This is a genomic window from Sphingobacterium prati (assembly GCF_013167215.1).
Taxonomy (GTDB): Bacteria; Bacteroidota; Bacteroidia; order Sphingobacteriales; family Sphingobacteriaceae; genus Sphingobacterium; species Sphingobacterium prati.
Genome location: NZ_JABJWY010000038.1, coordinates 799700 through 915042, shown reverse-complemented (window position 1 = coordinate 915042; position 115343 = coordinate 799700). Strand labels below are relative to the sequence as shown.

General features: G+C 39.7%; 95 protein-coding genes (1 of these 95 cut by a window edge). 53 read left to right on the top strand and 42 right to left on the bottom strand.

Going from position 1 to position 115343, the window contains the following annotated elements:
- From HPC41_RS22990 to HPC41_RS22930, 13 genes are all read left to right on the top strand, one after another.
- A protein-coding gene (locus HPC41_RS22990) for an SPFH domain-containing protein (protein WP_172396409.1) crosses the window boundary here: on the top strand, positions 1 to 465 show its end. The gene continues 543 nt to the left of window position 1, outside the view; 465 of the gene's 1008 nt are visible here — the last part of the coding sequence; its start codon lies beyond the left edge, outside the window; it ends in the stop codon at positions 463 to 465.
- Between the two features lie 6 nt (positions 466 to 471).
- Positions 472 to 717, top strand: coding sequence for a hypothetical protein (locus tag HPC41_RS22985; protein WP_172396408.1), 246 nt, complete (start codon positions 472 to 474; stop codon positions 715 to 717).
- A gap of 191 nt (positions 718 to 908) precedes the next feature.
- On the top strand, positions 909 to 2195 hold the full coding sequence (locus tag HPC41_RS22980; RefSeq protein ID WP_075994228.1) for a citrate synthase: 1287 nt from the start codon (positions 909 to 911) through the stop codon (positions 2193 to 2195).
- A 324-nt stretch (positions 2196 to 2519) separates the two neighbouring features.
- Positions 2520 to 3593, top strand: coding sequence for an NADH-quinone oxidoreductase subunit NuoH (gene nuoH / locus HPC41_RS22975; RefSeq protein WP_172396407.1), 1074 nt, complete (start codon positions 2520 to 2522; stop codon positions 3591 to 3593).
- A gap of 3 nt (positions 3594 to 3596) precedes the next feature.
- Positions 3597 to 4160 (top strand): NuoI/complex I 23 kDa subunit family protein, encoded by a 564-nt coding sequence (locus HPC41_RS22970; RefSeq protein WP_172396406.1) that lies wholly within the window; start codon positions 3597 to 3599, stop codon positions 4158 to 4160.
- A 4-nt stretch (positions 4161 to 4164) separates the two neighbouring features.
- Entirely contained in the window at positions 4165 to 4707 is a 543-nt protein-coding gene (locus HPC41_RS22965) for an NADH-quinone oxidoreductase subunit J family protein (protein ID WP_172396405.1), read from the top strand.
- Positions 4704 to 5012, top strand: coding sequence for an NADH-quinone oxidoreductase subunit NuoK (gene nuoK / locus HPC41_RS22960; RefSeq protein ID WP_172396404.1), 309 nt, complete (start codon positions 4704 to 4706; stop codon positions 5010 to 5012). The genes HPC41_RS22965 and nuoK overlap by 4 nt, the downstream gene beginning before the upstream one ends.
- A gap of 3 nt (positions 5013 to 5015) precedes the next feature.
- Complete coding sequence (locus HPC41_RS22955) at positions 5016 to 7070, top strand: NADH-quinone oxidoreductase subunit 5 family protein (protein ID WP_172396403.1); 2055 nt, start codon at positions 5016 to 5018, stop codon at positions 7068 to 7070.
- A gap of 3 nt (positions 7071 to 7073) precedes the next feature.
- The gene (locus HPC41_RS22950) at positions 7074 to 8675 is read left to right on the top strand and encodes a complex I subunit 4 family protein (RefSeq protein WP_172396402.1); all 1602 of its coding nucleotides are present in this window, start codon (positions 7074 to 7076) and stop codon (positions 8673 to 8675) included.
- A gap of 6 nt (positions 8676 to 8681) precedes the next feature.
- Positions 8682 to 10163, top strand: coding sequence for an NADH-quinone oxidoreductase subunit N (locus tag HPC41_RS22945; RefSeq protein WP_172396401.1), 1482 nt, complete (start codon positions 8682 to 8684; stop codon positions 10161 to 10163).
- A 254-nt stretch (positions 10164 to 10417) separates the two neighbouring features.
- Positions 10418 to 11023, top strand: coding sequence for a DUF4254 domain-containing protein (locus HPC41_RS22940; RefSeq protein ID WP_172396400.1), 606 nt, complete (start codon positions 10418 to 10420; stop codon positions 11021 to 11023).
- A 4-nt stretch (positions 11024 to 11027) separates the two neighbouring features.
- Entirely contained in the window at positions 11028 to 12053 is a 1026-nt protein-coding gene (locus tag HPC41_RS22935) for a glycosyltransferase family 9 protein (protein WP_172396399.1), read from the top strand.
- On the top strand, positions 12050 to 13159 hold the full coding sequence (locus HPC41_RS22930; protein ID WP_172396398.1) for a glycosyltransferase family 4 protein: 1110 nt from the start codon (positions 12050 to 12052) through the stop codon (positions 13157 to 13159). The genes HPC41_RS22935 and HPC41_RS22930 overlap by 4 nt, the downstream gene beginning before the upstream one ends.
- Here the strand turns inward: HPC41_RS22930 and HPC41_RS22925 are convergent.
- Positions 13156 to 13767, bottom strand: coding sequence for a glycosyltransferase family 32 protein (locus HPC41_RS22925; RefSeq protein WP_216660858.1), 612 nt, complete (start codon positions 13765 to 13767; stop codon positions 13156 to 13158). The two genes, HPC41_RS22930 and HPC41_RS22925, sit on opposite strands and share 4 nt — an antisense overlap.
- Before the next feature lie 404 nt (positions 13768 to 14171).
- Between HPC41_RS22925 and HPC41_RS22920 the strand changes: the two genes are divergently transcribed.
- From HPC41_RS22920 to HPC41_RS22895, 6 genes are all read left to right on the top strand, one after another.
- Positions 14172 to 14927: a glycosyltransferase family 2 protein gene (locus tag HPC41_RS22920; RefSeq protein WP_216660857.1), complete on the top strand. Its 756-nt coding sequence runs from the start codon at positions 14172 to 14174 to the stop codon at positions 14925 to 14927.
- A complete protein-coding gene (locus tag HPC41_RS22915) occupies positions 14924 to 15913 on the top strand; it encodes a WaaS/CpsH family glycosyltransferase (protein WP_172396396.1) in 990 nt (329 codons plus the stop codon). The genes HPC41_RS22920 and HPC41_RS22915 overlap by 4 nt, the downstream gene beginning before the upstream one ends.
- A complete protein-coding gene (locus HPC41_RS22910; protein ID WP_172396395.1) occupies positions 15913 to 16866 on the top strand; it encodes a WaaS/CpsH family glycosyltransferase in 954 nt (317 codons plus the stop codon). The genes HPC41_RS22915 and HPC41_RS22910 overlap by 1 nt, the downstream gene beginning before the upstream one ends.
- A complete protein-coding gene (locus HPC41_RS22905) occupies positions 16866 to 17930 on the top strand; it encodes a glycosyltransferase (RefSeq protein WP_172396394.1) in 1065 nt (354 codons plus the stop codon). Before HPC41_RS22910 ends, HPC41_RS22905 begins: the two co-directional genes overlap by 1 nt.
- Positions 17931 to 17942: 12 nt before the next feature.
- Positions 17943 to 19004, top strand: coding sequence for a WaaS/CpsH family glycosyltransferase (locus HPC41_RS22900; protein ID WP_172396393.1), 1062 nt, complete (start codon positions 17943 to 17945; stop codon positions 19002 to 19004).
- A 245-nt stretch (positions 19005 to 19249) separates the two neighbouring features.
- The gene (locus HPC41_RS22895) at positions 19250 to 20263 is read left to right on the top strand and encodes a glycosyltransferase family protein (protein WP_172396392.1); all 1014 of its coding nucleotides are present in this window, start codon (positions 19250 to 19252) and stop codon (positions 20261 to 20263) included.
- Between the two features lie 68 nt (positions 20264 to 20331).
- Here HPC41_RS22895 and HPC41_RS22890 read toward each other — a convergent pair whose 3' ends face one another.
- The gene (locus HPC41_RS22890; protein WP_172396391.1) at positions 20332 to 21324 is read right to left on the bottom strand and encodes a thiol-activated cytolysin family protein; all 993 of its coding nucleotides are present in this window, start codon (positions 21322 to 21324) and stop codon (positions 20332 to 20334) included.
- 313 nt (positions 21325 to 21637) lie between these two features.
- On the opposite strand from HPC41_RS22890, the gene HPC41_RS22885 reads away from it, so the two are divergent.
- The 6 genes from HPC41_RS22885 (at position 21638) to HPC41_RS22860 (ending at position 27956) form a co-directional block, all read left to right on the top strand.
- A complete protein-coding gene (locus tag HPC41_RS22885) occupies positions 21638 to 22129 on the top strand; it encodes a SixA phosphatase family protein (RefSeq protein WP_172396390.1) in 492 nt (163 codons plus the stop codon).
- A 331-nt stretch (positions 22130 to 22460) separates the two neighbouring features.
- Complete coding sequence (locus HPC41_RS22880) at positions 22461 to 23303, top strand: hypothetical protein (RefSeq protein WP_172396389.1); 843 nt, start codon at positions 22461 to 22463, stop codon at positions 23301 to 23303.
- 50 nt (positions 23304 to 23353) lie between these two features.
- The gene (locus HPC41_RS22875; protein ID WP_172396388.1) at positions 23354 to 25354 is read left to right on the top strand and encodes a thioredoxin domain-containing protein; all 2001 of its coding nucleotides are present in this window, start codon (positions 23354 to 23356) and stop codon (positions 25352 to 25354) included.
- Positions 25355 to 25391: 37 nt separating this feature from the next.
- On the top strand, positions 25392 to 25889 hold the full coding sequence (locus HPC41_RS22870; RefSeq protein ID WP_172396387.1) for an FKBP-type peptidyl-prolyl cis-trans isomerase: 498 nt from the start codon (positions 25392 to 25394) through the stop codon (positions 25887 to 25889).
- A gap of 97 nt (positions 25890 to 25986) precedes the next feature.
- Complete coding sequence (locus HPC41_RS22865; RefSeq protein ID WP_172396386.1) at positions 25987 to 26676, top strand: SMUG2 DNA glycosylase family protein; 690 nt, start codon at positions 25987 to 25989, stop codon at positions 26674 to 26676.
- Between the two features lie 539 nt (positions 26677 to 27215).
- Entirely contained in the window at positions 27216 to 27956 is a 741-nt protein-coding gene (locus HPC41_RS22860; RefSeq protein WP_172396385.1) for a hypothetical protein, read from the top strand.
- A 90-nt stretch (positions 27957 to 28046) separates the two neighbouring features.
- Here HPC41_RS22860 and HPC41_RS22855 read toward each other — a convergent pair whose 3' ends face one another.
- On the bottom strand, positions 28047 to 28439 hold the full coding sequence (locus tag HPC41_RS22855; protein WP_172396384.1) for an RpnC/YadD family protein: 393 nt from the start codon (positions 28437 to 28439) through the stop codon (positions 28047 to 28049).
- A gap of 351 nt (positions 28440 to 28790) precedes the next feature.
- Entirely contained in the window at positions 28791 to 29456 is a 666-nt protein-coding gene (mnmC2, locus tag HPC41_RS22850) for a tRNA (5-methylaminomethyl-2-thiouridine)(34)-methyltransferase MnmC2 (protein ID WP_172396383.1), read from the bottom strand.
- Positions 29457 to 29881: 425 nt separating this feature from the next.
- On the opposite strand from mnmC2, the gene HPC41_RS22845 reads away from it, so the two are divergent.
- The gene (locus tag HPC41_RS22845; protein WP_172396382.1) at positions 29882 to 31141 is read left to right on the top strand and encodes a dicarboxylate/amino acid:cation symporter; all 1260 of its coding nucleotides are present in this window, start codon (positions 29882 to 29884) and stop codon (positions 31139 to 31141) included.
- Here the strand turns inward: HPC41_RS22845 and HPC41_RS22840 are convergent.
- Complete coding sequence (locus HPC41_RS22840; protein ID WP_172396381.1) at positions 31138 to 32097, bottom strand: lipid A deacylase LpxR family protein; 960 nt, start codon at positions 32095 to 32097, stop codon at positions 31138 to 31140. The genes HPC41_RS22845 and HPC41_RS22840 overlap by 4 nt on opposite strands.
- 446 nt (positions 32098 to 32543) lie before the next feature.
- Between HPC41_RS22840 and HPC41_RS22835 the strand changes: the two genes are divergently transcribed.
- The 4 genes from HPC41_RS22835 (at position 32544) to HPC41_RS22820 (ending at position 37935) form a co-directional block, all read left to right on the top strand.
- On the top strand, positions 32544 to 32951 hold the full coding sequence (locus HPC41_RS22835) for a cytochrome c maturation protein CcmE domain-containing protein (protein WP_172396380.1): 408 nt from the start codon (positions 32544 to 32546) through the stop codon (positions 32949 to 32951).
- A gap of 20 nt (positions 32952 to 32971) precedes the next feature.
- Complete coding sequence (locus tag HPC41_RS22830; protein ID WP_172396379.1) at positions 32972 to 35431, top strand: heme lyase CcmF/NrfE family subunit; 2460 nt, start codon at positions 32972 to 32974, stop codon at positions 35429 to 35431.
- A complete protein-coding gene (locus HPC41_RS22825; RefSeq protein ID WP_172396378.1) occupies positions 35431 to 36192 on the top strand; it encodes a Rossmann-like and DUF2520 domain-containing protein in 762 nt (253 codons plus the stop codon). Before HPC41_RS22830 ends, HPC41_RS22825 begins: the two co-directional genes overlap by 1 nt.
- Before the next feature lie 186 nt (positions 36193 to 36378).
- Positions 36379 to 37935, top strand: a complete 1557-nt coding sequence (locus HPC41_RS22820) for an FMN-binding glutamate synthase family protein (RefSeq protein WP_172396377.1) — start codon at positions 36379 to 36381, stop codon at positions 37933 to 37935.
- A 148-nt stretch (positions 37936 to 38083) separates the two neighbouring features.
- Here the strand turns inward: HPC41_RS22820 and HPC41_RS22815 are convergent, their stop codons facing one another.
- From HPC41_RS22815 to HPC41_RS22805, 3 genes are all read right to left on the bottom strand, one after another.
- Positions 38084 to 38527 (bottom strand): MarR family winged helix-turn-helix transcriptional regulator, encoded by a 444-nt coding sequence (locus tag HPC41_RS22815; protein WP_172396376.1) that lies wholly within the window; start codon positions 38525 to 38527, stop codon positions 38084 to 38086.
- Positions 38528 to 38811: 284 nt separating this feature from the next.
- The gene (locus tag HPC41_RS22810; RefSeq protein ID WP_172396375.1) at positions 38812 to 39588 is read right to left on the bottom strand and encodes an amidohydrolase; all 777 of its coding nucleotides are present in this window, start codon (positions 39586 to 39588) and stop codon (positions 38812 to 38814) included.
- Positions 39589 to 39671: 83 nt separating this feature from the next.
- Positions 39672 to 40640 (bottom strand): polyprenyl synthetase family protein, encoded by a 969-nt coding sequence (locus HPC41_RS22805; RefSeq protein WP_172396374.1) that lies wholly within the window; start codon positions 40638 to 40640, stop codon positions 39672 to 39674.
- Between the two features lie 111 nt (positions 40641 to 40751).
- Between HPC41_RS22805 and HPC41_RS22800 the strand changes: the two genes are divergently transcribed.
- Entirely contained in the window at positions 40752 to 41921 is a 1170-nt protein-coding gene (locus HPC41_RS22800) for a glycosyltransferase family 4 protein (protein WP_172396373.1), read from the top strand.
- Positions 41918 to 42247 (top strand): metal-sulfur cluster assembly factor, encoded by a 330-nt coding sequence (locus HPC41_RS22795; RefSeq protein ID WP_172396372.1) that lies wholly within the window; start codon positions 41918 to 41920, stop codon positions 42245 to 42247. Before HPC41_RS22800 ends, HPC41_RS22795 begins: the two co-directional genes overlap by 4 nt.
- Before the next feature lie 117 nt (positions 42248 to 42364).
- Here the strand turns inward: HPC41_RS22795 and HPC41_RS22790 are convergent, their stop codons facing one another.
- Entirely contained in the window at positions 42365 to 43606 is a 1242-nt protein-coding gene (locus HPC41_RS22790) for a cation:proton antiporter (protein WP_172396371.1), read from the bottom strand.
- 3 nt (positions 43607 to 43609) lie between these two features.
- Positions 43610 to 44089 (bottom strand): cation:proton antiporter regulatory subunit, encoded by a 480-nt coding sequence (locus HPC41_RS22785; protein WP_077438826.1) that lies wholly within the window; start codon positions 44087 to 44089, stop codon positions 43610 to 43612.
- Positions 44090 to 44446: 357 nt separating this feature from the next.
- On the opposite strand from HPC41_RS22785, the gene HPC41_RS22780 reads away from it, so the two are divergent.
- Both HPC41_RS22780 and HPC41_RS22775 read left to right on the top strand, forming a co-directional pair.
- Complete coding sequence (locus HPC41_RS22780) at positions 44447 to 47476, top strand: SusC/RagA family TonB-linked outer membrane protein (protein ID WP_172396370.1); 3030 nt, start codon at positions 44447 to 44449, stop codon at positions 47474 to 47476.
- A gap of 13 nt (positions 47477 to 47489) precedes the next feature.
- Entirely contained in the window at positions 47490 to 49112 is a 1623-nt protein-coding gene (locus HPC41_RS22775) for a RagB/SusD family nutrient uptake outer membrane protein (RefSeq protein WP_172396369.1), read from the top strand.
- 75 nt (positions 49113 to 49187) lie between these two features.
- Here the strand turns inward: HPC41_RS22775 and HPC41_RS22770 are convergent, their stop codons facing one another.
- Positions 49188 to 49967 (bottom strand): MBL fold metallo-hydrolase, encoded by a 780-nt coding sequence (locus HPC41_RS22770; protein ID WP_172396368.1) that lies wholly within the window; start codon positions 49965 to 49967, stop codon positions 49188 to 49190.
- Positions 49968 to 50081: 114 nt separating this feature from the next.
- Between HPC41_RS22770 and recJ the strand changes: the two genes are divergently transcribed.
- The 3 genes from recJ (at position 50082) to HPC41_RS22755 (ending at position 54329) form a co-directional block, all read left to right on the top strand.
- Entirely contained in the window at positions 50082 to 51782 is a 1701-nt protein-coding gene (gene recJ / locus HPC41_RS22765; protein ID WP_172396367.1) for a single-stranded-DNA-specific exonuclease RecJ, read from the top strand.
- A gap of 279 nt (positions 51783 to 52061) precedes the next feature.
- Positions 52062 to 52796: an LPS export ABC transporter ATP-binding protein gene (lptB, locus tag HPC41_RS22760; RefSeq protein WP_172396366.1), complete on the top strand. Its 735-nt coding sequence runs from the start codon at positions 52062 to 52064 to the stop codon at positions 52794 to 52796.
- 18 nt (positions 52797 to 52814) lie between these two features.
- Positions 52815 to 54329, top strand: a complete 1515-nt coding sequence (locus HPC41_RS22755) for a GH3 auxin-responsive promoter family protein (RefSeq protein WP_172396365.1) — start codon at positions 52815 to 52817, stop codon at positions 54327 to 54329.
- A gap of 67 nt (positions 54330 to 54396) precedes the next feature.
- On the opposite strand, the gene HPC41_RS22750 is transcribed toward HPC41_RS22755, so the two are convergent.
- On the bottom strand, positions 54397 to 54555 hold the full coding sequence (locus HPC41_RS22750; protein ID WP_172396364.1) for a hypothetical protein: 159 nt from the start codon (positions 54553 to 54555) through the stop codon (positions 54397 to 54399).
- A gap of 321 nt (positions 54556 to 54876) precedes the next feature.
- Here HPC41_RS22750 and HPC41_RS22745 point away from each other — a divergent pair, with 321 nt between their 5' ends.
- Positions 54877 to 55947 (top strand): branched-chain amino acid aminotransferase, encoded by a 1071-nt coding sequence (locus HPC41_RS22745; RefSeq protein WP_172396363.1) that lies wholly within the window; start codon positions 54877 to 54879, stop codon positions 55945 to 55947.
- Between the two features lie 205 nt (positions 55948 to 56152).
- Here the strand turns inward: HPC41_RS22745 and miaA are convergent, their stop codons facing one another.
- From miaA to pdxA, 4 genes are all read right to left on the bottom strand, one after another.
- A complete protein-coding gene (gene miaA, locus HPC41_RS22740; RefSeq protein WP_172396362.1) occupies positions 56153 to 57079 on the bottom strand; it encodes a tRNA (adenosine(37)-N6)-dimethylallyltransferase MiaA in 927 nt (308 codons plus the stop codon).
- A 46-nt stretch (positions 57080 to 57125) separates the two neighbouring features.
- Positions 57126 to 57722: an IS1096 element passenger TnpR family protein gene (locus tag HPC41_RS22735; RefSeq protein WP_172396361.1), complete on the bottom strand. Its 597-nt coding sequence runs from the start codon at positions 57720 to 57722 to the stop codon at positions 57126 to 57128.
- Positions 57723 to 57768: 46 nt separating this feature from the next.
- Positions 57769 to 59202, bottom strand: a complete 1434-nt coding sequence (locus tag HPC41_RS22730; protein ID WP_172396360.1) for a CCA tRNA nucleotidyltransferase — start codon at positions 59200 to 59202, stop codon at positions 57769 to 57771.
- 189 nt (positions 59203 to 59391) lie between these two features.
- Complete coding sequence (gene pdxA / locus HPC41_RS22725) at positions 59392 to 60447, bottom strand: 4-hydroxythreonine-4-phosphate dehydrogenase PdxA (protein WP_172396359.1); 1056 nt, start codon at positions 60445 to 60447, stop codon at positions 59392 to 59394.
- 174 nt (positions 60448 to 60621) lie between these two features.
- Between pdxA and rsmA the strand changes: the two genes are divergently transcribed.
- From rsmA to HPC41_RS22710, 3 genes are read left to right on the top strand one after another with little or no spacing between them, the layout of a single operon-like run.
- Complete coding sequence (gene rsmA / locus HPC41_RS22720; RefSeq protein ID WP_172396358.1) at positions 60622 to 61401, top strand: 16S rRNA (adenine(1518)-N(6)/adenine(1519)-N(6))-dimethyltransferase RsmA; 780 nt, start codon at positions 60622 to 60624, stop codon at positions 61399 to 61401.
- Between the two features lies 1 nt (position 61402).
- Positions 61403 to 62587, top strand: a complete 1185-nt coding sequence (locus HPC41_RS22715) for an FAD-dependent monooxygenase (protein WP_172396357.1) — start codon at positions 61403 to 61405, stop codon at positions 62585 to 62587.
- Between the two features lie 37 nt (positions 62588 to 62624).
- Positions 62625 to 63557, top strand: coding sequence for an NAD(P)-dependent oxidoreductase (locus tag HPC41_RS22710; protein ID WP_172396356.1), 933 nt, complete (start codon positions 62625 to 62627; stop codon positions 63555 to 63557).
- 95 nt (positions 63558 to 63652) lie between these two features.
- Here the strand turns inward: HPC41_RS22710 and HPC41_RS22705 are convergent, their stop codons facing one another.
- Positions 63653 to 64519 carry a UbiA prenyltransferase family protein gene (locus tag HPC41_RS22705; protein ID WP_172396355.1) on the bottom strand — a complete coding sequence of 289 codons (867 nt, stop codon included), beginning with the start codon at positions 64517 to 64519 and terminating at the stop codon, positions 63653 to 63655.
- Between the two features lie 186 nt (positions 64520 to 64705).
- On the opposite strand from HPC41_RS22705, the gene acs reads away from it, so the two are divergent.
- Positions 64706 to 66622 carry an acetate--CoA ligase gene (gene acs / locus HPC41_RS22700; RefSeq protein ID WP_172396354.1) on the top strand — a complete coding sequence of 639 codons (1917 nt, stop codon included), beginning with the start codon at positions 64706 to 64708 and terminating at the stop codon, positions 66620 to 66622.
- A gap of 65 nt (positions 66623 to 66687) precedes the next feature.
- Here the strand turns inward: acs and HPC41_RS22695 are convergent, their stop codons facing one another.
- From HPC41_RS22695 to HPC41_RS22665, 7 genes are all read right to left on the bottom strand, one after another.
- Positions 66688 to 67686, bottom strand: a complete 999-nt coding sequence (locus tag HPC41_RS22695; protein ID WP_172396353.1) for an energy transducer TonB — start codon at positions 67684 to 67686, stop codon at positions 66688 to 66690.
- Positions 67687 to 68142: 456 nt separating this feature from the next.
- Positions 68143 to 69516 (bottom strand): RagB/SusD family nutrient uptake outer membrane protein, encoded by a 1374-nt coding sequence (locus HPC41_RS22690; protein ID WP_246250975.1) that lies wholly within the window; start codon positions 69514 to 69516, stop codon positions 68143 to 68145.
- Between the two features lie 313 nt (positions 69517 to 69829).
- Positions 69830 to 73345 carry a SusC/RagA family TonB-linked outer membrane protein gene (locus tag HPC41_RS22685; protein WP_172396352.1) on the bottom strand — a complete coding sequence of 1172 codons (3516 nt, stop codon included), beginning with the start codon at positions 73343 to 73345 and terminating at the stop codon, positions 69830 to 69832.
- A gap of 454 nt (positions 73346 to 73799) precedes the next feature.
- Positions 73800 to 74231, bottom strand: a complete 432-nt coding sequence (locus tag HPC41_RS22680; protein ID WP_172396351.1) for a nuclear transport factor 2 family protein — start codon at positions 74229 to 74231, stop codon at positions 73800 to 73802.
- A gap of 262 nt (positions 74232 to 74493) precedes the next feature.
- Positions 74494 to 74961 (bottom strand): DUF6036 family nucleotidyltransferase, encoded by a 468-nt coding sequence (locus HPC41_RS22675; protein ID WP_172396350.1) that lies wholly within the window; start codon positions 74959 to 74961, stop codon positions 74494 to 74496.
- Between the two features lie 12 nt (positions 74962 to 74973).
- Positions 74974 to 75177, bottom strand: a complete 204-nt coding sequence (locus HPC41_RS22670; RefSeq protein WP_172396349.1) for a hypothetical protein — start codon at positions 75175 to 75177, stop codon at positions 74974 to 74976.
- 333 nt (positions 75178 to 75510) lie between these two features.
- Positions 75511 to 76431: a hypothetical protein gene (locus HPC41_RS22665; RefSeq protein WP_172396348.1), complete on the bottom strand. Its 921-nt coding sequence runs from the start codon at positions 76429 to 76431 to the stop codon at positions 75511 to 75513.
- A gap of 486 nt (positions 76432 to 76917) precedes the next feature.
- Between HPC41_RS22665 and HPC41_RS22660 the strand changes: the two genes are divergently transcribed.
- Entirely contained in the window at positions 76918 to 77193 is a 276-nt protein-coding gene (locus tag HPC41_RS22660; protein WP_172396347.1) for a hypothetical protein, read from the top strand.
- Positions 77194 to 77274: 81 nt separating this feature from the next.
- The gene (locus tag HPC41_RS22655; protein ID WP_172396346.1) at positions 77275 to 77622 is read left to right on the top strand and encodes a hypothetical protein; all 348 of its coding nucleotides are present in this window, start codon (positions 77275 to 77277) and stop codon (positions 77620 to 77622) included.
- A 71-nt stretch (positions 77623 to 77693) separates the two neighbouring features.
- Here HPC41_RS22655 and HPC41_RS22650 read toward each other — a convergent pair whose 3' ends face one another.
- From HPC41_RS22650 to HPC41_RS22635, 4 genes are all read right to left on the bottom strand, one after another.
- Positions 77694 to 79064, bottom strand: a complete 1371-nt coding sequence (locus HPC41_RS22650; RefSeq protein WP_172396345.1) for a RagB/SusD family nutrient uptake outer membrane protein — start codon at positions 79062 to 79064, stop codon at positions 77694 to 77696.
- Positions 79065 to 79075: 11 nt separating this feature from the next.
- Complete coding sequence (locus tag HPC41_RS22645; RefSeq protein ID WP_216660856.1) at positions 79076 to 82249, bottom strand: SusC/RagA family TonB-linked outer membrane protein; 3174 nt, start codon at positions 82247 to 82249, stop codon at positions 79076 to 79078.
- A gap of 1 nt (position 82250) precedes the next feature.
- The gene (locus HPC41_RS22640; RefSeq protein WP_172396343.1) at positions 82251 to 82787 is read right to left on the bottom strand and encodes a TlpA family protein disulfide reductase; all 537 of its coding nucleotides are present in this window, start codon (positions 82785 to 82787) and stop codon (positions 82251 to 82253) included.
- Between the two features lie 181 nt (positions 82788 to 82968).
- On the bottom strand, positions 82969 to 83352 hold the full coding sequence (locus tag HPC41_RS22635; RefSeq protein WP_172396342.1) for a hypothetical protein: 384 nt from the start codon (positions 83350 to 83352) through the stop codon (positions 82969 to 82971).
- 613 nt (positions 83353 to 83965) lie between these two features.
- Between HPC41_RS22635 and HPC41_RS22630 the strand changes: the two genes are divergently transcribed.
- Positions 83966 to 84493: a hypothetical protein gene (locus tag HPC41_RS22630; RefSeq protein WP_172396341.1), complete on the top strand. Its 528-nt coding sequence runs from the start codon at positions 83966 to 83968 to the stop codon at positions 84491 to 84493.
- Between the two features lie 842 nt (positions 84494 to 85335).
- Here the strand turns inward: HPC41_RS22630 and HPC41_RS22625 are convergent.
- The 8 genes from HPC41_RS22625 to HPC41_RS22585 all read right to left on the bottom strand — a co-directional run bounded on the left by HPC41_RS22625 (position 85336) and on the right by HPC41_RS22585 (position 97010).
- A complete protein-coding gene (locus tag HPC41_RS22625) occupies positions 85336 to 85494 on the bottom strand; it encodes a hypothetical protein (protein WP_172396340.1) in 159 nt (52 codons plus the stop codon).
- 724 nt (positions 85495 to 86218) lie between these two features.
- Positions 86219 to 87034, bottom strand: coding sequence for a hypothetical protein (locus HPC41_RS22615; protein ID WP_172396338.1), 816 nt, complete (start codon positions 87032 to 87034; stop codon positions 86219 to 86221).
- 100 nt (positions 87035 to 87134) lie between these two features.
- Complete coding sequence (locus HPC41_RS22610; RefSeq protein ID WP_172396337.1) at positions 87135 to 88460, bottom strand: DUF4302 domain-containing protein; 1326 nt, start codon at positions 88458 to 88460, stop codon at positions 87135 to 87137.
- 81 nt (positions 88461 to 88541) lie between these two features.
- The gene (locus tag HPC41_RS22605) at positions 88542 to 89912 is read right to left on the bottom strand and encodes a substrate import-associated zinc metallohydrolase lipoprotein (protein ID WP_172396336.1); all 1371 of its coding nucleotides are present in this window, start codon (positions 89910 to 89912) and stop codon (positions 88542 to 88544) included.
- 3 nt (positions 89913 to 89915) lie between these two features.
- A complete protein-coding gene (locus tag HPC41_RS22600; RefSeq protein WP_172396335.1) occupies positions 89916 to 91385 on the bottom strand; it encodes a RagB/SusD family nutrient uptake outer membrane protein in 1470 nt (489 codons plus the stop codon).
- Positions 91386 to 91396: 11 nt separating this feature from the next.
- The gene (locus HPC41_RS22595; RefSeq protein ID WP_172396334.1) at positions 91397 to 95026 is read right to left on the bottom strand and encodes a SusC/RagA family TonB-linked outer membrane protein; all 3630 of its coding nucleotides are present in this window, start codon (positions 95024 to 95026) and stop codon (positions 91397 to 91399) included.
- 252 nt (positions 95027 to 95278) lie between these two features.
- Positions 95279 to 96436 carry a FecR family protein gene (locus tag HPC41_RS22590; RefSeq protein WP_172396333.1) on the bottom strand — a complete coding sequence of 386 codons (1158 nt, stop codon included), beginning with the start codon at positions 96434 to 96436 and terminating at the stop codon, positions 95279 to 95281.
- A gap of 46 nt (positions 96437 to 96482) precedes the next feature.
- On the bottom strand, positions 96483 to 97010 hold the full coding sequence (locus HPC41_RS22585; protein ID WP_172396332.1) for an RNA polymerase sigma factor: 528 nt from the start codon (positions 97008 to 97010) through the stop codon (positions 96483 to 96485).
- 398 nt (positions 97011 to 97408) lie between these two features.
- On the opposite strand from HPC41_RS22585, the gene HPC41_RS22580 reads away from it, so the two are divergent.
- The 7 genes from HPC41_RS22580 (at position 97409) to mnhG (ending at position 103196) form a co-directional block, all read left to right on the top strand.
- Positions 97409 to 99718, top strand: a complete 2310-nt coding sequence (locus tag HPC41_RS22580; protein WP_172396331.1) for a putative monovalent cation/H+ antiporter subunit A — start codon at positions 97409 to 97411, stop codon at positions 99716 to 99718.
- A gap of 104 nt (positions 99719 to 99822) precedes the next feature.
- Positions 99823 to 100242 (top strand): Na+/H+ antiporter subunit B, encoded by a 420-nt coding sequence (locus tag HPC41_RS22575; protein ID WP_172396330.1) that lies wholly within the window; start codon positions 99823 to 99825, stop codon positions 100240 to 100242.
- A complete protein-coding gene (locus HPC41_RS22570; protein WP_104383872.1) occupies positions 100242 to 100598 on the top strand; it encodes a Na+/H+ antiporter subunit C in 357 nt (118 codons plus the stop codon). The genes HPC41_RS22575 and HPC41_RS22570 overlap by 1 nt, the downstream gene beginning before the upstream one ends.
- Positions 100595 to 102103: a proton-conducting transporter transmembrane domain-containing protein gene (locus HPC41_RS22565; protein ID WP_172396329.1), complete on the top strand. Its 1509-nt coding sequence runs from the start codon at positions 100595 to 100597 to the stop codon at positions 102101 to 102103. Before HPC41_RS22570 ends, HPC41_RS22565 begins: the two co-directional genes overlap by 4 nt.
- Position 102104: 1 nt before the next feature.
- Complete coding sequence (locus tag HPC41_RS22560) at positions 102105 to 102581, top strand: Na+/H+ antiporter subunit E (protein ID WP_108634981.1); 477 nt, start codon at positions 102105 to 102107, stop codon at positions 102579 to 102581.
- Positions 102578 to 102853, top strand: coding sequence for a monovalent cation/H+ antiporter complex subunit F (locus HPC41_RS22555; RefSeq protein ID WP_172396328.1), 276 nt, complete (start codon positions 102578 to 102580; stop codon positions 102851 to 102853). The genes HPC41_RS22560 and HPC41_RS22555 overlap by 4 nt, the downstream gene beginning before the upstream one ends.
- Entirely contained in the window at positions 102843 to 103196 is a 354-nt protein-coding gene (mnhG, locus tag HPC41_RS22550; protein ID WP_246250972.1) for a monovalent cation/H(+) antiporter subunit G, read from the top strand. The genes HPC41_RS22555 and mnhG overlap by 11 nt, the downstream gene beginning before the upstream one ends.
- 133 nt (positions 103197 to 103329) lie before the next feature.
- Here the strand turns inward: mnhG and HPC41_RS22545 are convergent, their stop codons facing one another.
- Positions 103330 to 104421 (bottom strand): lactonase family protein, encoded by a 1092-nt coding sequence (locus HPC41_RS22545; protein WP_172396327.1) that lies wholly within the window; start codon positions 104419 to 104421, stop codon positions 103330 to 103332.
- 484 nt (positions 104422 to 104905) lie between these two features.
- On the opposite strand from HPC41_RS22545, the gene HPC41_RS22540 reads away from it, so the two are divergent.
- Positions 104906 to 106255, top strand: a complete 1350-nt coding sequence (locus HPC41_RS22540; RefSeq protein WP_172396326.1) for a peptidylprolyl isomerase — start codon at positions 104906 to 104908, stop codon at positions 106253 to 106255.
- Positions 106256 to 106330: 75 nt separating this feature from the next.
- On the opposite strand, the gene HPC41_RS22535 is transcribed toward HPC41_RS22540, so the two are convergent.
- The 5 genes from HPC41_RS22535 to HPC41_RS22515 all read right to left on the bottom strand — a co-directional run bounded on the left by HPC41_RS22535 (position 106331) and on the right by HPC41_RS22515 (position 114970).
- Entirely contained in the window at positions 106331 to 107215 is an 885-nt protein-coding gene (locus HPC41_RS22535; RefSeq protein WP_172396325.1) for a DUF4440 domain-containing protein, read from the bottom strand.
- A gap of 172 nt (positions 107216 to 107387) precedes the next feature.
- Positions 107388 to 108854 (bottom strand): cysteine--tRNA ligase, encoded by a 1467-nt coding sequence (cysS, locus tag HPC41_RS22530; RefSeq protein WP_172396324.1) that lies wholly within the window; start codon positions 108852 to 108854, stop codon positions 107388 to 107390.
- Positions 108855 to 108875: 21 nt separating this feature from the next.
- Positions 108876 to 110177: a ribosome biogenesis GTPase Der gene (der, locus tag HPC41_RS22525; RefSeq protein WP_172396323.1), complete on the bottom strand. Its 1302-nt coding sequence runs from the start codon at positions 110175 to 110177 to the stop codon at positions 108876 to 108878.
- A 163-nt stretch (positions 110178 to 110340) separates the two neighbouring features.
- Positions 110341 to 111975: a RagB/SusD family nutrient uptake outer membrane protein gene (locus tag HPC41_RS22520; protein WP_172396322.1), complete on the bottom strand. Its 1635-nt coding sequence runs from the start codon at positions 111973 to 111975 to the stop codon at positions 110341 to 110343.
- Between the two features lie 10 nt (positions 111976 to 111985).
- Entirely contained in the window at positions 111986 to 114970 is a 2985-nt protein-coding gene (locus HPC41_RS22515) for a SusC/RagA family TonB-linked outer membrane protein (protein WP_172396321.1), read from the bottom strand.
- Positions 114971 to 115343: the final 373 nt, after the last annotated feature.

Here is a 115343-nt window from a genome sequence, read left to right as displayed (position 1 = left end):
GGTTATAATGAAATCGATAGCCAACTCCCTGTTTTGTCTATTGACATAAAAGCGGCTGTCGAACAGGATTTTAAAGATCTCGGCTTAGAAATTACAGATTTTAAGATCTTAGGAACCCAGTTTGATGCGAACACACAACGTCGAATTGGTGAAATTGCGGATTTGACGACACAAAATCAAGCTGCGCAACAAGCCGGTCTTAGCTATGTGGAGTTGGAAAAATTACGTGCCCTCCGGGATGCCGCAAAAAATGAAGGTGGACTGGCAGGAATTGGCGCACAACTCGGTGTCGGCATGGAACTAGGCAAGCAGTTTGATCTTCAGAAAGAAGAAATCAAAGACCATATCCAACAGGAAGGTGATTTTGTTGAAAAATTGCAAAAATTACAATTGCTACTACGCGAGAACATCATTACCCAAGATGAATTCGATACACTCAAAAAACAGATTCTCAATAAAATATAACCCATTATGAAATACATCTTTGGTATATTATTCACCCTGGTTATCCTATTTGTCGCCACCTATTTTCTATTGGGACTCTGGGGTATCCATTTTTTAGATGCTGAAAATTTCAGCAAAATCTTATGGACAACAGGTATTCTTACCTTAACGTCCATTGTTTTGGTATGTTTCGTGATCTTACCTTTTTTTGGTTCGGGCAAAAACGGGAAATATGAAGACAAAGGAAAAGTCGCCCAACGAAAAATTGATTAATATTTTGGGCATAATAAGATAGTGTTAAATTTGAATAAATTATTTGCTTATTTAAGTAAATTGTTATTCAATATTATCCAAAATGACGCAATGATGTCATTTAAATTCCAAAAGAACTTTCAGTTTTAAATATCAAATAGTTAAATTTGTGAGATTAGCATACAAAATCAGATATAAGATAATATATAAACATGTCAGATAAAGCATCTATAAATTTAGACGGCACTTCTTATGACCTTCCGGTCATTGTCGGTACTGAAAATGAAAAAGCAGTTGATATTTCCAAATTAAGAGATCTAAGTGGATTTATCACGTTAGACCCAGGATACAAAAACACGGGTGCAACAAAAAGTGCGATTACTTTCCTTGACGGTGAAAAAGGCATATTGAGATATAGAGGATATCCAATTGAGCAATTGGCAGAGAAATCGACTTTCCTGGAGGTTGCTTATTTACTAATCTATGGAGAGCTTCCTAAAAAAGAGGTATTGGAAAAATTCAGAGCTGACATTAAAAAGCAAATGATGATTCACGAAGACATGAAAAATTTCTTCGCTGGATTTCCATCCAAATCCCACCCAATGGGCCAACTTTCTTGTTTAGTAGGCGCCTTATCTGCATTTTACCCTGAATCTTTAAATCCAAACTTAACAGACGAAGAAGAAGATCAAACGATCATCAATCTTTTGGCTAAAATGCCAACAATCGTTTCTTGGATCCAAAAAAAATCATTAGGTCATCCGGTCGTTTATCCTAAAAATAACTTAGGCTATATTGACAACTTCTTGAATATGTTATTCGGCGAGGTGAACGACGAAAAAACATTCGATCCTGTTGTGATTGATGCCATGCACAAATTGCTTATTTTGCATGCTGATCACGAGCAAAACTGTTCGACATCAACAGTTCGTATCGTAGGCTCATCCAATGCGAACCTTTATGCATCTGTTGCCTCAGGTATCAATGCTTTGTGGGGTCCATTGCATGGCGGTGCCAACCAAGCTGTAATTGAAATGCTTGAAGCGATCAAAAATGATGGCGGTGATGCAGAAAAATACCTCGCAAAAGCCAAAGATAAAAATGATCCGTTCCGTTTAATGGGATTCGGTCACCGTGTATACAAAAACTTCGATCCTCGTGCTAAGATTATCAAAAAAGCATGTGATGATATTTTAGAAAAATTAGGCGTTCAAGACCCCGTATTGGATATTGCTAAAAAACTAGAAGAGGCAGCATTGAATGATCAATACTTCATCGATAGAAAACTTTATCCAAATGTCGATTTCTACTCAGGTATTATTTATCGTGCATTAGGTTTCAAAGCAGATATGTTTACCGTTTTATTTGCGTTGGGCCGTCTTCCAGGATGGATCGCACAGTGGAAAGAAATGCGTGAAAACAAAGAGCCAATTGGCCGTCCAAGACAAGTGTATGTGGGGCATACAGAACGTGATTACGTTGAGTTCTCAAATCGTTAATTCGATTTACATCCATAAAAAAAGCATCCTTCGAGATGCTTTTTTTTATGGAGATTATGTAGAGTTTCCTTTTAAAAGCACATGTCTCTTAAATACATTATGAAGACAAAAATCCACACGCCGTATGAAAAATCGCAGGCATATATAGCCAAAAGTTCAATGCTAACTCCTCAAATCTAAACACGAATATCTAGCTAAAAGCTTCATTATGTCACAATAATCTACTTGTTAAGTATATTTTAATTTTTCCCTATCGAAATTCCTTGTTTTTCGTTAAGTTTGCGTATTCATTGGACGCTTATTAAAAATCATTATAAATAAGACTTGCTGGAGACAATACTACATATCTTGGTTCCGATTGCTATTTTCACCTTTATAGCAGCATTTACCTTATTTGCAGTATATGCTGAGCGTAAGATTGCGGGATTTGTCCAAGATCGTCTCGGACCAATGGAAACCGGAAAATACGGTACTTTACAGACCATAGCCGATATCCTTAAACTACTTCAAAAAGAGTTAATAACACCCACATTAGCCGATAAAATTCTTTTTAGAATTGCTCCAGTTATTATTTTCGTAGCTGTTTTCACCGGGTTTTCAGTCATTCCCTGGTCCAAAGATTTTATTCCGGCGAATACACATACCGGATTATTCTTTATTATGGCCATCATCTCCATTGACGCATTGGGGATTTTGATGGCTGGCTGGGGATCCAACAACAAATATTCCCTATTGGGGTCCATGCGCGCAATAGCGCAAATGGTTTCCTATGAAATACCTGTTGGGCTCTCCCTCATTACAGTGGTCATGTTAACACAGACCCTAAATCTCAATGAAATCGCAATCGGCCAGGGTATTCTGACCAACGGAAGTATCAAATTTTTAGGTTTTTGGGAAGTGAATGAGATTGGCGGCATCTTCGCTTGGAATATTTTCCAAGCGCCCCATTTAATTGTCACTTATCTCATATTCTTTATCGCAACGCTTGCGGAATGTAACCGGGCACCATTCGATATTCCTGAAGCGGAATCCGAATTGGTGGGTGGTTTCCATACGGAATATGGCGGCATACAGTTTGCCTTTATCTTTTTGGCCGAATATGCCATGATGTTTTTGGTAGCGATGTTAGGCGTAGTCCTATTTCTAGGTGGCTGGAATTCACCGCTCCCCAATATCGGTGCTATGCGATTGGCCGACTGGACAACCGGGCTGGCCTGGGGAATCTTTTGGACCCTGGCCAAATCATTATTTATCGTAGGGGTACAAATGTGGATTCGGTGGACCTTACCCCGCTTGCGTGCAGATCAATTAATGAGCTTATGTTGGAAGGTGCTGACACCGTTAGCTTTTATTTGCATGGCTATTTCCGCCATTTGGAGAATATTAATTATAGCATAAGATATGATATTTAAAACGGCTTCCCACGCATTTCGTACAGCAATCAAAGGTTTATCTTTGACTGTGAAGCACTTGTTTGGCGCTCGACGCTCGCGTCAGGAATTAAATATCAAAAACGATCATTATTTTGACCATCAGGAGGGCATTGTCACCGTACAGTACCCCGCTGAAAAAATGCCTATCCCCGAAATTGCCCGATATCAATTGCAAGTGGATATTGACGATTGTATCGTATGCGATCTCTGTGCAAAGGCATGTCCGGTAGATTGCATTGAGATTGAAGCAATCAAATCGCCAGAAGCGATCGGAAAGACTTCGGACGGTAGCGTCAAACGGCTATATCCGGCCAAATTCAATATTGATATGGCCAAATGTATGTACTGTGGCCTATGTACTGTTGTCTGCCCTACCGAATGTATTGTCATGACCAATGAATATGACCGCAGCTCGCCAAAATTGACCGATCTGATCTACGGCTTTTCAGATATGACCGACGAACAGGTTGCCCAACGCAAAGCGGAATGGACGCAGTTTCAAGCTGAAAAGGAGGCAGCAAAGCAAAAATAAGCATATGGAAATTATTTTATTTTATGCCTTTGCTGTACTGGCAATTGGATCCGCACTGCTCCTGGTCAATCTTAAAAATATAGCCCGTGCCCTTTTTTTATTTTTTATCGTGCTCTTCGCCATGGCGGGTCTCTACCTCTTTGCCTTAGCAGATTTTGTAGCCATCACACAAATCATGGTCTATGTGGGTGGCGTATTAATTCTGATGTTATTTGCCTTTATGCTCTCCAACAAAGAACTATTGAAAGATCTTCAGGACAGTAGTGGCTCATTTCTAAGCATGCCCAAGTGGCAAGCAATTGTATTGACCTTGGGTTTTCTAACCCTCATGATACTTGGCATAAACGAATGGCAGCAGTCTATCCCAACCTGGATTCTACAGGCCCGGCAAAATAATACCGAAATTATTCCAACAGATAATAATATTCAACAAATCGGATTGCGATTTATGACTTTTTATGTGTTGCCTTTTGAAATCATATCGGTCTTTTTGATGATGGCACTTATCGGAGCCTCACATTTATCGCGAAAGGAGCGCAACAGATGATTACTCTAACACATTTTCTGGTTGTCAGTGCCTGCATATTCTGTATTGGTCTTTATACCGTACTTTCCAAGAAAAATGCCATTATGATTTTAGTGGGTATTGAGCTTATGATCAATGCCTCGATCTTAAACTTTGTGGCTTTTGGTAAATACGATAAAGTTAGTTATGGTGGGCAGATTTTTGCCTTATTCGCCATTGTTCTTGCTGCTGCGGCTGTTGCTGTTGGATTAGCACTGGTTTTAAATGTATACAGACATTATAAAACCATCAATCCCGATCAAATCAATGAATTAAAAGATAAGTAAGAATTGAACCAACTTGCTCACATATCACCCATATACACTGCGCTGCTTACAGTAGCCGCACCACTTGTCGCTTTTTTATATCAAGCGCTGGTAGGTAAGCGCGATCAGTCCGGGATTATTTCCCTGCTTGGAATTGTATGTAGTTTTATATTTGCTGCACTTACTTGGCTGACCATTTGGAATCATCCAGTCGTATCTGCTCAACTCACCTGGTTCACCATTGGTGCGTCTACCTTTAAAGTTGGCATCCTATTGAATAACCTGAGTGTACTTATGCTTCTTTTGGTACCAACAGTTGCCCTTCCGGTACATATCTACTCAAGAGCCTATATGAAAGGCGACCCTGGTGTTCATCGCTATTGGATGTATCTTAGTCTCTTCTGTTTTGCCATGCTTGGATTGGTCATTATGGATAGCCTGTTGCTCATGTATATCTTTTGGGAACTGGTCGGTTTTGCTTCCTATCTCCTTATCGGCTTTTGGTTCACACGCGAAACAGCTGTACAGGCCAATAAAAAAGCATTTCTAGTAAACCGCATCGGAGACCTCGGTTTTCTGATTGGTTTGGCCATTATATTTACGCAGTTCAAGACCCTCAATCTGGTCGATCTTTTTGGAGAAGCGGGATTGATCTATCAATCTGCTGTCACCAATGGACAGTGGGTCTCTCCGGTCAACAGCATGGATCAGATTTGGCTTACGATAGCAGGACTAGCGTTTTTCCTTGCGGCGATGGCCAAATCAGCTCAATTCCCGTTACATGTATGGCTACCAGATGCCATGGAAGGACCAACATCGGTGTCATCGTTGATCCACGCCGCTACTATGGTCGCAGCAGGCGTATTTTTGCTGGCCACCGTATTTCCCTTATTCAATGAAAGCACATTGTTATTTATCGCTACCATAGGTACAATCACCGCGGCATCCGCAGCGTATTTTGCGCTAGGTCAATACGATATTAAGCGTATCCTAGCCTTTTCAACCATCTCACAACTGGGTTTTATGATGGTGGGAATTGGTATCGGGACTTGGGACGCAGCACTCTTTCATTTAGTCACGCACGCATTCTTTAAATGTCTATTGTTTCTCTCTGCAGGGGCGATCATCCATGAGATGACACATTTTAAAGTACACAGCCAGCTTGATTTTGACCCACAGGATCTTCGGAATATGGGTGGTCTCAGAAAGTATATGCCCAAAACATTTATGCTGATGAGCATTGCCTCACTAGCGCTCGCAGGCTTCCCGTTGACATCAGGTTATCTTTCCAAGGACAGTATCGTTATATCCGCTTATGAGTGGGCTCAGTCAAAAGGCGATTTTTACCTCCTTATTCCAATCATTCTTGTTATAGTCAGTATACTGACCGCGTTTTATATTGGTCGCTTGATCTTTAAGGCTTTTTTCGGTGATTTCCGGATAATGGATCAAGTCAGGGACAAATTGCTTGATGCCCCCCTGCACGAAGCATCAAAAACCATGTTGATTCCAATGTTTCTATTGGGGCTCTGCTGCTTATTCCCGGTATTTTCGCTCAATCCATTCTCCTATCACGATTCCTGGTTGATGGATGGCCTTCTATTGGATGAATACACGTTTGCACCGAGCCACAACGCACATGTGATTATTCCATTGCTTTTATTGATCGGTTCGGCAGTGAGTTGGATAATCGGCTGGAAATGGTACGTACAACAAAAATATCCGCTTAACGCCAATAGCTTGTCGCTGAAGGCAGCGTTCAACCAGGCTTATATCAATGAACTCTATCAATGGATCTTTGTTGATGGCGCACTGAAACTAGCGCGGTTCTGTTACTGGTTTGACCGCTATGTAGTCGATTCACTTGTCGCTTTTATTCAGTTTATCGTCCTATCCCTCTCCCGATTGAGCGTGTGGATGGACAAACATATTGTAGACGGTTTTGTCAATGCAGTTGCTTCTGTTACCTACTGGACTGGCAACCAGGTTCGCCTGGTACAGAATGGCAAATTACAGACTGCCTTGTATTCCGTTTTTCTATTCGTTTTACTTGGTTTAATTTATCTTATATTTTTTTAGGAAATGCCTATTTTATCCTTACTGATATTTTTACCGCTTCTGGCGACGGCGTTTATCCTCGCCCTACCGACACGATACAAATCGAGTTACAAATATATTGCCCTAGCATTTACGGTGGTACAATTTGTACTGGCCGGAATATGCTATGCTCATTTTGATGCCAGCCAACCTGGTGTCCAGGATTTGGGAGGGTATCAATTTGTCGAACAGCTTCCCTGGATTCGCCTTGACTTAGGTTCTATAGGGAAACTGGAGATCGATTATCTGGTCGGGATAGATGGAATTTCCATGCCATTATTACTGCTCAGTGCTTTCGTGATGCTGATGGCAATCGGAGCCTCCTGGAATATACAAAAAAGCCCCAAAGGTTATTTCGCCTTGCTTATGGTACTCAATATGGCTGTAATGGGCATCTTCTGTGCATTGGATTTCTTTTTATTTTATCTGTTCTATGAGGTCATGCTCCTACCGTTATACTTTTTAATCGGTATCTGGGGCGGTGCGCGACGTGAATATGCTGCCATAAAATTCTTTCTCTATACCCTTTTTGGATCGGTGTTTATGCTGTTGATCATTGTAGGTTTATATTTTTCGGTGATCAATCCGCTAACCGGGGCGCATACCTTCAATATGATCTACATGATGAATCCGCAAAATTATTTAGGAGATTCAATCTTCGGGTGGGACGGCTATCAAGAAATATTGGGTATATCGGCCAGATTGGTTGGTTTTGTCGTACTCTTTTTCGCTTTTGCGATCAAAGTACCTATCGTACCGCTGCACACCTGGTTGCCAGATGCACACGTTGAGGCGCCGACTCCGGTATCCATTATTTTAGCGGGGATCCTGTTAAAAATCGGTGGTTACGGGATTATCCGTATATGTTATAGCATTTTTCCAGACATGGCCGCACTTTCAAATTGGTGGCTTGGACTGATCGGCGTCATCTCCATTATCTATGGCGCATTAAATGCCTTAGCACAAAAAGATTTAAAACGGATGATTGCCTATTCATCGGTATCCCACATGGGCTTTGTATTGCTCGGCATTGCCTCATTGACAGCCGAAGGAATTTCAGGCGCCATGTTCCAAATGATCTCCCATGGTTTTCTATCGGCGGCACTTTTTTTCCTTGTCGGTGTGGTTTATGACCGTGTGCACGATCGAAATATCTATAGCTTCAGAGGTCTGGCCCAGCTAATGCCGAAGTATACAGGCTATGTTGCTGTTGCATTCTTCGCTTCATTGGGTCTTCCTGGGTTCTCAGCGTTTATTGGCGAAGCATTTGTTATCATCGGTTCGTTCAATGCAGCCAGTGTAGGTACCGGCCTTCCCCGTTGGATGGCGATAGCCGGCTCAATTGGTATCCTCTTGAGTGCAGCCTATTTTTTATGGACACTTCAACGGATGTTTTTTGGTCAGATCAGATTAAAAGGCGGCGAATCTTGGGCGAATGAATTGAACGATATCAACAGCCGTGAACAGCTGATTCTTTTCCCTACTTTGGCGCTCGCACTTTTACTAGGTGTTATGCCATCCTTGATATTCAACAACCTCAATGCAAGTGTATTGAATCTTGTCAGCTTTATCCAACAATTTATCTAATTCAGCATGCTCGCATTCAGTCCATATATCAGTTCACTTATAGATCAAATTATTGGTAGCATTCCTTATTTCAAACCGGAACTAACGCTGATCATTACGTTTATAGGCGCTATTATCGCTAGCCTTTTCTGTGACAGATATTGGGACAAAACATCGTTTACGATTACAATCGCTGGATTGTTGTTAAGCGGCTGTTACCTATTGGGGCAAGGGTTAAGCCATGTAGAGATGGTGGGATTCTTCGACATGATCCACATTGATACATTCGCCACATCGGCACGGCTGATTATTCTGCTTTCAACCCTGCTCATTACAATTTTTATTCAGCAGCGTCATCAGCATGATCGACCTCTGGGAGATTTGTATGCCGTACTGTTGACCGCAACCTTAGGGTTGAACCTATTGACCATGTCGAGCAACTGGCTGATGATCTTCATTTCCGTCGAAACGGTATCCATCAGTTCTTATATTATGGTCGGTTATTTTTCGTCCAATAAAGCACAGTCCGAAGCAGCGATGAAATATGTACTGTTCGGTTCTATCTGTGCAGCCGTCATGCTCTATGGTCTTTCCTTATTATACGGTTTCACGGGAAACCTGAATTTTGATGCGCAGAGCCATATCGCGGGCCTGGTGGAAGCGCCGAAACTCATGATCAGTATTGCCCTCCTATTTTTACTAACTGGCATTGGTTTTAAATTGAGTTTTTTCCCATTTCACGTTTGGAGCCCCGATGTTTATCAGGGAGCACCAACAGTGATCACCACTTACCTGGCGACTGTACCGAAAATTGCCGTTGTGGTACTCCTTTCTAAATTGCTTGCAGCCTGGCTTGCTGTATCTTTTTATTTCAGCGATTTCTTGGCTTACGCGATTATTATCATTGCTATCACAACCATGCTGATCGGTAATCTGGCGGCATTACGGCAACAGGATGCCAAGCGGATGATGGCCTATTCTTCCATTGGCCACACCGGAATACTCTTGATGGCGGTATTGGTCTATCAAAACAATGAGTCAAACGTTTTGCTGTTCTATTTAGCAATCTATGCATTGATGAATATTGCTGTTTTTATTTTTATTGACAGCTTGGAATCCAATCTGGGAAACACGTCTATCGAATCCTATAAAGGACTGGGCAAGCAATCACCTGTATTGTTCACCGCATTTTCCATAGTCTTAATCGCTTTGATCGGTTTGCCTCCGACGGCTGGATTTGTCGGAAAGCTCCTGATATTTTCAAAGGTATTTGAACAATATCAAAACTTCCAATCTTTTGGGTTACTGGCTTTGTTAATCGTGGGCGCCCTCACCTCAGTGATCTCCCTATTTTATTACTTTAAAATCCCATTGAATGCTTTCTTGAAAGACAGTGTTGGTCAATATACAGGCAAATCCAATCCTTTGCTTCTCGGTATTGGCTTGCTGTGTACTCTTTTGGTCGTCTTGCTTGGATTATTCCCGGACGTATTGCTTTCTGCTTTTTAAAAAAGCCATTAAAATCCGCTCTTCAGTAGCCGGATTTGTCCCTAATTTAACGTATTTAGACAGTACCCGAAGTTAAGGGTAGCTCCATCCTATATTTTAATTTTCTCAGATAAAAGCCTTTCTATGATCGAGGAGAGAAGGATAAATTGCGTGGCAATCATGAGCGCTAAAAAGAAGCGACAAGAACGAATAATTGTTTTTATATGGAGCGCAATTAAATTGCATATAAAAAGCAATTTATCTAAGTTTGTACCATGATTAGTGCAATAGCAAATCCAATTTTTCAACGTGCTATCCAGGATTACCACGTATACGATCAGATTGATCATCCAATCCAGAATCCGTATGACAAACAATCCCTAGAACACCTCCTATACTTAAAGTGCTGGATTGACACTGTACAATGGCATATGGAAGATGTTGTACGTAATCCCGCGATAGATCCCAAGGACGGATTATATTGGAAACGACGCATTGATGAGTCGAATCAATACCGCACGGATACGGTAGAATATATCGACAGTTACTTTTTGCAAAAATATCAAGGTATCCAAGCATTGCCTTCAGCAAAAATCAATACCGAAAGCCCAGCTTGGGCTATTGATAGATTGTCCATCCTGGCTTTAAAAATTTATCATATGGAGCAGGAAACGCTCCGTTCAGATGCCACAGAAGCACATATCACTGCTTGTCAGAGCAAATTGAACATCTTGCTCGAGCAACGTACAGATCTTTCACAAAGTATCGACGAATTATTGACTGCTATAGAATCGGGTGAAAAATACATGAAGGTCTATAAACAGATGAAAATGTATAACGATCCCGAACTGAACCCTATACTTTATACATCCGGAAAATAAGGACATGCCACTGCCGCAGCGAATCATAGTAACCCGGTTTTCGGCCATGGGCGATGTCGCCATGGTAGCTTCTGTATTGAAAGAATTTTGTCAGCGGTATCCGGCGGTAGAGATTATCATGGTAAGCCGTCAGTTTTTTGCCCCATTTTTTGACGGCATAAAGAATGTCAAGTTCCACCCCTTTGAACCGAAGACAGTTCATAAAGGCTTTTGGGGCTTAGTAAGGCTAAAAAAAGAACTGGCACAGTATGGTGCTGATGCTGTAGCAGATCTACACTTCAATTTACGCTCGCGCGTGCTCGATGTCTTATTTTCACTTACAGGCATGAATGTCAAACAACTGGACAAAGGCCGTGCTGAAAAAAAAGCCCTTACACGTAAGGAACATAAGATTAAGCGGCAGCTGAGACTAACTGTTGAGCGCTATGCGGATGTATTCCGTACACTAGGATTTAGCATTGAGCTGAGTCATCAGTTGACGCCTAATCTGCAGGATGTCCCAAAAGGAGCATTTAGCCTATTTGGTAATTTTGAACGCAGGAAAATCGGCATCTCCCCTTTTGCGCAACACCGTTATAAGGTCTTTTCACAGCATAAGATGGCACAGGTTATAGACCATCTTACCCATAATGGTTATGATGTATTGCTCTTTGGAGGCGGCGAAGAAGAATTTCAAATCGCGCAGAACTGGACTGAACGTTTCCCAAACACCTACAATACCATCGGGAAATTTACGTTGAGAGAAGAACTGGATATCATATCCAACCTAGATCTCATGATCAGCATGGATTCGTCCGGACTGCACATGGCCTCATTGATGGGTATAAGATGCTTATCACTTTGGGGGGCAACACACCCCTACGCGGGATTTACGGGCTATGGGCAGCAAGCAGCGGACTGTATCCAAGTAGAGCATCCCGACCGTCCTAGTTCAGTATATGGCAACATACCCTGCGATTGTAACGGTATAGAAGCAATTGATTTAATTACACCGGAAATGGTGATCGAAAAGATAACAGCGATAAGATGAGGATAGGATTCGATGCAAAGCGTTTTTTTAACAACACATCAGGCTTAGGGAATTACAGCCGGGATCTGATACGTATTTTGTCGAAGTTCGTCCCGCAAAATGAGTATTTGCTCTATACCGCAAAAACATCCATTGAACGCTATTTTAATCTCGTCAATCCTGAGCAAATTAGGACACCACAGGGATATATCAGCCAAAATTTCCAAAACCTCTGGCGAACAAAAAAAATAGTAGCGGATTTAAAAAAAGATCAGATTGCTATTTTTCACGGTCTTTCCGGAGAAATTCCGGTCGATTTGGCATCAGCGGGAATTAAATCGATCGTGAGTATGCACGATTTAATTTTCATGCGTTACCCTTCACTATACCATCCGATTGACCGATGGATCTATAAAAAGAAATTTGCTCATGCCTGCCGTCAGGCAGATAAAATTATCGCGATCAGTAAACAGACTAAAAATGATATTGTTGAATTTTTCGATATCCCGCCTGAAAAAATAGCTATCATCTACCAGGGCTGTCATGAGGCGTTTAAAATAGAAAAAACCGCGATTGAAAAGGAGGCCTTAAAAAAGCGCTTAGGCTTACCCGATGAGTTCCTTTTGAATGTAGGAACGATAGAAGAGCGGAAAAATGCACTTTCCATTGTCAAGGCAATAGAAAATATTGACATACCTTTAGTCATAGTGGGAAAAAGCACCAAATACCAACTTCAGCTTAAAGAGTTCATCAGCAAGCATCAAATGGAGCATAGGGTCTATTTTCTTAGCGGCTTGGATATGCAAGAGCTCTCTATTCTATATTCCTCAGCGCTCGCATTCATCTACCCTTCTATTTATGAAGGATTTGGGATTCCAATCATTGAAGCCCTATATTCAGGTACGCCTGTCATTACTACGGATTCGGGAGTTTTTCCAGAAGCAGGAGGTCCATTTTCACAATATGTATCACCACATGACATTGAAAATATCCGACATACTATCAAAACGGTTATTGAGGATTCTATGCTCCGCCAGGACATGCGTATCAAAGGACTGGATTATGTCCAAAAGTTTAATGATGAGCATTTAGCCAGTCAGTGGGCCGAGCAATACCTAACACTTTAATTTTCAGCTTTTACGACAGGAATGACCTTTTGCAGTTTCTTCCAGTGTTTAGAGCGATCCCCATAGATAAGGATCTTTCCCAATTTATACTTAAATTTCATTATGCCTTTGTAATCATCGGTATAAATGCGGTACGAAACCTCCGGATTACGCGCAATAACATTATTGATGGCCAGCGAATAAACAGTCGGACCAGTCATCGAATGCACATCGTGCGGAAATCTATTGTTTTCGATATTTTCAACAATGAGTTTGATGGTTTCCTTCAGAAAGGGGTGCCCCTTATCAAAAATAAGCGCCCATTGCGCAAAATATTGTTGCCACTTTTTCTCTCGTGCCACTACAGCGACATCATCTGTTCGAATTACCTGATCTAATTTCCCTGTAATGTCACTATCAAGATCCAAATATATACCGCCTCTAATGTACAAGATCGCATACCTAAAAAAGTCAGCCTTTGCAGCACCTATTTGAAGCCGTGAATAAGCACGATAAGTGCGTTCATCAAAAGACTCCTTAACAAACGCATCCACTTGAGCATCATCAAAAAACTCTCTACGGTAACCTTTATTTTTTCTTAAAAATCGCCAGATATAAAATTTGGTCAATAAAGGAATTTTATTTGTTTTGAAAGTCTGGTATATAACTTTTGGAATAGCCACTTACTATATTGAATTTAAATACGTAAATAACGCTAATATAGCGTCATAAAAAATAATTTGCTATTACTTTTCGTGCAAAAATAATCATATATAATTAATAAGGTTTAAGTTTTTGTGTTTGATAATCGAAAATACATTTCTTTGACAATCCTAAGTAAAAAAGCATTTCCGTTTTTTTGTTTTATTACAAAAAATATGTAATATATTTGTCACAATGAAAAAGCTTTTTGAGCTTAGGGACTAAATTGCAAAACAATAATTGTCATTTTTTCCAGCCTAATGTAACGAAATGAGAAACTAATACGTTATGATTGATATAGTATGGTCCAACTTTTAATTAAATCGTATACGTGAGTCAAAAAATAAGCGCTTTAATTATTACATACAACGAAGAGGATAATATTAGCGAAGTTCTTAAAAGTTTAGAATTTGCCGATGAAATCATTTTAGTGGATTCGTTCAGTACCGATCGTACCTTGGAACTTGCACGATTGCATTCTAAAGTAAAGATCTATCAAAATAAATTCGAAGATTTTACCAAACAGCGGAATTTGGCATTGACATACGCCAGTAACGACTGGGTACTATTTTTGGATGCCGATGAACGCCTGACTAAGGCATGCCAGACTGAAATAGTGGAGACCATCAATGATCCACAAGCGAAAGATGCATATTATATGTATCGCTTATTTTTCTTTTGTGGTGAGCGGATTAATTTTTCTGGCACACAAAACGACAAGAATTTCCGTCTCTTCAAAAAGAGTAAGGCTACATACGACACCAAAAAGAAGGTCCACGAGACATTGATAGTCAACGGAACGATTGGTAGTTTAAAAAATAAGATATGGCATTATTCTTTTGCTGATTATACATCTTACAAAGAGAAAATGGTTCATTATGGAGCGCTTAAAGGCAAGGAACTCTATGCGAAGAACAAACGTTATTCGTTATTGAGCCACTTGGCAAAAGTGTCTTTTAAATTTTTTAAGGCATACTTTTTGAAACTAGGAATACTTGATGGGCGACGAGGCTATCAACTTTGTTACTTGCAGAGCCTGAGTGTACATGAAACTTTTATGTCCTTGAAAAGAGAAGAAAAGAGATGAAGATTTGCATTATAAGCTTTGATTATTGGAATTACGACCACCATATTGTAAGTAAATTACAAGAAAAAGGAGTCGATGCCTCTCATATTAACATGGGAGCATATCGCTACAAAAACTTTGGCGAACGGTTCCGCAATGCCCTGAGCAAAATCTTCTTAAACAAAAACATCAAGCACATCAAACGCCAACAATATGTGCTTGATTCGCTGGCCAAGCTCGGCCCTCAGGACAAGATCCTTGTACTCAATCCCCATAATTTGGACTATGAGACCATTAAGCAGATCAAATCTTATACTCCATATCTGATTTCCTATCTATACGACAATCTCGAACGATTTCCGGTTAAAGATCGTTTGGAACTGTTTGACAAGATCTATTCTTTTGAAGACAAAGACGTTAAAAAATACGGTTTTGAAAAGATTACGAACTATAACTACATATCTGATCAGCCAGTTCAGTCCGACACTGTTGAACATGATCTCTTTTACATCACCTCATATGATAAATACCGGATTAAATTACTAAGGAAATTGGTCGCTCACCTCTCAGATTTCCATATAAAAAGCCGAATCATCGTTGTTGGCAAACAGGTTTGGAAAGAAAAACTCAGAAATTTTTTCCTTAGGCCAACGGGTTCAACGCTGATAGAATTCCGAAAGAAACCTATTAGTAATGAAGCCGTATTAAATGAGTATAAAAAGTCCAAGGTAATTATCGATTTGATGCGTGAAGGACAGGAGGGGCTAAGTTTCCGAATTTTCGAGGCCATGGCGCTAGAAAAGAAGATTATAACCGATAACCCCAGCATTATCGATTATGACTTATATGCGACACAGAACATCTTATATATCGATAAAAATTTAAGTAATTTAGATCTGTCTTTCTTCAACAGTCCTTACAAAAAGATCTCGGACGATATTTACGAGCGCTATACGCTGGACACATGGCTAAAAAAAATTTTTAATCTTAAAAGTCTTCTCTATTAATGAAGAAAAAAATTTTATTTATCGCTCCCGGTTATTACGGATTTAATGAAGTTGTAAGCGAAGGGCTAAAAAAATACAGTAATCACAAAGTCATTGATATCAATTCAACACTTCCTTATCAATACAAAAATCTTGGTGAACGGATTTATAACTTCTTTCTCAAAATTTTTCTGCGTAAAAATCTGAAAGAAATAAAAAAGGGACAATATATACGACAAACTATTGCACAGCATGGACAGTTTGATTTGTTAATCATTAATCGTCCCGATGTTTTGACAGCAGAAGATCTATTGATTGCACAACAGGCTTGTAACCGATCAGTTTGCTTATTCTGGGATAGTATTGATAAAATTCCCACGCAGAAAAATTTCATCAATTCTTTTGGCACTATTTTTAGCTTTGATCCCGCCGATTGTCTAAAATTCGGTTTCAAACCGATTACAAACTTTTATTTTGCCGAGCAAAGTAAAAAAGCTTCGGCATACGACGTAGCATTACTGATGACGTACGATAACAGAATAAACGATGCACTCAAATTGTTTGAATACTTTGAAAAACAGGGAATAAAAGCTAAAGCCAGAATATTTACTTATCCATCTCATCCAATTAAGGAAAAACTTCCAAACAATATTGAAGTGATTCATAAGATTATTCCATTTAATAAAGCTTATGAATACTATCTTGATAGCAAAGCAATATTAGATCTTGCCCACCCTAACCAACGTGGGCTTTCATTTAGACCGTTTGAAGCTATTGGCTTGGGGAAAAAGTTAATAACGACAGCCAATATCTATAATGCTGATTTTTATAGTGAAGAAAATATTCATATTATTGAGGACATCAATACGATAGACATACCGCAGTCTTTTTTTAATAGTGCGTATAAAGTAATTGACAGCAACATCAAACAAAAGTATTTTATAAAAAACTGGATTCAAACCATCATATCATAATGCCGAATAAGCCAACCATATATTTTATTTGCCCTACCAATAGATCCGCAAGCGGCGGTGTAAAACAAATGTATCGTCAAGTACAAATCCTTAATGAGGCGGGATATAATGCCGTAATCCTACATCGAAAATTAGGAAAGGTAGAGCGTTGGTTTAACGCCAAAGTCTCTATAAAATATAATCCTTGGTTATTTAAAAGGCTAAAATACGATTATAGACAAAAAAAGATTACATTCAGTAAAAAAATATTCTTAAAAATCCTTAAATTAATCAGCCATCGTATAGAAAAAGACGCTATTCTTGTATTTCCTGAAATCTATGGTCCTAGAATTCATAAGATTATGCCTATTAACAAACGTATTATTTTTAATCAGAACTGTTATTATACGTTTGACCATTTCGCATTAGATGGAGATTACAAAGATACACCTTATAACTCTACTGATACCGTAGCTACCATCGTTGCTTCAGACGATGCAAAAAACTATTTTAGTTATGCCTTTCCTCATATAACAACTTTGAAAATGAGATTAGGGATAAATCATGACGTCTTTTCATTGGGAACAAACAAAAGAAAACAGATATGTTTCATGCCAAGAAAGCTTGGCGGGGATGTTTCGCAGGTTGTCAATATTCTACGTTTGACCGGACTTCCAAAAGATTGGTCATTAGTTTCAATTGATAATAAAACAGAATCGGAAGTTGCAACAATCATGAAAGAAAGCATGATTTTTCTGAGTTTCAACTTTAGAGAAGGCTTTGGCTTACCTCCCGTTGAAGCGATGGCATGCGGCTGTTATGTAGTAGGCTATATTGGACAAGGCGGAAAAGAATATTTTGATCCATCATTCACAACAGCGGTGGCCGAAGGCGATATTATTGACTATGTTGAGGCCGTAAAAACAATTATTGAAAAATTTGAGCAAAACCAAAATGAGATGTTGAAAAGGGGGCAACTCGCTGCAGAATTTGTTTCCTCCCATTACACACTGCAAATGGAAAAAGAAGATACTTTAAACATCTGGCATGAAATTATGCAATCTCCGAAAATATTTGCTCGATAATCAGGATTTGAAATGCTATTGCAACAAAACGAAAAAAAAATAGTTATACTTGGCGCTCCCAAAAATTTTGGTCTAAATTCCGTTATCAGTGACCAGTTGGGAGTATTGGGATTTGAAGTTGTAGACATCAATATCGAAGAAAAGCCTTTTTATTACAAAAGTCTAGTATTACGGCTCAAAAACCTTTACCGGAAACTTATTTTAAAAGACTATCAGTATAAAGATGTATTGCGAAAAAGATTTCTGGATGAACAATACGAGGGGAAATTTGCGCATATACAGCAAGCAGACTATGCCCTTTTTATCCGGCCGGACTTGTTTCCAAAATCGATCATTGCGAAGGTAAAAAATATTACTAGACTTACCGTCGGTTATCAATGGGATGGATTAAATCGCTATCCTGATATTTTCTCAAGAATAGCGATTTTTGACCGATTCTTTGTATTTGATCCTGTTGACCTTGCCTTACCCGGCACCTTACCTTTAACCAACTTTTACCTAGATCAACAAATAACCAAACAAGAAGACAATAACTTGACCGGTAAATCTACCGATATTTTGTTCATTGGAACATACATCAAAGAAAGGATTCCTGATATTTATCAGTTTTTCAATTTATTCAAAAATAAAGAAGAGGTAGAAATCAATGCTATCATCAATACGCATAGCCAGGAATTGGTAGAAGAGATACAAGAACGGTGTCCTATCATTACAACCACTTATGATGGTATTACGTATTTAGAAAATATAGATTTAGTTAGACAGTCCAAAGCCTTGGCTGATTTTTCTAATTATTTACATGATGGATTATCTTTTCGTGCCTTAGAAGCAATAGGGTTCAACAAGAAGTTGATCACCACCCAAAAATCTATTCAAAAATATGATTTCTACCAACCTGACAATATACTGATCATTGATCCAACAACTGACTACAATCAAGTTATTACATTCCTTAATACACCCATGCGAGAAATAGATCCTCTAATAAAAAGGAAATATAGTTTCTCTAACTGGATCAAGTATGTTTTTGACCAAGAAGAGCATATTCCAATCAATTTGCCAGCTCAATCATAAATAATAAAGATATCAATCAATAAATCTTCATATTTTTAAGTTTTTATGCCAGCAGATGTAATTAAACTGCTTTTACACTCGTTAGTTATTATAATTAAACTATTTCAGATAAAACCTTATTATTTGCTTTATCTGAATTTCAAAACAAAATGATTGGGTGATTTTACATATTGGGAGACGATATAATGATTGTTGCTTGTTACCCAGATTATAATATCACTAATTATTTCTGAAAATCTAAAGAGATGGGAAAAGCAAAAAAAATTTTAGTTGCAACCAATCATCTAGCCGAAATTGGAGGTTCTGAACTTTATACTTATGATTTAATCAAAGCACTTAATGTACGGCCCGATGTTGAAGTAGAGTATTTTACTTTTAATAAGGGATTAATTTCAGACAAGATAGAAGAAGAGTTGCATACACCATTTATGAATAAAAAGAGGTATGATCTGATCTTTGCTAATCATAATAGTTCTGTTAAAGAACTCTTTTCTAAAGCTCCCATCATTCAAATATGTCATGGCACTGTTCCGGAATTAGAACAACCGTCGCCACTTGCAGATTATCACGTTGCCATTTCTGATGAAATATCCGATCATCTTCTAAACATGGGGTATGCAAATGATGTTATTTTAAATGGGATAGATGTACAGGCAAAAAAACCCGTACGTCCATTAAATAATACACTCCAAAGCGTATTGTCTTTATGCCAAAGCGATAAAGCTAATGCGAAATTAAAAGCTATTTGTCGAGCGAAAGGTCTACATTTTCAAGCGTATAACAAACAGGAAAATCCGACTGTCAGTATCGAACAAAAGATTAATCTTTTCGACTTGGTTGTGGGGATTGGTCGATCCATTTATGACGCCATGGCCTGTGGACGCCCCAGTTTAATCTATGATCATCGCGGGTACAACGGAAATAAAGCCGACGGTTACTTACGTCCGGAAAATTTTTCAAAATATGTACAAATGAATTGTTCAGGTCGTTATCTGAATCGTCAATACCAGGAAAAAGAGTTGATTCGGGAGCTTGAAAAATATAATCCCGAGGATGGAAGGAAATTAAGAAATATTGCTTTAGCACAATTGAACGCCTATAAAATGGTTAACCAGCTGTTAAATATCGAACAACAGTTAAACTGGCGAAATCGCTTTAATAAATGGAAACGCTTTACTGAAAATACTAGACTGGTAAAACACGCATACTTCTATAAAAAACTATATACATTTACAAAAAGCGAATATTTCAACAGATAGTTAACCATCAAATAGTCAATAGGATAAATCAAGTAATAATTTCCTTAGATAGCATATTTACTCCATATTTATTTTACTGAATATTTCTTTTCAAAATAATCGAATTTCATTTTATACGTCATTAACCTAAAGTTTTCTAAGCTGTTTAGTCTATACCAAATAGGGAATTCATAGCTCTTATTTTTTTTGTCACTTTTTTCTCTGAACAACTTCCAAGCAGCTTCTATATCTTTCAATCCTTCAGCTCTTTTAATATAACTTTCCTGATCGCCACCACGTAAATAAATAACCATAGCACTTGATGCTAGAAGATCTTTATCGGTGTTGTTCAGCTGTTCACCTGTTTTTAACTTCTTCAATATATTCTTGATCTCACCAACAGCATAATCACTTTCAACTAAAATCAAACTATGTTGTCCATAAGCGGCAGAACTTACATAGGCTGGTACATTTCCAGCTTGCGTCAAGGATTCTACATATTTTTTGTCAAAGAAAGCCGCAAACTCATCGTACTGAGCTCCAAGCACAACGTCCACCAAAACCTGATTTTCATAATACCCATGCTTTTGCTGCACCATTCTTTCTCCATCTTTATCCTTCGCAATGAGTGCGAGAATTTCATCCGCATCTGAGCTATTTTGAAGAAAAGTCCTGATCATATTATAATCAGAGAAATTACCATAGCTAAAATTGACATTCGCAGAAAATATATCATTCTTAAACAACTTCGCATAAGCTAAGACATTTTCATAATTCGGGGTAAAATCGCCAAACTTAATCGTATTTAAATCGGAATTATGAACTACCTTCATCTTAAAATTGCTGATGTCTACACGTAATTTCTCTAATGCCCCCCCTTCCTTTGTACTGTCAACCAACCACAATCCTCCTAAGAAAAGATTTTTATCAATGGTGTTTGACATCATAAAATAGTTTGAAGAAAATGCAGCGCTATTTTTACGATACTCGACAAGATCAGTCTCATTATCAAATTGTTCATCTTTCGAACAAGATGATAAAAATAAAATTGGAATTAAAATAAAAAATAAAATCTGTTTCATTGTTAATAATATTATAATATACAATCGACAAAATTAAATTAATATTTATAATACACAACATATTTTGATCTATTTCTTTTTAAAGCGGTAAAATATCATGCTCTTCAATCAAATCCACAATTAATGTCATTCATTAACATTCGGAATAATGGATATATTTTTTGATAACAAACAAACTTATTCGCCACATGTTATTATAAAATCAATACGCTCTAAGGGACTTCAGCGATATTTTAGGAACTAATCTTCATTATTGTTATAATGAAATACACCTACATTGCGTTTAATATTATAAGAATCAAAAATTTTAATCATGGACAACACTAAAAAACTTTATATCATCCGACACGCCAAAGCCGAAACCACTCCCGGAATAAATGACTTTGATCGCGCATTAACCTCCGAGGGAATACAACATGCGAAACAAGTTGCACAAAAGCTCGCAGGCAAACTGACACTCAATGAAAACAACATAGTTATCAGTTCTCCCGCTAATAGGGCTTTACAAACTGCCCGTGTCTTTTTGGACGTTATGGGCGCTCCGTCATTTGATATTCAGATGGAAGAGTCTATTTATGAGTGTACCTACAAACACTTGCTTTCAGTCATCAACACCATCCCAGATCATATCGATCATGTATTACTTTTTGGACACAACCCGACATTGACTGACTTGGTAGAATACCTGACCAGAAAATCTGCCTACCTCCGCACCTCTTCATTTGCAGAGATTAAGCTTGATACAGGATTTACCTTTCAAATGCTCAGTGGAAATTGTGCAGATCTTGTCCAGATTGTGGATTAAATTTCGTTCAAACTAGTGAATACAAGGAGTGTCATTATGCTGATACTCCTATGTTTACATAGCGACAACTATTTCTAATGCAAAAGAAAAAAAGCTAACCGGAAGTAAAAAACATGTTTTTTGTTCCTTAAAAGCGATTAGAATTTTATCCTTTGCGATTGTCACATGATAAGTGAAAGATCGACGACCCTGCGTAAAAGGTAAGCATCCTAATGACTGATTAACACCAGCTTCCTGTCCTTCTCCTATAAAATTATAATTCATTAACAATCCCACAATATTATATAAATTATATTTATGTTTATTACTTTTACGGAAGATCTAAAAAGTCATGCTAAAGAAACACCTTATTGTAAGCTGTATTTTATTTATTTTCATATCTTGTTCCAAGGATAACTATCCTAATACACCTGAAGTCATACCACCTGAAGAAAAAGAAGAAGAGTCTCTCACCACTAGGTTAACCAAAAATATTGATGTATGGACTGACAATTGGGTGATAAATGTATTTGAGCAAGGCCTAATCCGTGTATACGATAAAGAGGAACATAAAGACCATTTTACAGTTTTTTTATGGGATAAGGAGGTTGTCGATTCAATAGTATGGCATATTGATGACATTTTACATTACAATTCAGGAGTAAATCCGTTTCGTTCTATGACTGGAGTCACATTCGCCAAGCCGGGGGATTACAAATTCGACTTGTTACTTTACAAAGACAATAAAGTGATCAAACAAGCGGGACTAACCATCAGAGCTATTGCAGGGAAAGACTTTTTTAATGTCAATTGGGGAAATCCACCTGCCAGCAGCTTTGTAGGGGAATCCTATTCCGACAAAGAAGGATATCGTATTAAGCAAACTTATGTGAAGGGACAATTTCCATATAGTTATTTGAGTCTCTATTATAGTGATCAATTTCCAAAGCAAACTCTAGAAAAAGAAAAAGAGTATTTAATGGAAGTAGCACAAGCAACGTTTGGCACACCTAAATTTGTTTCTGCACAAAGTAAACAAACCGAACTCGATGAGAAGTATACCAAGCTTTTCAAAAACAAGTTAAATTACACCCCAGCAGCAATTTGGGAAAACAGCACCTCTACAATTGCCTTAGTAGGAACTCCAAAAGATGCCATTGAAACTTATTTCATCATTGCAGAACCGAAATATTAAAAAATACATTAAAGCCTCCATTCTGGAGGCTTTTTTCCTACCTTCGTCTTATGGCGAATCAACTGCAGTTTGAAAACTCACCTTACCTGAAGCAACATGCGCACAATCCTGTGGATTGGATGCCTTGGGGAACGGAGGCCTTAAACAAGGCGAAGGACGAAAATAAGCTTATCATTGTGAGCATCGGCTACTCAGCCTGCCATTGGTGTCATGTCATGGAACGGGAGAGCTTTGAAAACACAGCCATTGCCCAGACCATGAACACGTTTTTCGTGCCCGTCAAAATTGACCGCGAAGAGCGCCCTGATGTTGATCAAGTTTATATGCTCGCTGTCCAACTGATGACCAATGCCGGTGGATGGCCCCTGAACTGCATCTGTCTGCCCGATGGTCGTCCGATTTATGGGGGCACCTATTTCAAACCGCAGGACTGGCAAAACATTTTGTTACAGATCGCACAGATGTGGGAAGAAAAGCCAGAAGTCGCATTGGATTATGCCAATAAATTGACCAATGGTATCCAGCGAGCGGAGAAATTCCCTATCCTTCCCGTTCCTGAACAATACAGCAGCAAAGATCTTGAAGAAATCATTGCGCCATGGACTGAGACCTTCGATAAAGAGGAAGGTGGATACCAAAGAGCGCCTAAATTTCCACTGCCCAACAATTGGTCTTTCTTTCTAAAATATGCTGTTCTATCAGGAGACCAGCAGGTATTGGATCATGTCCATTTTACCTTGAAAAAAATTGGTTCCGGTGGAATCTACGATCAGATTGGCGGTGGTTTTGCCCGATATTCCGTAGATCATTACTGGCATATCCCACATTTCGAGAAAATGCTTTATGATAATGGTCAGTTACTTTCACTTTATGCGGAGGCGTATCAACAAAATAAAGACCCATTCTATAAAAGAATAATCGAAGAAACGATTGCTTGGGCAGCGCGTGAGATGCTTGCTCCCAACCATGGATTCTATAACGCATTGGACGCCGATAGCGAGGGAGTTGAAGGAAAGTACTATTCCTTTTCGAAAGCTGAATTTGATAAAGTTCTTGGCAAAGACGCTGAGCTATTCGGCCGATATTTTAATATTACAGAGGCAGGCAACTGGGAAGAAGAACATACCAATATACCCATTTGCGCCATTAATGCAGACAAGCTTGCGACAGAGGTCAATATGTCAGCTGACGAATGGGCAGAGTTTTTAAAAATTTCCAAGCGGAAACTATATGATTATCGGGAACAACGTGTCCGTCCCGGACTCGACCATAAGCAGTTGACTACCTGGAATGCCCTCTTTTTAAAAGGACTGATAGACGCTTACCGCAGTCTAGGAAACAATCATTTTTTGGATCTCGCACTGAGCAATGCACAGTTTATTTGCACGGAGCTGATTCAGGATAATAACGCTATATTGCATCAGCCTCGGGATGAAAACCGTGCGATATCGGGTTTTCTAGATGATTATGCTTTCACCATAGAAGCCTTTATCGCTTTATATGAGGCCACATTTGATCAAAAATGGTTGACTATCGCGCGACAATTGGCGGATAAGACCATTGCGTTATTTTATGATCCCGATCAAAAAACATTTTACTATACCTCTACAGAAGCAGAAGAACTGATCGCACGAAAAAGTGAGATCATGGATAACGTGATCCCCTCTTCTTCTTCAACGATGGTTCGTCAATTGAGACGTCTAGGTTTACTTTTTGACGATGAAAATTATACGGCCATAGCTGATCAGTTGCTGGCCAATGTATTTCCCCAAATCAAAACTTATGGCTCCGCCTATTCAAATTGGGCAATATTATTGCTAGAAGAAATATATGGGATCAATGAAATTGCGCTGACCGGCGAGGAAGCAGCAGCTTTTCGCGAGGAATTGGATCAACATTATATCCCAAACAAAATTGTACTCGGCGGTACGGAAGAAAGTCTTCCGCTCCTAGAGAATAGAATCGAAAAGAAAACAAAAGCATATCTTTGTAAAAATAAGACGTGCAGTCTTCCACAAGATTCCATAACAGCGTTAATAAATTATATTTAATAAACGGTAGCCTTGGGGCTCCAAAAATCAAAATCAGATGGCTATAAAAGCAAACGACGTCGTAGCATTGACGTACAGACTTCACACAGTAGAAAACGGTGAAAAAGTTTTCGTTGAAGAAACAACTGCAGAACAACCTTTAGACTTCTTATATGGTGTAGGTATGATGTTGCCTAAATTTGAAGAAAACATCGCTGACTTAAATGTAGGTGACAAAACTTCTTTCGAGTTGGTACCAGAAGATGCTTACGGTGAAAAAGACGATAGAGCATTCGCACAATTGCCCGTAGACATGTTCAAAGAAACAGGTTTACCTCCAGTAGGCGAAGTATTGCCTTTGCAAGACAACCAAGGCAACCAATTCCGCGCTGTAGTTGCTGAAGTAACTCCAGAAGTTGTTGTTGCGGACTTAAACCACCCAATGGCTGGTAAAACATTAAATTTCGATATTGAAATCTTAAATGTACGCCCTGCTACTGAAGAAGAATTGTCTCATGGACATTCTCATGGTGCCGATGGTACACAAGGTCACTAATAAAAGACCAAGATATACACAAAAAAGGGCGCCGATTTGGCGTCCTTTTTTGTTATCCTATAATCAAAATCCGTAACTTGCCTCTAAAAGCATCCTTATGCCCACATTTGCCGAGAAAGTAATTACATTCAACAAACAACTCGTATATCATGGGGATTTTCCTGCTGATTTCAACGTGATTAACCCTTACCTTGACAATCCCGAGACGCTGGTGGTGATGGAACAATTCTACAACAAGTACTATCACGACAACCTCAAACGCAAATTTATCATCGGGATCAATCCAAGTAGGCATGGTGCAGGCGTCACCGGTGTTCCTTTTACCGATACCAAACGATTATACAGTGCCTGTGGCATAAAAATGCAATCCGCCCATACCCATGAAATCTCCTCAGTATTTATGTACGATATGATTGAAGCCTATGGCGGGCCTGATATCTTCTATCAACAGTTTTATATCAATTCCCCTTTTCCATTGGCCATTGTCCAGCATAAAAAGCCCAACAACTGGATTAATGCAAACTATTACGACGATAAGCAGCTTTTTGAAATGGTAAAGCCATTTATGGTGGAATCCCTAAAACAACATATTTCTATGGGACTGGAAACGGAAACAGTCTTTGTTCTGGGAAAGAAAAATGCGACCTTCCTCACAAAAATCAACAAAGAAGAGAAACTTTTTGGAGAGATGATCATTCTGGATCACCCACGCTATATCCAACAATATAAATCCAAGGACAAACAACTTTACATCGACAGTTATATTCGCTTATTGAGTGGCTTATAAATGTTAGCAACTATGTTAATAAACTGTAAATCAGTACCAACATTGTTAATAAGTAATATCCCAAACAATAGAACGCATTAATATTACTTCGATCCGGAGTCCGTGTTAAATGCGTTATTCGAGGGTCGTTCGGCTGCTATTCGATTCTCCTTCGCCCCGTATTCGCCTCTTATTCGACACTGCGCCCAAGTAATAGCGGTTTGAGAAAGTAATCTTTCCACCATGTTTCCGACTTTAACTCGGACTCACCACGGACACATGTCGCTCTCACCACAGACTCATCTCGACTAGGGTACGGAGCTGTATCGAAGCAGATACGAAGCTGCATCGAACGGCTATCGAAGCAGCGGCTTTACCCCCACGCCAAATTCGAAAAAGATCCTTGCCTGCGTCACTTATAAAAACATCCAATACAATTTTCATAATGGGCTTTTACTAGCTATTATGATTTTAATAATTGCTGGTAAAAGCCAATTTCAAATCTCTCAAAAATAAACAATTATTTGTTTTTCAACATTTTAATTTCCTAAATTCAATCTATGGCTATACTAGAAAACGGTAACTTGAAAGGCTTGGTTGGGAACCTTGTCTTTCGAAAATCAAATGAAAAAACTATTGTGCAGACTGGCCCAGGACGTAAAACAAAACAAACGAAAGCCACAAAAGCAGCTGCAATAGATTTTGGTCATGCGAGTACCGCAGGATCCCGCATACGACATATAATGGGACAAGTGCACCTTAAATTGCACGATAGCAATATGCACAATCGCCTGATCAACCAATTAAAAAGAGTCACCCGCCCCAACAGAGCGCCTGTGGGCGAAAAGACTATCCGTGGCGGAAAGATCGATCGACTAGTGAACTTTCAATTCAACGACAAGTGCCATATGCACGACTACATGCATTTCGACCCAGAAATAAAATTGTTGGATACAAAGCAAATTGCCATACAGTTCCCAAAATTTGATATGCAAGACGATATCCATCGCCCAAAATACTGCAATCTCATGAAAATAAATCTGATGGTTGTGGTATTCAACTTCGACAAACAGATCTATGTCCGTATACACAAACATCAGATTTCTTTATGCTTACAAACATCTTCTAGATCTGTTGAATTGGAAGAACTACTATTTGATGTGAGCGATCATGATGCGGAGACCGTACTTATTGGAATGAATATCGAATACTACGAACGATTTCGCGAAGATTATTCCCTACTAAATAATAAAGAACTGCATCCCGCGGCAATTGTCGGTGCATTTATCATTGAACCTTAAAAGCAAAATATAGGAATGGGCACGTTGGAGAAAGAAATACCTTAATTGTTTATTATTGATATCACCAAAGAGGCTATTCAATTAAACACACTATTTCAATTTCTCAATCTCCTCAATTGACAATCCTATAATATCAGCTATGACCTTGGAATCAAAACCGCTCTTTAACATCTTTAAGGCTGAGATTCGTTTCTCGGCTTCAGCTTTTGCCCGCTCCTCTTGCCGACCTTTTTCTATTCCCTTTTTCATGCCTTTTTCCATGCCTATACGTTCCGCTGTAAGGCGAATACTTTCCGCATCCCTCTTATCCTTAAGGCTCAATTCGTATGCTTTCATATCTTCTGAATTTAGATTTGACACCTCTCCTATGTCAAAGATAAGACCAAAGACACGTTTATCCAAAGATTGGACGATATGAGGTGATTTGTACATCCACCGGCTGAGTCTGCCGCCGGCCGCAATCACAGGAATGGCCAATGACATTATCTTTATCTAATTGTATATTAACATCATAAGACTCCTCCCCCTCGTCCACATACGCCACAAAATTTCCTTTGCGTTCAAATTCCTCTAATTCACGAAAGATGAGTTTTTTCGCTTTTGTAAGCTTGGTTTCGCTCTGTTTAGCTAAGATCTGTGAAATTTTCCTACGATAAGTGCTATCAGGATTTTCAATCCTATAGTTTTTTACTGTTTACAAATTAACAAATTGTTTGCTTTTAAGCCAATTCATCTTTTTATAGGTCTCCTTTAGATTGAAGAAAAAGATGGCGGCCTCATATGGTCAGCTTCGTTTGTGATCTTCCACTTTATATCATCAGGTTTTAACAACTTTCATTGCTTTGTCGCACGCAACATTTCCCTTTTTCCCGGAGCTCCAGGAGCTTTCTCAATGGAAAATCCCAAAGATTTCATACTGCGTTTGAGGTTGCCTGTAATGGCATAGGTGACAAAGACACCTCCTGGCTTTACGAATTGTGCAATGTGCCCCAGTGCCAGATCACTCCACATCTCAGGCTGATGGACAGCTGCAAAGGCGTCAAAATATAAGACATCGAATCTTTTTTCGGAATCAAAATCCATCAATAACGTATGCGCAATGTGAAGCTGTAACCGCTCGTGAATTCTGACGGACTGCTGCAATGCGCCTTCGTAGTTATTCACATAGGCTGACCAAACTCCTGCATCCACAGTCTCATCGTATCCTGTTGCAGCAATGGTGTCCAGCGGTAACGGAAAACCTTCGATGCCCACATAATCCACCCGAAATGATTTGTCCCGGATGTAGTCTGCTGTTTGCAGAAAGTTAAGCCCCGTCCCAAATCCAACTTCTAAGATAGCGACATCCAGCGCTCCTGTCTGTTGCACATAGTGATCCAAACCGGTTTTGATAAATACATGCCTACTTTCCTGAACAGCACCGTGCTTCGAGTGGTAACATTCGCCTATCTCCGCATTATACAATGTCTTCGAGCCATCTCCTGTTATTACAAAATCCATGTTTGTCATACTCATTATTGATAAATTCACTATTCTTTCATACACTTCATTTCAATATGCTTTGGGAGCAGATTCCCATAAACTATTGCGCCCGCAGGACACAAAATTTGCGCAAATTTCCCCGCTGGTCTAACAGAAGTAATCTTTTGTAACGTATATCCCCTCAAAGATAAAAAGCTGGCCGGAATAATTCCAGTAAATCTTTATATGGGCCTTCATAAGCAATTGAAATAAACCACCAGGATTTATTCAAACCTGGGTGGTTTGAACGAAATGGAACGCACAAATACCTTAAAATATTATTTAATCAGTAAGCGTACTCATTTATACCGATGAGACCAGCATATACAAATAATTTAAACGATGAAATAATAGGATAAAAAGATTATTTTAGCATCGTAAACACGAAACAATCACAGAACCTAATGGAATATTCAGCAAAAACTTTTATACGGAACTATGGCAGCATCCTATTATTGCTTCTTGGCATCAGTATCGGGAGTTTAATTGGGATCTTTTTCCCACATTTTGTGAATAACCTGAAGCCCATTGGGGATATCTTTCTAAATCTGCTCTTTGTCAGCGTCATACCGCTGGTCTTTTTTGCAATAGCCTCATCCGTAGCCAATATTGAAGGAGATAGCGTATTGGGCCGTATCATCGGCATGATGTCACTTGTATTTGTAATCGGTATTATTGTTGCCGGTGTGACGAGTGTGGCCTTTCTCTACCTGTTTCCCGTGAGTTCTGATCTTCCTATCGAACAAACAAAGGATATTATCGACACAACCCTACAGGACTCCTGGGGTGAAAAAATGGTCCGATTCCTGACCGTTAGTGAATTTTCCAGTTTATTGTCCCGACAGAATATGCTGGCTTTTGTTATATTTTCATTCTTGGTGGGTATCGCCACACGCAGATCTGGTACTTCAGCTGATATGTTCCGAAAATTTATCAACTCAGGAAATGCCGTAATGGGAAATTTATTGGTCATGGTAATGCATCTGGCTCCGATCGGCTTGGGTGCTTATTTTGCTTATCAGGTCGGTACACTTGGCCCACAGCTCTTTGGATTCTATGCCAAACCCATCGGCCTTTATTACGTTTTCGGTCTCATCTATTTCTTTACAATATTTAGTCTATTTGCTTTCCTAGCATTTGGTATCAAAGGTGTCAAACGCTACTGGAAGAATAATATTTTACCTTCACTGACTGCACTCAGCAGCTGCAGCAGCCTCGCAACCATGCCGGCCAACTTACTGGCAGCAAAAGAAATCGGTGTCCCCGATACCGTCGCAAGTGTCGTTATCCCTTTGGGAACAACCTTGCATAAACATGGTTCAGCCATCGCTTGTATCTTTAAAATTTATATTGCGCTATTGTTAAGTGGCCAAGAATTTTTCGAACCGAGCAATCTGATGATGGCCGTTGGGATCACTTTATTGGTCAGCATTGTCGCTGGCGGTATTCCAAACGGTGGGTATATCGGCGAAATGCTCATTATATCGGTCTATCAAATGCCGACAGAAGTCATTCCTTCCATTATGATTATTGCGACATTGGTAGATCCCCTGGCAACGATGCTCAACGCTACCGGCGATACGGTTGCCGCCATGTTGACCACCAGGCTTATCGGGCAGAAGTTATCGGATCCAATGGCTGAAAGCATGGTTAACAATGGTTAAAAGCGGTAAGCAAAAAATAGTTGTCCGTATTGATGCCGATGAAAGATAGACTTGAGTTCCTTGGAATTGAAAATATAATTGATACCGTAATTAACCTTGTGGTTGGACCAGCTGAAACCCACTCGGTGACTCAGCATCCAGGGTTCAATACGGTATAATTCTCCGATAGGATCGTCTTTTCCCAATCCGCCTGTTATCGTTGAATTATAAAATACCCGTACTAAACTAGGTTGATAAACAAAATACCATTCTTGCTCGTCCTTACCTCTGGCCTGCGTCAAATGTCCATGTGTAAACGTCGACGCATGGTAGGGTTTGAGCCGCCCCGCACGAATTGGGATTCCAGCTTCCACGTTGGTATTGTTCATCCCCAAGGCACCCCGTCCCATGACACCGAGGTCAAAAGATTGAGACTGATTCCGATAAATTCCCTTTAGATATTTCACCTGCAAATCCACACCAAAGGCATTGCTCAGCTCCGTCTCCCAACCCGTAGCTTCGTACATTCCAAAAAGGTGATGGATAAACTTCTGTGCTTCCTCACCATACGACCTAGAGCCAATCTGCCCCAGCTCTACCTTAAGTTCAACCACCTGCTCGCTTTTCAAAAAACGAGTCCCAGCTGCACTTAGGTAAAGATACCCCGCAAAAGGCCGGTCGTATTTCTTATTTTGCCGACGATAATCTATCATACTAATCCCATTGTAGATACGCTGCCCAAGTTCAAAGTCCAATACGGTATTTGAAACTTCCGATCCGCTACGCGGTGGCAGTGCTATACGATAATTGACATTGATACCATTGGTATAATACCGGTCCTGGCCAATCAATAGATAGACATCGTTATCATTCTGAAGAGAAAGTTCCTGGTTGCGCAAACCCACCTGCCCAAAAACCAAAAAAAAAGGAAATATAATTCCATACAAGAGCAGTAAAGACCGCAAAGCAACACTCATATTAACAGGCAATTGTAAAATTCATGCGATATAAACTGCGACAAAATATTAAATCTCAACTTAAATTATTCAAAAGCATCCAAATATACCTTATTTTTTCAGCCACAGCGATCTATTTAGAACAAATATAAATAATGTCGAAAAGTTGCATTATTCCTTTCTTCGCAAATCTATTTGTAATTTTGCATTCGATTAAGTGTCAGCTTTTGTCAAAATGATCGCAGGTATGTGCTCATTGATGTGAATATGCTTGGGGAAACATGAAAATTACAGAAGGCCGGCACCAATGCATAAATAAATAATCCCAACGAAACTGTCATAAGTTTTAACCTGTTCAGACCATGATCCGAACAATTGCCGATGATAGTCTCTTTGCTGAACTAATTTAATGAGTAAACGGGTTCATTTATACCAAAGCAAATGAACGCATAATAAATAATAAAGTAATGAAAAAAAGTTCCATCATTCTAATCGCTATTATTGCTGTGGCTATTGCCATGATACTTGTCATCTACACGGATTCAAGTACCTACTCGACATTTACCGAGGCAAAAGAAAAGAAAACAGAACTATATGTGGTCGGCCAACTAAACAAAGATAAGGCGCTTCACTATGATCCGAAGACTGATGCCAACAAATTCAGCTTTTTCATGTACGATAATGACGGTACAGAGTGCGAGGTTGTCTTCAGAGGTGCAAAACCGCAGGACATTGAGCGTTCGGAACAAATTGTGTTGACTGGCAAAATGGACGGAAATGTGTTTAGAGCAAGCAAAATATTGATGAAGTGTCCATCGAAATATAACGATAAATCGGTCGTCACTGAAATCAATGCCACAGCTTTCAATAATTAATTTGTAAAATCAATTTTTCAATGGACGTTAATTACGTTGGTGAGCACCTGCTACCTGGGCAGATCGGACAATTTTTTATTGTTCTTTCCTTTGGTGCCGCACTTTTATCTTGTATCGGCTATTTTTTTGCGACTAAAAACCCTGAAGAGACTTCATGGAAAAAGATCGCGCGCATTGGATTCTGGATTAATGCAGTCTCCGTTGTAGCAATCGGTGCAACCTTATTTTATATCATCTATAATCATCTTTTTGAGTACAACTATGCATGGGCACACTCGTCCAAGACATTGCCCACTTATTATATTATTTCCAGTTTTTGGGAAGGACAAGAAGGAAGTTTTTGGCTATGGATGTTCTGGCAAACAGTATTGGGTGCAATATTGTTGTTTAAAGCAAAGAGCTGGGAAAGCTCCGTGATGACTTTCGTGATGCTTTGTCAAGCTTTTTTGGCATCCATGATCGTTGGTGTGGAACTTTTCGGATTACGTATCGGTAGTTCGCCATTTATCCTGTTGCGTGACGCAATGGATATTCCGATTTTAAAACAAGCCAACTACCTATCGTTGATCACGGACGGTAATGGCTTAAATCCACTTCTCCAGAATTATTGGATGGTGATCCACCCACCGACCTTATTCCTTGGTTTTGCTTCGATGATTGTTCCTTTTGCTTATGCAACAGGTGCCCTATGGACCAAGCGTTACAAAGAATGGATCAATGCAGCTTTGCCATGGGCCTTATTTGCGGTAATGATTTTGGGAGCTGGTATTATCATGGGCTCATTCTGGGCTTACGAAGCGCTTAACTTTGGCGGATTCTGGGCTTGGGATCCTGTAGAAAATGCATCCATCATTCCTTGGTTTACCTTGATCGCGGCGGTACACGTCATGATTGCCTATAAAAACTCAGGGCATTCTTATTTTACAGCAACATTTCTGGCGATGATCAGCTTTGTGCTGGTGATCTATGCATCTTACCTGACGCGTAGTGGTGTCCTTGGCGAAACCTCCGTTCACTCGTTTACTGATTTGGGAATGAGCGGACAGTTGATCTTGTTCAACGTTGCATTTTTAGCGATTATGGTTGTCTTTCTTGTTGTTAAAAAGAAAGAGATGCCTATTACTGAAAAAGATGAAGATATCTATTCGAGGGAATTCTGGTTATTTATCGGTGCCTTGGTACTGACTGTTGCCTGTGCACAGATCATTGCCTCTACTTCTATTCCGGTATTCAACAAGATTTTTGGCACCAAGGTAGCGCCACCGTTGGAGCCGATTCAACATTATAATAAATGGCAATCCGGCTTCGCGGTTATCGTCATGATTATGACCGGATTTACACAGTTCTTAAAATACAAACGTACCGATAGCCGCAAGTTTTTAGCATCCACTGTAGCATCGCTGGCTGTAGCCATTATCCTGACAGCAATTATTTCCTATTTTACCAAAACTTATACCAACCTGATCTATATCCTGATTACTTTTGCCAGCATTTTCTGTATCCTGGCGAATATCCGGGTACTGGGCGATGCGGTCAAAGGTAAATGGAAATTGGCGGGATCCTCGGTAGCGCATATCGGTTTTGGCCTCCTGTTGATCGGAGCAATGATCGCCGCAGCTACAAATGAAGTTATCTCTGTCAACAATACAGGATACATCGCGGTATCGGGCTTTGACAAAGTGGAAAAACCTGGTGAAAACCTATTTTTAACCGAAGGCGAGCCGGTACAGATGGGTGAATATAAAATCACGTATATCGGCGATAGTATTGTTGCACCAAATACGTATTACAAAATCAAATACGAACGTGTCGATGAGGAATCGGGTAAAGTGAAAGAAGAATTTATTCTACAACCTTTCGCGCAAAACAATGCCAAAATGGGTGGTTTGATCGGTACTCCGGCAACTAAACATTATATTACACATGACGTATATACCTTAATTACTGCTGCGGCTGCCGAAAGTCAGGCACAGCACGCAAAAGTATCTGCCGAAGAGAAAACGGGGTTTGAAGATTATGAAGAACCTGCGACCTATCAGGTCAATATTGGCGATACCTTACGTTACCGCAATGGTTACTATGTAATTGAAGGTCTTAACAAGGAAGCACAGCTCGAAAAAATCCCGAAAGGCCCCAACGATGTAATGGTTGGACTGAAAATAAAGGTCTTTGCAGCAGATAATAAACAATATGAGGTGCAACCTGTTTATTTGATCAAGGATGGTGGAGTCTATGATTTCAACAAAGATGTGACTGATCAAGGCCTCAAATTTAGGTTTACAGGAATCAAACCAGATAAGGATAAGCTAGAAATCATGGTCTACCAAAAACCGCTACCGGAGAAAAAATGGGTGGTCTTTAAGGCAATCAAATTCCCATACATCAACTTCTTTTGGTGTGGAACAATTGTCATGACCATTGGTTTTATCATGTCTATTGTCAGACGGAATAGAGAGGAAAAACGAAAATTAGCGAAATAATGAATATTGTCATCTTAGGAAGCGGAAATGCCGCAACGCATTTTGGACAAGCGTTTCAACAACTAGGACATCAGATCGTTCAAATCTATAGTAAAACAAAGGCCAATGCGAATGCATTGGCCTTTGCGCTTCAATGTCCTGCTACGGATCAACTCAGCCAGCTGCAGATCGATGCTGATCTGTATCTAATTGCCGTGTCCGATCAGGCTATTCCTACAGTTGTAGAAACGATGCCTAAGCCCATTAAAGGCATTGTTGTGCACTGCTCAGGCGCAACCGATATCGATGTACTGAAGCAGTTTAACAACTATGGTGTGATCTATCCCCCACAATCGCTCTCTAAAAATAAATCGGTTGACTTTTCGGGCATTCCATTTTGTGTCGAAGGCAATAATGAAGATAATGCCGAGATCTTGCTTCATCTCACACGGACCTTTTCCCCCCGAAGCATCCTGTGCAATTCGCAACAGCGATTGGCGATTCATCTGTCTTCGGTCATGGTCAACAATTTCTCAAATATCCTTTATCAGCTCGCTTACGAACTCCTGGAGGAGAATAATCTTTCCTTCGATCTGATCCGGCCAATCATTCTAGAAACGGCAGAAAAAGTACAAAAGCAGGTTCCAATTACAGTTCAGACAGGTCCGGCGATTCGGGAAGACCTGACGACACAGCAAAAACATTTGAAATTTATTAGTAATAAACCAGATTTACAGCAAATCTATCAACTTTTGTCGCATGAGATTACTAAAAGAAAATAGTTTGTTAGAAACAGTTATAAACTTATCAAAACTTATTCCAGCATAGTAAATATATCCATTTACTTAGGGAACTTTAGTACATTTGCTCTGTCCGAAAGCGCATTTTGGAATGCTAATTGAACAGTAAAATATTCAATTGGACTAAACATTAAAATAGCGAATTAAAACTAAACAATCGTATTTTCTATGGAAGTTAGAAAACTCATTATTTCAACAATGATCGTGATTAATTTAATCATAGTATCATTTGGCTTTATATTTACATCAAGCTGGTTTTGGTTATTGATCATTCCATTCCCATTATTATTGATTGCCCTATACCATAGTTTCCAAACTAAACATGCGATTTTACGAAACTATCCCTTGGTTGGATACTTCCGTTATATCTTTGAATCCATCCGTCCTGAATTGAGGCAATACTTTTGGGAATCTGATATGGACGGCCGTCCCTTCAATAGGAGACAGCGTTCCATCGTTTATCAACGGGCAAAAAATCAACGGGAGACCGTTGCATTTGGTATGCAAACCGATCCACAGGCAGTTGGTAATGAATGGGCTGCGCATTCCGTATTTCCCTGTCATATTGAGAATCATGACTTACGTACAAAAGTTGGTAATGAAGCCTGTAAAAAACCATATAGCTTAAGTGTATTTAATATCTCAGCAATGAGTTATGGTGCCTTGAGTAAAACGGCTATCACTGCACTAAACAAAGGTGCCGCCCTACAAAATTTTGCGCACAACACGGGCGAGGGTGGGATCAGTGATTACCATAACAATGGTGGCGATTTGATCTGGCAGGTAGGTACCGGTTATTTTGGCTGCCGTAATGCAGAAGGTAAATTCGATGCAGAGCTTTTTCGCGAGAAATCCAATCGTGAAAATGTGAAAATGATCGAACTGAAACTCTCCCAGGGAGCGAAACCCGGTCATGGTGGTATCTTACCAGCAGCCAAAAATACGCCTGAAGTTGCGGCAATACGTCACGTCATCCCAGGAACAGACGTCATGTCGCCACCTGCGCACAGTGCATTCTCTTCACCAACGGAAATGATGCATTTCATACAGCAAATGCGTGACCTTTCAGGTGGAAAGCCGATCGGATTTAAAATATGTATCGGTGACAAAAATGAGTTTATGGACATCTGTCATGCCATGCAAAATACACAGATCTTCCCAGATTTTATCTCGGTCGATGGATCTGAAGGTGGAACAGGTGCTGCGCCATTAGAATTCACAGACAATTTAGGAATGCCTCTTTATGATGCTTTGGCATTTGTCACCAAAACCCTGATCTCATTTGGCTTGAAAAAACACATCAAGGTGATTGTCTCCAGCCGCATCGTAACTGGTTTCGATATACTGAAAGTGATTGCATTGGGTGCCGATGCATGTTATAGTGCACGGGGAATGATGTTTGCCTTGGGTTGTATTCAGGCCTTAAAATGTAATGAGGACGTTTGCCCTGTTGGTGTTGCAACGCAACAACCACATTTATACAAAGGATTAGATGTAAATGACAAATACGTACGTGTGGCCCAATTCCACCGCAATACATTACGCGCCACTGTGGAAATCATGGAAGCCTGCGGATTCAAAACCTTATCCGATGTATCGGCAGATAAATTCTACCGCAAAGTTGATGCAATACGGACACTAAGTTTTCAAGAAATCTATTTTGGTACGGAAGGAAAACTCGTCAATAGCCATACCGATTTCGAAAGCAAGCTTTTCGAAGATTAATCTTCCAAATAGCTGCGCTATATATACTAGAATCCCTCAGACGTTAGTAACGCTGAGGGATTCCTGTTTTTTCTTTTCCCCTATTGGCCTTTCGGCTCAGATAATTTCTTAATAAGAATACGTGTGATCTCCCAATGACATCGTGATGCTATTTTAAATTGAACAGCACGCGATGCAAGGTGGTATGCGACAACGCAATTTGATCATCGGTCAAGCCCCCTAACGCCTGTTCGATCGTATTATTGGCTTGCTTCATGCCTTCCTCTTTCATCTTTCGCCCAATTTTGGTCAAATAGATCAAATTCGACCGTCTATCGTTTTTGTCATTGACCCGGATAACCAGGTTGAGTCTTTCTAGATTATTGATCAGGCGGGTTACACTCGGTTTGTCCCGGAATGTACGAATCGCCAGTTCCTGTTGGGTCAGCCCCTCTTCTACCCACAGATTATACATGATACTCCATTGTTCCGAAGTAATACTTAAGCCAGCTTCCTTGAGATTGCGCTGCAACCTCCGCATAACTGCAATCGAATATTTCCCTGTCAGAAAATTATAAAAATACTCCTGCGATACTAAATCTTGGTCTAACATATAAATAATGGTTATGGTTGTTTACGCAACTTGTGTCGCTAATAATAGTATGTTCAAATCAAAATAAAAAAAACTAAACTTATTTTGGCTAATACTTAGCCTAAAGTACGCTTTTCAACAATTGTATCAAACAAATTTTATCAACATACAATAAATAGATGTTAATAAATCATCATAAACGATTTATAGTAGATTGAATTTAGGAATAAAAAAGGACACAAACAAAATAAATTGCTTGTCTTTATACCTAATAAAATGCAGGATGATCAGGCTGCAAGAAAGAGTTATCCGATGCTAAAAGAATCTGAATCTTTTAAAAACGGAAATTTTTCACGTGCCTCCAGCAAATCATTGGGATTTAACGTAAAGGTATATAAATCTTCATCCTCTGGCTTATAGTAAACAACATCACCTAAAGGTGATATGCACATTGATCCACCCGAGTAATAGATATCATTACCATCATGCCCCACGCGGTTTACGCCAACTACGTAAGCTTGATTTTCAATCGCACGTGCAGGGATCAGTGCCCGCCAATGTGCCGAACGTTTGTCTGGCCAGCTTGCTGTATAAACCAGGATATCATAGGCAGCATTCTGGTTCTTGGACCAAACTGGGAATCGCAGGTCATAACAGATCATAGGACATATTTTCCAGCCTTTGATATCCACTAAAATACGTTCGTTGCCTGGTTCGAAATACTCGCTTTCTTTTGACATACCAAAAAGGTGGCGCTTATCGTATTTCACATATTTGCCATCAGGAAACATCCATACAAAACGATTATAGTATTTCCCACTTTCTTCGATGATCAATGAACCAGCAACAACACAATTCAGTGAACTTGCCATTTCAAATAGCCATTTTGTGGTAGGGCCATTTGCTGGCTCGGCACATTTTTCAACGTTATTTGTGAATCCTGTATTAAACATCTCCGGCAAGATAATCAGATCGGTCTTCTCGCGCAATGCTGAAAGCCGCAAAGCCAGATTATTCAGATTTTTTTCAATATTTTCCCAGAATAAATATGCTTGAAATACCGTGATTTTTAAAGGATCCATGAACGTTATCTAAAATTTATTTAATTATTTAGTACAAAATAGCCATTTGTTGGCAAAATACGAATTTTAATAGAATTTTCTCTCTATTGCTGTCTCACCAAAAGGTGATTTGCTAACAGTATTAACGCTGCCTTACGTTCGTTTGGTACATCCAGTGCTTCCATTTTTTTAAATGCACGTTGTGTATAGCTATCCTTTAATTCATCGGCCGATTTCCTGACCTGATACTTATCATATAATCTAAGCATGTCTTCAACTTTTGTTGGGACCACATCAACAGTCGAATTTAATAAATGCTGCATGAGGGGAAGATCCTCCTCCTCAATAACCTCCATCAGTTTAACGAGTAGAAAGGTCTTCTTATTGATTATAATATCACCACCAACGATCTTACCAAAAGTATCCGGATCTCCATAGGCATCCAGTATGTCATCCTGCAATTGAAAAGCCAAACCGACATTTTCCCCAAAATCATAGATCAATTTTTGCTGTTGTTCATTCGCTCCTGAAAGAATAGCACCTAATTGCAGTGCACCACCCAAAAGTACGGATGTCTTCAAGCGGATCATCTCCAGATATTCCGACATACGCAAGGATGCACGGCTTTCATAATCCATATCCAATTGCTGACCTTCGCAGACCTCCATGGCTACTTTGCTCAAAATCCGCAAGGTTGCCGGCAGATAGACGGGATTACATTTGGAAATTTCCTCGTAGGCCTTGACCAACAAACCATCGCCAGAAAGAATAGCGATATTGGCATCCCATTTTTCATGGACGGTGGTCTTGCCCCTCCGTAAAGGTGCTTTATCCATCAGATCGTCATGTATCAGGGAAAAGTTATGAAAAAATTCTACCGCTTTTGCAGCTGGAATAATTTCTTCCATTTCCTGCATGCCAAATAACTCGGCCGCCATCAATGTTAGCACTGGCCTAACCCTCTTACCGCCCAAAGTCAATATATACCGTATGGGATCATATAAATGTGTGGGAGTTTCGGGAAATTGACTTGTCTCTATCGCCTCTATCACGAGCTGTTGTAAGTGTTGCATATATCTTTACGATCGAATCATGCGAATATAGCAATAATCATATAGAAATGGCAATTTTGTACCGTTAAAGCATGTCAACGCAAAATTGTACATTTGTGTAAGTCTTTTATTATGCGCATTCTGATTATCCATACATTTTATCAAAATCCCGGAGGGGAGGATACTGTATTTCAACAGGAATATTCCCTCTTGTCCCAAGATCATCAGGTCCGCACGCTGACCTTTCAGAATAAAAAAGGCTGGCGAGGGGCCTTACAGACACTAAGTTCAATCTGGAATATTTTCGCCGCAAATAGCTTAAAAAAAAACATTCGTGAATTCAAACCGGATGTCGTTCATCTACACAATACACATTATGCTGCTGGTCCGATCCTGATACGTACCATCGCCAAACAGGGTATTCCCCAAGTAATGACACTGCACAATTTTAGGCTACTCTGTCCATCGGCAACGCTATATCATCACAATCATTTATTTCTGGATTCGCTAAAAGAAGAATTCCCATGGACGGCCGTTAAAGAAAAAGCATTTAATGATTCGCTCCTTAAAGCATTTCTCCTCGCATTTAACTACTGGTTTCACCGCAAAATAGGCACCTGGCAAAAAGTCAACCGTTACATTAATTTAAGCAGTTTTGCAAAGTCTATATTTGTCAGTTCAACATTAAGTATACCAGCCGAAAAGTTTGCAGTAAAACCTAATTTTGTTTTTCCTACAACTTTAGCGCCGGAAGTTTTACATCCCTATTTTATCTATGTAGGCAGGCTATCGGACGAAAAGGGAATATTACAGCTAATTGAGTCCGTAAAAGGAACGGGTTTGGAACTCCGTATTATCGGTGGTGGACCACTGGAAGAGGAGGTCGTGAAAAGCATAATTGGGCATTCCAATATCAGCTACCTCGGCTTTAAACCCCGGGGCGAGATTTTACCATTGGTTGCTTCGGCACAGGCACTCATCGTTCCCTCCATTTGTTTCGAAGGAATGCCAATTACAATTCTTGAGGCTTACTCCGTCGGCACGGCAGTACTCTGCTCCAACTTAGGGCCTTTGCCTGAAATGATTATCCCCAATAAAACCGGGCAGACATTTGATCCGCACAACAAAAACGAGATCGTTGCCTGCCTAACCCAATGGAATGCCATGACAAGGGAAGAAAAAGATGAGATAAGAAAGACCTGTGTAGCCTATTATTTTAGTAATTTTACTCCTGAATTAAATGAAGGCAAATTATTAGCGATCTATAATGACGCTATTGAAGATAAAAAATTGAACAAATGAGCATTATTGTAATGGATAAGCTGGGTTTGGCACCTCAAATCCAAGCGACATTGGAAACGATCTATGATCCTGAACTAAAACCAGCAAATATCGTGGATCTGGGACTTGTCTATGAAATTATTACCAAGGAAGGTGGCATTGCAAAAATCGTCATGACACTCACTGCCCCCGGCTGTCCGGTTGCAGGCGAAATCATGAATGAAGTGCAGGAGAAAGTCGCTGCTATTGAAGGGATCAAAGAAGCTTTGGTAGAACTGACTTTTGATCCGCCCTGGACCAAAGATATGATGTCCGAAGAAGCAAAACTGGAACTTGGGTTCTTATAGACACTGTCAAAAAATGTGCATGCCTCCGAAAGATTAACTTAGGAGGCATTTTTATTGTGATGCCATTTTAAACATATCACATTTGCTAAAGATCAGCGTAAAAAAATCGCATTAGAATTATCCGGAACTATTATTTTCCAGATCACTTAGTTTCTTGAGCGGCTTGGCGGTATTGGCATCACTTCCAAAGAGCAGCTTCCATAGCTTACGCGATTCTTTCGTCAAAAGTGGCGACACGATGGAAAGGATCAATACATACACCACGACGAAAGATTGAATCACAGGGAGTAAAGCGCCTGCTTTGCCGATATTGGCCATGATAATCGAAAATTCTCCGCGGGCAGACAGGGTAAAGCCGATGTCAAAGGAAGTTTTAGGCTTCATTCCCGAGAATTTGGCTGCAAAATAACCTGAAGCAAGATTACCCATAACGGTTACCACAGCTGCTATGGAAGCCCATAATACGGCTCCCCCCAGCGACATGATATCAATCGATAGTCCGAAGCTAAAGAAAAACATCGCCCCGAAGAAATCTTTATAAGGCAGCACCATTGCCTCAATTTTCTTAATGTATTGCGAATCTGCGAGTACCAATCCCGCCATCAATGCACCAATAGCCTCAGCAACATGGATGGTCTCCGAAAATCCGGCAACGATAAAAAGCAGCGCAAAAATGACCAATATAAATAGTTCAGAAGTTTTTTCTTTTAATAAACGGTCTATTGCCGGCACCAATTTACGGCCCAGCACCAAAAAGGCCAAGATAAAGCCCAATGCCAACAAGGACGTCCCTGCTACCGCCCAAAACGAACTACTACCCGTTAATATCAATCCTGAAAGAAAGGAAATATGCATGGCGATAAACAGGTCGTCAAACATGATCATTCCCATAATCACTTCGGTCTCTGGATTTGCCGTCCGTTTCAGGTCCGTAAGCACCTTAGCTACAATAGCTGTTGAAGAGCTCGTCATGATACCACAAAGCACCATCATCTCCTTGAAGGGCATATCCATCAGCCAACCAATCAACAGTCCAGACGTAAAATTGAGCAGTACGTAGATGGTCCCTCCTGTTACGATGGCTTTACCGGATTTAATCAGTCGATTGACTGAAAATTCCAGTCCCAGATAGAATAAGAGAAACAATACCCCTAGCCTGCCCATAAAATCTATAAAGGGTTTGCTTTCGGTAAATGTCAGGTCCACCATCCCAATCTGAGGTGCATGCTGTCCCAAAACCATGCCTATAATAATGAAAAAAGGAATAACGGAAAACTTGAGCTTGTTAGCAATCAGTCCAACAATGGCTACAAGTCCGACAGCGATTCCAATTTCCAATATTAAGGTATGTGATAGCATAGATTACAGTAAAATTTCCTTTAAAAGTTTGATGTTGTTTTTCTTTCCGGCAATGACCAGGGTTGTGCCCGGAGTAATCAGGTAAGATGGTCCGGGGTTGATCACCGTTTCATCATCCCTAATCCCAGCAATAATGGAAGCTCCTGTACGTTGCCGTACCTCCAATTCACCGATCGTTTTCCCTGCCCCTTCCCATTTGCCCTCAAGCTTGTACCATTCGATACGCAAGTCGTCCAAAGCTACTTCAATTGTTTCCAATGCCTTAGGTTTATAGGACAAGCCGCCTATAATACCGGCTATCTGACGGGACTCATCATCATTAAGTGTCATTACACAACGTGATTCATGCTCCTCGTCATCATAACGATACAGTTCCCGCCGACCATCATCGTGGATCACAACAACCATATTGTCTCCCGCATCGGTTTCGATTTGAAATTTCTTTCCAATTCCAATCAGATCGGACTCTCTTACAATAGACATAATCTTCTATTTAAATAAATACCCATAATAACAGCAAAGCGCCGTTTTACCAAAAACAAATTTAACCAAAAATTCAATCTTAAACGAATCCTCTCCGCGCGACGGCAGGGGACATGAACAAGCAGATTATCCCAAAATACTAAAAAAAGATCAGAAAAACGAGTTTTAGGCAGCGTAATTCATTTAAAAGCATCAGTCAGCGAACCCTTTTTCTTCATGAAAGCGTTTTTACAAAGTTGAATTTCTATAACGTTTTCGTAGTTCGTGCAATCGTTTGTTCAGCTCAGCAAAGAAATCACTCCGCCTAATTTCTTTATACTTGTCGCCATTAAAACTAGCGAATCTAAATTACACACTATGGTCAAAAAGAGTCATTTCATTCTACTGACACCCTTAACAATTCTTTCAGTAGCAGCACCTTGTTATGTTGCAGCGCTCCCTAATAATGCGAAGACAGCCATTATCCAAGTCGTCCAACAACAATCCGTTTCTGGAAAAGTGCTGGATGAATCCGGAAAGCCTGTCAGCGGGGTTACCGTACAGCAAAAAGGAACAACAGTAGCAACCACCACTGGTCAAGATGGAGTATTTACGCTGACAGTCACATCAAAAAATGCTACATTAGTCTTTAATTCAATCGGATTTATTGCACGGGAGTTACCAGTATCCCAAACAACTCAAGTTACGCTGACAAAATCCGAGGACATGTTGGACGAGGTTGTCGTTGTTGGTTACGGTAAACAGAAAAAAAGTGACCTGACAGGAAGTGTCGCTACAGTGGAAGCCAAATCCCTGGAGCGAATCAATTCGCCAAACATCGTGGACAAACTACAGGGCAAGATTTCTGGTCTAGCAATCAATTCTGGAAATGCTAAACCAGGGGAAACCGCAGCGATCAATATACGTGGCGAAAACTCCATATCTGCTTCCAATAATCCTTTGATCATCTTAGATGGAATCCCTTTCAGCGGCTCATTGGGTGATATTTCCTCCAATACGATTGCGAGTATTTCTGTATTAAAAGACGCCTCTTCCACGGCCATTTATGGATCACGTGCGGCAAATGGGGTCATTTTGATCACCTCCAAAAAAGGTGCCGCTGGAAAAGCGCGCATCAATTACAATGGTTATTTTGGGCTTCAGAGTGTAGAACGTCGTCTGAAATTAATGAATGGCCCACAATACATTCAATTTATGCGCGACTATCAAGCCGCTAAAGGTAAAACTGGTGATGCGCTTAATCCCGAAAACTACCTTTTTGCGAATGTACTGGAACAGTATAAAAAAGGCGAAGAAGTCAATTGGCAAAATGAAGCTTTTAACAATGCGGCTCCCATTCACGAACATCAGCTCAGTTTTTCGGGCGGAACTGACAAATCTGATTACTATGCATCTGTAAGCTATCTCAATCAAGATGGCGTGGTTAAAAACACACCATACGAACGCTACAATGTCAACTTAAATCTCAATCAAAGCCTAAATTCATGGTTAAAATTGGGAATGACCATGCAAGCATCACAAGGCAATCGTGATGGTGTACAACCCAACCTGGAAAGCGTGGTAAAACTATCTCCCTATAGTAAAAATCGGGATGAAAATGGTGTAGCAGAGACGTATCCGATGTATGCCCAAACATTATGGGGTCATCCTTTCGCCGATGAAAATGGCCAATGGGACAATACACGACGGACTGTTTATGCAAACTCCTGGTTAGATGTCAAGCTTCCAATTGAAGGGTTAAGCTTCAAGTCAACATTTGGCACGAACTACAGAAATATCAATGAAAACTCCTATTATGGATCAAATACGTTGACAGGACGCGGTGTAAATGGACGGGGAGAGATTTATAATGAACATTTTTGGGATTGGACCTGGGAGAATTTACTGACTTATGACCGGACTTTTGGCGATCATAAAATTAATGTAGTCGGACTCTATTCTTCACAAAAGACCAACCTCAAAACGTCTAAAATGACCGGCGATGATTTCGTTTCCGATGCCGGGTACAACAATATGGCTTCAGCTTCCAAAAATCTGAAATTGGAATCCAAGCTTGAGAATACAGCGATGATCTCTTATATGGGACGGATCAACTACTCCTTCAAAGATCGTTATCTATTGACATTAACCGGTCGTTCGGACGGTTATAGCGCTTTTTCTGTTGATAACAGGTACGCCTTCTTCCCTTCAGTTGCCGGAGCTTGGGTAATCTCCAAAGAGGGGAATGTCCAGGATTACTTTGATCTGTTAAAACTACGTGTTTCTTATGGTAAAAACGGGAACCAAGCCGTATCTCCATATCAAACCTATGACCGATTGACCAATGTGGATTATATCTATGACCTAGATCCCGTAAAAGGACTCGTGATGAATTTCAATGGACGAGGAAGCAACCTGACCTGGGAAACGACATCCTCCTTAAACGCAGGTTTGGATTTTGGCATTCTTAAAAATCGTCTCTCGGGAACGATTGATTACTATACATCCAAAACAACAGATCTTTTGCTGAGCGAGCAAGTCCCTGTGATGAATGGTTATAATACAATCTTGAATAATATTGGTGAAACCTCCAATAAAGGGTTTGAGGTAACTCTTAACGCATTGAACATTAAAAATGACAATTTTCAATGGAACACCACGGTCAATTTTGCATACAATAACAACAAAATTACCAAATTACGTTCCGATGGAAAGGACGATTTGACCAACGCATGGCTTATTGGCAAACCCATTCGTATATTTTATGATTACAAAGTGATCGGAGTATGGCAAGAGGGTGAGGATATCGCCAACTCTTATCAACCAAAAGCAAAACCAGGCGACGCTAAATTAGCTGATTTAAATAACGACGGTAAAATCGATGCCAGCGACCGTACTGTCATGGGGAATAAAATTTCACCTTATACTCTCGGTATTGGGAATGATTTTACCTACAAAAATTTCTCCCTTTCTATTTTTATGAACGGTGCTTTTGGCGGCACAAAAGTGGACGACTTTAAAAATATCGAGCGTTTCCTACCCAATAATGGCGCAAATTATCTAGCTGATATGCCTTACTGGACACCGGAGAACCCAAACACAGCTATACCGTCACCGGGTTACACACCTGTCAATAACCATACGTATTACATCAATTCAGCGTATTGGCGGATTCGCGACCTCAGCTTGGGCTATACCTTTGAAGGCGATTTTCTAGAACGATTGAATCTTTCGTCCGTCAGGGCATTTATCAATGCACGCAATATCTATACGTTCTCCAAAATAAAAGGGTATAATGTAGAAGCATTAAGTGTCAGTTCGACGACAGGAAACCCCACATCAACAAATATTGCCTACCCTTATCCGGTAGCAAGAACATTCTCATTAGGGCTAAATGTTCAATTCTAAACAGTTAAATATCATGAAAAAGAGAAATACAACTTTATATACACTTTTAGCTGGTCTTAGCCTATTCTTTACTGGCTGTAGCAAAAATTTTCTAAATGAAGATACCAGCGGCTTTCAATCGCCTGACAATACCTATATTAATACCAAAGGTTTTGAAACGGGCCTGAACGGTCTATACGCGTACGCTCGGATGGAATTTCTGACCTGGAACGGCAGTATATTTTCACAGGGAGCAACACCGCAGGAAGCTTTACAAGTTGGTACAGACATTGTCGCGATCAAAACCACAGGAACTGATGCAACTTTAGCGCCTTTTAGCAACTATAGCCTCAATCCAGCTTCGTCTTATGTACGTAATTACTGGAAGTATGCCTATGGTTTTATCGGAAATACGAATATCATCCTGGAAGCACTTACCAAAAACGCGATACAATGGACCGATAAAGAGAATGATCCAAAGCGTGTGGAAGCTACAGCCCGTTTCTTCCGCGCCTATAGCTACCGTTACCTGATCAACCTCTACGGGGATGTACCTTGGGTGGACAAGGTATCGCCAACCCCACGTCGTGACTTTACCCGTACACCTAAAGCTGAGGTACTGGCACATATGATTGAGGACCTTAAATACGCTGGTGACAACTTGCCTGAGGACCCAGGCCCAATTCAGGAAGGCAAATTAACCAAATGGGCAGCCCTTCATTACCTTGCAGAGGCCTATCTCGATGCAGGTCAGCCAGATTTGGCTGCAGAAGCAGCTCAAAAAGTTATTCAAAGTGGTTACTTTAAGTTAAACGATCAACGATTTGGTGCTGAGAAAGACAAACCCGGTGACTATTTCCACGACATGTTTATTGAGAACAACCAGAATCGTTCGTCCGGCAATCAAGAAACTATCTGGGCCATTCAACTGGAATACAATACGCAGGGAGGTGGAGACAATTACACGGATTGGAGCAAACGCGCATGGGTTCCTTTCTATTCGCAGCAAAAAGGTTTTGTCCTTGCTGACTCACTCGGAGGAAGGGGCCTTGGCCACGTACGTCCATATCAGTGGTGGCTAGACAGCTATGAAAAGCAAGACGTCAGAAATTCGTCTTACAATATTAAACGGGATTGGTATTATAATGATCCTTCCGTTCCCGAACTCTATGGTAAGAAGGTTGTGTTGACCGAGGACATCATCGCTTCGGGCAATGTATTTCCAACAATTACCAAGTTTTTCTATGGAAAAACAGCAGCAAACCCTGCATTTGAAGGCAATATGAAAGATCGTGTGAAAATACGATTGGCCGAGACCTATCTTTTATTGGCGGAAGCATATATGCGCGCCAATAAACCTGAGCTGGCGAAGGATGCCATCAATGCGGTGCGTGCCCGGGCCAAAGCCTCTCCGGTCAATGCTTCGGCAATCAACGTAGATTTTATATTGGATGAACGTGCGAGAGAGCTTATAGGCGAAGAAATGCGCAGGATGACATTAGCACGCTTTGGTGCCGACGTTTTCCTACGCCGTGTACAGGCGCTTAATCCCCAGTCAAAAGATGTTGTCAAGAAGGAATTTATTCTTTGGCCTATTCCACAGGAAGTCATCGACAGCAATACTGAGGCTGCTTTCCCGCAGAATGCTGGATATTAAACCTGACGTCAAAAAAGCCTCGTGGAATTTAAATTCCACGAGGCTTTTGATTGACATATCATTTGTTTTTCCATTCTACCTCGCTTCAACCAGTTTGTAACTTCCATCTGGACGCAGCTGACTACGCCCCACCGTTATAGTTTTGGAATGATAAAACAAGAAGATCCATCCCTGGGGAGCGCCCTCTGCCCAATAAGCCTGCCGAAGTTCTTTTGAACGGCGGCCATCAAAATCGTATTTAGCCACGTAATTATGAAAAATTTCTTCTGGCTCAGGTAATACATCGCCGCCGAAAAAATAATGCTCTGCCCCTGTTTGGATGTGAAATACCTGATGATTTGCGGTATGTCCACCACTATGCGCGTAACTAATTTCATTATTTATCCGCCCCTCACCCTCTACCAGCACGAGATTTCCACTCCGTTGGACAACATCAAAAATCTCTGTACGGTACGAACTGGAGATACCTGAATAGGCATCCTCCCATTCCCCCCTTTGCACAATGTATTCCGCCTCCGGAAAAGCAATGCGAGGCGAGCCACTTTCCATACTCACCATTCCACCAGCATGATCCTTATGTAAATGCGACATCAGTACATATTTCACATCATCTGGTTCGTAACCCAATTTTCGGATATTATTGTACAATTTCAACACAGCGTGTTCATCTGTATGGCCTAGGCCGGTATCACAGATCACAATACCCGATTCTGTTTTAATCAAAAAAGGATGAACATGGATAAACATCGATCCCGGACGGTCTTTTGGGTCATCCAAAGCTGGATCAAAGGGAACGAATTTTCTGCTCTTATCGACGGAAAAAGAACCTTCATATAAAGAATAAGCCTGTACCATATTTAAAACATTGGGAATATGCACGTTAAGCAACCGAGGGTCAATACCAGGTTTAGGAATTAGGTAAGTCCAGCCTTAAAACGTATATTTACACTTAAAATATTGTGCAAAGATATGCAAAAAAGGTGGGTACTAAAATCTAAAACTGATGTCAAAATAACCAACAAACTGCGCGAGGAACTAAATATCAACGCTGTGTTAACAGAGTTGCTCGTCAGCAGGGGAATTGGGAGTTTTGACGAAGCAAAGCAGTTTTTTAGACCACAATTGTCTGATTTGCACGATCCATTTTTGATGCAAGATATGGAAAAAGCCATATCCCGAATCATCCAAGCCATTGGCAATAAAGAAAAAATCCTGATCTACGGTGATTACGATGTCGATGGTACCACAGCAGTGGCCGTAGTCTACAGTTTCTTTAGAGAATTTCACAGTCAACTTGAGTTTTACATTCCGGACCGCTATGCAGAGGGTTATGGGATATCGACGCAAGGTATAGATTATGCCGCTGCCAACGGCTTTACCTTAATTATTGCATTGGATTGCGGCATAAAGGCCATTGATAAAATTGACTATGCTAACAGCAAGGGGATAGACTTTATCATCGGTGACCACCACCTGCCGGGCGAAGAACTTCCGAAGGCATTCGCTGTACTAGATCCGAAACGTGCAGATTGCGCGTATCCCTACAAAGAGCTTTCAGGTTGTGGTATCGGCTTCAAGATCATTCAAGCATTTATCCTGACCAATGATATGGATATCAATGCCTGTTACCAATTTTTGGATCTCGTTGCGGTAAGTATCGCATCCGATATCGTTCCGATCACCGGCGAGAATAGAATCTTAACCCATTTTGGACTGATCAAACTCAACACCAACCCCTGTGTCGGACTTAAGGCGTTGATTGACCTTTCCAACAATAGAACAAAAACTTTCACTGTCAATGATATTGTATTTCAGATCGGCCCGCGCATCAATGCCGCCGGTAGGATAGACCATGCGAAGGATGCCGTTAAATTATTGATTTCAAAATCCTTACAGGAAGCCAAAGATTTTAGTTCGAGTATTGATGATCAAAATAATGTCCGTAAGGATTTCGACCTAAAAATAACCGAGGAAGCCCTGGCGCTCATTGAGGAAAATGTCGTACTGAAAAGCCGTAAATCAACTGTATTATACAAAGCGGACTGGCATAAAGGCGTCATCGGTATTGTTGCTTCGCGATTGACGGAGAAATATTACCGCCCGACAATTATATTGACCGAGACCAATGGCCATATTGCCGGTTCATGCCGATCAGTAATCGGATTCGATTTATATGAGGCCCTAAGTGAATGTGCTGACCTACTCGAGCAATTTGGTGGTCACAAATACGCTGCTGGTTTAACGATGTCTCTTGACAACGTCAGCCTGTTTCAAGATCGCTTTGAAGAAGTTGTCGCCCGACGGATCAGCCCCGAAATGCTGACGCAAGAAATCTTGATCGATGCCAAACTTCAGCTGAAGGATATAGATGCAAAGTTTTTCCGCATACTCCAACAGTTTGAACCATTTGGCCCACAAAATGAGGCTCCGATTTTTTTGAGTAAGAAAGTAACTGCGGTGGGCCCGGCTTTCCCTGTAGGTACAAACCATTTAAAAATGACCGTGCTGCAGGAAGACTCCGCATCTTTTGACTGTATCGGTTTCGGACTAGCCGACCATATCAGTCTTATCAATTCGGGCCAGAGTTTCGATATCTGTTATAGTATAGAGGAGAATGTATGGCGCAACAAGAGAAACTTACAACTTAATATCAAGGGTATTCGGTATTAGCATTTCGATAGTCGATGATGGGTACATAGATTTAATTCTTGTGGACAGCCTACAGCATTTTTGCGTTAAATGGTAATAGGCTAGGACTGTAAAACTAATCACATTCCTCAGATCTAAATACTACGATCTAAATACTTAATACTAAGAAGATATTAAATATATTTACAATAGATTTGCATGAAAACAATCCTACAAGGATTTCGGGATCAGATTAAGCTGATCTGAAGTTCGCCGGAGTAAGGGTAGAAAATACATGCAACAAAAAGCTAAATCAAGAAGATGATTTTAAAGGCAGAACATCTCATAAAAAAATATAAGCAACGTACAGTTGTCAATAATGTTTCCTTTCATGTTGAACAAGGAGAGATCGTCGGATTATTAGGCCCCAATGGCGCTGGTAAGACCACTTCTTTTTATATGATTGTTGGTTTGATCAAGCCTAACGATGGGAAGGTATTCTTAGATGATCAAGAGATAACACAAGACGCCATGTATCAGCGTGCGCAACGTGGGATAGGCTATTTGGCACAGGAAGCTTCTGTGTTCCGGAAGTTGTCCGTGGAGAATAATATTCTTGCTGTCCTAGAGATCCACTATCCGAACAAAGAAGAGCGTATGGCCAAGCTGGAGGAACTGTTGAGCGAGTTTAGCCTTCATCGTGTGCGTAAAAACAGGGGTGATCTATTGTCAGGGGGTGAACGCCGGCGTACTGAAATCGCCCGGGCATTGGCTGCAAATCCATCATTTATACTTCTGGATGAACCCTTTGCAGGGGTTGACCCCATTGCCGTGGAGGAAATACAGACTATTGTCGCCAAGCTCAAAACGCGCAATATTGGCATCTTAATCACCGATCACAATGTACAGGAAACTCTTTCCATTACCGATAGAGCCTATCTTTTGACCGAAGGAAAAATTATGCTTGCCGGCACCCCCGAAGAAATTGCGGATAATGAGCTGGCACGAAAATTCTATCTCGGTCGTCATTTTGAATTAAGAAGGAAAAAATTTTAAAGCATAAAGAAGATCCCTATGGCCTTATTAAACTCCATTTTTACTTGGTTCATGAAAAAAAGAATTCACCAGATTGAGCTTTTCATGAAATATCCCCACGATGTACAAGAAGAATGGTTCCAGAGTTTAATTTCTACTGCTGAGGCAACGGAATGGGGAAAGAAATACGATTATACGAGTATACTCACGCCCGAAATATTCAAAGAACGTGTGCCGATACAGGACTACGATGATATCAAAGGCTATGTAGATCGGATGATCAAAGGCGAGCAGAATATTCTTTGGCCATCGGACATTAAATGGTTTGCAAAATCTTCGGGAACAACCGCTGACCGCAGTAAATTTATACCGGTCAGTGAAGAAGCACTGGAAGAATGTCACTTTCAGGGAGGAAAGGATATGTTGACCATCTACTGTCACAATAGGCCAGAAAGTCGTGTTTTTACTGGAAAATCTGTCGTTATCGGTGGTTCATCCCAGATCAACAATTTCAGTCCGGATTCCTACTATGGAGATCTATCTTCAATCCTAATCCGTAATCTTCCTTTTTGGGCAGAATTTAAACGTACCCCTAACATGGAGGTGACTTTAAATCCCAATTTTGAAGAGAAAATAGAACAGATCGCCCAGATCACCATCAAAGAAAATGTGACTAGTCTCGCTGGTGTGCCAACCTGGAACATTGTGATGGCCAAGCGTGTTTTGGAAATCACAGGCAAGGACAACCTGTTGGAGGTATGGCCCAATCTTGAATTTTATGGTCATGGTGGCGTAAGCTTCAAACCTTACCGCGAGCAGTTCCACAAGTTGATCCCTTCCGACAAGATGTACTATCTAGAAAACTACAATGCATCAGAAGGGTATTTTGGTTTGCAGGATGAATCAGATTCCGAAGACCTTCTGCTGATGTTGGATTATGGGATTTATTACGAATTCCTTCCAATGGAGCGGGTACATGAGGAAAATCCGGCTACGTTACGCTTGGACCAGGTGGAAATTGGTACAAACTATGCCCTGATCATATCCACCAACGCTGGACTATGGCGCTATAAAATAGGTGATACGATCAAATTCACTTCCCTGTCGCCTTATCGCTTTCAGATATCAGGACGCACAAAACAATACATCAATACATTTGGTGAAGAAGTAATCGTAGACAATGCTGAGCAAGCACTGGCAGAAGCAAGCAAATTGACAGATGCTCGCATTAAAGATTATACCGCAGGACCAGTATATTTTAGGGAAGCAGAAGCTGGCGCGCACGAATGGGTGATCGAATTCGAACAGCAGCCCAACGATTTTAAACGTTTTTGTGAAATATTGGATGCAAAATTGCGGGAAATCAATTCGGATTACGATGCAAAAAGATTTAAGAATATGGCACTTCAATCGCCAATTGTCCATAATGCGCCTTCAGACACTTTTTATAAATGGATGAAGTCTAGAGGTAAGCTGGGTGGACAGAATAAAGTCCCTCGATTGAGCAATAACAGAGAATATCTCGATCCGCTTTTAAAGATTTTACAAGATTGACCGAAAGTCTATCCTTGTGGAGATTAGCCAAAATTTTTCCTATACATTTTTGGCTAATCTCTTTTGTTTAGGGTTTAATTGCAGTTTTATACAAAAACACAAAAAAACCAAGGATAAAATTCACAGAAATACCTTTCTTTTGAATTTCAACATCACGCTGTAACAATTCGCGAGTTTCACTCGATGTTACTTCATTGCTTTTGTTAAGACGGTGAGTCAATTCCATACTAAGTTTATTTTATGATAAGTGATTTTATAGCGTACAACGAGCCAAAAGCCAACCAATGGCCGCATTCTTTATTGCCAAACTTTATGCCATAAATACAGATGCAGTATTAATTAATAAAAAATTAACACAATTAATTTATAATACACATTTTTTGAAAAAGATTGGCCTAAAATCTTCATTTTCAAAACAACAAGTGTAGTAAATTGGAGAATGACTGTCCGAAATAAAAGGCATTCCGCTGGATAGTAAATTATCAGGACAAAGTGCGGTTTATATTTCAATTTTTCCTAACTTAGCCTAAGTAATATAAAAAATAAGATGAACGCGACAGAGAACTATTCAATTCGCGTAGAGCCAACTCAAAATTCAAGACTCTCGCAAGTAGATTTCGACAATCTAAAATTCGGAAAGATATTATCCGACCACATGCTGGTCGCAGACTATGATGATGGTGAATGGAAAGATGTCAGCATCGTCCCTTATGGAGATATCAGTATCAGTCCTTCAATGTCCGCTTTACATTATGGTCAAGCGATCTTTGAAGGTGTCAAGGCTTATAAATTTGCAGACGGTACAGTGAGCATCTTTCGTCCAGACAGAAACTGGGAAAGATTTAATAAGTCTGCAGCCCGTCTTCAGATGCCTGAGGTCCCGGAAGGAATCTTCATGGATGGCCTGAGCAAACTATTGGATATTGACCGTGATTGGGTTCCTGCCAAAGAAGGTTCTTCGTTATATATCCGTCCATTTATGTTCGGTACAGAAGCTGCTTTGGGCGTACATCCATCCAAATCATACAAATTTATCATTATCACGGGGCCAGTGGGCGCTTACTATAGCAAACCCATTAGCTTAAAAGTTGAAACATACTATACACGTGCTGCCGAAGGTGGTGTTGGATTTTCGAAAAATGCGGGTAATTATGCATTGTCACTTTATCCTACCCAATTGGCTAACGATGAAGGTTATGATCAAATTATGTGGACTGACGCTGCAGACCATAAATACATTGAAGAGGCAGGTACTGCAAACTTAATTTTCCGTATTGGCGATACCATTATTACACCACATGGTGATACCATTTTACACGGTGTAACCCGTCGTACCATTATGGAATTAGCTGATAAATGGGGCTTTAAAACCGAACAGAGAAAGGTATCTGTACAAGAGCTTATCGAGGGTATCAAAGCAGGTACAGTAACTGAGGCATTCGCTGCAGGAACAGCTGCAACGATTACCCATATTAGCCGTATCGGTTTTGAAGGTCAAGACTACAACTTGCCACCAGTTGAAGGCCGTGAGTTCTCCAACAAAGTATTGCATTATTTGAATGAGTTGCGCTACGGTAAAGTAGCTGATCCATTCGGATGGAATTACTTGGTAAAGTAGATCGTAAGAATATAAGAAAGGCAGCTGGAAATAACTAGCTGCCTTTTTTTATGTAAGTGTCTTTTTTTTATGGATAAGCATTTTTTCATTAATGTATTATGAATGAACGCGCTATCCCGGTTTATCGGTCAGCAAAAATTTTCAGCAGCTTGTCATGACTATTGGTACTGATGAAAACATAAAGGTTTTATTGCCTTGAGATAGATTAGCTCATTCCGTTATGATCAAGTAGCTTGCTGTTTATAAACGCAATAATCGCCGCTGTCTCGGTCGATTGAAACCAAGAGGTGTCACCGTATTTTTTGAACCAGGTTATCTGTCTCTTTGCGTAGCGCCTCGAATTTTGCTTGATTTTATCCACAGCATCTTCCAAAGAGATATTACCATCGAGGTAGTCGAACAATTCGGCATAGCCTACCGTAAACAGCGCCGGTTTACTCCGAAATTGAAGCAATGACTTAACTTCTTCCAGCAAACCCGTTTCCATCATACGATCTACCCGAAGATTGATCCGTTCGTACAATTGGGAACGCTCCATATTCAGTCCGATTGTCAGGATATTAAATGGTCTTTTATCCACGTCTTTTTTATGATAAAACGACATCGGGTTGCCGGTAGCCTCAAATACTTCCAGGGCGCGCACGACACGTTGTGGATTGTCTACATCGGCCACTTGATAATAAGCAGGATCAATTGCTTTTAACCGTTCCTTCATCTTTTCAATACCCAATTGCGCCATTTCGTTGTTGAGTCTTTCACGCACCTCCTCCCCAGCTTTGGGAAGGTCATCCAGTCCTTCACAGAGTGCACGTACAAATAGTCCGGATCCCCCCACCATCACAACCACATCATGTTGCTCGAAAAGCTTATCCAGCAAGCGTAACGCCTCCCGTTCAAAATCGCCGGCAGAATAATCTTGGGCAATGGAATGCGAATTTATAAAATGATGTGGAGCAGCGGCCAATTCTTCTACATCCGGCTTTGCCGTACCGATGTTCATCTCCCGATAGAATTGGCGGGAATCAGCAGAAATGATTTCAGTCTTAAAGTATTGGGCCAATGAAATAGCCATTGCAGTTTTTCCAACAGCAGTCGGACCTACAATGGCTATTAGTGTTTTTTTATTTGCCATAATATTTGCTTCAAATGCTCAAATAAGCATCCAAAGGCATTTTCCATTAATATTCGTCTTCGTAGCCAGTAGATTCTTCACGCTCCTCCTCGCCTTCTCCCTCTTCATCTTCATCTTCGCCGTCGCTGTCAAAGCCATCCAATTCATCCTCGTCATCCACACCATATTGTGTTTCATCTTCCTCAACATACTCATCTTCCTCAACAGCATCAGCTACAGGGAAATTAGCGGCAGTCATGGTTTTAGGCACCTGACCAACAGACTTGAATAAAGCCGGGTAATCTTTACCAGCTTCTTCCTTCAAGATTTTGATCAGCTCTACCTGAAAATCATAAGGACGGTCAAAATTATAGACATAATAAAACTTTTGGTGCGGATCATCAATAAACTTGCTCAGGCGAATATTCTCCATTAATAAGACCTCAGCATCTTTTTTACGCTGCGTGGGTTTAAATGCAATTTCTGTCCCTTTTTTCCATTGGTCATTGCTGACGTAAAAAGAGGAAGAAGCATCAGCCGCATAGCCTGTTGTTTTGTGGATTTCCTCATGCATGTCTAAAAATGTACTTTTGGAAGGCATATCAATTTCACGATATACATCTTCGTAATCTTCAAAAGTAACTCTAAATCTATAAATTGCCATCTTTTATGTATCCTTCTTTTTAGCAGTTTAAAATTAATACTATATTTTAAGAATTGGAAATTTCCAACGGGATTTCTTGTTTGACCTCCAAGCCCATATCTCCGGCCTTTTTGATCAAATATTGATACGCTTCGATTCGGGAATTGGGAATCTCGCCTTCCAAAATAGCCTCACGGATCAAATTTTTCAACTGTCCAACAACGCGGCCGGGAGTTAATCCGAAAAGCGTCATAATATCCTCACCGCTAATCGGCGGCTGCCAGTTTCGAATCTTGTCTCGTTCTTCCACATCCTTTAGCTTCTGCTTGACAAGTTCAAAATTCTGACGGTATTTTTTCTTTTTAAATTCATTCTTAGTTGTCACGTCTGCATGGCACAACATCATCAGGGCATCGATATCATCATCTGCCTCAAACAATAAGCGCCTTACAGCGGAATCTGTCACAATATCCTGCGCAAGGACAATCGGGCGAAGATGCAATTGTACAAGTTTCTGTACAAACTTCATCTTTTCATTCAGCGGCAATTTCAGTTCAGCAAAAAGTTTGGGTACCATGCGTGCACCGCGGTCTTCATGTCCGTGAAAGGTCCAGCCCAATTTCTTATCGAAACGCTTTGTTGCCGGTTTGGCAATATCGTGCATAATAGCTGCCCAGCGCAACCAGAGATCCTCCGACAATTCGCACACATTATCCAAGACCTCCAATGTATGGTAAAAATTATCTTTATGCCCCTTTCCGTCAATAATATCAACCCCATGTAAGTTGTACATTGCGGGAAAGATCAGCGCTAATAAACCAGTATCAAAAAGGTATTTAAAGCCCACTGAGGGTTTGGAGGAGAGAATAATTTTATTGATTTCGTCAATAATCCGTTCCTTGGAAATGATCTTGATGCGTTCTTTCGTCTCCGTGATCGCTTTAATGGCCTCAATATCTATCTTAAAATTTAGCTGAGTCGCAAAACGGATCGCACGCATCATCCGCAAGGGGTCATCCGAAAAAGTTTCTATGGGATCGAGCGGAGTCCGGATTATGCGGTGTTCAAGATCCTCCACACCATTAAATGGGTCTACCAAAGCACCATAATCAGGCTTATTTAATGAAAAAGCCATGGCATTGATCGTAAAATCACGGCGATTTTGATCATCGGCCAACGTGCCATCCTCTACGATCGGCTTTCGGGAATTGGCCCGGTAAGATTCCCTTCTTGCCCCCACAAACTCCACATTTAAGCCTTCAAAAACAAGCATTGCCGTTCCAAAATTTTTATAGACTGCAACTTTTGTATGCAGCTTTTCACCCAGCAATGTTGCAAAGTCAATACCACTTCCCACCACAACAATATCCACGTCATTCTTGAATGGACGCTTCATCATATAGTCGCGTACATATCCTCCGATGACATAACACTCGGTATTTGTCTGCTCGGCGAGCTCTTTGATGATAGAAAATATTGGATGTTGTAAATTATCGTGCATAGTTAGAACGTGTGGTAAAAAACCAAACATTTTGCAAAAGTAGCAATTTTTTTAGTATTGGGTATAGCTATTGAGAATTGAGATTGATAATCATTTCCCCCTTTTAGAGTTCAGAGCCCTGATCACTGGATCATATAATCGCACGATAAAAGCATGAACTTAAAAAAATATGTATCAATTACCCTTCGTCTAATCCCGATCTTTGGACAGTTTGCGGAATGCCAATGGATTCTTTAGTAATTCAGCCTGTTCCCGGCGACGTTTTACAATATGAACTGCGGTAAAAATTGCTTCCATAAATGAGTCTGGCGACGCTAGATTTTTGCCCGCGATATCGTAACCTGTACCGTGATCTGGTGAAGTACGAACAATAGGCAAACCCGCAGTATAATTTACACCAGCCCCTTTTGCGATATGCTTAAATGGAATCAGTCCTTGATCGTGATACATCGCCAGCACCGCATCAAACTTCTCATAAGCGCCCTTTGCGAAGAAACCATCTGCTGGATAAGGACCAAAACAGAAAATTCCCTGTTCATTTGCTTTTTCAACCGTTGGTCGAATAATCTGGTCGTCTTCAGTCCCGATAATACCATGATCTCCAGCATGTGGATTAAGTCCCAAAACAGCTATTTTGGGTTTCTCTACCCAGAAATCCTTTTTCAAAGATTCATTCATCAGAACGAGCTTTTTCAAAATTGCCTCTTCGGTAATATTCGCAGCTACATCATGCAAAGGAATATGACCTGTCACCACACCGATGCGCAGCTCATCACAGACCATAAACATCAACACATCGTCAGCTTCAACTTTGGCCTGCAAATATTCGGTATGACCCGGAAATTGAAATCCTTCCTGCTGAATATTGTGTTTGTTGATCGGTGCAGTCACCAATGCATCAATTTTGCCGGACTTCAAATCCTCGATCGCTCTTTCCAGCGACAAGAAAGCGTACTTACCGCCAACCTCATTTTCCTCACCCAACGTGATCTTGACGTCTTCCTGCCAGCAGTTAATCATATTCGCCCGCTTGGGATGGGCTTGTTCAGCATCATTGATTACATTAAAACTAAAATCATTTATCCCTACCGCCTTTCGGTGAAAAGAGGCAACTTTTGTATTTCCATAAACAATTGGCGTGAAAAAATCGCACATACGTTGATCTACCAGTGACTTTATAATTACTTCAAGTCCAATGCCGTTAATATCCCCTACGGTAATTCCGATTTTTAGTTTATCACTCATTCTATTTTTAAATGCTTTGAATCAAAAATAGGGATTTTTTTTTAGTATTGAGTAGTTAGATATGCGTATTGAGATTTGGCTGAACAAACCCCTGGCTTAAAAACCGCCTGCACTTTTGAATTTTTACTTTTGACTTTTTACTTTATAAAGCTTTTAAATTTCTAATTTTGCATCATGAGTACAGTTAGAGCAAAAAAACATTTAGGACAGCATTTCTTAAACGATAAGAATGCCGCACAACGTATTGTAGAAGCATTAGATCCTAAATTGGGTTTTAGCGAGGTACTCGAAGTCGGTCCGGGAATGGGGGTCCTTTCGGACTTTCTTTTGCAGAAAGAAGAATATGAGACCTATTTGATCGATGTTGATGACGAATCCATTGCCTACCTGGATGACAAATACCCACAATTGGGTAAAAGATTAATCCATGGCGATTTTCTAAACCTGGACTTTTCACAGTATTTCGGTGAAAAGATGGCTGTCATCGGCAATTTTCCCTATAATATTTCTTCTCAGATCCTTTTCAAGATCCTTGATGAACGCCAGCGTGTCGTTCAGATGACGGGCATGTTTCAAAAGGAGGTGGCCGAACGTTGCACAGCGAAAGCTGGCAGCAAAGAGTATGGCATCCTGAGTGTATTTTTACAAGCCTACTATAAAGTAGAATATCTCTTTACGGTAAAGGCAGGCGCATTTAATCCACCGCCCAAGGTGTTATCGGGTGTCATTCGCATGACCCGAAATGACCGCGAACAATTAGCTTGCGATGAGAAGCTGTTTTGGCGGGTCGTGAAAGCGGGCTTCAATCAGCGTCGAAAAACCTTGCGCAACTCCCTTTCGGGTGTTGTCCCAAAAGATAAGATGTCGGACAATCCGCTTTATGAGCTACGAGCTGAACGGCTCACCGTAGATGATTTTGTCAGTCTGACCAACGAAATCGCAAACAGCCTCTAATATGCATGCCACAGACAGTACATTCATCATCATTGGCGGCGGCATCGCAGGATTATGTGCTGCAATAGGACTCGCAAAATTGGGCATTGAAGCACATGTCTATGAAAGTGCCGCGGAGCTCAAAGGCATTGGGGCTGGGTTTGGACTTGCGGCCAACGCCATGCAGGCTTTAGAACAGCTCGGGTTAAAAGATGAAATCGTACCGCTAGGACACTATCTTGACTCTTATAATGTTCTGGATGAAAAAGGGAATATTTTGGTGGAACCGAATACCCGATCAATTAGCCAGAGATATAAACAGGATAATTTTGCTATCCACCGTGCGGACCTGCATCGATTTCTTTTATCAAAAATTTCCGGGCATAAAATTCATCTTGGCAAACGTGCGGCTTCCTTTGAACGGCTAGGGGAACAGACCCGTGTGCACTTTACCGATGGAAGCCAAGTTGTAGGTGACGCATTACTTGTTGCCGACGGTGTGCATTCCGTTTTACGTCAGCAGCTGATCCCAACATCAAGCCCCCGTTATTCGGGCTACACCTGCTGGCGGGCGACAATAGATAACAGTAGCATTCAGCTCAAAAAAAGTACCGAAACTTGGGGTTCAAAAGGCAGGTTTGGGATGACTCCCCTTGTCGGCAACCGTATTTATTGGTACGCTTGTATCAATAGCCGACAACAAAATCCAACATTGAAAAACTGGACCACGGCAGAATTATTGGAGAATTTCAAGGATTACCACGACCCGATCCCAACTATGCTATCGGAAACTAAAAATACTGAGCTCATCTGGAATGACATTATCGATATTGCGCCACTACAACAGCTTGCTTTTGGCCCCATCCTCTTACTGGGAGATGCTGGTCACGCCACAACCCCCAATTTAGGACAAGGTGCCTGTCAGGCAATCGAAGATGTTGCTGTGCTGCTTGACGAACTGCGAACAGCAGCATCCATTACTTTAGCTTTCCAAGGTTTCCAAAAACGCCGATTGGAGCGGGTAAACTATATCTGCAATACCTCCTGGAAAATCGGAAAGATTGCCCAATGGGAAAATCCCCTGCTGATAGGCACACGTAATTTTTTGATGAAAATAATGCCAGACAGGCTCAAGCAGCAGCAGTTAAACAAATTATTGTCCGTGGACTTTATGCAAATCAATCGTAACGATGAAACCGGGATCTGAATCATTTCCCGTGTTCTCATCAACAACTAAATATTGGATGAAAACTAACATTTTGATCGTCGACGACATTCACGAGGTCATGCTTGAAAAATTTGATCAGGCAGGTATCGCTTATAACTATCAACCGGATATTAGCCGGGAGGAAGCCGAAAAAATTATATCCCTGTATTCGGGCTTGGTCATTCGTTCCAAATTTCAGGTTGATCAAGCTTTTTTCGAGCTAGCACCCAACCTACGTTTTATTGCCCGGGCAGGGGCCGGAATGGATAATATTGACGACGCGATTGCACTGCAGCGGAAAGTCATGTTAATTTCTGCCAATGAGGGAAACCGAGATGCAGTAGGCGAACATATGATCGGGATGTTATTAAGTCTGATGAATAACCTTAACCGCAGCGATCAACAAGTGAGGGCTGGCCAATGGTTACGTGAGGCCAACCGTGGATACGAACTTAAAGGCCGTACAGTGGGTCTGGTGGGCTATGGTCATAATGGTATGGCGATGGCCAAAAAGCTGTCTGGTTTTGATGTAAAAGTCCTTGCCTATGACAAATATCGGACAGATTATACAGACCAGTACGCCACAGAGGCCAACATGGAAAAAATCTACCAAGAAGCGGACGTGATCAGTTTCCATATTCCTTTGACCGACGAGACACGTGGTATGATCAACCGAGACTATCTCTCCAAATTTGAAAAGCCTATTTTCTTTCTACTTGGCGCGCGCGGCGGTATTGTCGACGTACCTGCCGTATTACAGGCGCTTGAAGAGGGGGCCATTCTCGGTGCAGCTTTCGATGTGCTTCCTGTTGAAAAGTTCCCCAAACTTGCCGAACAGACTTGGTATCCAGACCTTATCAGCAGGGACAATGTGATTTTGTCGCCCCATGTGGCCGGCTGGACATTTGAGAGTTATTATAAGTTGTCGGAAGTTGCCGCAGATAAGATCATTGCATTTTTAGCTTCCTAATTTCCTACAAGAATCTATTATCTTCTTGCCAGGGGATCGGTAATCAATACTAAAATGAAATGCAGACGGGTCTGTTGCGGTGCCAATTTGCGGCACTAAAAAATACCGACAAGAATAACGATCAAAAACTGCAACACCAAGCTACCATCCAGAAGATAAGCGTAATGATAATGCTCTTTTGTCCTGAATACGGCCAGTTTTAGTAAAGCGAAGATAAGGATATTAGTCAAGATCAATCCAACCTTGACATACATCATATAGGGTACGATCAGAACAAGAAGGCAATGCAGTACTAACAATGTATAGGTAAGGTTCTTTGCCCTTTGTTCACCCAACATATTAGGCAAGGTACGCAGGTGGTAATAAGAATCCTGCTGAATATCACGAATATCAAAAGGCAGCGTGCAGATAATCAAAAATACAAACTTCAAACCACAGAGCGCGATAAATACCCATTGTGTGATTTTGTCACCGGCACTGACCAACTCGATATAGGGAAGCATCACACTACTACAAACCCAAACCAAGGCAATATGGAAGATCTTTGCACCAGGGAGCTGTCTTAGTCCTACTTTTCGGTCATGAAATGTAAATAAAGGCATTCCATATAGCAGGCTCAACAAACCGATAAACCCCAAAAACAAAAAGGAGTGCAGATGAATATGCCATAAGCAAAAAGCAAGCACGATCAAAGCAATGCTATTATTTACCCACATGACCCATTCATGGTTAAATATCCAACGTGTACGGGGGAATTTGGACTCTTTTGGTTTTTTAGGCTTTGACCACCAAAGACTGAAATTATACAGCAATAAGGTAGCAGTCCCTTCCACAAGAACAATATACCAATTGATCGGCCTTTCAAATATAATGTAGGTAAGCGCACATTGTGCCATGGCCGCCATAGCGATCAAAAGATTTGTGTAGATCGTGATATAAAACAACTTTCTTAGAAACAACATCTTGGTTAAATCGTATTGCAATATAACAATCTTGATAGAGAAAAGTAGTTTAACATTATATTAAACATCAAATTGTTGATAAAATGGTCAAAAACCGCTAAATTGTACACCGAAATTGAACGATCAAAAACGATTTCGCAACGATAACAATATAAATTAAAATAATTCATAATAATCCTAATAACGATGAGCCTACAAATAAAATCATTTGAAGAATATCAAAGTGAATATAAGCGAAGTGTAGAACAGCCAGAGGAGTTTTGGGCGAGCATAGCGGATCATTTTTTCTGGAAGAGAAAATGGAATAAAGTGCTGAACTGGAACTTTGAGGAACCTAATATCAAATGGTTTGAAGGTGCAAAATTAAATATTACAGAAAACTGCCTTGATCGTCATATCTATGCGAATGGCGATAAACCGGCCATTATCTGGGAGCCCAATGATCCAAATGAAGCACACCGCATCCTTTCCTATAAACAACTACTACAGAAAGTAGAGCAATTTGCCAATGTATTAAAGAACAACAATATCAAAAAGGGCGACCGGGTATGTATTTACTTGCCGATGGTTCCGGAATTGGTTATTGCTGTATTGGCCTGTGCGCGTATCGGTGCTATCCACTCGGTTGTCTTTGGCGGATTCTCCGCTCGTTCTATTGCAGACCGTATTGTTGATGCCGAATGCAAATTGATCGTGACATCGGATGGCAGTTACCGCGGCAATAAAACCATTGGTCTTAAAAATATTGTAGATGATGCGCTGATGCAGTGTGATACTGTTGAAAAAGTCATTGTATTAACACGGACACGCACGCCAGTATCTATGATCAAAGGACGTGATGTATGGTGGGAAGATGAGATCAAGAAAGTCGAGACTCAAGGAAATCCGGCCTGCCCTGCGGAAGAGATGGATGCAGAGGATACCTTATTCATTCTCTATACATCAGGATCCACCGGTAAGCCTAAAGGTGTAGTACATACTTGTGGTGGATATATGGTCTACACGGGGTACACGTTTATGAATACATTCCAATATCAGCCCAACGATGTATTTTTCTGTACGGCAGATATCGGATGGATCACGGGGCATAGTTATATTGTTTATGGACCGTTGTCTCAAGGCGCTACCTCACTGATGTTTGAAGGTATTCCAACTTTCCCGGATGCCAGCCGTTATTGGGATATCGTTGACAAATATAAAGTCAATATTATCTACACCTCCCCTACGGCACTACGTTCGTTAATGGCCTTCGGAGATCAGTTTGTGGATAAAAACGATCTTTCGTCACTACGCGTACTGGGTTCGGTAGGCGAGCCTATCAATGAAGAAGCCTGGAATTGGTTTAATGAGAAGGTGGGGAAGAAAAACTGTCCGGTTGTCGATACCTATTGGCAGACAGAGAACGGCGGCCATCTGATCACATCCTTAGCTGGTGTGACACCAGAAAAAGCCAGTTATGCCATGTTCCCAATGCCAGGTATACAGCCAGCATTGATGGACGAAAACGGGCAAGAAATCCAAGGCAATGATGTAACGGGAAATCTCTGTATTAAATTCCCTTGGCCAGGTATGCTACGCACGACCTGGGGAGACCATGACCGCTGTAGACAAACATACTTCTCGACTTATAAGGACATGTATTTTACCGGTGACGGCTGTTACCGTAGTCCTGAAGGATATTACAAAATCACGGGTCGTGTGGATGACGTATTGAACGTATCCGGTCACCGCATCGGTACTGCGGAGGTAGAAAATGCCATCAATATGCATGCGGACGTTGTGGAATCAGCTATTGTCGGCTATCCACACCCAGTCAAAGGTCAGGGCATCTATGCTTATGTTATCGCCAATCACCATACAGATGCAGAAGCTACTAAAAAAGATATAATGGAGACTGTATCACGTATTATTGGCCCTATTGCCAAGCCAGATATCATCCAGTTTGTCAATGACCTACCGAAGACACGTTCAGGAAAAATTATGCGCCGTATTCTACGCAAGATTGCCGAAGGCGATATTAGCAATCTAGGTGACACATCGACTTTGCAGGATCCAACTGTGGTCGAAGGAATCATACAAGGTGCCGAAGGCCTAAAAAAATAATTGGCAACAATCTTTAACAAAGAAAGCCTCCCATGTGGAGGCTTTCTTATCTTATTAAGTTGTAATTATCTTCGCACTGTATTTAACCTGATAGGCAAGGTATAAGCCACCCGTACAGGTTCTCCACGTCTCATCCCAGGCTTCCATTTCCTAAGTTTTTTGACCACATTTATACCAGCCTCACCGGTACCAAATCCTAAATCCTCCTTCACTTTAATATCTCCTACTTTACCGTCTTGATTAATAAAAAAACTGATTTCCAAAATACCGCTCACTTCATTTATTAAAGCTTGTTTTGGATATTCAAAATTTTTCGCGATAAAAAACATCAGCTGATCCTTTCCTCCAGGATATTCAGGTTCTACTTTATAAGAAGTAGAATCATATCGAATAGTAGTTCCGTTTGCTTTTGTTTTTGTACCCGACAGCAATTTCCCCTCCTTATAACTTTCTACAAAAGAGTCTCGGCCAATTCTTCCTTTCCATTCTCCTTCACGTAAATTGTTGACCATACTACCTTCCTCATAACCTCCTTTTTCGTCTACACTAAAATGAATGTGGCCGGTCCCGTTTTCCAGCGTTTTGTTATTCAAAGAGTCATAATACACGATATAGACCGGCTTGTTTATCACCAACTTCTTTTTCTTAACTTCGCTAGGATAAAACACCATCATCTTCAACTTATTATTCGGATAGAGATAAAAAGCCGAGTCTACCAGTTTACTATTATCACTGAAATTCTCAAGACTCTTTAGCGTGCCATTTTCAAAAAATTCGTACTTTTTTCCTTGAAACTTAAACGGCTGACGCCCATTTTTACTAACACTATTGAGCTTTAACGAATCATTGTGCAAATAATACTCCTCTATTCGATAAATGTTTTCTTTTCCTTGAGCTTCCAGATGAACTGTTCGGATAAAATAGGCTGAGTCCTGTTGCTTGGTTTCTTCCCCATCTTTCTTATGATAGGACGTAAAGGTAACTTGTGCCGAAAGGCTTGAGCAGCAAAAATTGAGCAGTAGAAAACAAACAAATTTCGCCGTAAAATGCAAATAATACTTCATTATCATTGTTAATATCGGCGTAATTTAACAATTTTCTTGAGTAAAATTATAAATTGATAGGTTAAATAATCATTAATTCCATTCCCTAGCGCTACAATGAATGAAACTGGGTTTTCCACATTATGTTAATAACATTGTTGATAAGTCAACACCTTACTGTCCTTCCTCATCTCGAAGCCTGATAATTTCTTCCAATGCCTGTATATCAATTCGATTTTTGAGTCTATTTACGGCTTCGAATCCCTTCATATCTGTCAATATGTCCAAGCGAAGACCATTATTTAAATGGAAATCAGTCCATCCTGCAACAAAAGATATTGTTTCCAGCTTGGGAATATCTCCAAAATTTTATTATCAAAAATATCCATATTTTATTTATGGTTAAACAACAAAAAGCCACATCATCTCGACGTGGCTTAAAATAAACAGTATCGGGAGTACCGAGTACACTTTGTATCAATATCCCGGGTTTTGAGTAAGGCCAGTTCCTAAACTTATCTGAGCAGACGGAATAGGATACACCAGGAATTTCTCGTCTTTCAGATTTTCATATTTTCTAAGGGCTAATTTCGTACGGCTAAAGTCAAACCAGGTCTCGCCTTCAAACATAAGCTCTTTTTCTTTTTCTTCTTGCACGGCAGTAACGAAGGCCTCCAGATTAGCATACGTATCGATCGGAACGGCGACACCAGCGCGCGTCTGAACAGCTTTCAAGGAGTTGTACGCTGCTGTGCTCACACTATTATCAACACGCGCCTTAGCCTCCGCATGGATCAAGTAAATCTCTGCAAGCCGGATAACGGTCAGGTTTTGACTCGCTGGCGAGAAATTCGGAAATTTACCCATGAAATAGTTATTATTACTTCCTTTTTTAACCGTAAAATCCTTTCGTTTGTCTTGCTCCGCATATAAGTCCAGAATTGCCGAATCTTTGGCAAAGAATAGCACACTAGGATTATCATTAGCAACTGCTGCCAGTGGATTGGTTGCTTGATCGTCAAATTGAATTTCGAAAATAGCTTCATTTGTATTTTGTGTCGTCCAGATCGTACTGTATTCAGTGACCAAGCTAAAGCCTCCCTCAGTCAGCACTTCGCTCGCCATATCCGCTGCTTTTTTATAGTCATTGGTAATGGACGCTTGGTATAAATACACCTTGGTCAGCAGCGCTTTTGCTGCCCAATGAGAGGCCCGCCCCTTGGCGGCATCGCCAGTGTTTGGATTTTCTTTCGGAAGCGCGGCAATAGCATCCGTTAGATCCTTAACAATCTGTGTATAGAGTGCTGCTTTGTCAGATTCGGCGATATCAATATTATCTCCTTCCTTGGTATAGGAGAGTTTTAGCGGTGCCTTGCCAAAGGCGCGTACCAGAAAAAAGTAGTTTAATGCCCGAATAAATTTAGCTTCGCCAACAAACATCTTTTTCTTGTCTTCAGTAATCATCGTCTCGGTCATTTTTGGGACTTCCTCAATCACTTGGTTGGCCGCATTTATCGTGGTATACACAGCTTGCCACATATTGGCTATCCAAGGATTGATCGCCTGTATTTTGTGCTCTGCAAAGTTTTCATATTCAGGAAAACTAGAAGCATGCCGAACATGGGCTGCTGAAAACTCCGGAACAACAATGATGGACTGACCAAAAGAAAATGAATTCATCATCGTCCGGTACATTCCCAAAACAGCAGCATTAGCATTGGTTTCGGAATTGAAAAATTTATCTTGAGTAATCTGCCCGAGCGGGTCCCGATCTAAAAATTTAGAACATGATATTGCAAAAGATGCGATCATGCTCACCAAAAAAATTAATACTATTTTATTCTTTTTCATCCGTTTAATTTTTTTTAAGTTGTGATGAAGCTATTAGATTATTTTTCACCCAATTTTATATTCTAATTGGTGTTCAAGAGCTCATCCGAATATTTCGGATTGGATTCTTTCCCTATCGGTTGAATAAATCATGATGGTTTCATCCGTACAAATTATTACGAGTATATGTTTTAAATTAATTAACGCGCTCACTACGCTCGGTTAATTTTTCTTCCTGTGCATATCGCCAGGCGTATCTTACCGCTATCGCGTGACTCTTAGACAGTGGTGAATCCTTGCAGCAGCTGAGCTTTATCTTCATGGTCTGAGCAGTTTAGAACGTCAAATTAACACCGGTCGTGAAAATACGCGGTTGTGGATAACTTCCGTAGTCGTATCCATAGATAAGGCCCGTATTGGCACCGCCGTGGCTTGAGCTGACCTCTGGGTCATAACCTCTATAGCTTGTAAATACAAATGCATTCTGCACAGTGGCATACCAACGGAGCTTTTTCATTTTTATCTTCTCCGCAATACTGGAAGGCAATGTATAGCCAAACGTGATATTTCTAATTCTAAAGAATGAACCATCTTCGACAAATCGCGATGATATTGCCCCATTGTTAAGATCCCCAGGAGCTGGTCTAGGAACATCCGTAATATCGCCAGGTGCTCTCCATCTATCCACAAAATCAACGAACTGATTGGAACTTGGATTGAATCCTTCCAGTCCCGATGCCAGGTTATAATTGAAGATATCATTCCCATAAGTGAATTGCCCCTGGATACTTAAATCAAAATTCTTATAAGCAAAGTTATTGGTAATACCGCCAAAGAACGATGGATTAGGATCGCCGATCATCCTTTGATCTTTGTAGTCTGTAGGCGTTACTGCAGAGCCATCCGCACCTAGGTAATCGATCATCCCGGTCTGTGGATTGACACCCGTCGCCTGCCAGCCATAGAATACCCCAAGCGGCTGTCCTACTATGGCACGGTTCAGATCACCTACCCCGCCACGCATTTCTGTCAATCCCTCAGGTAAAGCCACTACTTTATTTCTATTAAAAGTCATGTTAAGCGAAGTTGTCCACTTGAATTCACCGACCAAGTTTTTAGTCGTCAGTTCAAATTCAAAGCCTTTATTTTCTATATCGCCGGAATTTGTAAATCGGTTTAGATAGCCGGAACTGGTCAGGATAGGCAGTCCGATTAATAAGTCTGTTGTTTTTTTGTAGTAGTAATCAGCCAATATTGAGATTCTATTCCCTAAAAAACCAGCATCAACACCCACATTCCACTGATTGGTGGTCTCCCATTTTAAATTACGATCGCCCAATACATTGGGCACAAACCCCGCGAGTCCCATGTAATTGTAGCCACTAGAATATAAAGAACGACTGGCATAATTGCCGATATTTTGATTCCCGGTAATCCCCCAGCTCGCACGAAGTTTTAAATCATCGAGCACTTTAGAATCTTTTAAGAAATCTTCTTCTGTGATTCTCCATGCTCCTGCAAATGATGGAAATACTGCCCAACGGTTGTCAGCCCCGAATCGTGATGAGCCATCCGAGCGCACATTCGCATTGAGGATGTATTTATCTTTGTAGATATATGTGGCGCGGGCAAATCCAGAAGCAATAGCCCATTCTTCGGGATACGAATTTGCACCGGTAATAACCCCTCCGGCGGTGATATAAGGGATATCATTATTGGGGAAATTTGAACGTTGTCCGTGTACGAACTCAAGCCTGGATTCTTGAACCGAAAATCCCCCTAGTACATTGATACTATGATCACCAAATTTCTTGTCATAAGTTAAGGTTGTTTCGTTGATCCAAAGCTGGTCACGGGTGTTACGGCGAGCACCAATACCTCCCTGACTAGCATAAGAGCGAAGTCCGACAGGCGGCATAAAAAAGGTTTCATCAATAAAACTGATATCTGTACCGAAGCTTGTCTTTAGCAGTAGTTCTGGCAATATATTGTATTCTGCACTAGCATTCGCTAATACACGAAAAGTCTCCGCTTCATTGGTTGGGAGCGTTAGCATGGCAACAGGATTTTCGCGTGTCGTTCTCACCTGGTCATAGACAAAGTTGCCAGTAGCATCACGCACCGCTAAATTAGGTGGAGAGAATATACCACTCTTGGTGGCTCCTTCTTTTGAGTTTTCCTCCTGTACACGTTGGTTAACAGCCCTGGTGAGGTTGATCGCCGTAGAAAATCTAAGTTTCTCATTATGCTGATGATTGAGATTTATACGACCGCTTAACCGGTTAAAGTCGGATCCCAAAAGTACGCCCCCCTGCTTCATGTATCCTATCGAGGTATAATATTGTGTCTTTTCACCACCACCACTTGATGAGAGTTCGTAGTTCCTAGTTCCTGCATTTCGGAAAATCGCATCCTGCCAGTTTGTATTGACATTCGAATTGGAGAATATCTGCTCGGGAATGACTGCCTTGGGATCCTGTTGCTGTAGGATTTTGTAATAATCCTTCATATAATCCTGATACTGCTCGGTATTCATAAAATCATAATACCGTTCCTTTGGTACCTGGGAAAATCCTTCGTACATATTAAAGTTAAACTCACTTTTTCCAGGTGCACCTTTTTTGGTACTGATTAAAACGACACCATTTGCAGCTCTCGAACCATAGATTGATGAAGATGCCGCATCTTTTAATATTTCGATGGATTGGACATCAGAAGGGTTGATCGAGGATAGCACATTGATACCTTGCGTACCGCCACCGAAATCAAAGGTAGACCCTCCTGTGAAATTGGTCGTGCTGTTGACCGGAATTCCATCGACAACGTATAATGGATCCGAACTGGCATTGATTGATGTCGTACCTCTCACCCGAATGCTGATCCCACCGCCCGGCGAACCAGACTTCTGCGTGACCTGAACACCCCCCGCCTTACCTTGTATCGCCTGCGTAATACTTGGCAACACCTCATCTTGGATTTCGGCAGCGCCAATACTTGATACCGCACTGGGTAGTGTGGCGCGATCCATCGTACCATAACCTACCGCAACAACTTGTACAGAATCAAGCACTTTCGTTTCACCGCTAAGCACGACTTGTATATCCTTTCGATCCCCAACGAGCTGCGTGATTGCTTCGAAGCCGAGCGAAGAAAACCTGAGTTCGTTCTTCGGGCCAGCGGCAATTTGAAATTTACCGGATTCATCCGTACTTGCAGACACATTTGTACCGACTACAGCTACAGTAACGCCCGGAAGCGGTCCCTTGGGCCCCGTGACAGTTCCTTTCACTGTCCCCTTCCCCACGGAAACTGTTCCAGTGCTATCCTGATTACCGGAAATGTTTTTAGTGCTATCCTGACTACCAGCAACAGTTATACTATCCCGGCCGGCAGTAACTTTTGTCGTGCTATCCCGACCAGCTGCGACAGTGGACGAAGAATCCCTGGCATTGGCTGTCGAATCCGTTTGAACCTCCGCGGTACCAGGCGACAGGACGACTTCGATAAGTTTTTGATTGTTTACAGGAACTTCTTTAATTGCAAATCCAGTTTTTATAAAGATTAAAACTCCATTTGGATCTGCTGAGAGCCTGAAGGCTCCGGTTTGATCTGACAATCCGCTATTGCCCGTTTTCTTTTCGGTGACGACCACTCCCGCAAGTGCTGTTCCCGATGAATCTGTGACTTTACCGCTAATTCCGATCGTGTCAGCCGCAAGGAAAGAAAGCGGCTTAATACGCCCAACTACATTAGTGCGATAATTGGTTTCGATTGAGTGAGCTTGCCCACAATGGCAGAATAAAGTAAAACCGCAGGCTAATAGAAGAGAGTGGTTTAGGTGGTGCATCATACGTTAAATATTTATTATGAGAATCTAATTGAAATAATTACGTTCCAAGCAAAAATTGAAATACATGTAACAAATTTGAAACATCGATACGTTAAAATCCGTTCATTTATATCAATTTTGTTACATATACTTATAGATAATAAAACGTCCTCAAATCTAATTTGTTATCCATTACTGATATTTATTTTGAAAAAACACCAACATCAGATTCACTATTTACAATTAAATAAACCACAAACAACTAAATGTCAGTAAGTTGAATACAAATTCGTTATAAAATATTTTTTCTTATGATGCGGAAAATCCGTAGACATTATCGGATCACAACTGTAATCACCTGAGGATCTATCTAATAGAAATCAGCTTATCCAGTCACTAATGCTAATAAGCAAACAAAAAGCCACATCATCCCGACGTGGCTTAAAATAAACATATGAATTTAATTAAACAGTTTCTATTTGTATGAGTTTACTGAACTTGCGATCTTCCAGCTTCCGGCTTCATTTACTAAGGTAACGAGGTCAGTTTTTGTAAAATCGTCGAATTCCATTGTAATGCGTGCCACCATATAATTTTCGGATTCCTCTAAGATCGCTGTATTTGTGCTACAGTTGAGTTTCTCTCCTTTCTGTTTTTTCAAAAAGGAAATCACTTCCGAACGTTTATTGGTACGTCCATTCTGACCCTGGATCTTTTGGCTAAAGTCGGAGGTAAATAATTGCTCCACTCCACCAGATACTCCTTCGGTCATCACAGATACATAGCTATCTATTGCCAAATCTGCCGTGGATAGATTCAATGCTTTTCCGGGATCAGTTGCTGCCATTGAAAAAGTAGATACTGCAATCAATGCTGCTGCTGCGAATGTCTTTATTAAAGTGTTCATAATTCTTTTACTTTATATTGTTAGTTTTTTTGTCTCTTTTCTAATTGTCGCAAGGATATTGATTTTGTTGCATCATTTCCTTTAAGATTCTGATTCAAAAGTAAGACAACGCAGCATGCGATTTTATTACATTTAGACTAACATTCGGAAAAAGTCGGTGAAAGGGGCAATTGGGACGGTAAATGGGAAATAACTGAGCGTATAGAGCAACTCAACAGTAAAAGATTATCTCCCAATCAGTTGGTCAAAAATTGACTAAATTCTATAAAAGATTAGGATCGGTTAAATTTTGAATATCATCGAGATCTTTAGGTCTATTACTAGACTTCTTTGCCTCTAATAGCCTGTTTTTATGCAGGGTACGTATTTTAAGGTTATCATCTTCAAAAAGCACAGCCTGATTAAAATTCTCCTCAAAATCTAAGCCTTTTACTTTTAACATAATGTCAATCGCGACAGGAGGAATTCCAAATGTAAAAACATCCCATATTGGATGGTTTAGAAAATTATCCTCAGTCATATCAAACACGGGCATTCCAAAGTCTGAGAATGCTGCTTGCAATTTCAAATAATTTTCCGAAGTTCTGTCCACCCAAATATCCATATCACCGGTTGTACGCGAGTAACCATGTAAAATTACCGCAAAACCTCCAACCAATATATATCTTACTTCGTTCTTATTTAACGCTGCAACAAAATCTCTAAAATCTTCATTAAAAATATTTGCCATAATAAGTTGTAATTATCCTCTTGAAGAAACTTTAAATTTGCTCCTATCCATTTTTGGAGGATTCTCCAATGGAAAATTATAGGCCACACTATTTAAATATAGTGCGATTTCGAGCCGCTGTTGCCAACTCAAACGTGCATAATAAGGTGAATGATTTGCAGCCTCCTCGGCAGTTTGTGCTTTGAACGCTGATCTATCTAAACGAAATGCTTTCATTTATCAAAAATAAGTAAATCAAATATGTAATCCAATTTCCTTACATGGGACACCGAATTACTCACAGCTGAAAAGCGGCTAAAGTGGATGAAGGGCTAAAGTTAACTTCATTTAGCACATTACATCGTCGGGCGCTTTTATGGAGATATAGGATCGTAAATCCAACCAGGATGGGTGTACCAACAAATTCGTTGCATGGAATTCTGATTGCTTTGGCCAGAATTGGCCCCCGATACTTTGTACGTTTAATGTGGTCTCGGTCACACCTTATTTTCTATAAGGTGCCTTATACGTTTTCCACATCGTTATTAACATCATGTGGAAAACTTAAAACTACTTCTCGTGATCTTCCAATAACCATTTCGCAAAATCATCGATTTTATCTTTATTGATCACAAGCTGCTGTTCAAGCGGAAAATCCAATGCTAGTCTAAAATTTTTATCACCATTCACATCGTACCCTTTTACGATGCTACGGTGTACCAATTCCCAACGTGTTATCTGATAATATTCCTTCTCATCTAACCGTTCGACAAGGTATTTTAGAGGATGACCATCCTGGATAGGTGGATTCGATGGGTTGCGTTCGTAAATCGTATTCATTCCATTGCTATTGCATATTAAAACAATATCCAAGTCCAATAGACGGATATCTTTGCCATCACGGATGGTGATGACCGGATTTTCCTGTAAGTTGCCTGGTCTGACATCTAAAGTCTTTTCTCGCTGTACCTCAGCCACGGAGAATACATGGCTTTCGATTCCGGCCATGTATTCTCTGTAAAGGGAAGCCAAACTATAGAATAATGTATAGATCAGCGATATCCCCATGGAGAACGGTAATTGAAGAATATTTTGGGGAATTCGAAAAAGAGTGCGATCTGATATTTGATAATAGAATCGGTCTACACATTCGAGATACAAAATTGTCGGCAGATAAATAAATATAACCTGAATAAATAGACGTCTCAAAAATTCGTTCCGCCAAGGTTGCTTTTGATCAAAATATGCTGTTGCCTTCATAGTCCATTCCACCATAACAGAAAGAAAAAAAATACTCCAGAAGAAATCAATATAAAAATTTGTGTTCGACAAGCAGTATTTATAGATCTGCCATCCATTTCCGATCCGATATCCAGCGGAAGCATTATAGAAAGAAAAAATAAGAATCCATACAGTTCTGGATTTCCAATGATTTGCTGAGAGATCCCACTCTCCGTCTGTACTTTCGCTATTTTTTTTGATAGGTTCCATAATCTTACAGTATTGGCTAATGGTTAACGGTTAATTAACTCGATACACTATAATATTAAAAATAAGATAAAAAAGCAAATATTTCTATCCTTTCCCGATCTGTCTCATTTTTTTCTACTGGTTAAGATGAATAAACTTCAATTAATATGGAAAAAGATGAGGCTTATATTTCTTTTGCTTTCAAGCGTTGAGGTAAGCGACCGATGTCTTTGTAGAAGTTGTCAAGGTAAAGACATCGTTCTATCAAGAAACAATGGTAATAAATAATAACGATATGGCAAGCGTACTGCTGTTACACAAGCTCCATCTTTCCCGACGGGGCGCTCCAGTTATCTTTAGTACGCTTGTAAAGGGATCTGGCGAGATACTGGAGCAACATAAATAGGGACGCGGGTACAGCGATAAAGTGCAAAACAAAACAGAGGGCAGGCCGCGCCAAGGCAGTGCCGCTGCGCAATAGGTTATGGATAGGTAAAATGAACTGAGATGAAAAGTCTACGAACAGCGAAAGAAAACATCAAACTACTGGGCCTACGCATTGGGTCAGTGTTCCAATCCTTATGGATGAGGCTGTCTGGACGGTTTGTCCTTCGGTTCAGGTATCGCGTTATTCTTTGGTTCAGAGAATTTTGTTATGCCCCTATCTGTCTATCCTTGGCCCTAAAGAGAGTTGTGGACAAGATGTGGTATCCGCGTAAGTTTGCCCTGTTCCCGGGCACGCTGGCCTCCCGGTTTCAAGGAAGCTGGCCGGTCACAACATAGGATCCCTCGATCGCATCACTGCGAGGCAAAACCGAGATGCAACAATAACTAATATAATTATATAAACTTAAAAAGATGCTTATGCGCACTTTAAAAATTAACTGGTTACGCGCCGGTCTTGTATTATCTTTCTTTTTATTGATTGGAGCCTTTTGGGTAGTAAAGGCAATGGAGAAGAAAACAGTTAAAGTAACTTCTCAAAAAGAATTGGTTGTATTTCATTATGCAAGTGAAGACACAAGTCCAGGTGCTTTTGCCGACCCGGACAATTGGGTGGAAGGAACTTCCCCAAGCACAAGACCTTGTGGCAATGGAGAGAATAAGCCTTGTGAAAAAACAGCAATAGACAAGGATGATCTTGAGTCCATGCTTGTAGGAAAATCCAATCAAAATATATTGGATGACTCAAGTTTTAGCAAGAGAGATTAGCAAAATCTAATTTTTAATTAAGAATAGTATTGGGGTATATCGCCCCAGTACTATTCTCATTGTTAAAGGTCCTATCTGGGGTTCTGTTCCATCCCTGTCATATCTAATACATCTTCAGGCAGCGCAATTGCATATCGCTTATCATTGGGAGTCAGTATAAACTCCTGATTGTTGATTCTACGAGAAAGAATTATCCCAGCACCATCTCTATTCAACCGTTTTACATCCGACCATCGAAGCCCGCGAAACAGTAACTCTTTTCGCCTTTCATTCAGGATTGTACGAAGAGCTATATCCACATTAGTGAATACAAAGGGCGTAAAAGTATTTTTATCCCAACGGTTTATCATCAATAGATTAAGCGTTTCAGCCGCCTTATCAATATCCCCCAAGCGAGCCTGACATTCAGCAACAATGAGCAACAATTCGCTGGATGTTATTCCTGTGATGAGTCCCTGATGCCCCATATGTGTACCTTTAAAAAATACAGCGCCCTTATTATCTAGCCTAAAATATATACTTTTTCGAAGATCACCCGCTGCATACATTAAATAAAGGTCTTTATTTATCTGGGCTATATTTAGGTTAACAATATTGGAAGCATACATTCTTGTAAAAAAGACTACTTCTCGACTGGTCTGATTTGTTGCAGGTATGGGGAAACTCGCTGAGGCCGATAGATCATTAAAGTCAATTAAATCATTATGCAGCTTCAACGCCTCCTGCCCATTAAATAGTGCCTTCTCATAATCCCCCTTAATCAAATAAGCGCGAGCCAATAGCCCATAAGCGGCAGCCTTTGTCGGAAGCGCAGGGGAAGATTCAGCGATGGGCAATAAAGGCAGCGCCACCTGCAAATCGGATAAAATTAAATCATAGGTCTGTTGTACTGTGGCTCTTTTAGAAGGCAAATTCATATCAGGATCAAGACGCAATGCCATCCCGAGATCCTTGCTGGCCCTCTTCACATCATATACAGGTGCCCATGCCTGCACCCCATCCAAATAGCGGGCTGCCCTGAAAACTAGGGCCTGTCCGCGTACTTCATCCGCATCTTTACCGGTCAGTCCGTTATCATCCAACCCCTTAAGTATAGAATTGGAGACATAGATACCTTTATAGCAATAATACCATTCATGCCCCGCACCAGAGACTTCGCGTGTCACATAATCGGGTTGCCAACTGTAGAGACGTTTATCACTATCGTAATACAGCCCGTTATAGTCAGCATCTGTCAGACTAAAATCACCACTACTAGCCTCTCCCATTGAAAGATAATTTGAGTTTACATTCCCGAAACCATTTAGAAGCGCCCTATAATCTGCTATCGTTACAGGGATCCCTAAGCTTTTATCCGATTTTTCTTCTAAAAATTTGTTGCACCCCCCTAGGCAAAAAACAAAAAGGGGGAACAATAAGACTTTATTCCATATTCTTTTCATAAACTTTTCCTTTAAATGCTTGTTTTTATACCCACTGAATAGCTCCGCGGTACAATTGTCCTACCGCTTCCTAAATTAAAATCTGGATCAATACCAGCTTTATTGGCCTTCCATAACATGCCAATATTCTGTATATTGAGGTAAACATGTAATCTTTTAAAGCCTTTAAAATAAGGGAGGTCATATCCAACATTGATATATTGTAATCGAATATGATCACCTTTTTCGACTAAAACACTGGCTCCTTCATAAAACCTGTCCCTGTTACTATTTGTGGTATATGGATTAACAGGAACATTCGTTAGGAGCTCATCTCCTGGTTTTTGCCATCTATTAGCATAATCACGGTGACCTTTTCCATTATTAAACAGATTGGTATAATTGATTGAGGAACGTCTAAACCAATAGTCTAATTTGTAAGTAATGCCAAGCTGAAGACTAAAACCTTTATACGAAAACGAATTTTGCAAATTACCAAAGAGGGTCGGTACAGCCGATCCATGATAATTCAGGTCTTCCTCTTTTGTACCAGCGCCTGTAATCGCAGTATAATCCTTACTGACTTCATCTTTCAGATAGCCTTGCGCTTCACCTGTATTCGGATCTAGCCCTGCCCATTTATAGCTATAAATCGCATATACAGGCTTCCCTTTAATCCCCGAAATTGGCGGAGTCGCTACATTTACGTATTGTTGTGCCAAAGTTCGGGATATCAGGTAATCATCGATTGCATCTTTATACAAACTCACGTTGAGGGTACTATTCCATTTTAAATGCGTATGGTCAATATTTTTTGTTGTTAACTCTAAATCCCATCCCTGACCATGCATATTGGCGACATTTCGCTGCATCGAAGTATTTACGCCTGTGGTCAGGTCTATCGGCGCCTGACCGAATAAATTTTGCCCCCATTTGTGATAAAATTCCAATGCACCCGATACACGGTTATTCTTCGTTCGGAAATCAAGTGCGATATTGAGCATTTTACTCGTCTCCCATCTCAATAAAGGATTATAGAAATTCACAAATGCAGCAGATGGATAGCCCGTAAATACTGAAGGAGCAGCAAAACCAATGGTGTTTACAGCTACCATCCCTGGATCTATATTACCACTGAAACCATAGGTAGTCCTCAGGTTGAGATAAGAGAGTAAGTTTGTATTGAAGAATTTCTCATTGGAAATCTTCCATGCCACACCTGCTGACCAAAATGGATTCCATTGATCATTTGTCTTTAAGCCAAACAGGTTGGAAGCGTCACGGCGTAGACTCCCTGAAACCGTATATCTGTTGTCAAAACTATAAGCTGCATTAGCAAATTGAGAGACAAATCTCGTAACCGTTTCACTCAGTGTCTGACTATTTGGAACATAGTCTTTCGCACCTGTAATCACAGTGGGATAAGAGGTTTTATAATCTATATTCCCAAATGTCAAATTTTCCGGATTGTAACCATAAAACCTATTATTGTTAGATTCACGACGGGCATCCCGCATTTCAGTACCAGCAATGGCAGTAATCGTATGCTTACCAAAATTACGGTCAAAACCGAGCGTCCCACGTAGATTGTTCGCATGCATTAAGGACGCACTTTTATCAAGTATCCCACCAACGGGTATTATATATTCGACCTTATTGTTCTGAAGTTGTGTAAAGCGGTTCACATAATCACGTACCATATAACTATACTGATCGGCAAAGCTTGTGCCCAAGCTGTTAGCTTGTTCATATTGGTAATTTCCGGCGATCTTCAACCCCTTGATGATTTCATAGTTTAGTTCGATGGTTCCCAGTAAATCTGTCGCCGGACTTTTGCGTATCTGATGCTCCGAATCCACCAATGGGTAATAGCTCCAATCCAAGAGGTTCCCATCCCCATATGACTCAATAAAACTCTGTCTATAGTTTCTTGGGACTGCGAGAGCCTGACCGTTTTGATCAGCAATACGCGTATAAGGGAAAAGATTAGTGATGTCATTATATCCATTGCGTCCAGACTTTGTACCTGTCTGTGTATAATACAGATTAGTGGAAATAGAAAATCGTTTGCTAATCTCATAGGTTTGTTGAAACCGCAAGTTGATACGTTCGTAACGATCGCCTAATGTTCCTGTATTACGATCGTAGCCTACCGACGAAAGCCAGGAAAACTTTGCACTACCTCCAGATCCTGTTAAAAAATATTGTTGTTTGTAAGCTGGTTTATATATGTAACGATCCAATTGTTCACGTACATCAACATCTCTTAATTCATTAATTCTTGTCTGAGCTTCTTCTTTGGAAACCTTTCCGTTATCCGCCAGATCAAGTAGATCGATCACAGGACTTAATAAAGATTTACTGGCCGAGCCTATTTTACTTTTATAAAATCCACGACTGTATAATTCCTGTTCTACATTTATAAAATCTGACGATGACATCTGAGGAATATAGTAGAGGTCAGGCTTTGCATCCACGGTGTTGTTGGCATTGAATTCAAAAGAAGTGGGCCTATCTAACTTTCCCTTTTTCGTTGTGATCACAATTACACCATTCGCTGCCCGTGCTCCCCATATACTTGAAGCTGCAGCATCCTTTAGGATCGTGATATTCTCTACCGTATTGGGATTAATATTGTTGATATCACCGTCATATGGAAAATTGTCAACCACGATCAAAGGATCTTTAGGCCCATTGATGGTACTTAACCCACGAACCATGATCTGGGGACTAAACTGGCTTCGGCCAGCATCCATAACAAGACTATTTGCCACTACCGGTAATCTTGAAAGAATATCTGTACCCACCTGTTGGTTAAACAATTCCTTATCAACGGTTGAAAAAGATCCGGTAGCCCTTTCTTTCGGTATGGACTGATATCCTGTCGATACAATAACTTCTTCCAGTTGTGTCGTATGTGATTTTAATTTTACAATGAGCCTGGTAGTTGATGCGTCGAAGGCTACCGTGTGACTGACATAACCAAGATGCTTAAAAACTAGCGTACCTTGGTGTGCTCTGGTATGAAATTCAAACTTTCCGTTCTTATTTGTTAAAACTCCATTATTAATGTGGCTCTCCTTAACAGATACACCACCTATAGCCTGCCCTAAACTATCCACCACTGTTCCTTTTATCAGTATTTGTCCTTGTAGTTGCGTTCCTAGAACCAACATACTACAAATTAGCATAACAGTTCTTACCATCTTATTTATCTAAAAATGGGGCTAAATAATCCCTATCCAATAGATTTCGGTAGGTTATCGTTTGTAATATACCATATTGGTTAATCCAATAATACATCGGGTAGCCGGCGGGTTGAAGCAATTGGTCCAAATAGGTACTTTCAATTATTGATGAAAATGATCCGAGTCCCAAGCTCTGAAACCATTCATTTTTTAGATAGCTATGGATACTAGCATAATTATTTCTTGTCTTAACGCCATTAACCATTATTACGGCCAGTTCGCCTCCATAAAGCTTTTTATAGTAATTGATTTCCTTCTGATGTAGAAAACACTTGGAACAGCCGATCATCCAAAAATCGAGTATCAATAGTTTTCCTTTATATTCTTGGAGATTTCTACGCACGGTATCCCCATTGATATAAAAGAGATGTTCTTTCGTCCAGAATTCTTCTGGAACTTTATGACCAATTTTTAATGGTATGATATCAGATTGTCTTGTTATTAGCTCACCGACCCCGCTGTCCTCGCGGGGCGTCTGAGCTGATAAACTAAACATATAAAACATAAGAGGAAGCATAAAAATAGCTCTTAGGTTCTGCAATGCCTTTAAAAAACAACTTTGATATTGAAAAACGATAATTGATATCCTAATAAGTTTGGTCATCTGTATAACTAAACTGTATACTGTATTATCCAATAAAGCAGTAAACGCAAAAGTCTTTAGTAGCATCTTCTTATTATTTAGATTCTTTGGATATGCTACTGAAGAAATCATAAATTCTTTTCTTGGTATCGAGGTCTTCCTGGATACGCTCTCTCGGTTCGGAAAAAGAAATTTCAGACCAGTTTATTTCCAGCTTTTGGAAGTGGATCATAAAATATGCGATCAGCAGGGGGGGCAGCGCTCCAAAGAAGTCCCTCTCTCCGCTTTGTTTAGTCATGTCGAGCGCCATTACATGCGTCAAACTATTTTCCATTAAAGCTGCGATATGGTTTTTACATGTATCGATCGCATAAATTGACCAAAAGTCTTTGATGTTTTTTAGGGGACTGTACCCTTCTTGGTATATCTCGTAAAACGCTAGATCCAATTGCACGAGATTTGCATAAACAGGTTTCATGTGTTTAGTTTTTAACAGGTGACATAAGTGCATAACTTTCCCTATCCGATTAAAATCAGACTATTGGGAAACTTAAGCTAGCCTAAGCCACTTAAATAATAAATTGATTAATTGATGAGCCAAACCACATTTGAAAGGTAATTACAAGGTATATATATTGGCACGATGCAGTTCATGACTGAGAGGGATCAAATATAATTTGATCGGTTCGACCGAGCTACTCGGGAGACTTGATAAGATTTTTTGTTAATTGTTTCTGCTGGTTCATACTCACTGAAATTATATAAAGTGAGTCTCTACAAGGTGATACGCAATGACTGTAAACAGGGCTTACCATCTATAAAACAAGGTTCCGACGCCTTCCAAAGATAGAATAGTAGAGCCCATGTATACAGCACTTATCAAAGATAAGCAAAAAGTTAACATGGGCATTGAACTACCATCTCGCTTTGGATACAAACTGTCGGAATTTGTTTTCGAGACTCTTTCACTCAACACCTATTTACTGATTTCCTAAGGATCAGTAATTACAATAAACAAATATAAATACAAAATAACAAAAAAAGAAATTAATGTCACTTTTTGAAATCTAAAACAAATTGAGATTAGCGTTATGAAAAATCTCAACAAAAAATTCATCACAAAAAACATCCTTAATCTTATTGATTATTCTGGAATTACTGATGCTGAGTTTTCAAATCTGATTGATGTTTCAACAAAGCAAATGAAGCGGATAAAGAAGGGAGATGCAGAACTTACCTTTGAAAATATTAACCTTGCAGCAGATTTTTTTGATACATCAATTTCAAAACTTAACAGTCAGGATATTGAATATGAATATCTATATCGCTTAAAATTGTTGAAAAAGCACAGATCCCGGCTAGAATATTTCACTATTCTGAACAAACGTCCAAGCATATCATATGCGATAAAATATTATTTAATTTACAACAGCAAATTTAAAAACGATGGGTTAATAATTAGTGAAATAAAAGAGTTACTAACAGAAATAAAATGGCATTATACTAGTGCCTATTTATCGAATGCGATGAGTCGTAACGAAGATTTGATAGAAATTGTTGGGACTAGATTGATCCAAGGCAAACAGATCAATATTTACAGATTAAGAAAACAAGTTTGATATAATCACCTAAAGATACAATAAGGTAAGTTGGCTGAAAATCTAATTTATTAAACGGAATTGATGATACAGATCTCACATCCAAATATAATTTTTCATTATCTTTGTTACGGGCGTAACAAGAATAAATTCAAAAAAAACAACTATCTTTAAGTAAGCCAAATATGAATCTGTAATACAATAATTAACATTATGAAAGCATACTTAAACAAGAAATCTCCATTAACATTGGTATTGAATATCATTACCGCATCATTCTTACTCAGCCAAATGCCCCAGCATATCCTATTATATCAAGATGCTGAAATACTGAAAATTATATCAGTAATAGTAGTTGATATCTGTGCGATTGCAATTCTTATTTATTCACTATATAGACTTATCTTTAATCGGATAAAAATTTAGAAAACCGAGCAATTTTATAAAAAACCGCGTAACTCTATTATTAAATTAAAATATGAATACATTTTATTAAAGATCTATCAATTTTTTACAACAACAACTATAGCTGGAGTTGCAGTAGATGAATGGGTCAAAATAATTATTGCTTTAATTATATTGGTTATAGGTATAAAGGATAGACACCATTTAACCATTTGGATTGCATTAACCTATATTCTATCAAAATTAAGTGGTCATATTTTCTTAAAGAAAAGCTTAAAAATTATAGACGAGAAGTAGCAGGTAACTACCTCTCTTTATAATCTCAATTGAAAGATTAATCTGTTGTAATTCGCCAATAAATTCAGTAGGTCTTCTAATCTTATCGCAAGCTTTTACCCAATGCTATGTTTTGCTACCATGTCAGTTTTGTCTATAGATAGGTATTCTTCATTGTTTATCTATTTGACTTTATTAGTCTTTATTTCCACAAATGTGAGCGTCAATGCTCCCACGATTAGATAAATAAAGGTTTTGATTATCCGACCTGTGGTGAACTCCACTGCTTCATCTCGAAAGTAAACGCCAATAAGTTGCTGACTTACTATTGTTACTAACATGATAAAGCAATAAAGGAAGAATAATTTACCGTGTCTTTTCATAAATGAAAAATGCTTTTTAATTCTCAAAATTATCGCCATAAAAAAATGAAATTGTAAATCGCTCAACTATAGTTTCCAAGCTATTATTAGCCCACTATTTTTAACGGAAAATTATGCCTATTACTCAAATAGATGGAAGATCCGACAAGAGGCAAAGCTAAGATCAAAACTAAATACATGGTTCGATCACTTTTATTTTCAAAATCCCTTCTGTAAAGATCTGTTAAACTAAAAACGATTAAAGCTAATGGAAGTAAGATTACCATCACTTTTAATACGATAAATATAATTTGATAAATCATGAGTGTTTAAATTATTACGGTGCAAAAAAAATGATTATACAAGACGTCAGATTGCAAAGTAAAATCCCATACCAAAATTTATTGAATTGCTTTTTTAATATAATCTGATATAACGAAACAGCAGTAAGAAAAAAGACCAATAAAACAGTAGGTATTGAAAATAACTCAACAACGATTCCAATGAAGACTTCTATCCCTTGAGGGATAGAATTATATACATATAAATGGACAACCAACAGAATTAAATAAACCAAACAAAATAAGGATCCTGTTAATATAATTTTTTGGTTGGAATTCATAAAAAATTAAGTTTATATATCTTTAAATATAAATAAAAAAATGGTCATAATATATTACATTCGCCATATTGTTGGATTAATTCAATCAACATTCTTGGCATTTTGCCTCAATTCTCGTTTAATATTCATCGGAAATAATTTGTAAATCTCATTATAATGATCAAAATTCTCTTTACTATTTGCCTGGATCTGATAAATATGGGGAATAACATCACTATTTAAATTCTTCTTCATAAAAGTTATTTCCTCTTCCAACAATTCGGCCTTAATTTTAGTCAACCAATCATTTGCTAAGAGAACATTCAAACGATCAGCTTCTTTATCTAATTTAAGATCATTATAGTATGCCATCATTTGTTGAAGGCTATCTTTTTGAAATTGATTTTTGACCCTGTAACGTTCTATTAATTTTAAGTATTTAGTGTAGATTTTGTTATTTGTGCCGTCTGACACAATATTAATTTTAGGTAAGTCTATCTCATTTTCACCCAACAACATCTCCTCTAGATCCGCTTGATTATATGCACTATCAAGTAATAGTGTATAGGTATTTGCCTCCAAAGGGTCTAACCAAAAAGTGGTTGCCATATAATATTTTGGAGCACCAAGTTCAGGTTGACGTGCAAATCTTTCAATTTCTTGTTTCTTCATCACATCTCTATCCCAGGAAAAAACCATTTGATAAATTCCTTTTGGAAGTTGTCCAATATTTATATCAAAATTTTGCTCGTGTAGGGTATCTGACAAAACCTTCTTGCCACTATTTAAGTTGTATAAATCTATATAAAAGTGAGAAGATATCGGAAAACGACCTTTAATCGTTTCTGACCTGTCGATGCTACATGCCAAAAAGAAAAATATTATTACATAGATAGCAACACGCCAATTTCGGAGCATAACACAAAAATATTTCTGTTTATTTATAAATGCCCAAATGAATTTGATCTATTAAAAAAGAACTAGAATAGGAGAGAATCCTAATCTAGTTCTTTCAAAACTAATTATTTTGACCTGTAAAATAAAAATCAGGGTGTTCAATACTCTTAAATTGAGACATGACTTCACCTGTTTCCGAGTTTACAAAATAGCCTAATTCAAATGTATCTGTATTGATTCTTTCCTGAAGTAGGTAACGTACATCATTGTAAATTGCTCCTTCATTCCCTCCAGGTGTCCCACTAGGACTGAACTTAAATTTACCATTATCAACAGTGTATGTATAATTGTAGGTTAACACAAACTTATTGGTTCCTGTAGTTGTATTAAATGCGACAGACATTTTATTATTCACCACTTGAAATTTGAAATCAATAGTGTGTAAAATAATACTACCTGTACTAAAACTCCAGCGTCCTATACCAGCTTTTGCTTGTGCTCTACGCGTTACGAAATCAGTACTCCAACCATTATAAGTTGTAGCGTCTGGAACGGCAATGGTTGAAAAACTTGTGCCTAAAGCTGTGAGGTATGGAACAACAGAAGAAGAGTTAATTTTTACAGGATACTCTTTACCCTCATTGTCAACTCCAACAAAAGAATTCTCATCCTTCCAAATAAAACGCTTAATTTGAACATTATTTACTAATGCCTCTCCAATAATTTCAAAACCATCAATTGTACTACAGAAATCAGCGAAAGAGGAAGAAAATGTTCCATCAGAATTAGCAATAACCATAGACATCTTTTTTGTACTAAATCCAAATGCTATTTCTGTTTCTACTCCGTCAACGACAATAGAGGTCAATGGATTTTTCTTAAAAAATGTCTTATTTTTTGCAATTGCATTCAAATAACCTTTTGAATTATATTTACTTGCTTCCGATTCTTTGGCCTTCACCAAAATTAAAGGTTTATAAAACTTTCTGCCTTGAAAAAACAAGGTATCTCCATTTGATTTAACGTAATCAAACTCAACATCACTACCCATACCCTTTCCGGGCTGCCCCCCATAGGATCCAGGGTTAGGATCTTGTAACATCGTTAGATAAGTATACGTATCAAATGACAAGGTCGCAGCCATAATCTGACGAATTCGGTAGCTTGACTCTTTTACATCCGAGGAGGTCTGATCCGTTAGATCGGCAACCATTTTCACACGATCATTGTCCCCAAATTGCATAAAGAACCCATATCCTCCTGAGTACTCTGTTGTCAAAGCCGCTTTCCAACCAAAGGGTGCATCTACTAGTGTTTTTCTCACATACGCCAGGGTATCTGCGATACGCGAGTCAGGATCGGATCCCAACTCCAACTCAACTTCTTTCGGTTTGCTACAGCTTACAGCAAGCAGCACCAAGCATATAAAATAAAATATCTTTTTCATCTATAAAATTTGATTTTAAAGGTTACGAAGCTATCAGATTTATCTATCCTCTATGAGAGATTAAATCCTTATAGTCCCATATTAAAATTTTCTTTCGATTATTTGACCTAAGATTATTGCATTTGGATCTTTACTATCTTTAAAATCTACATATTTCAAATATTCTTGTTGTGTTACATTCTTCAATGGTATGTGCCAATCAAGAACAAAAGCTGTATTCCCTAAATAGTTTATTAAAGGAGTTACATCTTCAACCACCCAATCTATTTTTGCATTGTCATATGCGCCTCCTGTACCTTGAGTTGCAGAGATGACAAATTTAAAGCTATTATCTGCTTGCTTGGTGATGGTGAAGTCGTACGCTGCCGAATATGTATTTGAATTATCCCCAAAAGTAATGTTTAGTATAGCCTTAGTGGATGAGGTTATTCTAAACTGTAGAGTTTTAGTCGTCCAGCCGCCTAGTTCGTCAAGAATCGGATTCAATATGTCTTTTTGCTTAGCAGAGATCTGTTTATTGATCGCCCAACTATTTCGATAATCCCAATCCAACCATCCAACATAATTATTGGTCATTAAAGTAGGGAGTTTAAATTCCGTACTCTTGTATTCTTCCTCCATTACTCGTTGAAATTCCATCTGCAATTGCGTTACATCAATATTAAAATACTTAATCATGTAATCACGGACAATGATTTCTTTTTGCTTGAATTTAGAATAGGCAGTGGCACCAGAAGCATATGCATAGCTATCGTAAAACAGCTGTCCTTTCACAATAAGATGTGACAGGGTTTCTGCAAAATCTTCGCCTACAGACTTTCGAGCATAAGGTGTAATAAATCCTAGTGCCCTAGCTGCAGCTTGAGTGTTTTCCTGTGCCGTCCAATTGGAATAATAATCACCAATACAGACTTTTTCAAAATCGACTGGTATAAACCGATTTTGATTTAATATGTGGGTGAATTCGTGATGGATCACTTGTAAATTTCCGATAACTGAGTTGGGATTAGTCTCGTTTAAGCCGTTTAGTCCATATAACGTAATCCGACGTCCACCATCGGCAGTACCGCCTTTCACCGAACCATCCGGATCATAATCTCCAGAACCGAACAATGCAAATTGTTTTGGGGTATAGGTTTTAATAAATGTAGCGCCGCCAATCTTATTATAGACTTCCAAAAAACCTTTTTTGACAATATCCATTTGTGGAATAACTTTCGACTCATCTGCAGGTGATATATTTTTATTTATATCGTGCATATTCCGCTGATAACGGTAGACCACTTCAATATTATAGGGATCTGTGAGATTTTTAGTAATCCATTCATCGATTGCCCCCGGTACAAATGTATCGTAGTTTTGTAAGGTATAATTTAGTTTGTCTTCTTTATTGCAGGAAAAGATTAATCCGATCAGACTAACTCCTGTAAAAATTTTAACGATAGTTTTCATAATTTATCTTGGGTTTAGTTCGACACCTGCCAATTTTGCCTCTTGAGGAATCTGAAACACACGTCTTGGGTCTTCAGGCTTAAGTTCTAAAAATGTTTCACGTTCATCATTGCCAATCATATTATGCCTTACCGTTATTCCTTTCCGAATAATATCAAACCAACGGAGACCCATAGACATAAATCCAATCTGCTTAAACTGTAACGTTGTTTCAATCAATGCATCTTTTTCATTTGCAACACCAAAAAACTCCTTGGACTTTGCAACTGTTACTGCGTGCGTACTAGGATTATAGTTATTAATTCTGTTGCTGGCAAATAGATTAAGATCAGCCAGAGCACCATTGGCATTTCCCAATTCAGTATAAGCTTCCGCACGATTCAGCAAGGCTTCGTCAGTAATCAATACTGGCACCATTAACATAGGGAAACCTGTATTTGCTGTTGGATTGGTCACATACCAAAACTCTTTCCAAAGATATGTTGTATAATGAGGTGCACCATAGCTTACGCCAAAGTTATATAGCTTTGCTCCCGCAGCTGTCATTCCATTATAGATATTCTGGAATACATTTATTCCCATTGCATAACGATTATTCCACCATCTTTGATAGCCACTATACGTTTCATTAATCAAAAGATTATAAGGTTGCTCAGCCTTAGCAAATTCTGTCCGGACGGATTCAAATCCCAATGTCTTGAAAGTAGAATTGTAAGGAATCAATTTACCTGCGAAATTTCCGCCAAAGATCTTATTGGCATTATCCACCACCTTCTGCCATTCACCTGTAAATAGGTAAAAACGTGTTGCAAAAGCATGCGCTGCTTCAGGAGTAAAATGATATTTAGGAACATCCCAAAGGCCTTCTCCTTTGTCTAATAATGCTAGTCCCTCTTCCAAGTCCTGACGAATATTATCATAGGTGGATTTAACAGTTCCTCTATCATAATTTTTTATGAGCACTGTTTCCGGTTCCTTTACGTAAGGTATTCCTGGTGAATCATTAGATGCACCTGATTTCGGATCGAATACCTTGGCAAAATAGTTTGCAAGCATAAAATGACAATAAGCACGAGCAACAAGTGCTTCTCCTTTGTAAGGTAAAACTTCGTCACCAAAATCGCTTTTTTCTATGGCATCCAAAGCATGGTTGGCCGCAGCAATAGCCTCGTAACAAGCATTCCAGTAGGCAGTAGGAGAATCAGTGTCGTCCCCAATAACATCTTTCCACTCATAAAGTGCCGGAACAGGCTGATATAAATCCCCTACAGCTTTATCTTCCACATTATCCGAATACGTTTCTGCCATTGCCAAGGAATTTCGTCCAGGATAGGCCGAAGCAATCAGTCGTTTAACTTTATCCACAGTATTGATCTGAGCACGCATATCTGGCTCATGATCAAGATATTTACTACATCCGCTAAATAAAAATGCAGATGATAATAGGATATATTTGATGGTATTTAATTTCATAACTTAATTTTTTAGAATCCTAACTTCACAGATAAGGTAATTTGTTTTGGAACCGGAAGAGCTACCCCCCCATTACTATAAAATTCGGGGTCCACTCCATTTAATTTTTTATCTGAGTATAATAACCATAAGTTATTTCCCACGAGGTTGAACTGAGCTGTTCTAAATTTTATACGTGAAACTAACTCCTTCGGTACATTATATCCTATCGAAATTTGTGACAGACGAATATAGTCTCCTTTCGCTACACGTTCGGATGAATAGTTATAAGCATTGTACGTATAGTTTGCGGCATTTCTTACCCCAAGCGCATTTTTAACATCAAATTCCGCTGACAAAGGATCCAAAGCTGAAGGAATTACCGTAAGGTATTCGTCGCCGCGGTAAATGAAACGGTTTATCAGATCTTTCGAAACGTTGTACATATCCAAATAAGAGGAAGAATAACTCGGTTGTAAGCGAACTTTATTTCCAAAAGCAAATTTCATCAAAAAGGACAAGCTGAAATTTTTGTATTCTAGTCGGTTATAATATCCTCCTGCGATTGTTGGATCCACTGGTCCCTCATATTTCAAGAAATCTGTTTCATTGTCCTGCAACCAAAAATACGTGGCGCCTGGAGTTCCATCAGTACCAATAAACATTGGATATCCACCTCTTGCGTTCAGTTTATCGAAATCAATAGAATACAATCCGCGATGTGGATTTCCTAATTTGGCTCCTCCTTCAGCAGAAACTAGATTCCAAATATTACGTGTCACGTCAAGTTTTGTAATTTCTGTTTTATTAAATCCTAAAGTGAACTGCGTCCGCCAAGTAAAGCCTTGCGGATCCTTGAATGGATATCCGCCAAGCTGAATATCAACTCCATGACCTTTCATATCTGCGTAATTACCCTGCTTCTCGAATTGACCTCCAATACCAGAGGTTCTAATAGGTCCAATTAAATCGAATATATTTCTTCTGTAATAATCTACGTTCAAATCGATTCGACGATTTAAAAAGCTCAAATCAGTACCGATGTTCAGTTCGTACATCTTTTCCCAAGTTAACTCTGAGTTTTCCAATCCATTTATGTTAATCTTTCCTTCTTTTTCAGATTCATAAGGTCTATAGGCAACTGCATTATAAAAGACAGCAGAGGAATTAGATGCATTCCCCATATTTGCGACTAAACCATAGGTAGCCCTTAAGCGTGCAGAAGAAAGAATTTTATTATCGCGATCGAAGAAATTTTCTTGGTCAATATCCCATGCTCCCGATAAGTTCCATGTAGGCAACCACCGCGCTACAGTAGAATGTCCCATTTTATTGGAACCGTCATATCGCGTCGTAAAGTTGAATGAATACTTGTCTTTATAATTATAAGCGCCCCGAAGTGCATAGGCTAATTTTCGGTCATAATTGTAAGCCATTGAAAAAGGAACATTACCACTTTCGATTGCATATTTATAGTAACGATAAGTAGGCATTACCAAATTACCATTTCCATATTCAATTCCAGGTCCATTAAAATCGTGATTCTGCTTGTCAGCATATTGAAGCTCATAAGTTCCAAACAAATTCAACGTATGATCGTTCCACTTTTGATTATATTCTAAATTATGTCGCATGTAATAACTGATCATATTATTATTAGCAACGTTGAAAAAACCACCATTGGGTAAAATCACATATTTGTCGGTATTTGGAAAATCGGGGTCTGCATATAAAAATCTGTTACCGCCGTTGATGGTCTGATCACCATTCGCGCGGTATGCTTTTGATAAATTTGCGTTCTCCGTAATGGTATGCTGCCTTTCAGAATTATAATATCGATACATCCCGTTAGCAGAATAGGTCAAGGAAGGTAAAATTTTATAGGTAATGCCCGCCTGTACCTTAATATCCATTAGCTTTAAATTGATGTAATTATTATCAAGCTCATTTAAGATATTGAATGGTGCATAATCTCTGTTAAAATATTCCAAATCACCTTTTTCATCGTATGCTGTTATAATCCGACTGGTATTTAACGAATAAGAATATGGATTGATATCAAAATCGCGAGAATAACTTCCATATACAGCATCTGAAACCCGATTCAGCGTTCCTGGTGTCCGCTGATCACGAATATTACTTTGGAAAATAAACTCAGTGCTTAATTTATCACTGATTTTATAATTGTTTCTTACATTGGCCGTAAAACGCTTCGCTGAATTTCCCAAAGTAAAACCAGAATCATTCATAAAGCTCGTAGAAGCATAAGTCTGACTTTTGCTGGTCCCTGTAGACATGCTCAAGGAATGATCATGTACAAGTGATTGTTTGAAAAGTAAATCAAACCAATCCGTATTGGCATTCGTATAACGTTGCAAAAACTGGTAGCGAGAAGGGGCATCATTCCGTAAAGCATAGGAATCTGTACTAGGATCATAATCGTACATCAGATTATACATCTTATTAAATACCCCGCCAGTAGCTGAACGAGAAACTTGTGAATGATTCAAGTACCCTTTATTTTCCATATCAATGATCAATTGCATCTGCTCTGCAGAATTCATGATATCAAATTGGTTATAATTAGGTTTGATATAGGTCGTAAAATTTCCAGAATAATTAAAGTTGACAACACCATCAGTATTACGTCCCCTTTTGGTGTTTACCACTACAACACCATTCATTGCAGCGGCCCCATACATCGCGGTTGCTGCAGCGTCCTTTAATACTGTAATTGACTCAATATCGTCAGGATTTAACCCCGCTACAGAAGAACCTAACAAGGTATTAGCATCACCCGTTGAGAGCGCTTCGTTCGAAATATTTACTGCTTCGTCCAAGATAACACCATCAATTACCCATAATGGTTTATTATCGCCAGTTAATGAAGTGGCTCCACGGACCCGAATTTTGGGAGCTGCACCAAACGTACCTGATACGTTTTGAACGGAAACACCCGCTGCTTGACCTTCCAACATTCTAGAAATATCAGGTACACCCGCACGTTCGGCTTCTTTCGCATCAATTTTTGAAGAGGCTCCAGTGAACAATTTACGATCCAGGTTTTGATAACCAGTAGCAACAACATTTACTTCTTCTAACTTTAGGTCATTGGCCGTAAGCACGATGTTTATCGTTGACTTGCCGTCCATGGAGATTTCTCGGGTACCAAATCCGACGTAACGAACCACTAAAACAGCAGATGAAGATGCATTGATCTTAAAACGGCCCAGTTCATCCGTTTGCGTGGAGACTGAAGTTCCTTTAACCGTAACTGTAGCGCCACTCAATCCTTTTCCGTCTTTATCTCTGACCGTTCCCGAAATGGACTGCTGTTGTATTACCAATGGAGCTATTACACGGCCGTTCTTTACATTACTGTTGACCGAAATCGTATTGGCAATAATCTTATATTCAATATTATTGACCTTTAATACGGCATTTAGAGCTTCTTCGACGGATGCATTTTTGACATTGACGGAAATCCGTGCTTTGGAATTCAGATTTTCACTATACAGCACACGGAGATGGGACTGCTTAGAGATCGCAGAGAGCGCCTCCTCAATGCGGGCATTTCGCATGTTTAGGGTGACCTTTTGCGCTGTACCCTTAGCATGCACACCCGTCACAAATGCGAATAGAAGACATGTACTAATTTTCATAATACGTAATGGTTTGCAAAACCGCGGATCTTGAGGGATCAAGGACCACCTTTTGCTAAATGGTAAGTTATTCATACATTTACACTTTGTGGTTAATTGGGGTTTAATTGTTCAATTTTAAAATTTAGGACCTGATGATCACATCTTTTTCTGAACAGGGATGCTGCAACATTCCTGTTCTCTCTTTTTAGGTCATTTGTGGTTAGGTATCATTCTTTCATAGGCATTCGGTTGTTTTTTTAAAAATTACTTCTAAGTTCTTGTCGCAATAATTAGCTTCTTGCCCTCAACCTCAAACCTAAGATCACTTACAAAGGACAACATTTCAAGCACCTGCGATAATTTGACATCACGCTCAATGCTCCCCGTATATTCTTTATCCAGTTGGACATTTCCTCGAAACGTGACATCCAGATCATACCACCGTGACAGTTGATGGGCAATATTCGTAATCGTTTCTTTTTTGAAATAGAACTCATTGTTATGCCAGGCGAGATCATGTGTTAAGTCCGCTTTTCCCTTAATCAAATTATCTTTATAGGATGCCGCATATTCACCCGGGAGTAATTCCACGCGCTGATCATTCTGCCTAACCATAACTCTACCCTCGGATAAGGTTGTACGAACTTGATCCGAATAAGCATTAATATTAAAATGTGTCCCCAGTACCTCGATCTCATTTCCCTTTGACTCTACAATAAAAGGTTGATCTTTTTTGGGGGTGACTTCAAAGTAGGCTTCTCCTTCCAAAATTACCCGGCGTTCCTTTGCCGAAAACTGCGCCGGAAATTTTAATTGAGATAAAGCATTCACCCATACTTTTGTTCCATCAGCTAAGGTCATCTTATAGAAACTTGCTTTGGGAACAATTAACAAGTTGTACTGCAAAGGAATAGGCTGATCTGATTCCTTGACCACCAATTCGTTGCTATTACCGATCAGGTTATTATTTTTAGCCAGGGTTTTCGTAGAATCATCATTTAAGGAGACCTTTGTACCGTCGGCCAATACCAATACTGCACCGCTCGTGGCTGGTTCGACATCTTGCTTTTTGAATATAGCAACTTGTTTGTTTTCAGACTCGAACGGCGACAAAGCCACTCGCCACAATATAAAGCTTCCCATCAAAAATACAATCGACGCTGCCATACCCAGAGACCATCTTTTAAAGGATCTAGATCCTTTACTTCTTTTCTCGTTCAGCTTTTTCCAGGCTTTATTAGCATCCAATTGACGAAAGATTGCCAAATCGTCTTCTATATGCTTAGCCTCTCGGAATGATTCTAAAAATTTCTTATTCTGTGAATTGCTGTTGAGCCATGCATCAAGTAGCTCTTGTTCTTCCTCCGTCAATTGACCATTAAGGAATTTTTGGATTAAACCAGCAATATGTCCTGTATTTTCTTTCATTGATTACAATAAAGAAACCCAAGACTGTATAAAGGGTGACAAGAATTTAAATATTTTTTAACAAAAAAATAATAAGAGGGATAAATTCTGGATTTAAGCGCTTCAAAAGCATTTTCATGCCGCGTTGTTTTTGTGTTTTTACAGTATTGATACTAATTTGCAGCTCTTTGGTGATTTCCAAATTAGATAACCCTTCCAGATAGCCTAATCGAAAAACTTGCTGACAGGCAAAGGGCATTTGTTCAATTATTCGATATATCTCCTGGATAACTTCACTGTGAATCATATTTAATTCCAATGCAGTATTGTCTTCTTCGGTAAAACCAACAACATTCCAGTATTTTTGACGAACCTTTTCATGGCGAATGTGATTATAACAAGCAAAACGCACCGAACTATAAAGATAATTCTTTATTGCAATCTCATTATCACTCACTTGAACCGTATTTTTAAAGTATGCAATAAAAGAGTCCTGTACCAGATCTTCAGCAACGGCAAGGTCGCCAACTATTTTCCAGGCAAAATGACACAGGCCATTATAGTGCGTCTTGAACAATACTTCTTCTTTTTGCATAGTTAGATCACTTTCGCTCTCACTTTTCTATTGTAATAACTATAGATGAGATTGTTATTTAGGGTAAATAAACACATCCAATTCCGGATGTTTAATAATTGTATTGTAAAAATGCTTATTTATTTTGTGAATAGCAAAAATATTTTAGCAGTCACAAAACAGCGCTTCATATAAATTAAACAAATTGTAATTTTGGTTATCCAATTCGAGCAAAATCATCCCTTTTTGTACTGTACAAGCAATAAAACATTCAGAAAACTCCAGTTTTTCGCCTTTTTTTACTATATTGTAGACTTTCATAAAAAACCTTCATAGCCAGATAAGTATCAACAGCAATAAAATTTCGAAGGTTCTTATTGAAAAACAAATACTCCAATAAAAATTAAAACAAAGACTAAATGCTATTTACTGTTCTATCAGGATTAATAACATCGAGCCTTATTGTTCCATTTGGTCGATTCCTAAAAACCAAATGGGGTTTTATTCTCGCATTCTTACCGGTACTCCTATTTCTGTATTTTACAAAATTTGTGATACCCATCGGCCAGGGATCTTATTTTGTCCAATCCACAACATGGGTGCCATCACTGGGTATCAATCTGGATTTTAAATTGGACGGGCTCTCCCTGCTTTTCGCCTTGCTAATAACTGGAATAGGAGCGTGTATATTCTTCTACGCGAATGCCTATCTTAAGGGACATCGGTACATTGATCGATTTTTTGGCTACCTCTGTTTGTTTATGTCTGCCATGTTGGGTCTGGTACTGTCCGACAACATGCTGCTCCTTTTTATCTTTTGGGAACTAACTTCCATTAGTTCGTTTTTTCTGATCGGCTTCAACAACGATCAGGAGGATTCCAGAAAAAGTGCAATGACTGCACTATCCATTACAGGTCTTGGCGGATTCTTTCTGCTTGCCGGTTTTGTATTAATGGGCAATATCGCCGGCACGTATAATATCAGCGAACTTGTCGACAAGGTTTCTTTGATTCAACAGCATCCACTTTTCCCGCTTATTTTTGGACTGGTCGCGCTCGGTGCCATTACAAAATCGGCACAGTTTCCCTTCCATTTTTGGCTGCCGGGGGCAATGAAGGCCCCAACACCGGTATCAGCTTACCTTCACTCTGCAACCATGGTGAAAGCAGGGATATATTTGCTGGCCCGCTTCTCGCCAATCTTGGGCGGAAATCCGATCTGGATGTATTCGCTTATGATCATCGGTGGTATTACCATGCTCTACGCAGCATTTCACTCGCTTTTCAGAACTGATCTTAAGGGGGTGCTGGCCTATTCGACAATATCCGCACTGGGAATCTTGGTTTTCTTACTTGGGCTTGGGTCTAAGGAAGCTGTCATCGCTGCAAGTGTTTTTATTCTAGTGCATGCGCTATATAAGGCAGCTCTATTCTTAATTACTGGTATTATAGACCATGAAACCGGGACAAGGGACCTCACGGTTCTACAGGGCTTACGCAAAGTCCTGATGCCTGTAGCTATTGCTGGCTTCCTTGCGGCTCTCTCCAGTGCAGGCGTGCCCTTGACCTTTGGATTTATTGGAAAGGACCTGATCTATGAGGCTACTTTACATGCTGCCCCTAACGTATTCCTCTACTTGACAATAGCTGCCGTAGCAACAAACATACTGCTGGTATCGGCTGGATTTATGGCTGGAATCAAACCCTTTATGGGCAAATTACCTGAACAGTTTGACCATATCCATTTACCTTATAAATCCATGTGGATCCCACCGTTGCTGTTGGCAATACTGGGAGTGATCTTTGGTTGCATTCCTGGTTTCGTGGGCAACTGGATTGCTGGTCCAACCGCAAACAGTATCCTTGCGCAACAGGAGGTATTCCATCTAAAAATATGGCATGGTTTTAACCTGATACTTTTACTGAGCACCATAACCATTGTTGTTGGAACGCTTGTATTTATTTCCAACACTCCTAGTCACAAGAAACTTGCCTGGATTACTACTTTTGAAAAAATCTCTCCAGCATATATCCTCAATGTATGTGCCCGGGAAATTGAATTATTTTCGGCCTTTTTTACCGCAAAGATGCACAACGGCTACCTGCGCTCCTATTTATTAAAGATCATTCTATTTGCAGAACTATTGATTGGCTATCAGCTCTACCTAGGCGGTCCATTACATATCAAATGGGACACCTTGTCTCCGGTGAGTTTTTATGAGGTAACCACAGTATGTATCTTAGTCGGCGCCATTGTATTGACGATCAGAACTTCATCAAGGTTGACCGCAGTGGTCGCAACAAGTGTTGTGGGCTATGCGATCTGTCTAATCTTTGTGTTCTATAGTGCACCAGATTTAGCAATGACCCAGTTTACGATCGATACGCTAACGGTGGTTCTTTTTGTACTAGTCCTTTTCAAATTACCGTCTTTCCTAAATTTGGCAAACCGGCGTACCATCATTCGGGATGCAGCTGTCGCCATCATATTTGGTATTCTGCTCTCTATGGTAGCTTTACGGGTGTTACATGAACCCACCACCACCGATATCAGTGACTTCTATGGCGACTATGCTTATGTATTAGCTAAAGGAAAGAATGTTGTCAATGTACTGCTTGTGGATTTTAGAGGCTTTGATACCATGTTTGAAATTGTGGTACTGAGCATTGCCGCACTAGGAGTCTACAGCTTATTGAAATTACGTTTGAAATCATCTGATAAAGAGTGAAAATAAAAAGGTTAAAATTAGAAAATAAAAAAGAGAGTCAGTTGACAAGCCGCAGGCTTGTACAACCAAAATCTCAATACTCGGATCTCACTACTCAATACTAAATGAATAGCACAATATTACAGACAGCAACGCGATATCTCTTACCGATACTTTTATTATTTTCGGTATTTCTCCTGCTCCGAGGGCATTATTATCCCGGAGGGGGATTTGTGGGCGGCTTGGTGGCATCAATCGCTTTTGTATTGCATAGCTTTGCCTTTGGCCCTCAAAACACCATGAAGCTCATTCAATATAAGCCCTTGTCCTTAATTCCCATCGGTTTGGGAATCGCTGCGGTGAGCATGTTTTTACCCACTTTTTTTGGTTACCCTGTCATGACCGGACTGTGGCTGGAGGAAAAGATCCCCGTCATCGGTATGATCGGCACCGCATTATTTTTTGATCTCGGTGTATACTTTGTGGTCATCGGTGTAGTATTAACTATTTTATTTACAATTGCTTTAAATACGGAAGAGGAATAATGGAACTGATTCTCGTTTTATTGATCGGTATTCTATATGCCGCTGGAATATACCTCATCTTGCGACGCAGCATGGTGAAATTGCTGTTGGGGATTATGTTATTGGGTAATGGCACCAATATTTTGATCTTTCTGTTGGGTAATATTATCAAGGGTAAGCCGCCCATTATTGACCCTGATTTAAAAGTATTTACGGACATCTATGCGGATCCTATTCCGCAAGCGCTTATTTTAACTGCAATCGTGATCAGTTTTGGCTTGACTTCGTTTGCTATTGTACTGCTTAAACGTGTTTACGCATTGCTGGGCACGGATGATCTGGATGATTTAAACACGCCTGAGGAAGAAGATATATGATAGACAACCAGATTATTGCCACGGTGATCGTGCACCTTTTTATTGCCATTGTACAACTGATGTTCTGGCGGAAATCGACTGCGCAGCGTTTTTTGAGCGTAGGTGGAAGTATTTTAGCACTTATTCTTGCGTTTAAGCTTTTTTTCAAGGTCTATGACGGCGAAATCCTAACTATGAATGCGGCCAATTGGAAGGCTCCTTTTGGAATCGTCTTTGTTGCGGATCTATTCAGTAGTACACTTGTTCTCCTGACTTCTATCGCAGGTCTTGCCGTCTCTATCTTTTCCTGTGTCGGCGTCGGCAGGCAACGTATTTTATACGGCTATTTCCCTATTTTCCATTTCCTCATGATGGGGTTAAATGGAGCATTTTTAACAGGTGATATTTTTAATCTCTACGTCTGGTTTGAGGTTATTATCATCTCTTCCTTTGTGCTGATGACGCTGGGTGGACGTAAATCACAATTGGAAGGTGCAGTAAAATATATGGCCATGAATATATTGGCTTCTACATTCTTTTTGACAGGCATCGGGATCTTATACGGGATCTCGGGTTCACTCAATATGGCTGACTTGGCCATGCGTATACCCAAGATACAAAATCAGGCACTCGTCGAAATTACGGCTACTTTTTTCCTGATCGGTTTTGGTATCAAATCTGCTGTTTTTCCGCTTTATTTTTGGCTCCCCTCTTCCTATCATACACCACCCTCGGCTGTTGCCGCGACCTTCGGCGGACTATTGACGAAAGTGGGAATTTATGCTTTGTTCAGGGTATTTTCTTTATTGTTTATCCCAAACCATTTCACCAAAGAATTGTTGGTCATATTGGCCATACTCACGATTTTAACTGGCGCTTTTGGTGCTTTGATCAAGACAAATATCCGGAGGTTATTCTCCTACCTGATTGTTTGCCATATTGGTTTTATGATAGGCGGTTTAGGTTTATACAGCAAATGGGCGCTGTTGGGCGCTATTTTTTATCTTATTCACGATATCATGGTAAAAACGAACTTGTTCTTAATGGCAGGTGTCATTCGACAGCTCCGGGGTACCATGGATATGAATAAATTGGGTGGTCTTTATGCACAATATCCAAAGATTTCCTTACTTTTCGCTGTGGTGCTTTTCTCCTTGGTAGGTATTCCACCTTTATCCGGATTCTGGCCCAAAATCTATCTTTTTAAAGATGCCTTTCAATTGGAGAAATATGCTTTTGCTGGAGCACTGATCATGGGTAGTTTTATTACGCTCTATGTAATTGCCAAAATGTGGGCGCAGGTCTTTTGGAAGGATGCCCCACAACCGGAGATCATCGAAGACAAATTTGCCAGAATGATCGGCTACAGAAAAACAATGCTGCTCCTGCCTGGGATTATATTGGCATCAGCATCGCTTTACATCGGATTTAACGCCGAAGCTATTATACAGGTTGCAGATCGGATCGCTACGCAACTATTGGACACTTCACCTTATATAAATGCTGTATTAGGAGGACAGAATTGATATGATAAAGCAGTTTTTAATGAACCTCATGCTCTCCTTTATTTGGGTGGCACTGACAGGATCAATGTATTATTCAAATTTCCTGTTCGGTTTTTTACTTGGCTTTGCCATTCTTTGGATCATGAATAAGAATGAGGCGGATCAACGTTATTTCTATCGCGTTCCAAAAACAGTCAGTTTTATTCTTTTTTTTCTCTGGGAAATGATCGTCGCCAACGTTCAGGTTGCTTACGATGTCATTACACCCAAGTTTTTTATTAAACCGGCCATCGTCAAGTATCCTATGGATGCCAAAACTGATCTGGAGATCAATTTGCTTTCAACGTTTATATCACTCACACCGGGCACACTTATTTTGGATGTAAGTGAAGATAAGAAAACGCTTTTTATCCATGTGATGTACATGAAGAGCAAAGAGCAATTTGTCTCCACACTTAAAAACAATGTTGAACGAAGACTTTTAGAACTCTTACGATGACTTTAAACAGCTACTTCGATTATGTCATCCTACCGATATTAACCTTATCGGTCATACTGGCTTTTATCCGTTTGTACAAAGGTCCACAGATCTTTGACCGGGTCATTGCCCTGGATCTCATTATCACAATTGGAATTGGAATTATTACAGTCTATAGTATACGTACTTCCCAGGAAGTATTTTTAGATATTGCCATGATTTTGGCACTAATCGCCTTTTTAGGAACTATAGCTTTTTCATTTTACTTAGAAAAACAAAACCATGATGACTGATATTACTTTAGCCATTTTAAGCACTATCGGGGCGCTGGCCATATTATTCGCCTCAATCGGCATATTACGTATGCCAGATTTCTATTTACGGCTTTCTGTGACTGTAAAAGCAGCAACCTTAGGGGTGGGTCTTTTATTGATCTGCGCTGCGATGACTTTCCCCGAAGTATCTGTAACGACCAAAGCAATCGCCATTGGCTTTTTTCTAATTTTGACCGCACCGGTCGCAGCACATATGATCGGACGGGCTGCTTATATACAGCGTGTAAAAACATGGAAAGGAACAACCTTAAACGATCTGGAAAAAGAGGGACAATTGGATTGCAGAAAAGAAGATTTCTAGTCGTTGTTAGCTAGACGCGACTGTGCATAAGGATCTGCAAGTGTTTTTTAAGATTAAGGCATCAAAATTTAGTTTTGATGCCTTAATTGTAGTAATCCTATTCACGAATGATCCTCCGCTGTACGTCCGAAGGCTAAAATACAATACAGACCGGGGCTGGTACTTTGATTTCTTTCTCTGTATCCGTCAATAAACCGGTCTTTGGATCACGACTAAATAAAACAATATTATTGGTATATTGATTTGCCACGAGGAGGTATTTCCCGTCGGGAGAAAGATTAAAATTCCGTGGTCCTTTTCCCTTTACCGGAGTATTGGCCAGTTTATTTAATGCGCCGTCTTTTTCCACGGAAAAAGTTGCTATTGTATTTGCGTCGCCCCGATTGGTCGCATATAAAAATTTTCCATCGGCAGAAACCTTAATATCTGCCCCGCCATTTTTCCCACTAAAACCCTCCGGATTGATTTCATAGGTACTTTGGTACATCCAGTCATTTCCCTCTTTTTTATAGGCCGCAATTTGTCCTGTCATTTCCAACACGGCATATAGAAATTTTTCCTTTTTATCAAAAACAATATGACGGGGTCCCCCACCCGCTGGTGTGAAGAAATCTTCTGATTCTTCGGCGAGATTATAGCTATTCCCATTTTTATTAACCGGAAATACAGAAATTTGATCCATCCCTAGATCTTGCACATATAATCGATCGCCTTTACTTGAGAAAAAGGTGGAATGTACGTGGGGTTTCTCCTGACGGACAGGATCAACACCTTTGCCTTCATGTTGGATCAACCTGCTTCTTTTACTTAAGACACCATTTGATTCAAGATCAAATAGCGCTGCCGATCCGCCAGTATAATTTGCAACAGCGAGCAAATTACCTTTTGGATGTACTTCGACAAAGCAAGGCGACTCGCCTCCGGTAGGGAGCGAATTCAAAAAGGTCAACTGTCCATCTTTAAAGGAATAGGCAGACACAGTTCCCTCCTGATTCGGAAGTTCATTGACCGCATAGATAAAATTATCATTCCGAGCCAGAAAGGAAGGATCCTTACTTTCTTGGGTGCTAACCAAGGTGGCCTCGCCGGTCGTTGTGTCGAAATTATAGATATAGATACCTTTGCTCTCGGTGTTGTTGGTGTAGGTTCCCACAAACATCGGAATCTGTTGGGCAAAACTTACCATAGGCAGAAGTGTAATCAGATAAATAAAAACTTTTTTCATGTGTATACAATTTATAAAAAATAAAATGATCGGATCTCCCATTCACTGCTATTTTATGCAAAAAAACAAGATACGTTCCGATGTCATTACAATCAAAGATAAACTTGTTAAATTAGGTTAAAACCGCCCTTTCTAATAGTCAAATCCGTATTTTTAGCGAATCAATTTTAACAAGTCGAAAATCTCCATTTGAAATATTGGGATTATAAAAATATTGTTAAATAAAAATACGAATAATTCATATAATCTGATAATTTTGTGCTGTTGTTCAAAATAGTATCTATTGAACGACAGAATCGAAAGATTATTTCGATTTTAGAATTTAATAAACAACCGAGTGCTGTAAAGTCACGTATAATCCTGACGATACACATTCACAATTAGTGATTTAGATGAATCCATCGTGATACTGGTCAGTATGCATAATACATGATTTAAGGCTGTTCATGATCGCTTCATCAGCATTTAGAAATATATTATTTAGATGAAAAAAAACATATATATATTGTTTTTGTTGCTGTTTGTATCCATTCAAGCCAGCTTTGCACAAAATCAAATTATTGACCGTGTAGTAGCTACTGTTGGTTCGGGAATTATCCTACAATCCGATCTGGACATGCAATATTCACAATGGCTTGCCCAAGGGAATAAACCAAATGAGAAGTTTAAATGCGGTGTACTTGAGCAACTGATCATTCAGAAACTCCTTTCCCAACAGGCAGTAATTGACTCCATCGATGTGACAGAAACAGAAGTGGATGACAACTTAAATTCTCGCTTGCGCCATATGTCCCAACAGGCTGGTGGCCAGGAACGGCTGGAAAAATTCCTGAACCGTTCTTTGTTACAATATAAAGAGGAAATGCGGGCAAGTGTTTTCGAGCAGTTGAAAGCAAATAAGATGCAACAAAATATCGTTCAAAAAGTGGATGTAACGCCACTTGAAGTAAAACGCTATTTTGAAGGATTGGATCAAGATAGCCTGCCTTATTTCAATACTGAAGTTGAGATCGGCGAAATTGTTATGCTGCCTCAATTGACAGACGAAGAGAAAAAAGAACAACGCGAGAAGATCGAAGGGATCCGCAAGCAGATTGTTGATGGCTCAGATTTCGGAACGATGGCCCGCCTCTATTCACAGGATCCGGGTTCGGCTCCTTATGGTGGAGACCTTGGCTTCGGTACGCGCGACAATTATGTTAAAGAGTTCTCAGCAATGGCATTTAAACTAAAGCCGGGAGAAATATCACCTATTGTTGAATCGAAATTTGGTTTTCACATTATTCAGGTATTGGAAAGAAGAGGTGAAGAGGTGCATACCCGCCATATTCTGATGAAAATGAATCCCGGTGCTGCTGCTTTGGAGCGGACCAAAAACAAGTTGGATAGTATCTACAAATTGGTTGTCGAGAAGAAATTAGATTTTTACCATGCTGCGACCAATAATTCGGATGCCGAAGAAACTAAATTTAATGGTGGTATGGTTTTAAATCCACAAGGATCTAGCCGTACAACTTTAATCCCTATGGATGGACTGGAAAAGGCGGTATTTACGGCCATTGACCCTTTAAAACCTGGAGAATACTCCAAACCGGAACAATTCACAGATAAAACTGGAGACGTAGGTTACCGTTTTAACTACCTTAAAACACGTATCCCACCGCATAAAGCAAATCTGGATCAGGATTTCACCAAGATCAAAGATGCTGCAAAAGAAGATAAAGTACGCCGTAATCTAAGCAAATGGTTTGACGATAAAGCCAAGAACACCTTCATTGATATCAGCGATGACTTTGGTGCTTGTGAAGAATTACAGAAATGGAAAAAGCAATAAGAACTTCTTCTTACCATAAACAAAAAAAGACTTGATATATTCAAGTCTTTTTTTGTTTATGATAAATGCTATAACCTATTTCTCAAACATCATTTCTATTAGGATGTTCCAATTGGCCTTCTTCACATCATCTTTTGCCAACTCGCTTAATTGCCATACGCGGATATAATTATATTTAACGACTTTATCCTTTTGCCGTACGGTTGCGGTTCCTTTTGTATAGGCAAAATCTCCGCTATACGAACGTTTTACTTCTTCTGGGACAGTTTCAATAGTCATACGTTGTTTCTTCAAATAGGCCATCATTTTGTCCTTTCCTTCTAATGGACTGGTCCAGGGAAATAGAAAACGTACGTCTTCACTCAGAAACTCCTTATATGCCGTTGGATTGTCCGCTTTTAGGACAGTAGACATCAGTTTGTCTGTTTCAAAGACAATATCTTCCCGCTGATTTAACCGCACCTTGGAGCGGTGCTTCAGATACCAGGAATCAGTGGGCTCGATATATTCCAGATCAAACACACCGTCATTACCGTTGTTTTCCACTTCGGCACGGATATCGACCAGCCATTTCCCCTTCTTGTTGCGTTTCCAAACGGTCAGGTACTCACCGTGACGCAATCTGGCGCCGACTTTCTGAAAGTCCATAGAACCAGAAGTTACACCGAACTCAAGGCTTTTGGCTACAAGAGCAAAAGTAGGCTGCCAATTTAGGACATCTGGGATATTGGGTCTATTATTGAGGTAATTGTATGCATTTACCGGCGAAGGAACATAAAATGTGGATTCTTTGTCGATAATAGATAAAAACGCCTGATGCGGAGTAGAAGCTTTCGCTAATGCCGCAGCGTCTTTATCTGCCTGTAATAAGCTTCCTACTTTTTCGGGTATCTGTGCGTACAATGTCGTACCCATTGTACTCAACAATGCTACAACGGATAACCTGTTCCAAAAATTCATATGCAAATGATTATTTATCAAAGTTCATTTTTATCGTTTCAAATGAACTCGTTACACTCGGTTTTTCTTTTAAAGGCGAAAGGAAATATTCTTTGATTTTACCAGTATTTAGACTTTTAAACGATGAATACTCCATTTTCTTTCCTCTTTTTTTAATTTGATTTTTTATCTATCAAATCTTATTCCAAAGTGTTCCTTCTTTACTATCTTTCAGCTGGATACCAATTGCATTGAGCTCATCACGGATACGATCCGAAGTGACAAAATCTTTATTTGCCTTAGCTTCGTTACGTAATCTGATCACTAAATTCATGACATCATCAATATCATCTGTTCCGGAAGCTTGATCATTTCGCAGTCCAAGGATGTCTTCGACAAATTCTTTCATGAAAACTTTTAGATTTTCCAGTCCTTCTTCGGACACCTTTGCTTTGCCGTCATAGATGGAATTAATGATCCGAACCAGCTCAAACAGTTCAGCAATAAGTACAGGGCTATTGAAATCATCATCCATGGCGGCATAACATTTATTGCGAATTTCAGCCAGATTGAATGAATCAGCAGCCTTTGAAACCTTTAGTTTATCCAACAGTCCAATAGCGCTCATCAAGCGTTTATATCCTTTATCCGCAGCATCAAGGGCTTCATTGGAAAAATCCAATGTGCTTCGATAATGTGCCTGCAGCATAAAGAAACGAACAGCCATCGGTGAATATCCCCTATTTAGTAAGGGATGGTTACCGGTGAACAGTTCGCCCGGCAAAAAGCCATTGCCAGCAGATTTTGACATACGAGCACCATTTACGGTCAACATATTGGTATGCATCCAATATTTGGCCGGCGCGGTATGGTTACATGCCTCGGACTGCGCAATTTCGTTGGTATGGTGTGTAGCCGCCAAATCCATCCCACCGCCGTGAATATCAAATTGATCACCCAAATATTTTCTGCTCATTGCCGAACATTCGATATGCCATCCTGGGAACCCTACACTCCAAGGTGCTGGCCAGCGCATAATTGTTTCGGGTTTGGCTTTGATCCACAGTGCAAAATCCAAACGTCCTTTTTTTTCATCCTGACCGCTCAACTCACGGGTATTATTCAACATATCTTCCAATTTACGATTGGTCAATACAGTGTAATCATACTGCTGCACGTATTTTTCAACGTCAAAATAGACCGTGCCGTTTGTCTCGTAAGCATAACCATTGGCTATGATCTGTTCGATCATTTCGATCTGTTCGCAAATATGACCTGTTGCCGTAGGCTCGATGCTCGGCGGTAAGGTATTGAACAGGCGCAACACATCGTGAAAACCAATGGTATATTTCTGTACAATTTCCATGGGCTCCAATTGTTCCAATTTAGCCTTTTTTGCAAATTTATCATCTCCTTCATCACGGTCGCCCTCCAAATGCCCGGCATCTGTAATATTCCGTACATAACGTACTTTATACCCCAAATGGCGTAGATATCTAAAAATCAAATCAAAAGAAACGAAAGTTCGACAATTGCCCAAGTGTACGTCACTGTAGACAGTAGGCCCACATACATACATCCCAACAAGATTGGGATGTATAGGGTCGAATTTTTCCTTTGTTCGCGAAAGCGTATTGTATAAAAAGAGATTATGGTCCATGTTTGTTCTCTGCTTGGAAATCTATTTTTGTCTGAAGTATATTTGAATAGGCACGCCTGTAAAGTCAAAGTGCTCGCGCAGTTTATTTTCAATAAAGCGTTTATAAGGATCTTTGATGTATTGTGGCAAATTACAGAAGAAGGCAAACATTGGTGTTCTTCCCGGTAATTGCGTCACATATTTGATTTTGATATACTTTCCTTTTAAGGATGGTGGCGGATAACTCTCGATAATATTCAACATCACTTCATTCAGCTTTGACGTCGGGATCTTTTTTGTTCTGTTGGCGTAAACCTTATCAGCCGTTTCCAATACTTTGAGAACACGCTGCTTTTCGGTTACAGAGGTAAAGATAATCGGCACATCCGTGAATGGGGCAATTTTCTCCCTGATACGATCTTCGAAGGCTTTCATGGTCTTATTATCCTTCTCGATCAAATCCCATTTGTTAACCACGATCACAATACCTTTACGGTTCTTCTCCGCCAAGTTGAAGATATTCACATCTTGAGCCTCTAGGCCATCCTGCGCATCCAGCATCAAAATCGTCACATCAGAATCCTCTAGGGCTTTGATGGTACGCATAACCGAATAGAATTCAATATCTTCATTTACTTTTGATTTACGACGAAGACCAGCGGTATCAATCAACAGGAAATTATGTCCATATTGATTATAATGAATACGGATAGAATCCCGTGTCGTACCCGCCATAGGCGTTACAATATTACGGTCTTTACCGATCAATGCATTTGTAAGCGAGGATTTACCCACATTTGGTCGGCCAACAATGGTATATTTAGGCAGGGCTTCATCTTCTTCCTGCTCTTCTTCAAAATGGGATACAACAGCATCCAATAATTCTCCGGTACCCGAACCCGTAGCAGAAGAAATATTAAACACTTCGCCTAAACCAAAGGCATAAAATTCGGCCGAATCATGATGCAATTTTGCGTGATCGACTTTATTGGCCACCACATATACAGGTTTTGAACTTCTTCGGAGGATATCAGCAATTTCATCATCTAAATCAGTTATTCCGGTTGTAACATCCACCATGAATATCACAACGGATGCTTCTTCAATAGCGATATACACCTGATCACGGATTGCTTCTTCGAAGACGTCATCCGAGCCATGCACAAAGCCTCCTGTATCAATGACTGTAAATTTCTTTCCGATCCACTCGGCTGTCTCATAATGACGGTCGCGCGTCACTCCGCTAAAGTCATCAACAATCGCTTTTCTACTTTCGGTAAGACGATTGAATAAGGTAGATTTACCAACATTTGGACGACCAACAATTGCAACAATATTTGCCATATTTATTTTATTTGATCCCCCCACTATCACAGCAGGAGGCACTTTTATGCTAAAATTATAGTTAAGGGTACAAAGATACGGATTCAAAAGGGATTATAGCGACACAAAAACAAAAATGGCTTTACCGTGAAGTAAAGCCATTTTTATGTTATCGCAAATATAATTACGGATTTTGCTTCAAAATACCATGTGTTAATGTGATCTGCTGTTCTGGTATATAATCAATGATTTCGTTTGATTTGGCATCTACTGTCAAGAAAGAATTTGAATTTGCGATATGTGTTCCTGGATATTTTCGATCTAAAGTAAATCCATTCCTGAACACATCAAACTTACGGTGCCCTTCCCAAGCTAGTTCAAGCTTACGTTCTGACAATACGATATCAAGAGCGGTTTTCGTACCAATATTCGCTGTGGTCCATAATCCTGCATTCGGAATTCCCGCTCTTTTTCGAATGACATTTACATCGTCTAACGATTGTTGAGTACGTCCCAGTTTCGCGTTAGCTTCTGCACGAATCAAATATATTTCTGCTAGCCGGGATATCACTGGAGACCAAAGGTGACCTTGTCCTTCCTGTCCAGAACATTTAAGAATAAAATATTTCAAATAACCATTTCGATCTTCCAATTTCTTGTCAATCAATACCGACCTCTTTTTATTTCCGATTTCGATATAATATTGAAATGCCCCCGCTCCGTTAGACTCTTTGATTAAAGTTGTTTTATTATCACCAGCCATATAGGTATAATCCGAACCATTCTGCTGTACAATTACGCTATTATATTTATAATTATCATCAACATAATAAGCATGCAATTCATTTGCCTTAGCCACTACTGGTTCAACAAAACTATAACGAATATCTTCAGGATATTTACGCACTTCTTCCAAATAGGATCTCGAAGCATACATTTCGCCCCATCCTGCACCATTTATCGTTGCATACATGGAACCAATTGTATACCAGCCATTGTCGGTATAATCAACGTCTTTAAGAAACTTGATAGCAAAAATAGTCTCTGAATTATTTTCGGGAGCTGCCTTTGCTATATCTGTATACTTTTCTCTTGACAACAGTGTAAATTTGCCAGAATTAATTACCTTATCAGCGTAATTTGCGGCTTTATCGTTTTCTCCCATAAATAAATATACCCGTGCCAATAAAGCTTGAGTAGAATATAAACTCGCATATATATTTCCTTTATAAGATTTAAAAAGAGTTTCTGCTTTCAGCAGATCAGAAACAATTTGCTGATACACTTCTTTAACAGTATTGCGCGGCAATACTTCGAAAGGATCTGCATTAAGTTTAAGTGGAACCGCCAAATTAGCATCAGGATTTTGATTATACGGACGGCCAAAAACATTCGTCAGATAGAAATACATTAAACTTCTTAAATAAAGATTTTCAGCGATAATCTGATCATTTTTATCCGAGCTTCCTTCTTCTATTTGCCCTAAAATATTATTCGTTCCAGCAATAATTTTATATGAATTCTCCCAGTAACTATTTACCCGACCATTATTAACGATCCGGTTGTAATTGTAATTATAGAAAAAGGCATCAGTAGTAGTACCGCTCAATGCAACTTCATCTGTAGGATATTCAGTAACACGATGCCAATTTTCCACCCAGCTCTTTAAAGTATGGTAATTCCCCAAATTCAAGGCATCGATCGCACCTTCTGTATTTTCTATTGACTCGTTTGTCAAGTCAGTATAGGGCTCCTTGTTAAGTGAGCATGAACTCAATAAAAAAAATATAATTGATGAATATAAAAGTTTGTTTTTCATGTGATTTAATTTAGAATGTAAAGTTAACACCAGCTATTACACGTTTAGGCGATGGATATTGTGAAGTTGCATCACCAAATAAAGCTGCTTCAGGATCAAGTCCTGTAAACTTTGTAGATAACCACAAATTGTCCGCTGCTACAAAAACGTTTACACTCTTCAACTTCAGTTTGCTTAATAATTGCGGCTTGAAATCATAAGCCAACGTTACATTTCTCAACCTAAAAAAGGATGCATCTTCCAAATATCTCGAAGACGTTTTATTGGAACCGCTATTATTATTATAGGAAGCCACCGGATGTGTAGCAATTGTATTAGTTGGCGACCACCTTGACCAGTCGTCTGATAAGACCATCTGATTATATGAAGGATAAGCGCCATCCGAATCAAATAACTCTCGACCCATATTGTAAGTATATGCCCCATGTAAATAAGAAAATGTAGCAGTCAAGGAAATCCCTTTATACAAAAAGCTTGTGTTTATACCGCCTTGATATTTAGGGGTAGAAGTGCCGACAAATTGTAGCGTTGCTTTATTGTAGTTCGACGTAGTGGAAACTGCGCCAGTTTCGGCATCTACAACTTCCCATAAAGGAGCACCATTTTCTTCACTAACACCGGTCCATTTACGCATATACCATGAGTCTATATCCCGACCTTCTGAATAGCGCTTGTTACCGGCAGGCACATCAATACCATCTTTAAGGCTTTTTACTCTATTTTTATTGGTTGCCCAATTAGCTCCCACGTTCCATTGCAATGGACTCTCTGGATCCAGTACTCGTGCATTAATCGCTAACTCAAGACCTTTGTTATTGATAGATCCGATATTGTACCAATAACCATCCCATCCAGCTGTAGCAGGGAATCTAACATAAGAGAGGAGACCATCGGTATTTTTATTATATGCATCTACAGTTAAGTCTATTCGATTAAATAGTCCTAATTCCAATCCTAAATTGACATCTCTAGATTTCTCCCAACTAACATTTTTGTTATTGTATTGACTAGGGATGGCAGCAGGCTCACCATTATACTGTCCATTTAACCCATAAAGCGAATATGAAGCATAGAGAGAAGTAGGCGTATTACCAACTTCACCATAAGAAGCTCTCAATCGTAAGAGATTAATCTGATCTACGTTAAAGAAATCCTCTTTATAAATATTCCAAGCTCCACTCAAAGCAAAGAAACCACCATAGCGATTATTTGCGCCAAAACGGGATGCTCCATCTATACGATAAGATCCTTGAAAATTATAACGTTCGTCATATTTATAATTTAATTGGATAAGACCTGATTGAAATGCATAATCATTTTTTGTACCAGATTGAGATAAAAAGTTAGCTGCATTATCAACTATTTGGGATCCTCCAGATATACCCTTACCCGCCGCACCTACACTCGTATATACATAGTCCGAATATTCATATGCAGCTAATGCAGAGACTTCGTGTTTACCAAAGCGTTCATTATACTTCAACATTTGATTAAAAAAGCGAGTAATACGTTTATCTGAAAATTGAGATACAGAACCTTTATTTTCTAGTCCCGAATTTGATTTTGGATCAGTATATGACATGGTAGTTTGATTATAATATGTCAAACTATTCATAGATTCAAATGTAAATCTATCCGAAATTTTTAATGAAAAATCCAAATTGGATTGCACATCAAATGTTTGGCCTTCTCCATAATTGTATTGAAGATCATATAGGTAATTATTATTATCCCTACCGTACCAAAGTACATCATCAACCTTTGTATTTTTCAAGGAGCCATCGCTATAAAAAGGTGTATCCCAAGGCATATTAAGGTACATGTCATACAACGAGTGCTGACGATCCTCATAACTTGTATAGGATGCGTTAATCTTTGGTTTAAATGTAAGATTCTTTGTTAGCTTATGCTCAATATTTAGTCTTCCCGTAAGTCTATTATAATCATACCCTTTTACAGATCCCTTTTCATCATAATAATTGCCGCTCGCATAAATAGATGTTTCTTCAGTCTTACCAAGATAGTTTGCACTGAAGTCGTTAATTCCGCCATTTTGAGTACCATTTTCCAGCCAATCAAAATCCGTATTCAAAACATCTGAGTTTATACTATTAGGGATTGCATTTTGATTATTGAAAGACTGATATAGATCCCACATTTGCTGGGAATCCATTACTTTAAATTTACCTGGATTAAATTTTGAAATTCCCGAAGATAAATTGAAAGAAAATAAATGCTCTCCAGGCTTCAATGCCCGTTTTGTCGTGACAACGATAACCCCACTAGCTCCTCTGGAACCGTATTGTGTCGTTGCAGCAGCATCTTTAAGAACTGATACTGTTTCAATATCATTTGGATTTATATTCGGTGTACCGTGCATGATTACACCATCCACAACCCACAACGGGCTGATATTGGAATTGATGGAATTCCTTCCTCTAACACGGATGTTTGCATTTGATCCAGGTCTTCCTGAGCCAGAAACAACATCTACGCCCGCAATTTTACTTTGCAATAAAGTAGACACATTAGGCGATTTAACATCTTTTAATGTTTTTTGATCAATAGAAACTACCGAAGCTGAAACTTCAGTTTTCTTTTGACGCGAATAACCTGTTACCACGACTTCTTCTAGTGATTCATCGTTGGTCTCAAGAGTAATATTGACAACAGAACCTGCTACTGTAACTTCCTTCGTTTTGTAACCAATACTATTGATTACCAAAACATCCCCATTTTTAGCTTCTATGCTAAAACTACCATCCGCTCCCGCAGATGTAGATCTTGAAGTACCTTTGACATTAATTGTCGCCCCCGTTAACGGCCCTTCTGCCGATTGCACTTTTCCACTCACCTTCTGTTGAAAAAACGCGTTATTCAACAAAACGGTGTGATCTGGAAATTTAAAGCTATTAGCATCAGCCGAGTTACTTGCAATAAGTAGAGCTAATGATAACAGACTCAACTTGTGATTGCCAAGAATCTTTGAAATCATAATATTTTGATAGTTAGAGTTTAAAAATTGATTAGCGTACTAATCAAAATTTAGGTACATGATGCTAAAACTAGAAGAAGATATGAGTATATCAAAATTTGAGGACAACGAAATCGATTGCGCCATTTGAACAAACGATTGCATAAACACACAGTTGCAACAAAAATCTTTCATCTCAAGACAGTTCTGAAAAATTTATATTGCAGTGGGGCGATTCTTATTTTGAGTTGATAAGAAATGCTATACTATCTATTTCGTTTTTTATCTGAAAAGAACTTTTACAGTTGGAGGAGTATAAAAACAAAAAAGCCAAGGTTTTCACCTCGGCTTTCTCTTTTAGTAGCGGGGACCAGACTCGAACTAGTGACCTTCG

What these genes read in the sequence shown, in the direction of transcription:
- HPC41_RS22985 (WP_172396408.1), top strand. Translation starts at nt 472, where the DNA reads ATGAAATACATCTTTGGTATATTATTCACCCTGGTTATCCTATTTGTC.
- HPC41_RS22980 (WP_075994228.1), top strand. Translation starts at nt 909, where the DNA reads ATGTCAGATAAAGCATCTATAAATTTAGACGGCACTTCTTATGACCTT.
- HPC41_RS22970 (WP_172396406.1), top strand. Translation starts at nt 3,597, where the DNA reads ATGATATTTAAAACGGCTTCCCACGCATTTCGTACAGCAATCAAAGGT.
- HPC41_RS22965 (WP_172396405.1), top strand. Translation starts at nt 4,165, where the DNA reads ATGGAAATTATTTTATTTTATGCCTTTGCTGTACTGGCAATTGGATCC.
- nuoK (WP_172396404.1), top strand. Translation starts at nt 4,704, where the DNA reads ATGATTACTCTAACACATTTTCTGGTTGTCAGTGCCTGCATATTCTGT.
- HPC41_RS22950 (WP_172396402.1), top strand. Translation starts at nt 7,074, where the DNA reads ATGCCTATTTTATCCTTACTGATATTTTTACCGCTTCTGGCGACGGCG.
- HPC41_RS22945 (WP_172396401.1), top strand. Translation starts at nt 8,682, where the DNA reads ATGCTCGCATTCAGTCCATATATCAGTTCACTTATAGATCAAATTATT.
- HPC41_RS22940 (WP_172396400.1), top strand. Translation starts at nt 10,418, where the DNA reads ATGATTAGTGCAATAGCAAATCCAATTTTTCAACGTGCTATCCAGGAT.
- HPC41_RS22935 (WP_172396399.1), top strand. Translation starts at nt 11,028, where the DNA reads ATGCCACTGCCGCAGCGAATCATAGTAACCCGGTTTTCGGCCATGGGC.
- HPC41_RS22930 (WP_172396398.1), top strand. Translation starts at nt 12,050, where the DNA reads ATGAGGATAGGATTCGATGCAAAGCGTTTTTTTAACAACACATCAGGC.
- HPC41_RS22915 (WP_172396396.1), top strand. Translation starts at nt 14,924, where the DNA reads ATGAAGATTTGCATTATAAGCTTTGATTATTGGAATTACGACCACCAT.
- HPC41_RS22910 (WP_172396395.1), top strand. Translation starts at nt 15,913, where the DNA reads ATGAAGAAAAAAATTTTATTTATCGCTCCCGGTTATTACGGATTTAAT.
- HPC41_RS22905 (WP_172396394.1), top strand. Translation starts at nt 16,866, where the DNA reads ATGCCGAATAAGCCAACCATATATTTTATTTGCCCTACCAATAGATCC.
- HPC41_RS22900 (WP_172396393.1), top strand. Translation starts at nt 17,943, where the DNA reads ATGCTATTGCAACAAAACGAAAAAAAAATAGTTATACTTGGCGCTCCC.
- HPC41_RS22895 (WP_172396392.1), top strand. Translation starts at nt 19,250, where the DNA reads ATGGGAAAAGCAAAAAAAATTTTAGTTGCAACCAATCATCTAGCCGAA.
- HPC41_RS22890 (WP_172396391.1), bottom strand. Translation starts at nt 21,324, where the DNA reads ATGAAACAGATTTTATTTTTTATTTTAATTCCAATTTTATTTTTATCA.
- HPC41_RS22885 (WP_172396390.1), top strand. Translation starts at nt 21,638, where the DNA reads ATGGACAACACTAAAAAACTTTATATCATCCGACACGCCAAAGCCGAA.
- HPC41_RS22880 (WP_172396389.1), top strand. Translation starts at nt 22,461, where the DNA reads ATGCTAAAGAAACACCTTATTGTAAGCTGTATTTTATTTATTTTCATA.
- HPC41_RS22875 (WP_172396388.1), top strand. Translation starts at nt 23,354, where the DNA reads ATGGCGAATCAACTGCAGTTTGAAAACTCACCTTACCTGAAGCAACAT.
- HPC41_RS22870 (WP_172396387.1), top strand. Translation starts at nt 25,392, where the DNA reads ATGGCTATAAAAGCAAACGACGTCGTAGCATTGACGTACAGACTTCAC.
- HPC41_RS22865 (WP_172396386.1), top strand. Translation starts at nt 25,987, where the DNA reads ATGCCCACATTTGCCGAGAAAGTAATTACATTCAACAAACAACTCGTA.
- HPC41_RS22860 (WP_172396385.1), top strand. Translation starts at nt 27,216, where the DNA reads ATGGCTATACTAGAAAACGGTAACTTGAAAGGCTTGGTTGGGAACCTT.
- HPC41_RS22855 (WP_172396384.1), bottom strand. Translation starts at nt 28,439, where the DNA reads ATGTCATTGGCCATTCCTGTGATTGCGGCCGGCGGCAGACTCAGCCGG.
- mnmC2 (WP_172396383.1), bottom strand. Translation starts at nt 29,456, where the DNA reads ATGGATTTTGTAATAACAGGAGATGGCTCGAAGACATTGTATAATGCG.
- HPC41_RS22845 (WP_172396382.1), top strand. Translation starts at nt 29,882, where the DNA reads ATGGAATATTCAGCAAAAACTTTTATACGGAACTATGGCAGCATCCTA.
- HPC41_RS22840 (WP_172396381.1), bottom strand. Translation starts at nt 32,097, where the DNA reads ATGAGTGTTGCTTTGCGGTCTTTACTGCTCTTGTATGGAATTATATTT.
- HPC41_RS22835 (WP_172396380.1), top strand. Translation starts at nt 32,544, where the DNA reads ATGAAAAAAAGTTCCATCATTCTAATCGCTATTATTGCTGTGGCTATT.
- HPC41_RS22830 (WP_172396379.1), top strand. Translation starts at nt 32,972, where the DNA reads ATGGACGTTAATTACGTTGGTGAGCACCTGCTACCTGGGCAGATCGGA.
- HPC41_RS22825 (WP_172396378.1), top strand. Translation starts at nt 35,431, where the DNA reads ATGAATATTGTCATCTTAGGAAGCGGAAATGCCGCAACGCATTTTGGA.
- HPC41_RS22820 (WP_172396377.1), top strand. Translation starts at nt 36,379, where the DNA reads ATGGAAGTTAGAAAACTCATTATTTCAACAATGATCGTGATTAATTTA.
- HPC41_RS22815 (WP_172396376.1), bottom strand. Translation starts at nt 38,527, where the DNA reads ATGTTAGACCAAGATTTAGTATCGCAGGAGTATTTTTATAATTTTCTG.
- HPC41_RS22810 (WP_172396375.1), bottom strand. Translation starts at nt 39,588, where the DNA reads ATGGATCCTTTAAAAATCACGGTATTTCAAGCATATTTATTCTGGGAA.
- HPC41_RS22805 (WP_172396374.1), bottom strand. Translation starts at nt 40,640, where the DNA reads ATGCAACACTTACAACAGCTCGTGATAGAGGCGATAGAGACAAGTCAA.
- HPC41_RS22800 (WP_172396373.1), top strand. Translation starts at nt 40,752, where the DNA reads ATGCGCATTCTGATTATCCATACATTTTATCAAAATCCCGGAGGGGAG.
- HPC41_RS22795 (WP_172396372.1), top strand. Translation starts at nt 41,918, where the DNA reads ATGAGCATTATTGTAATGGATAAGCTGGGTTTGGCACCTCAAATCCAA.
- HPC41_RS22790 (WP_172396371.1), bottom strand. Translation starts at nt 43,606, where the DNA reads ATGCTATCACATACCTTAATATTGGAAATTGGAATCGCTGTCGGACTT.
- HPC41_RS22785 (WP_077438826.1), bottom strand. Translation starts at nt 44,089, where the DNA reads ATGTCTATTGTAAGAGAGTCCGATCTGATTGGAATTGGAAAGAAATTT.
- HPC41_RS22780 (WP_172396370.1), top strand. Translation starts at nt 44,447, where the DNA reads ATGGTCAAAAAGAGTCATTTCATTCTACTGACACCCTTAACAATTCTT.
- HPC41_RS22775 (WP_172396369.1), top strand. Translation starts at nt 47,490, where the DNA reads ATGAAAAAGAGAAATACAACTTTATATACACTTTTAGCTGGTCTTAGC.
- HPC41_RS22770 (WP_172396368.1), bottom strand. Translation starts at nt 49,967, where the DNA reads ATGGTACAGGCTTATTCTTTATATGAAGGTTCTTTTTCCGTCGATAAG.
- recJ (WP_172396367.1), top strand. Translation starts at nt 50,082, where the DNA reads ATGCAAAAAAGGTGGGTACTAAAATCTAAAACTGATGTCAAAATAACC.
- lptB (WP_172396366.1), top strand. Translation starts at nt 52,062, where the DNA reads ATGATTTTAAAGGCAGAACATCTCATAAAAAAATATAAGCAACGTACA.
- HPC41_RS22755 (WP_172396365.1), top strand. Translation starts at nt 52,815, where the DNA reads ATGGCCTTATTAAACTCCATTTTTACTTGGTTCATGAAAAAAAGAATT.
- HPC41_RS22750 (WP_172396364.1), bottom strand. Translation starts at nt 54,555, where the DNA reads ATGGAATTGACTCACCGTCTTAACAAAAGCAATGAAGTAACATCGAGT.
- HPC41_RS22745 (WP_172396363.1), top strand. Translation starts at nt 54,877, where the DNA reads ATGAACGCGACAGAGAACTATTCAATTCGCGTAGAGCCAACTCAAAAT.
- miaA (WP_172396362.1), bottom strand. Translation starts at nt 57,079, where the DNA reads ATGGCAAATAAAAAAACACTAATAGCCATTGTAGGTCCGACTGCTGTT.
- HPC41_RS22735 (WP_172396361.1), bottom strand. Translation starts at nt 57,722, where the DNA reads ATGGCAATTTATAGATTTAGAGTTACTTTTGAAGATTACGAAGATGTA.
- HPC41_RS22730 (WP_172396360.1), bottom strand. Translation starts at nt 59,202, where the DNA reads ATGCACGATAATTTACAACATCCAATATTTTCTATCATCAAAGAGCTC.
- pdxA (WP_172396359.1), bottom strand. Translation starts at nt 60,447, where the DNA reads ATGAGTGATAAACTAAAAATCGGAATTACCGTAGGGGATATTAACGGC.
- rsmA (WP_172396358.1), top strand. Translation starts at nt 60,622, where the DNA reads ATGAGTACAGTTAGAGCAAAAAAACATTTAGGACAGCATTTCTTAAAC.
- HPC41_RS22715 (WP_172396357.1), top strand. Translation starts at nt 61,403, where the DNA reads ATGCATGCCACAGACAGTACATTCATCATCATTGGCGGCGGCATCGCA.
- HPC41_RS22710 (WP_172396356.1), top strand. Translation starts at nt 62,625, where the DNA reads ATGAAAACTAACATTTTGATCGTCGACGACATTCACGAGGTCATGCTT.
- HPC41_RS22705 (WP_172396355.1), bottom strand. Translation starts at nt 64,519, where the DNA reads ATGTTGTTTCTAAGAAAGTTGTTTTATATCACGATCTACACAAATCTT.
- acs (WP_172396354.1), top strand. Translation starts at nt 64,706, where the DNA reads ATGAGCCTACAAATAAAATCATTTGAAGAATATCAAAGTGAATATAAG.
- HPC41_RS22695 (WP_172396353.1), bottom strand. Translation starts at nt 67,686, where the DNA reads ATGAAGTATTATTTGCATTTTACGGCGAAATTTGTTTGTTTTCTACTG.
- HPC41_RS22690 (WP_246250975.1), bottom strand. Translation starts at nt 69,516, where the DNA reads ATGAAAAAGAATAAAATAGTATTAATTTTTTTGGTGAGCATGATCGCA.
- HPC41_RS22685 (WP_172396352.1), bottom strand. Translation starts at nt 73,345, where the DNA reads ATGATGCACCACCTAAACCACTCTCTTCTATTAGCCTGCGGTTTTACT.
- HPC41_RS22680 (WP_172396351.1), bottom strand. Translation starts at nt 74,231, where the DNA reads ATGAACACTTTAATAAAGACATTCGCAGCAGCAGCATTGATTGCAGTA.
- HPC41_RS22675 (WP_172396350.1), bottom strand. Translation starts at nt 74,961, where the DNA reads ATGGCAAATATTTTTAATGAAGATTTTAGAGATTTTGTTGCAGCGTTA.
- HPC41_RS22670 (WP_172396349.1), bottom strand. Translation starts at nt 75,177, where the DNA reads ATGAAAGCATTTCGTTTAGATAGATCAGCGTTCAAAGCACAAACTGCC.
- HPC41_RS22665 (WP_172396348.1), bottom strand. Translation starts at nt 76,431, where the DNA reads ATGGAACCTATCAAAAAAAATAGCGAAAGTACAGACGGAGAGTGGGAT.
- HPC41_RS22660 (WP_172396347.1), top strand. Translation starts at nt 76,918, where the DNA reads ATGAAAAGTCTACGAACAGCGAAAGAAAACATCAAACTACTGGGCCTA.
- HPC41_RS22655 (WP_172396346.1), top strand. Translation starts at nt 77,275, where the DNA reads ATGCGCACTTTAAAAATTAACTGGTTACGCGCCGGTCTTGTATTATCT.
- HPC41_RS22650 (WP_172396345.1), bottom strand. Translation starts at nt 79,064, where the DNA reads ATGAAAAGAATATGGAATAAAGTCTTATTGTTCCCCCTTTTTGTTTTT.
- HPC41_RS22645 (WP_216660856.1), bottom strand. Translation starts at nt 82,249, where the DNA reads ATGGTAAGAACTGTTATGCTAATTTGTAGTATGTTGGTTCTAGGAACG.
- HPC41_RS22640 (WP_172396343.1), bottom strand. Translation starts at nt 82,787, where the DNA reads ATGTTTAGTTTATCAGCTCAGACGCCCCGCGAGGACAGCGGGGTCGGT.
- HPC41_RS22635 (WP_172396342.1), bottom strand. Translation starts at nt 83,352, where the DNA reads ATGAAACCTGTTTATGCAAATCTCGTGCAATTGGATCTAGCGTTTTAC.
- HPC41_RS22630 (WP_172396341.1), top strand. Translation starts at nt 83,966, where the DNA reads ATGAAAAATCTCAACAAAAAATTCATCACAAAAAACATCCTTAATCTT.
- HPC41_RS22625 (WP_172396340.1), bottom strand. Translation starts at nt 85,494, where the DNA reads ATGTTAGTAACAATAGTAAGTCAGCAACTTATTGGCGTTTACTTTCGA.
- HPC41_RS22615 (WP_172396338.1), bottom strand. Translation starts at nt 87,034, where the DNA reads ATGCTCCGAAATTGGCGTGTTGCTATCTATGTAATAATATTTTTCTTT.
- HPC41_RS22610 (WP_172396337.1), bottom strand. Translation starts at nt 88,460, where the DNA reads ATGAAAAAGATATTTTATTTTATATGCTTGGTGCTGCTTGCTGTAAGC.
- HPC41_RS22605 (WP_172396336.1), bottom strand. Translation starts at nt 89,912, where the DNA reads ATGAAAACTATCGTTAAAATTTTTACAGGAGTTAGTCTGATCGGATTA.
- HPC41_RS22600 (WP_172396335.1), bottom strand. Translation starts at nt 91,385, where the DNA reads ATGAAATTAAATACCATCAAATATATCCTATTATCATCTGCATTTTTA.
- HPC41_RS22595 (WP_172396334.1), bottom strand. Translation starts at nt 95,026, where the DNA reads ATGAAAATTAGTACATGTCTTCTATTCGCATTTGTGACGGGTGTGCAT.
- HPC41_RS22590 (WP_172396333.1), bottom strand. Translation starts at nt 96,436, where the DNA reads ATGAAAGAAAATACAGGACATATTGCTGGTTTAATCCAAAAATTCCTT.
- HPC41_RS22585 (WP_172396332.1), bottom strand. Translation starts at nt 97,010, where the DNA reads ATGCAAAAAGAAGAAGTATTGTTCAAGACGCACTATAATGGCCTGTGT.
- HPC41_RS22580 (WP_172396331.1), top strand. Translation starts at nt 97,409, where the DNA reads ATGCTATTTACTGTTCTATCAGGATTAATAACATCGAGCCTTATTGTT.
- HPC41_RS22575 (WP_172396330.1), top strand. Translation starts at nt 99,823, where the DNA reads ATGAATAGCACAATATTACAGACAGCAACGCGATATCTCTTACCGATA.
- HPC41_RS22570 (WP_104383872.1), top strand. Translation starts at nt 100,242, where the DNA reads ATGGAACTGATTCTCGTTTTATTGATCGGTATTCTATATGCCGCTGGA.
- HPC41_RS22565 (WP_172396329.1), top strand. Translation starts at nt 100,595, where the DNA reads ATGATAGACAACCAGATTATTGCCACGGTGATCGTGCACCTTTTTATT.
- HPC41_RS22560 (WP_108634981.1), top strand. Translation starts at nt 102,105, where the DNA reads ATGATAAAGCAGTTTTTAATGAACCTCATGCTCTCCTTTATTTGGGTG.
- HPC41_RS22555 (WP_172396328.1), top strand. Translation starts at nt 102,578, where the DNA reads ATGACTTTAAACAGCTACTTCGATTATGTCATCCTACCGATATTAACC.
- mnhG (WP_246250972.1), top strand. Translation starts at nt 102,843, where the DNA reads ATGATGACTGATATTACTTTAGCCATTTTAAGCACTATCGGGGCGCTG.
- HPC41_RS22545 (WP_172396327.1), bottom strand. Translation starts at nt 104,421, where the DNA reads ATGAAAAAAGTTTTTATTTATCTGATTACACTTCTGCCTATGGTAAGT.
- HPC41_RS22540 (WP_172396326.1), top strand. Translation starts at nt 104,906, where the DNA reads ATGAAAAAAAACATATATATATTGTTTTTGTTGCTGTTTGTATCCATT.
- HPC41_RS22535 (WP_172396325.1), bottom strand. Translation starts at nt 107,215, where the DNA reads ATGAATTTTTGGAACAGGTTATCCGTTGTAGCATTGTTGAGTACAATG.
- cysS (WP_172396324.1), bottom strand. Translation starts at nt 108,854, where the DNA reads ATGGACCATAATCTCTTTTTATACAATACGCTTTCGCGAACAAAGGAA.
- der (WP_172396323.1), bottom strand. Translation starts at nt 110,177, where the DNA reads ATGGCAAATATTGTTGCAATTGTTGGTCGTCCAAATGTTGGTAAATCT.
- HPC41_RS22520 (WP_172396322.1), bottom strand. Translation starts at nt 111,975, where the DNA reads ATGAAAAACAAACTTTTATATTCATCAATTATATTTTTTTTATTGAGT.
- HPC41_RS22515 (WP_172396321.1), bottom strand. Translation starts at nt 114,970, where the DNA reads ATGATTTCAAAGATTCTTGGCAATCACAAGTTGAGTCTGTTATCATTA.